The sequence below is a fragment of the Ramlibacter sp. MAHUQ-53 genome (assembly GCF_052600055.1).
Genome location: NZ_JBQWTS010000006.1, coordinates 1 through 108,674, shown reverse-complemented (window position 1 = coordinate 108,674; position 108,674 = coordinate 1). Strand labels below are relative to the sequence as shown.

Here is a 108,674-nt window from a genome sequence, read left to right as displayed (position 1 = left end):
TTGGCGGCCTGAGCGTCCTCCACCAGCCGGATGATCTTGGCCAGCACCGTCTCCTGGCCCACCGCGTCGGCGCGCATCACGAAGCGGCCCTCGGCGTTGATGCTGCCGCCGGTCACGCGCGCGCCGGCGGCCTTGGCCACGGGCAGGGGCTCGCCGGTGAGCATGGACTCGTCCACATGGGTCTCCCCCTCCTCGATCGCGCCGTCGGCCGGCACGCGCTCGCCGGGGCGCACCACCAGTCGGTCGCCGGCCAGCACCTCGGCCAGCGGCAGGTCGGCCTCGCTGCCGTCACGCTGGACCACGTGCGCCACCTCGGGCCGCAGCGCCTGCAGCGCGCGGATCGCGGCGGTGGTCTGGCGCTTGGCGCGCGCCTCCAGCCACTTGCCCAGGAGCACCAGGGCCACCACCACCGCCGAGGCCTCGAAGTACAGGTGCTGCGAGCCGGCGGCCAGCCACATCCACATCGACAGGCCCCAGCCCGCCGAGGTGCCCAGGGCGACCAGCAGGTCCATGTTGCCGCTGCCCGCGCGCAGCGCGTGCCAGCCGGCCACGTAGAAGCGCGCGCCGAGCCAGAACTGCACCGGCGTGGCCAGCGCGAACTGCAGCCAGGCCGGCAGCATCCAGTGGCGGCCCGCCAGGTCGGCGAACATGGGCAGCACCAGCGGCAGCGACAGCGCCAGCGCCAGGCCCACCGGCGCGAAGCCGGCCCAGGGCGAGGCCTCGTCGGCCAGCGCCGCCTCGGGCGAGCGCGGCTCGTAGCCGGCATTGCGCACGGCGCGCCGGATCTGCGCCTCCATGTCGGGGCCGGGCGCGTAGGTCACGCGCGCCGACTCGGTGGCCAGGTTGACGCTGGCCTCCTGAACGCCGGGCAGCTTGCGCAGGGCGCGCTCGACGCGGCCGACGCAGGAGGCGCAGGTCATGCCGCCCACGCCGAGGTCGAGCGTGGCGGGGGAATCGGGCAGGGAGGTGGTGGCGGTCATGGTGGTCAGCTTGAACCTTGCCATCATGGAAAGGTCAAGGGTTGACCTTTGTCAAGCACGGGGCTTGACCTTCCCACTGTGGGAAGGATCATCCTCCACACCATTCAGGCATCTTCCAGGAGCAACATGATGAACCAGACTTTCCAGGTCCAGGGCATGACCTGCGGCCACTGCGAGCGCGCGGTGACGCAGGCGGTCAAGGCGGTGGACCCGGCCGCCGAGGTGAAGATCGACCGCCCCGCCGGCAAGGTCGACGTGCAGACCGAGAAGCCCCGCGAGGCGATCGCCCAGGCCATCGCCGAAGAGGGCTACGCCGTCCAATGAACATCGGCGAGGCGGCCCGCCTCTCGGGCGTGTCCGCGAAGATGGTGCGGCACTACGAGGCGCTCGGCCTGCTGCCCGCGGTGGCACGCAGCGACAGCGGCTACCGGCTGTACGGCGAGGCCGAGGTCCACACGCTGCGCTTCATCAAGCGCGCCCGCGAGCTCGGCTTCTCGATGGACGAGATCGCCGAGCTGGTGGGCCTGTGGCGCAACCGCCGACGGGCCAGCGCCAGCGTGCGCCGCATCGCGCAGAAGCACGCCGACGACCTCGCCGCCCGCATCGAGGCGCTGCAGTCCATGCAGCGCACGCTGCAGACCCTGATCACCTGCTGCCAGGGCGACGACCGCCCCGACTGCCCCATCCTCGACGACCTGTCGGGGCTCCCCGCCCCCTGTTCCCACCACGAGAAGGAGTGAACCATGAACCGCAACGTCGGCGGCATCGACCGCATCCTGCGCATCGTCATCGGCCTGGGGCTCGTCGCCGCAGCGGCCACCGGGGCCATCGGCGCCTGGGGCTGGCTGGGCCTGCTGCCCCTGGCCACCGGCCTCGTCGGCTGGTGCCCGCCCTACGGCCTCCTGGGCATCAACACCTGCAAGACCCGCCCCGAGTAGGGAGAGTGCCGGCGCGGCCGGCGGGCACGGGACGAATGGTGGTGAAATCCACCTCACCATGAACACCGTCACCCAACCCCGCCACGTCGAGCGCCTCGTGGCCGGCCAGGCCACCCAGGATGGCGCGGGCGTCAAGCTCACGCGCGTGCTCACGCAGGACCTGCAGCTGCGGCTCGACCCGTTCCTGATGCTGGACAACTTCGCCAGCGACGACCCCGACGACTACGGCGCGGGCTTCCCCGACCATCCCCACCGCGGCTTCGAGACCGTGACCTACATGATCGCGGGCCGCATGCGCCACCGGGACAGCGCGGGCCACGAGGGCCTGCTGCAGAACGGCGGCGTGCAGTGGATGACGGCCGGCCGCGGCCTCGTGCACAGCGAGATGCCCGAGCAGGAGCACGGCGTGATGGAGGGCTTCCAGCTGTGGCTGAACCTCCCCGGCAAGGACAAGCTGTGCGACCCCTGGTACCGCGACATCCAGGCGCCCGAGGTGCCCGGCTTCGCCACCGCCGAGGGCGTGCAGGTGCGCGTGATCGCCGGCGAGAGCCACGGCACCACCGGCGCGGTGCAGCGCGCCCACACGGAGCCGCTGTACCTGGACCTGCAGTTCCCCGCCACCCCCGGCCTGTCCTTCGCGCAGCCGCTGCCGGCGGGCCACAACGCCTTCGCCTACGTCTACCGCGGCGCCCTGGAGGTCGGGGGCACCGCGGTGCCGCTGCACCGCATGGCCATCCTCGCCAACGAGGGCGACGGCGTGGTGCTGCGCGCCACCGAGCCGGGCACCCGCGCGCTGCTGATCGCGGGCCGCCCGCTGCGCGAGCCGATCGCGCAGTACGGCCCCTTCGTGATGAACACGCGCGACGAGTTGATCCAGGCCGTCGAGGATTTCCGCAACGGCCGCCTGGGCTGAGGCGGGAGCCGGCGCGCCCCGGGCGGGCTCGGCGGGACGGGCCGGCGCAGCGGATTTACACAGCCGCAACACGCGGCCCATCGTGGCTTCACGGACGGCGCGCACAGTCGCTCCATCACAGTCCCGAAGGAGCTTCCGATGAAACACCTGCGTACCCCCCTGGCCCTCGCCGCCCTGCTCGCCGCCCTCGCGGCGCACGCCCAGGCGCCCGCCGGCAACCCGCCCCCGATGCCCCTGCACGGCGCCTCCGGCATGCCCGGCCCCGGCGGCATGCACGGCGCGATGCGGGACCCGGCCCGCCTGCAGCAGCGGCACGAGCAGCGCCTGGCCACCCTCAAGCAGTCGCTGCAGCTGGCCCCGGCCCAGGAAGGCGCCTGGAATGAGTTCGCCAGCGCCATGCGCCCGCCGCAGAACCCGCCCGCGCGCCCCGACCGCGACGCCCTGGCCCAGCTGACCACGCCCGAGCGCATCGAGCGCATGAAGACCGTGCGCCAGCAGCGCCAGGCCGAGATGGACCGCCGCGCCCAGGCCACGCTGGCCTTCTACGGCGCGCTGAACGCCGACCAGAAGAAGCGCTTCGACGAGCAGACCGCGCGGGCCTTCATGGGCCATCGCGGCGAGGGCCACGGCCCCGGCCACCACCACGGCGGCCACCACCACCCCCGCGGCTGACCCCGCGGCCCGGCGAGGCCCGCCGGCTCAGAACGCTGCCGTCCAGCGCAGCACGAGCCGGTCCTCGCCCGGGTTGGGCTTGCGCAGGCCCGCGTTCGACACGTGGGCATAGCGCAGGCTCAGCGTCTGCCCCGGCGCGAGCTGCCAGCCGATGGCGACGACATCCTCGAAATTCCAGCGCGAACGCGTGAACGGCGAGCGCGCCCCGCTGCGGCGGTCATGCACCGCCAGCCCGATCCCCGCCTCCACGAACCAGCCCGCGGCCGGCGACGGCGTCCAGCGCAGCACCGGCAGCAGCGTGAGCTGCGTGGACTGTCCCTGCACCTGCGACGACGCGGCCGACCACCAGCGGCTCAGCGCCACCTCGGTGGCGCCGCGCAGGCCGCGCGGCGTGCGCACCGCCGTCCACTCCCGGCGCAGGCCCACGCCCGCCACCCGCGCCTGCCGGCCGGTGCGCCCGGCCTCGAGATACCAGGCCAGGGGCGCGGCATCGGCGGCGGCCAGGGGGGGTGGGGGAGCCGGGGCATCCATGCGGCCACGCTAGCGCGCGCCGCGCCACCGCGTGGCAGACCGCGCCGTCGATTCGCGGGCGCGGCGTCCTACAGCCAGCGCCGGGCACGCTCCCTACAACCGGCACGTGCACCGCGACGATCCGTTTCCCCTGGTGCTGACCGTGATGACGGTCAACATCCACAAGGGCTTCAGCTTCTTCAACCGCAAGTTCATCCTGCCCGAGCTGCGCGACGCGGTGCGCAAGGTCGGCGCCGACATCGTCTTCCTGCAGGAGGTGCAGGGCACCCACGAGGAACATGCGCGCCGCTTCAGCGGCTGGCCCGAGGCGCCGCACTACGAGTTCATGGCCGACGACCTCTGGCCGCAGTACGCCTACGGCCGCAACGTCTCCCACCCCCAGGGCCACCACGGCAACGCGGTGATGTCCAAGTTCCCCATCGTCCACGACCGCAACCACGACGTCTCGGTCGCCGGGCCCGAGAAGCGCGGCCTGCTGCATTGCGTGCTGCGGGTGCCCGGTCAGGGCATCGACGTGCACGTGATCTGCGTCCACCTGGGCCTGATGGAGGCCCACCGCCAGGCGCAGCTGCAGCGCCTGTGCGCCATGGTGCGCGGCGAGGTGCCGGACAACGCGCCCCTGGTGGTGGCCGGCGACTTCAACGACTGGCGCCGCCGCGCCGACGCCGTGCTCTGGAAGGGCGCGGGGCTGCGCGAGGTCTTCGTCACCGCCTACGGCATGCCGGCCCGCACCTTCCCCGCGCGCCTGCCGCTGCTGTGCCTGGACCGCATCTACGTGCGCAACGCCTCGGTGCACCTGCCGGTGGTGCTGCCCCGCAAGCCCTGGTCGCACCTGTCGGACCATGCGCCGCTGGCGGCGGAGATCCACCTGTGAGCGGCAACGGGCGCCGATGGCTGCCGGGCAACGACTTCCGGCTGCTGGAGAACGGCGAGGCCTTCTTCCCGCGCGTGCTCGAGGCGATCGCCCAGGCGCGGCGCGAGGTGGTGATCGAGACCTTCATCCTGTTCGAGGACGCGGTCGGCCGGCGCCTGCACGCGGCCCTGGTGGACGCGGCGCGGCGCGGCGTGCAGGTGGACCTGACCATCGACGGCTGGGGCTCGCCGGACCTGTCGGACCAGTTCGTGCGCACCCTGGCCGCGGCCGGCGCGCGCCTGCATGTCTTCGACCCCGGCCCGCGGCCCTTCGGCTGGCGGCCCAAGGCGCTGCGCCGCCTGCACCGCAAGATCGTGGTGGTCGATGGCCGGCTCGCCTTCGTCGGTGGCATCAACTTCGCGGTGGACCAGCTCACCGCCTACGGCCCCGAGGCCAAGCAGGACTGGGCGGTGGAAGTGCGCGGCCCCCTCGTCGCGGTGATCCACCGCTTCACCCACGCGGCCCTGGCCGAGGGCCAGCGCCACCAGCGCCTGCGCGGGTGGTGGCGGCGGCGCCGGCAGCTGCGCCAGCCGCCGCAGGCGCTGCCCGAGGCCGGCACGGCGCAGGCGCTGTTCGTCACCCGCGACAACGTCCGCCACCCCGACGACATCGAGCGCCTCTACCGCATCGCCATCCGCGCGGCGCGCCGGCGGGTGGTGATCGCCAATGCCTACTTCTTCCCCGGCTACCGGCTGGTGCGCGAGCTGCGCAACGCGGCGCGGCGCGGCGTGGACGTGCGCCTCATCCTGCAGGGGCAGCCCGACATGCCCTTCGCCCGGACCGCGGCGAGCACGCTGTACGGCCACCTGCTGCAGGCCGGCGTGCGCATCTTCGAATACCGCGAGCGGCCGCTGCACGGCAAGGTGGCCCTGGCCGACGAGGAGTGGGCCACGGTGGGCTCGAGCAACCTCGACCCCCTGAGCCTGGCCCTGAACCTCGAGGCCAACGTGATGATCCGCGACCGCGCCTTCAACGCCGACCTGCACGCGCAGCTCGACCGCCTGATGCGCGAGCAGTGCGCCGAGGTCGACCCCGCCGGCCTGGGCCCGGTGCGCGGGCTGGCCCTGGTGCGCAGCTACCTGGCGTTCCACGTGATGCGCAAGTTCGCGCGCTGGGCGCGCTGGCTGCCGCGCCACGCGCCACAGCTCAAGGCCGCGGTCGACGGCCGCCTCACCCCGCCGCTGCCGGCGCGCGGGCCGCGATGAACGCGCCGGCCCGCGCGCTCGGGCGCTGGCTGCGGCGCGAGGGGCTGCGCACGCTGACCTGGCTGTTCTTCGCGGTGGTCGCCGTGTTCACCGTGCGCTACGCCCTCACCATCGACTGGCGCGAAGTCGGCCGCGGCATCGCCGCCACGCCGCGGCGCGTGCTCGCCCAGGCTGCCGGGGTGGCCGCCGCCAGCCACGCCCTCTACAGCTGCTTCGACCTGGTCGGCCGCCACCACACCGGCCACGGCCTGCCGGTGCGGCGGGTGATGGCGGTGAACTTCATCAGCTACGCCTTCAACCTGAACCTCGGCTCGCTGGTCGGCGCGGTGGCGCTGCGCGTGCGCCTGTACACCCGCCTGGGCCTGGCGCCGGGCGTGATCGGCCAGGTGCTGGCCCTGAGCGTGCTGACCAACTGGCTGGGGTACTTCGCGCTCGGCGGCGCCGTCTTCCTCCTCGCGCCGCCGCCGCTGCCGCCGGACTGGGCGCTGGGCGCCGCCGGCCTGCGCGCCCTGGGCGCCGGCCTGCTCCTGGTCGCCGCGGCCTACCTGGCGCTGTGCCTGCGCGCGCAGCGGCGCGATTTCCGCCGCTTCCACCTGCGCGGCCACCTGCTGGTGCTGCCCGCGCCGCGCATGGCCTGGCTGCAGCTCGGCCTGTCGTGCGCCAACTGGTCGCTGATGGCGCTGCTCCTCACGGTGCTGCTGCAGGGCCGCCTGCCCTATGCCACGGTGCTGGCGGTGCTGCTGCTGGCCGCCATCGCCGGGGCGGCCTCCCATGTGCCGGCGGGCCTGGGGGTGCTGGAGGCGGTGTTCGTCGCGCTGCTGTCGCACCGCGTCCCGGTGCCCCAGCTGCTGGCCGCGCTGCTGGCCTACCGCGCGCTGTACTACCTGGTGCCGTGGGCCCTGGCCGCGGGCCTGTACCCCGTGCTGGAACGGCGCGCCGCGGCTGCTGAAAACACAGGCAGCCGCAGCCCGAGCGGTTAAGATTGGCAGGCTTATCCGCAAGGCCCCGGCCACCTTCCAGCACCCCAATGACCGTCGCCCTCGCAGGACGCGCCCCTGCCACATTCGAGATCAAGAGCGCCAACCTGCCGCTCGTGTCCCTGCTGCTCAAGTCGGCCGACCTCGCCGCCCTCGCCCAGGAATTGCAGGCCCGCTTCGGCGACATCCCCGACTTCTTCGACCGCGATCCCCTGGTGATCGACCTCGCGCCCCTGCAGCCGCAGGGCGAGGCCGCGGTCGATTTCCCCGCGCTGGTGCGCCTGCTGCGCGAGTACCGCGTCATGCCCGTCGCCGCACGCGGCGGCTCCGAGGCCCAGATGCAGGCCGCCCTGGCCGCCGGCCTGGCGCCCGCGCACGACGCGATCACCCTGCCGCCCGCCGCCACCAGCGCGCAGCCGGCGGCCGCCCCCGCACCGATGGCAGCGCCGGCGCCCGTCGCCGTGCCCACCACCGCCCTGGTGGTGGACCGGCCGCTGCGCTCGGGCCAGCAGGTCTACGCGCGCGGCCGCGACCTGGTCGTCATGGCCATGGTCAACCCGGGCGCCGAGGTCATCGCGGACGGCAACATCCATGTCTACGCGCCGCTGCGCGGCAAGGCCATCGCCGGTGCGCGGGGCAATGCCGACGCGCGCATCCTCACGCTGTGCCTGGAGCCCGAGCTGGTCTCCATCGCCGGCGTCTACCGCACCAGCGATGTCCCGCTGCCCCAGGAAGTCCTGGGCCAGCCCACGCAGGTGCGCCTGGTCGGCGGCACCGACGGCAAGCTGGTGATGGACCGCCTCACCTGACCCCCCATTCAACCCCTTCAGGAATCAACCCCATGGCAAGAATCATCGTCGTGACCTCCGGCAAGGGTGGTGTCGGCAAGACCACCACCAGCGCCAGCTTCGCCTCGGGCCTGGCCCTGCGCGGCTTCAAGACCTGCGTCATCGACTTCGACGTGGGCCTGCGCAACCTCGACCTGATCATGGGCTGCGAGCGCCGCGTGGTGTACGACTTCATCAACGTCATCCAGGGCGAGGCCACCCTCAACCAGGCGCTGATCAAGGACAAGAACTGCGAGAACCTGTTCGTGCTGGCCGCCTCGCAGACCCGCGACAAGGAGGCCCTGAGCAAGGAAGGCGTCGAGAAGGTCCTCAAGGACATCGCCGAGATGGGCTTCGAGTACATCGTCTGCGACTCGCCGGCCGGCATCGAGACCGGCGCGCTGATGGCCATGCACTTCGCCGACGAGGCGCTGGTGGTGACCAACCCCGAGGTCTCCTCGGTGCGCGACTCCGACCGCATCCTGGGCATGCTGTCGTCCAAGACGCAGCGCGCCATCGAGGGCAAGGAGCCGATCAAGGAGCACCTGCTGATCACGCGCTACAACCCCAACCGCGTCGACCAGGGCCAGATGCTCTCGCTCGAGGACATCCAGGACATCCTTCGCATCAAGCTGATCGGCGTGATCCCCGAAAGCGAGTCGGTGCTGCAGGCCTCCAACCAGGGCACGCCCGCGGTCCACATGAAGGGCTCCGACGTGGCCGAGGCCTACCAGGACGTCATCGCCCGCTTCCTGGGCGAGGAGCGCCCGCTGCGCTTCACCGAGGCGCAGAAGCAGGGCTTCCTGGCACGCCTGTTCGGAGGCCGCTGACCATGGCGTCGCTCCTGTCCTTCCTGCTCGGCGAGAAGAAGAAGACCGCCACCGTCGCCAAGGAACGCCTGCAGATCATCCTGGCGCACGAGCGCAGCGGCCGCAATGCCGCCGAGCCCGACTACCTGCCGGACCTGCAGCGTGACCTGGTCGCCGTGATCTCGAAGTACATCAAGATCAACCCGAACGACATCAAGGTCCAGCTCGATCGCCACGACAACCTCGAGGTGCTCGAGGTCAAGATCGAGCTGCCCGAGCCGAAGTAAGCCCCCCGGGCCTCAGCGCTGGCCGCTGCCGGGCCCCCCTTGCCGCGTGCGCGACTGGTTGTCGCTGCCCAGGTGCGTGTCGCGGTCGTGGCGGCTGCGCGGCGTGCGTGGCGCCTCGTTCTTCTGCGTGGCCGCGGCCTGACCGGCCTGGTTGTGGTCGTTGGCCACCTTGCCGGTGCCCGGCGCCTGGCGGCCCGTGGTGCGCTTGCCCATGGCGTGCTCCCAAACCCGCATTCTCCGGCCCGCTGCCACGCGCCGCGCGTGAGCGCATGCAACGGGGGTGACGCCCCGCACCCCATCGGCGCCGGCGCGCCCGCGGGCCGCCGGCCCCTGTTTCGCCGCGCGGCGAGACGTTACACCTCCGCCGCCAACCCGCGCGACCGCGCGCCCTAGAGTGGTGTGCCAGGGAGTCCCCCGTCCAGGAAAGCGAGAGCAGGTCGATGACAGCCGCCGCGCAGGCGGTCCCCCGCGACGCGCCACGCCGGGCGCACCCGGTCCACCGCTACGGCATGGCAGTGGTCTGGAGCCTGGTGTTCCTCGGGGTGCGGCTGGGCCTGGACCCGGTGCTGGGGCAGCAGGCCCCGCTGATCGTGCTGCTCGCCGCCCCGATCCTGACCGCCTGGTGGCATGGCCTCGGGCCGGGCCTGCTGGCCACCCTCGTCACCGGCATCGCGGGGGACATGCTGTTCATCAACCGCGCCCTCGACGTCGTGCCGCCCTCCGCGGGCGAGAGCCTGCGGCTGGCCGTCTTCGTGGTCTATGGCGCCGGCTTCAGCTGGCTGATCGAGAAGCGCTTCCACGCGCTGCGCGAGGCGCGCCACGAACATGAGCACCTCGTCGAGGCGCAGCAGCAGCTCGTGAAACGCGAGGAGCGCATGCGCCAGACCCTGGAGGCCTCGCCGGCCGGCATGCTGGTCGTGAACCGGCAAGGCACCATCGAGCTGGCCAACTCCGAGGCCGCGCGCCGGTTCGGCTGGGCCCAGGGCCAGCTCGTGGGCCAGAACGTCGACCAGCTCGTGCCCGAGCCGGTGCGCGACGGCCATGCCGCCAACCGGGAGCAGTTCCACGCCCGCCCCAGCGCCCGGGCCATGGGCCACGGGCGCGACCTGTGGGCGCGCCGCCGCGACGGCACCGTCTTCCCGGTGGAAATCGGCCTCAGCCCCCTGGAGGGCGCCGCCAACGGCCTGGTGCTGGCCTCGGTCATCGACATCTCGGCGCGCCGCCAGGGCGAGCAGGCGCTGCGCGAAAGCGAGCAGCGGGCCCGCGCGTCCACGCAGCGGCTGGAGGCCGACCATGCGGTGCTCGACGCCATCCTGCGCGCCGTGCCCGCCGGCATCATGCTGGCCGACGCCCACGGCCGCATCCTGCGCAGCAACCCCGCCAACGAGCGCCTGTGGGGCCGCATGCCGGGCGACGCCGGCCCGGGCAACGCCCTCTCCTGGAAAGGCTGGTGGGCCGACGGCTCGGTGCAGCATGGCCGGGTCCTGAAGGCCGGCGAGTGGCCGCTGGCGCGCGCGCTGCGCGGCGACAACGTGAGCGACGACCTGGTCGAGATCGAGCCCTTCGACCGCCCCGGCGAGCGCCGCACCGTCCTCACCACCGCCGGGCCGGTGCGCGACGCCCTCGGCCAGGTCACCGGCGCGGTGGTGGCGCAGCTGGATGTGACCGCGCTGGTGACGGCCCAGGCCGCCGAGCGCGAGAGCGCGGAGATGTTCCGCGCCCTCGCGGACAACATCGCCCAGCTCGCCTGGATGGCCGACGAGGCCGGCGCCATCGTCTGGTACAACCGCCGCTGGTTCGAGTACACCGGCACGACCCTCGAACAGATGCAGGGCTGGGGCTGGCAGGCCGTACACCACCCGGACTACGTCGACCGGGTCGTCATCAAGTTTCGCCGCCATGTCGCCACCGGCGAGCCCTGGGAAGACACCTTCCCCATGCGCAGCAAGGACGGCGCCTTCCGCTGGTTCCTCTCGCGCGCCTTCCCGATCCGGGACCCCGCCGGCCGCATCCGCAGCTGGTTCGGCACCCACACCGACATCACCGCGCAGCGCCAGGCCGAGGAGGCCCTGCGCGAGGCCGACCGGCGCAAGGACGAATTCATCGCGGTGCTCGCGCACGAGCTGCGCAACCCGCTGGCGCCGGTGCGCAGCGCCGTCGAGATCCTCAAGCGGGTGGGCAGCGCGGAGCCGCGGGTGGAGCGCACGCGCGTGGTCATCGAGCGGCAGGTCGCGCACATGGCGCGCCTGATCGACGACCTGCTCGATGTCTCGCGCATCGCGCGCGGCAAGCTGGCCCTGCGCAGGCAGCGCTGCGACCTGCGCGAGATCGCGCACGAGACCACCGAGGACTACCGCACCAGCATCGAGTCGCTGGGCCAGCGGCTGGCGTTCCACGGCACGCCCGACGCGCTGTGGGTCGACGGCGACCCGGTGCGGCTGGCGCAGATGCTCGGCAACCTGCTGGCCAACGCCAGCCGCTTCAACAAGCCGAGCGGCCGCATCGAGGTGAAGGTGGGCAGCGACCCGGCCGCCGGCATGGCGGTGGTGCGCGTGGTGGACACCGGCGTCGGCATGGACACCGGGCTCATGGCGCGCCTGTTCGACCCCTTCGAGCAGGCCCCGCAGGACCTCGCCCGCAGCCGCGGCGGCCTGGGCCTGGGCCTGGCCCTCACCAAGGGCCTGACCGAGCTGCACGGCGGCACCGCGGAGGCGGCCAGCGAGGGCCCCGGCAAGGGCTCGGCCTTCACGCTGCGCATCCCGCTGGCCGCCTCCGCGGGCAGTGCGCCGCAGGCCCGCCCGGCCGGGGACGAGGCCAGCGGCCTGCGCATCCTCGTGGTCGAGGACAACCCCGACGCCGCGGCCACCCTGGGCGAGCTGCTGCAGCTGGCGGGCCACCAGGTGGAGCTCAGCGCCGACGGCGTCGCGGGCCTGCGCCAGGCCCGGTCCTTCCAGCCGCACGCGGTGATCTCGGACCTGGGCCTGCCAGGCGACCTCGACGGCTACCAGCTCGCACGCTGCCTGCGCGCCGACCCGCAGCTGCACGACGTGCAGCTGATCGCCGTCTCCGGCTATGCCGACCTCGACGCGCGCCGGCGCAGCGCCGAGGCCGGCTTCGACGCCCACCTGCCCAAGCCCGCCGACATCCGCAGCCTCGAGCGCCTGCTGCGCGGCGTCCGGCGCGAACTGCCGGGCCTGGCTGCATGACCCCGCCGGGCGCTCCTTGCGTTTGGACACACATTCGGATTGAAACAACCGCTTGCATTGCGTATCACCCTGATCCGCCCTGCGCACGGCGCGGGACGCATGAAGTTCCCGAACCCGTGTGGCCCTGCGGGGCCGGAGGTATTGCCATGGCCTACACACTCGAAGGCCGCCTGCTCGAGGTCTGCACCTGCAAGGCGGTCTGTCCCTGCTGGGTCGGCGAGGACCCGGATGGCGGCACCTGTGACGGCGCGCTCGCCTGGCGTTTCGACAAGGGCACGATCGATGGCATCGACGTCTCGGGCCTGGTCTTCGGCATGCTCGCCAAGATCCCCGGCAACGTGCTCAAAGGCAACTGGCGGGCGCAGGCCTTCATCGACGAGCGCGCGACCCCCGAGCAGCAGGACGCCATCGTCGGGGTGTTCACCGGCCAGAAAGGCGGCCCGGTGGCCGACCTCGCGGGCCTGGTGGGCGAGGTCGTCGGACTCGCGCGCGTGCCCATCACCTTCGACGTCGAGCAGGGCCGCGGCCACTTGCGCCTGGGCAGCGACGTCGTGGCCGACCTCGAGCCCTTCACCAGCGGCGCGGGCCATCCCACCACCATGGCGGACGCGGTGTTCTCCACCATCCCGGGCGCGCCCGCCTTCCTGGGCCGGGCGCCCAAGTACCAGGCCCGCTCCGACACCCTGGGTATCTCGGTCGACCTGAGCGGCCACAACGCGGTCCAGGGCGTGTTCCGCTTCGTCGGCTGACCGCGGCCCCGCCGCCCGGGCCGTGTCGATCGCCCCCGCACTGCGCCTGGCCCCGCCGACGCGGCAGGGGCTTTTCCTGGCGGCGTTCGCCGGGCTGTGCGCCCTGAGCTGGCTGGCGCTGGCCGGCTGGCACGCCTCGCCCTACGCGCACTACCTGCACACGCTGCCGGTGGGCAGCGGCGAGGTCTGCGCCGTGCCACAGCCGGTGCTCCAGGCCGGCCTGTACCTCGGCGGCTGGGTCCTGATGTCGGCCGCCATGATGCTGCCCAGCGCCTGGCCGCTGGTGGCGGTGTTCCTGCGGCTGACGCGCGCGCGCCCGGACCAGGGCGCCCTGGCCGGCCTGCTGGTGGCGGGCTACCTCGGCGTGTGGGCCGCCTTCGGCGCGCTGGCCTACGGCGCCGACGCCCTGGTGCATGCCCTCACCGACGGCAGCGGCTGGTGGTGGGCGAATGGGTGGGTCGTGGCGGCAGGCAGCCTGGCGGGCGCCGGCGCCTTCCAGTTCTCCGCGCTCAAGCACCGGTGCCTGGACGGCTGCCGCTCGCCCCTGGCCTTCGCCGTCGCGCGCTGGCGGGCGGTCACCCCGCGCGCCTCGGCGCTGCGCCTGGGCCTGGCCCACGGGGCCTACTGCGTCGGCTGCTGCTGGGCCCTGATGGCGATGATGGTGGCGGTGGGCCTGCAGCACCTCGGGTGGATGCTGGTCCTGGGCCTGCTGATGGCGCTCGAGAAGAACATGCCCTGGGGCCGCAGGCTCTCCGCCCCGACCGGCCTCGCGCTGCTTGCGGCCGCAGCGCTGCTGGCGGCGGGCCAGCTCCTGCCGGCCTGAGGCGCACCGCCCGGGCTACAGTCGGGGCCTCGCTGAACGACCGCCCCATGCACCAACGCGCCCTCGTCCTCTTCTCCGGCGGCCAGGACTCCGCCACCTGCCTGGCCTGGGCCCTGGACCGCTACGCCCATGTCGAGACCGTGGGCTTCGACTACGGCCAGCGCCATCGCGTCGAGCTCGACGTGCGCCGCGACTTCCTCGCGAAGCTGCGCGCCCGCCTCCCGCACTGGGACGGCAGGCTCGGCGAGGACCACCTGCTCGACCTGCGCCTGCTCGGACAGGTCAGCGACACGGCCCTCACGGCCGACAAGGCCATCGAGTTCGAACGCACCGGCCTGCCCAATACCTTCGTGCCGGGGCGCAACCTGATCTTCTTCACCTTCGCCGCCGCCATCGCCTACCGGCGCGGCCTGCCGGTGCTGGTGGGCGGCATGTGCGAAACCGACTACTCGGGCTACCCCGACTGCCGTGACGACACCCTCAAGTCGCTGCAGGTCACCCTGGGCCTGGGCCTGGACCAGCGCGTGGTGATCGAGACCCCGCTGATGTGGATCGACAAGGCCCGCACCTGGCAGCTCGCGCACGACCTGGGCGGCGCGGCCCTGGTGGACCTGGTCCGCGACGACACCCACACCTGCTACCTGGGTGATCGCAGCCAGCGCCACCCCTGGGGCGCCGGATGCGGCACCTGCCCCGCGTGCGAGCTGCGCGCGCAGGGCTGGGCCCGCTACCAGGACGCTTGCGCACCGGCACGCTCTGCCTAAGAATGGTCCGGAAGGGCGCGCTGCCACGCGTGCCCCTTCCGACATGGCCACAGACCCGCCTCCGCCCGAATCGGTGTTCGAAGCCGGCCATGCGCCGGCCTCGGTGCTGGTGGCCTCGCTGCACAGGCTGTCCCGGACGCTGTCGGTCGCCGTCATCGCCATCGGCCTGTCGGGCCTCCTCGGCTGGTGGCTCGACCTGCCCGCCCTGCGCCGCGTCTTCCCGGGTTACCAGAGCATCGTCTTCAACACCGCCGTGCTGTGCGTGGCCGCGGGCCTCGCCGTGCAGGCGCTGCACCGGGCCGGGGACGCGGGTGCGCAGCGCCTGGCCCGCCTGCTCGGTGCGCTGACGGGCCTGGTGGCCGCCGTCACGCTGCTGCAGGACCTGCTCGGTCACGACTTCGGCATCGACCAGCTGCTGCTGCCCCTCGGGCCCTACCCGGGCGAGACCACCGCGCGGATGGCCCCGACCACCTCGCTCGGGCTGGCGCTGTGCGGCGCCGCCATCGCCTGGCCCGAGCGCCCCGGGCCCCAGCGCACGCGCCAGCTGCTGCCCCTGGCCGTCACCATCCTGGCGCTGACGGCGCTCACGGGCTACATCTACGGCGCCGGCCCCCTCTACCGGCTCGGCGGCTTCAGCCGCGTGTCCCTGCTCTCGGCCTCGGCCCTGCTGCTGCTGTCGCTGGCCATCGTGTTCGCGCGCGCCGGCGAGGGCTGGACGCGGCACCTGTGCTCGCTCGGCCCCGACGGCACGCTATGGCGCCGCCTGCTGCCCCTGGTGCTCGTGGTCCCGCTGGCGCTGGCCCTGATCAACCGGCTCGGCGAAACCCAGGGCTGGTACGACCGCGCGGTCGGCGACGCCATCTTCAGCGCGCTGCTCGTCGTCGCCCTCCTGGCCGGCATCGCCCTCACCGCGCGCGACATCGCGGTGGCGGACGAGCGCGTCCACGAGACCCTGGAAGCGGCCCCGGCGGGCATGATCGTCGTGAACCGGCACGGCATCATCGAGCTGGTGAACTCGCAGGCCGAGCGCCTCTTCGGCCTCAGCCGCAGCGAGCTCGTGGGCACCAGCATCGACGCGCTCGTGCCGGACGAGACCCGCCCCACCCACGCCGCCAACCGCGCCCGCTTCCATGCGGCCCCCAGCGCGCGGCTCATCGGCGCCGGCCGGGACCTGTGGGCCCGCCGCGGCGACGGCACCGTCTTCCCCGTCGAGATCGGCCTGAACCCGCTGAAGGGATCGAACAGCGGCCGCGTGGTCGCCTCCATCATCGACATCACCGCCCGCAAGCAGGCCGAGGACGAACTGGCCCTTCGTGAGCAGCGCCTGCGCGAGACGCTGGAGGCGGCCCCCGCGGGCATGCTGGTCGTCAACCGGCAGGGGATCATCGAAGGCGTGAACACCCGGGCCGAGCGTCTCTTCGGCCTGCACCGCGACCGGCTGGTGGGCCTGGGCATCGACGCCCTGGTGCCCGACGAGGTGCGTGCCGGCCATGCCGCCAACCGGGAAAGCTTCCACGCCGCCCCCAGCGCGCGCGCCATGGGCCATGGGCGCGATCTGTGGGCCCGGCGCGGCGACGGCACCGTCTTCCCGGTGGAGATCGGCCTCAACCCGCTCAAGGGCGCCTCCGCCGGGCTGGTGCTGGCCTCCGTCATCGACATCTCCGCGCGCAAGCTGGCCGAGAACGAGCTGGCGCTGCGCGAGCAGCGTTTCAGTGCCGCCTTCGAGCAGGCGGCCGTCGGCATGGCGCAGGTCGGGCTCGACGGGCGCTGGCTGCGCGTGAACCGCAAGCTGTGCGACATCCTCGGCTACACCCGGTCGCAGCTGCTGGGGCTGACCTTCCAGGACATCACCCACCCCGACGACCTCGACGCCGACCTCGCCCTGGTGCGCCGCGTCCTCGACGGCGAAATCTCCACCTACACGATGGAAAAGCGCTACCGCCACCAGGACGGCCACACCCTCTGGGTGGAGCTCACCGTCTCCCTGGCGCGAAAGGCCGACGATCAGCCGGACTACTTCATCTCGGTGGTGGTGGACATCGATGCCCGCAAGCGGGCCGAGGAACGCGTGATCCAGAGCGAGGCCCAGATCCGGCGCATGAATGCCGAACTCGAACAGACCATCGCCACGCGCACGGCCGAACTCCGGTCGGCCAAGGAGGAGGCCGAGCGCGCCAACCGTGCCAAGGACTCGCTGCTCGCCAACGTGAGCCACGAGATCCGCACGCCGCTGAACGCCATCCTGGGAGCGGCGCAGGTGCTGGAGCGCGGCGCCCAGGGCGACCAGATGCAGGTGCTGGTGCGCGGCATCCGCAGCGCGGGCCGCAGCCTGGTCACCGTCATCAACGACCTGCTGGACCTCGCCAAGATCGAGGCCGGTCGGTTCGAGATCGTGCCGGCCCCCTTCGCGCTGCAGGACGTCCTGAGCACGCTGGCGGACGTGCTGCAATCCACCGCCGCCGAGAAGGGCCTGTGGCTTCGCATCCATGCGATCCCCCCGCAGGTCGAGGCCGTGGTCGGCGACTCGCAGCGCATCGGCCAGGTCCTTTACAACCTGACCGGCAACGCGATCAAGTTCACCGATCGCGGCGGGGTCGACGTGCGGGTCGAGGTGGTCCGTCGCGAAGGCGACCAGCTGACCCTGCGCTTTTCGGTGCAGGACACCGGGCCGGGCGTCGAGCCCGGGCTGCAGCCGAGGCTGTTCTCGCCCTTCGTGCAGGGCGACGGCCACGCGCGGCGGCAGCTGGGGGGCACCGGCCTGGGGCTGGCGATCTGCCGGCAGCTGGTGACGCTCATGGGCGGAGAGATCGGCGTCGACAGCGAGCCGGGCCGCGGCAGCACGTTCTGGTTCACGGTCACCTTGACCACCATTTCCGCCAGCGCCATCTCGGCGCGGCGTGAAAGCGCCACGCGGCCCGACGAGCGCCGGCTCGACGGGTTGCACGTGCTGATCGTCGACGATGCGCCCGTCAACCGGGAGATCGCGCGCCTGCTGCTGGAGGGAGAAGGCGCCACGGTGGACCTGGCCGAGAACGGCCAGCTCGCACTGGAGCGCCTGCGCGCAGGCCCGCAGGATTTCGACCTGGTGCTCATGGACGTGCAGATGCCGGTCATGGACGGCCTGGAGGCCGCGCGCCACATCCGCAACGACCCCCAGCTGCAGCGCATTCCGGTGCTGGCCCTGACCGCCGCCGCCCTGGAAAGCCAGCGGCAGCTCGCCCTGGAGGCCGGCATGGACGACTACATCGTCAAGCCCTTCGAGATGGACATGATGGTGGCAACGCTGCTTCGCATGACCCGGCGTGGCCCTGGGTAGGCTTTTCGTGCAATGGCCGTTTCGCGCGCAACTGTCACAATGCACAGCATCTTCACTGCGACCAGCACGCAATGTCTTCTGCCGAAGCCCTCAGGATGCTGGGCCAGTACCCCGAGACCCTGTTCGACAAGTACGGAGGCGCCCCCACGGTGGGCGCGCTGACACGTGACTTCTACCGCCGGATCATGAGCAACCCGATGCTCAAGGGCTATTTCGCCGGCGTGGACACCGAGCGGATGATCCGCCACCAGATCGTTTTCATCGCCTGGGTCATGGGCAAGCCGGACAAGCCTTACAGCCACGACCAGCTGAGGAACGCCCACATCACGCGGAAAATCACCAGCGCGGCCTATGAGGAAGTCATTCGCATCCTGCAGCAGGCCCTGGTGGCCGCCAACGTGGAGCTCGACGACCAGCGCGAGATCATCGAGCGGATCGACGGGCACCGGCACCTGATCGTCACCGGCTGACCGCCACCCGCTGGACGCTGCGAGGCGCGGTCCTCACTCCGCCTTGATGTTGGCGGCCTTGATGATCTCCGCCCAGCGCGCGTGCTCGGTGCGGATGTACTGCGCGAATTCCGCCGGCGACCGGCTCGGGTGCACCGAGATCGCGGTGGCGGCGAACTTGTCCTGCACCTCCTTGCGCGCCAGCCCCTTGGCCAAGGCGGCATGCAGCTTCTGGACGATCTCCGGCGGCAGGCCCGCCGGCCCGCCCATGCCGAACCAGGGCGCCACCACCATGCCCGGGAAGCCCGACTCCTTCGCCGTCGGCACCTGGGGCAGCAGCGGCGAGCGGTTCTCGGACAGCACCGCCACCGGCTTGATGCGGTCGGCCTTGATCTGGGGCAGGGCCACCACCAGCGAGCTCTGGGAGTCCAGCTGCGTCGATCCGCCGATCAGGTCCTGGATCTGTTGCGCCGCTCCCTTGTAGGGCACGTGGTTCAGCTTCACGCCGGCCTGGTGCTGGAACAGTTCGGCCGCCAGGTGCGGGATGGTGCCCACGCCGGGCGTGCCGTAGGCCACCTGGCCGGGCTTGCCGCGGGCATGGGCCGCGAGTTCGCCGAGGGTGTTGAACGCGGCCTCCTTGTTGGCAACGAGGATGGGCGTCGTGGACACCATGTTGGTGATCGGCGCGAAGTCCTTGAAGGTGTCGAAGCCCGGGCTGCCCAGGTGCGGCGCGATGGCCACCGTGATCGCGACCAGGCCGATGGTGTAGCCGTCGGGCGGGGACTTGGCCAGCACGTTCAGCCCCAGCACGCCGTTGCCGCCGGGACGGTTGTCGACGACCACCGCCTGCTTCAGCTCCTGCCGCAGGATCTCGGCGGCTTCGCGCCCGATCAGGTCCGTCGGCCCGCCCGCCGGGAAGGGGACGATCAGCTTGATGGGCCGGCTGGGCCATTCATCCGCGTGCACCGCGGCAGAAAAGGCCAGCACCGACGCGAGCAGGATCCGGGGCCATCGGGTCATGAAGGGAATTCCTTGACAGGTTGTGGATGGGGAAACGGCTGGACCATTCTGTGGGTCTTCATGCCTCCCGTCTACCGTCGAGCAGTCGCCTCGGCGTCCCGGCCCCAACGAAAACGGCCTCCGAAGAGGCCGTCCTGCCGTGGCGAACCGGGTCAGACGTCGATATTCGCCGCCCTCAGCGCGTTCGTTTCGATGAAGTCGCGCCGCGGCTCCACTTCGTCTCCCATCAGCATGGTGAACACCTTGTCGGCCTCGATGGCGTCCTCGATCTGCACGCGCAGCAGGCGGCGCACCGTCGGGTCCATCGTGGTCTCCCACAGCTGCTCGGGGTTCATCTCGCCCAGGCCCTTGTAACGCTGGCGGCTGGTGGCGCGCTCGGCCTCGCCGATCAGCCAGTGCATGGCCTGGCGGAAGTCGGAGACCTTCTCCTGCTTCTGCCGCTCGCCCTCGCCGCGGCGCACCACCGCCCCTTCCTTGAGCAGGCCGCGGAAGGTGTCGGCGGCCTCGGCCAGCGCACGGTAATCGGCACCGTGCACGAAGTCCTGCGTGATCACGCTGCTCTTGACGTTGCCGTGGTGGCGGCGCGAGATGCGCAGGATCGGCTTGTCGCTGCGCGCGTCGAACTCGCCGGCCACCTCGGCCGGCGCGGCGTTGGTGAGGCGGTCGATCTCCTGCAGCTTGGCCTGCAGCGCGGTAGCCGACGCCTCGGCTTCGGCCACCGTGTCCAGGTTCAGGGCCACGCCGTCGGCGATGGCGCGCAGCGCCTCGGCATCCATGAAGCCGGAGAGGCGGTTGATCACCGATTCGGCCACCTGGTGCTTGCGCGCCAGTTCGGCCAGCGTCTCGCCGGACAGCACCGTGGCCTCGTCACCGCCCGTGCTCACGCTCGCGCCCGCCAGGGCAATGCGCAGCAGGAAGCCGTCGAGCTCGGTGCCGTCCTTCAGGTACAGCTCCTCCTTGCCGGCCTTGACCTTGTACAGGGGCGGCTGCGCGATGTAGATGTGGCCGCGCTCGACCAGCTCGGGCATCTGGCGGTAGAAGAACGTGAGCAGCAGCGTGCGGATGTGCGCGCCGTCCACGTCCGCGTCGGTCATGATGATGATGCGGTGGTAGCGCAGCTTGGCCACGTTGAAGTCGTCGGCGCCGTTGCTGCCGCCGTTCTCGCTGGCCTTGCCGATGCCGGTGCCCAGGGCCGTGATCAGCGTGAGGATCTCAGCGCTCGTGAGCAGCTTCTCGTAGCGCGCCTTCTCCACGTTCAGGATCTTGCCGCGCAGCGGCAGGATCGCCTGGAACTTCCGGTCGCGGCCCTGCTTGGCCGAGCCGCCGGCGGAGTCGCCCTCCACGATGTAGATCTCGCACATCGCGGGGTCCTTCTCCTGGCAGTCCGCCAGCTTGCCCGGCAGGCCCATGCCATCGAGCACGCCCTTGCGGCGCGTCATCTCGCGGGCCTTGCGGGCCGCCTCGCGGGCCTTGGCAGCCTCGATGATCTTGCCGACGATGATCTTGGCGTCGTTGGGACGCTCCTGCAGGTAATCGTTCAGCGTGCGGGCCACCACGTCTTCCACCGGCCCGCGCACTTCGCTGGACACCAGCTTGTCCTTGGTCTGGCTGGAGAACTTGGGCTCGGGCACCTTGACCGACAGCACGCAGGTCAGGCCCTCGCGCATGTCGTCGCCCGAGACCTCGACCTTGGCCTTCTTGGCCAGGTCGTTCTCCTCGATGTACTTGTTGATCACACGGGTCATCGCCGCGCGCAGGCCGGTCAGGTGGGTGCCGCCGTCACGCTGGGGGATGTTGTTCGTGAAGCAGAGGACTTGCTCGTTGTAGCCGCTGTTCCACTGCATCGCGACTTCGACGCCGATGTTCGTATTCTGGTCACTTTGCCTATCACCCAGCGCATGGAACACGTTGGGGTGCAGGACGGTCTTGCCCTTGTTGATGAAGTCCACGAAGCCCTTGACGCCGCCGGCGCCGGAGAAGTCGTCGTGCTTGCCCGAGCGCTCGTCCACCAGCTTGATGTTGACGCCGTTGTTCAGGAACGAGAGCTCGCGCAGGCGCTTGGACAGGATCTCGTAGTGGAAATCGTTGTTTTCCTTGAAGATCTCGGTGTCCGGCAGGAAGTGCACCTCGGTGCCGCGCTTGTCGGTGTCGCCGATGATCTTCATCGGCGAGATCTCCACGCCATCGACCTTCTCGATGATGCGGTGCTGGACCACGCCCTTGCTGAACTCCAGCGTGTGGACCTTCCCCTCGCGGCGCACGGTCAGGCGCAGCATCTTGGACAGCGCGTTCACGCAGGACACGCCCACGCCGTGCAGGCCGCCCGAGACCTTGTACGAGTTCTGGTTGAACTTGCCGCCCGCGTGCAGCTCGGTCAGGGCGATCTCGGCGGCCGAGCGCTTGGGCTCGTGCTTGTCGTCCATCTTGATGCCGGTGGGAATGCCGCGGCCGTTGTCCACCACGCTGATGGAGTTGTCGGTGTGGATGGTCACCACGATGTCATCGCAATGGCCGGCCAGCGCCTCGTCGATGGAGTTGTCCACCACCTCGAACACGAGGTGGTGCAGGCCGGTGCCGTCGGACGTGTCGCCGATGTACATGCCCGGGCGCTTGCGCACCGCCTCGAGGCCTTCCAGGATCTGGATGGCGTTCTCGCCGTAACCCTCGCTCGCGCCCGCCTGGTTCGGGTCGATCTTGGGTTGGTAGTTGGAGCTTTCCTCCCCGGTCGGCATGTTGTCTTCGGACATAAGCTGCGGTCTTGCGATCTCGTGAATGGCGCAACCCGCCGGTCACGGCGGGTCGCTGGATGGGAGCGGTGGCGGCTCGGCGCGCGACGCCGGGTCAGATGCGCATCGGCATCACGACGTACTTGAAGGCGTTGTTCTCGGGGTTGGTGACCAGCGCGGAGCTGTTGGAGTCCTGCAGGTCGATCTTGACCATGTCCTGGCTCATGTTGGCGAGCGCGTCGATCAGGTAGGTCACGTTGAAGCCGATCTCGATGGTGTCGCCACCGTAATCGATGTCGAGCTCGTCGACGGCCTCCTCCTGCTCGGCGTTGTTCGACGCCACGCGCAGGGTGCCCGGCTCGATGTTCAGGCGCACGCCCTTGAACTTCTCGCTGGTCAGGATGGCGGTGCGCTGCAGGCTGGCCAGCAGCGGCGCGCGGCCCAGGGTCACCGAGTTGCGGTGGTTCTTGGGGATCACGCGGTTGTAGTCGGGGAACTTGCCTTCGACCAGCTTGGTGACGAACTCCATGCCGCCGAAGCTGAACTTGGCCTGGTTGCTGGCGAACTGCATCTCGATCGCGCCTTCGGCGTCGGACAGCAGGCGCTGCAGCTCCAGCACGGTCTTGCGCGGCAGGATCACTTCCTGGCGCGGTACTTCCACGTCCAGCGTGGCGCTGGCATAGGCCAGGCGGTGGCCGTCGGTGGCCACCAGCGACAGCTGCTTGCCCTCGGCGACGAACAGGATGCCATTGAGGTAGTAGCGGATGTCATGCACCGCCATGGCGAAGGAGACCTGATTGAGCAGGTCCTTGAGCGTCTTCTGCGGCACGCTGAACACGGGGCCGAAGCTGGGCGCCTCCTGCACCAGCGGGAAATCCTCGGCGGGCAGGGTCTGCAGCGTGAAACGGCTCTTGCCGCCCTTGAGCATCAGCTTGTTCTGGCTGGACTCCAGGCTGACGGTCTGGTCCGAAGGCATGGTGCGCAGGATGTCGATCAGCTTGCGCGCACCCACCGTGGTGGTGAAGTTGCCGGGGTCGCCATCCAGTTCGGCGGTCGTGCGGATCTGGATCTCCAGGTCGCTGGTGGTCAGTTGCAGCGAGCTGCCGGTCTTGCGGATCAACACGTTGGCCAGCACGGGAAGGGTGTGCCTGCGCTCGACGATGCCGGCCACCGATTGCAGGACGGACAGCACTTTGTCTTGCGTAGCCTTCAGGACGATCATTTCCACCTCTTCTCTTATGAATTCTTTAATTAAGGATAGTAGTAGCTAGTAAAGGGCGCGGTCCCGTGTGGACAACCGCCATTTTCCCCTGATTCCTCAGGCACTTAGGCGATTTTGAACGCTGTGGGCGCCCCTGCTTCACTGCTGTCCTGCCAGGATGAACAAATCCGCCGGATCGCCGGCTCCTGTGGACAACTGCCCGGTTGTTCAAGAAATATCCCCAGCCTTGTGCCTTGACGCCGCGGAGGAGCTGTGCCAGCCGCGCGGCCGGGATTTCCGGACCGCGAACCGGGGAAGTTGCATGCCTGTCTTCCTACTGAATTCTTTATTTAAGGATAGTAGTAGCTAGTAGAGGAAGCGCTGCTTCTGTGGACAACCTGATTTTCCTCTTCAATATCAACGACTTGCGATTCGACCGAGACTGTGGGCGCCCGCGCTTTCGGGCTGTCACGGAAATCTGGACAACTTGCCGCCAGGGCCCCGGCCTGTGGATAAGGCTGGAGTTGTTCCAGAACTATCCCCAGCCTTGTTCCTTTTTCACCCCTTCAGGGTCTGCTCGAGCACGTGCAGCTGCTGGTTGAGCTCCGTCAGCTGCTGGCGTTCCGCGGCGATCTTGCGGACCGCGTGCAGCACCGTGGTGTGGTCGCGGCCGCCGAACAGCTCGCCGATCTCGGGCAGGCTCTTCTGGGTCAGCTCCTTGGCCAGGTACATCGCGATCTGGCGCGGGCGGGCGATCGAGGCCGGGCGCTTCTTGCTGTACATGTCGGCGACCTTGATCTTGTAGTAGTCGGCCACCGTCTTCTGGATGTTCTCCACGCTGATCTGCCGGTTCTGGATCGACAGCAGGTCCCGCAGCGCCTCGCGCGCGAGCTGGATGGAGATTTCCTTCTGGTTGAAGCGCGAGTACGCCAGGATCTTGCGCAGGGCGCCTTCGAGCTCGCGCACGTTGGAGCGCACGTTCTTGGCGACGAAGAAGGCCACCTCCTCCGGCATCTCGGCGCTCTCGGCCCGGGCCTTGTTGATCAGGATGGCCACGCGCATTTCCAGCTCGGGCGGCTCGATCGCGACCGTCAGGCCGGAGTCGAAGCGCGAGACCAGGCGTTCGTGGATGTCCGCCAGGCCCTTGGGGTAGGTGTCGCTGGTCATGACGATGTGGGACTTCTTGGCCAGCAGCGCTTCGAAGGCGTTGAAGAACTCCTCCTGGGTGCGGTCCTTGTTGGCGAAGAACTGGACGTCGTCGATCAGGAGCAGGTCCAGGGAGTGGTACTTCTCCTTGAACTGGTCGAAGGTCTTGCGCTGGTAGGCCTTGACCACATCCGACACGAACTGCTCGGCGTGGATGTAGAGAACCTTGGCGTTGGGCCGGTCGGCCAGCAGCTTGTTGCCCACGGCGTGGACCAGGTGGGTCTTGCCCAGGCCCACCCCGCCGTAGATGAACAGCGGGTTGTACAACTGGCCCGGCGTGCTGGCCACGTGCATGGCGGCGGCGCGCGCCATGCGGTTGGCCGTGCCCTCGACCAGGTTGTCGAAGGTCAGGGCGGTGTTCAGGCGGTTCTTGAAGCCGCCGGCATTGGCGTCCTCGGCCATCTCGACCGGTTCGGCCGGGGCTCCGGCCTCGGCCTGGGCCGGGGCGACGAACGTGCGGACGGGGGCTTCACGCTGAGCGAGCGCCAACTCCAGCTGGACCGGCTGGCCGTACACCTTCTCCAGCACGGCGGAGATGCGGCCGGCGTACTGGGCGCGGATCCAGTCGAGCTTGAAGCGGTTGGCCACGTAGATCGTGACCCGGGAGAAATCATCCGAGACCTGGGCCGCGAGGGGCTTGATCCAGGTGTTGAACTGCTGCTCGGGCATCTCCTGAGCCAGCTGTTCCATGCAGGCCTGCCAGAGCGTATCGCCAGCCCCCATCGAGGCGTCCCCGGTCAGGCTGTGGTGTTGCCCCTCGCTCATGTGTGGCCGTTGCCTTTGTGGATATTGTTCATGGGCGCAAACGCTCGATTCTAAATTATTCAGAACTTGTCCACAACCTTGCCCACGGGTCCTCTCCTCGGAAACCCCTAGGCGAACGTCGGGGTGTCTTGCCCTAGCACAAGAAATGCGCGATACTCGCGGGTTTTCCCGAGAACGATCATGAAACGCACCTACCAACCCTCCAAAGTGCGCCGCGCGCGTACCCACGGCTTTCTGGTCCGCATGAAGACCCGCGGTGGCCGTGCCGTCATCAACGCTCGCCGCGCCAAGGGCCGCAAGCGCCTGGCCGTCTGAGCCGGCTGCGCGCGTCCCTGCACCGCAGCGCTGCGTTCCCCGGATCGCACCTGACGTGCAGCGGCTGAAGACGCGAGTCCAGTTCCAGGCCGTCATGGACGGCCAGACCGTGTCGCGTACGCCCCACTTCGCGTTGCATCGCGCGTCGCTGGACGTCACAGGGCCTGGGTCCGAGGGACCGCAGGCCCTGTTTGTCGTCCAGGAACCCTGGATTGGCGCCGTCGTCCCCAAGCGGTGGGCGCGCCGCGCCGTCACGCGCAACGCCATCAAGCGTCAGATCTACACCGTGGCCCAGGACCTCGCTCCCCGGTTGCGCGTCGCCGCGCACGTGGTGCGCCTGCGCACGGCTTTCGACCGGCAGCAGTTCACCAGCGCCACGTCCGCAGCCCTCAAGCGGGCGGTGCGTGAGGAGCTGCAGCAGCTGTTCGCGGGAGCACGGCCATGATCCGCGCCGTCCTCACCGGCCTGGTCAGGGGCTACCGGCTGCTCCTGTCCCCCTGGCTCGGGTCGGCCTGTCGTTTCACCCCGACCTGCTCCGCCTACGCCCTCGAGGCGCTGGACCGCCATGGCGCCGGCTGGGGCAGTTACCTCACGCTCGCCCGCCTGGCCCGTTGCCACCCGTGGTGCGACGGGGGCCATGACCCCGTGCCGGCGCAGCCGCCGCGCCTGTTCACGCGCCTGGTTTCCACCCTTCCTTCCAAGAAGTCTTCATGAACGACATTCGTCGCACCATCCTGTGGGTGGTCTTTGGTTTCTCGCTGGTGATGCTGTGGGACCAGTGGCAGCTGTTCAACGGCCGGCCCGCCTTCTTCTTCCAGTCGCCCACGGCCCAGACCGCCGCCAAGGGCGCGGCCTCCGCGGCGAGTGCCGCCGTGCCCCAGGCCGCCAAGGGCGCTGCCGCCGTTCCGTCGGCCGGCGCCGAACCCTCGGCCGCGCCGCGTGAGCGCTTCACCGTGACGACCGACGTCCTGCGCCTGACCTTCGACACCGAGGGCGGCAGCCTGGTCGGCTCCGAGTTCCTCAAGCACGCGGCCGATGCCGTGGACGGCAAGAAGACCACCGCCAACTTCGTGCTGCTGGAAGACAATGCCAACCGCGTCTACGTGGCCCAGACCGGCCTGATCGGCGGCGATTTCCCCAACCACAAGACGGTGATGACCGCCACCGGCGAGCGCCAGCTCAAGGACGGCGCGAACGAACTGACCGTGCGCTTCGAGTCGCCCGAGAAGAACGGCGTCAAGCTGGTCAAGACCTACACGCTCAAGCGCGGCGCCTACGACATCCCGGTCAAGGTCGACATCGTCAACGCCGGCGGCGCGCCGGTCTCGCCTCAGCTGTACCTGCAGCTGGTGCGTGACGGCAGCAAGCTGGCCACCGACTCCTCCTTCTATTCCACCTTCACCGGCCCCGCGGTCTACACCGAGGAGCAGAAGTTCCAGAAGGTCGAGTTCGCCGACATCGACAAGGGCAAGGTCGAACACCAGAAGCAGTCCACCGCCGGCTACGTGGCCATGGTGCAGCACTACTTCGCCAGCGCCTGGATCCTGCCCCAGGGCGTGCAGCGCGAGCTGTTCGTCCGCAAGGTGGACAACGTCTACGCCGCCGGCATGATCACCCCCGCCGAGGCCGTCGCTCCCGGCGCCACGAAGAGCGTGCAGGCCACCTTCTTCGCCGGACCCCAGGAAGAGAAGATGCTCGAGCAGGTCGCGCCCGGCCTGGACCTGGTCAAGGACTACGGCTGGCTCACCATCCTGGCCAAGCCCCTGTACTGGCTGATGGACAAGCTGCATGGCTTCATCGGCAACTGGGGCTGGACCATCATGGCCCTGGTGCTGGTGATCAAGATCGCCTTCTACTGGCTGCAGGCGAAGGGCTACCAGAGCATGGCCAAGATGAAGGCGGTGAACCCGCGCATCATGGCCATGCGCGAGCGCCTCAAGGACAACCCCCAGCAGATGCAGCAGGAGATGATGAAGCTGTACCGCGAGGAGAAGGTCAACCCCATCGGCGGCTGCCTGCCGATCCTGGTGCAGGTGCCGGTGTTCATCGCGCTGTACTGGGTGCTGCTGTCCTCCGTCGAGATGCGCCACGCCCCGTGGATCGGCTGGATCCATGACCTGTCGGCCAAGGACCCGTACTTCATCCTGCCCATCGTCATGACCCTGTCCACGATGCTGCAGACCGCCCTGAACCCGGTGCCGCCCGACCCGATGCAGGCCAAGATGATGTGGTTCATGCCGCTGATCTTCTCGGTGATGTTCTTCTTCTTCCCGGCCGGCCTGGTGCTGTACTGGATCACCAACAACGTGCTGTCGATCGCCCAGCAGTGGCTGATCAACTCGCGCATGGGGGTGCCGCCGGAATTCAACCTGCCGAAGTTCAAGTAAGCAAGACCAGGGGCCGCGCAGCGGCCCTTGTCACGTGTGCCCATGCTCAACACGCGCCAGCAACCCATTGCCGCCATCGCCACCGCACCCGGCCGCGGGGCGGTGGGCATCGTGCGGGTGTCGGGCCGGGATGTCGCGCCCGTCGTCGCCGCCGTCTGCGGCCGCTCCCTCAAGCCGCGCGAGGCCACCTACCTGCCGTTCCGCGCGGCCGACGGCTCGCCCATCGACCATGGCCTGGCGATCCATTTCCCCGGGCCCAACTCCTACACCGGCGAGGACGTGCTGGAGCTCCAGGCCCACGGCGGCCCGGTGGTGCTGCAGCTGCTGCTGGCGCGCTGCCTGGAGGCGGGTGCGTCCATCGGCGTGCGGGTGGCCGAGCCCGGCGAGTTCACCCAGCGCGCCTTCCTCAACGACAAGATCGACCTGGCCCAGGCCGAGGCCATCGCCGACCTGATCGACGCCAGCACCGAGGCGGCCGCGCGCAGCGCCAGCCGCTCGCTGGCCGGCGACTTCTCCCGCGAGATCCATGCCCTGCGCGATGCGCTGGTGCACCTGCGCATGCTGGTGGAGGCCACGCTCGACTTCCCCGAGGAGGAGATCGACTTCCTCCAGCAGTCCGATGCCCAGGGCCAGCTCGATCGCCTGCGGACGCAGCTCGAGGTCGTCATGCAGCGCACCCGCCAGGGCGCGCTGCTGCGCGAGGGCATCAAGGTCGTGATCGCCGGCCAGCCCAATGCCGGCAAGAGCTCCCTGCTCAACGCCCTGGCCGGCGCGGAGCTGGCCATCGTCACGCCCATCGCCGGCACGACGCGCGACATCGTCAGCCAGGCGATCCAAATCGAGGGCGTGCCGCTGCACGTGATCGACACCGCTGGCCTGCGTGACAGCGAGGACCCGGTGGAAAGGATCGGCATCGAGCGCGCCTGGACCCAGATCGCCCAGGCCGATGCCGTGCTGTTCCTGCACGACGTCAGCCGTCGCGGCGAGGCCGGCTACCAGGCCGCCGACGCCGAGATCCAGCGCACGCTGGCGGCCACGCGCCCGGCCAGCGTGCCGGTGATCGAGGTCTGGAACAAGGTGGACCTGTCGCACGAGGCCCTGCCCGAGGGCGGCATCGCGCTGTCCGCGCGCACCGGCGAGGGGCTGGAGGCCTTGCGCCGGCGCCTGCTCGAAATCGCCGGCTGGCAGGCCGCTGCCGAAGGCGTGTGGCTGGCGCGCGAGCGCCATGTGCAGGCGCTGCGGCGGGTGCAGTCGCACCTGGCGGAGGGCGACGCCTTCCTGGCCCCCGAGGCCCTGGCGCTGGACCTGCTCGCCGAGGAGCTGCGCCTCGCCCAGAACGCCCTCAACGAGATCACCGGCGAATTCACCGCCGACGACCTGCTGGGCGTGATCTTCTCCAGCTTCTGCATCGGCAAGTAGCCACGCCCGCCAGGCGCGCGCGCCTCAGCCTCCGAGCAGCTTTTCCTCGGCGCGCGCCAGTGGCTCCACCTGGCCGCCCAGCACCAGGGTGTCGCCATCCTGCAGCAGCAGGTCGTCGGCGACAGCCGCACTGCGACCGTTCGCGCGTCGCACGCTGACCACCCGCACGCCCATGGCATGCAGCGCCAGGTCACCCAGCGGCTGGCCCGCCATCCGCGCACCCAGGGGCAGGGTCACGGTCGATAGGCGCTCGGCCTCTCCCTCGTCGCTGGGGTCGTCCGCGCCGTGGAAGTAGCCGCGCAGCAGGTCGTAGCGCGCGTCGCGCTGGTCCTGCACGATGCGGATCACGCGGCGCATCGGCACGCCCACCAGGGCCAGCGCGTGGCTGGCGAGCATCAGCGAGCCTTCGAGCGCCTCGGGCACCACCTCGGTGGCGCCGGCAGCCCGCAGCTTCTGCAGGTCGCGGTCGTCCTGCGTGCGCACGATCACCGGCACCTGTGGCGCGTGCGAGCGGGAGACGTCCAGCACCTTGAGCGCGCCGGGCACATCCAGGTAGGTGACCACGACCGCGCTGGCGCGGGCCAGGCCCGCCGCCATCAGCGCCTGCAGCCGCGCCGCATCGCCGAACACCACCGAGTCGCCGGCGGCGGCGGCCTGACGCACCCGGTCCGGGTCCAGGTCCAGGGCGATGTAGGGGATGCCCTCGCGATCGAGCATGCGGCCCAGGTTCTGGCCGCAGCGGCCGTAGCCGCAGATGATCACGTGCTTGGCGGTGTTGATCGACTTGCGCGCGATGCTCGTCATCTGCAGCGACTGCTGCAGCCACTCGCTGGACACCAGCTTCATCACGATGGCGTTGGTCCACATCATGATGAAGGGCGTGGCCAGCATCGAGATCACCATGCTCGCCAGGATCGGGTTGAACAGGTCCGGCGCGATCAGCCGGTGGGCCTGGGACAGCGTCAGCAGCACGATGCCGAACTCGCCGGCCTGCGCCAGGTACAGGCCGGTGCGCAGCGAGACGCCGGCCGAGGCGCCCAGCCCGCGCGCCAGCGCGGTCACCAGCACCAGCTTGAACAGCACGGGCAGCGTGAGCAGCACGATCACCAGGCCCCAGCGCTCGAACACCCAGCGCCAGTCCAGCATCATGCCGATGCTGATGAAGAACAGCCCCAGCAGCACGTCGTGGAAGGGCCGGATGTCGGTCTCCACCTGGTGCTTGTACTCGGTCTCCGCGATCAGCATGCCGGCGATGAACGCGCCCAGCGCCAGCGACAGGCCGGCCTGCTCGGTCAGCCAGGCCAGGCCCAGGGTGATCAGCAGCAGGTTGAGGATGAAGAGCTCCTCGCTCTTGCGCCGGGCAACCAGGGTCAGCCACCAGCGCATGAGCTTCTGGCCGCCCGCCAGCAGGAGGATGACCAGCGCCGTGGCCTTGAGCATGGCCACCCCCAGGGCGGTGAGCAGTGCCTCGGGCGGGCTGCCCAGGGCGGGGATCAGCACCAGCAGGGGCACCACCGCCAGGTCCTGGAACAGCAGCACGCCCATGACCCGCTTGCCGTGCTCGGACTCCAGTTCGAGCCGCTCGGCCATGAGCTTGACGACGATCGCGGTGCTGCTCATGGCCAGCGCGCCGGACAGGGCCACCGCCGCCTGCCAGCCCACGCGCCAGCCGGGTGGCACGACCGCGGCCAGCGCCAGCATGCCCGCGGTGGCCAGGGCGATGGTCAGCGTGACCTGGAACAGCCCCAGCCCGAACACGTGCGAGCGCATGGCACGCAGCTTGGGCAGGTTGAACTCCAGGCCGATCACGAACATCAGGAACACCACGCCGAACTCGCCCAGGTGGTGCACGCCGGCCGTGTCCTGCGCCAGGCCCAGCGCGTTGGGGCCGATGACCACGCCCACCACCAGGTAGCCCAGCATCGGCGGCAGCTTCATCGAGCGGAACGCCACCACGCCCATGACCGCGGCCAGCAGGTACAGGAGCGTGAGTTCGAGCGTGGACATGCCCCCGATCCTAAGCGGACGGACCCTGCCTGCGGCAGGGCAGGCCCCGGTGACCGGACCGCCTACGTAAAATCCGCGCATGACCGCACCCACCGCCCCGACCGAGGGGTTCGACGCCGCGCGTGCGCTGCGCCTGGCCCAGGAAACCTTCGACATCGAGGCCGCCGCCATCCAGGGCCTGAAGGCCCGCACCGGCGAGTCCTTCGCCCGCGCGGTGGGGGCGATGCTCGCCGTGCGCGGACGCGTCGTCGTCACCGGCATGGGCAAGAGCGGCCACATCGGCCGCAAGATCGCCGCCACCCTCGCGTCCACCGGCACGCCGGCGATGTTCGTGCACCCGGCCGAGGCCAGCCACGGCGACCTGGGCATGATCAAGGCCATCGACCTCGTGCTGGCCATCTCCAACGGCGGCGAAAGCGACGAGATCACCGCCATCCTGCCGGTCCTCAAGCGCCAGGGCGTGCCCCTGGTGGCCATGACCGGCAACCCGACCTCCACCCTCGCCCGCCATGCGGACATCCTCCTGGACAGCGGCGTCGAGAAGGAAGCCTGCCCCCTGAACCTCGCGCCCACCGCCAGCACCACCGCCCAGCTCGCGCTGGGGGACGCGCTCGCCGTGGCCCTGCTGGACGCGCGCGGCTTCCGCCCCGAGGACTTCGCCCGCTCCCACCCGGGCGGTGCGCTGGGGCGCAAGCTGCTCACGCATGTCTCGGACGTCATGCGCTCGGGCGACGCCGTGCCCCGCGTGGCGCCCGAGGCCTCGTTCTCCGACCTGATGCGGGAGATGAGCCGCAAGGGCCTGGGCGCCTCGGCCATCGCCGACGGCGAGGGCCGCGTGCTCGGCATCTTCACCGACGGCGACCTGCGCCGCCTGGTCGAGAAGGGCCAGGACCTGCGCGGCCTGCTGGCGCGCGACGTCATGCACCCCGACCCCCGCACGGTGCGGGTCGACGTGCTGGCCGTCGAGGCCGCCGAGCTGATGGAGCTGCACCGCATCACCAGCGTGCTGGTGGTCGATGCCGACGGCCGCCTGTGCGGCGCCGTCAACAGCAACGACCTGATGCGGGCCAAGGTGATCTGACATGAGCGCCGCGCCGAACCCGGGGGCCGGTCCCCTGACGCCCGCCGTGAACTTCCCGCCCGAGCTGCTCCTGGCCGCCCAGGGCATCCGCGTGGCCTTCTTCGACATCGACGGCGTCTTCACCGACGGCGGCCTGTTCTTCAGCGACGAGGGCGAAACCCTCAAGCGCTTCAACATCCTCGACGGCCTGGGGGTCAAGCTCCTGCAGCAGGGCGGCATCACCCCGGTGGTGATCACCGGGCGGGATTCCGCGCCGCTGCGCAGGCGGCTGGCGGCGCTGGGCGTCACCCGCGTGTTCTACGGCACCGAGGACAAGGCGCCCGCCGCCGAGCGCTCGCTCGCCGAGCTGGGGCTGGACTGGTCGCAGGCCGCCGCCATCGGCGACGACTGGCCCGACCTGCCGGTGCTGCGCCGGTGCGCCTTCCCGGTCGCGCCCGCCAACGCCCACACGCAGGTGCGCGCCGCCGCCCGCCATGTCACCGCCGCGGCGGGTGGCCACGGCGCGGTGCGCGAGTTCTGCGACCTGCTCCTGGTGGCCGGCGGCCGCTACGCGCAGCTGCTGGAGAAGTACCGGTGACCTCCCCCCGCCTGCCGGCCCGGGCCTGGGGCTGGCTGCGCAACGCCTGGGACCGCCTCACGGTCTACCTGCCGGTGACCCTCATGGGCGTCCTCGCCCTGGGCACCTACCTGCTCGCGCGCCACACGCCGGTCTTCGGTCCCGCGCCGCCGCAGGCACAGGCGCGCCACGACCCCGACTATTTCCTGCGGCGCTTCTCGGTCAAGAGCTTCGACGCCAGCGGTCGCCTCAAGACCGAGGTGCAGGGCGCCGAGGGCCGGCACTATCCCGACACCGACACGCTGGAGGTCGACCAGCCGCGCATCCGCGCCTTCAACGCGCGCGGCGAGCTGACCGTGGCCACCGCCCGCCGCGCCCTGGCCAATGCCGACGGCTCCGAGGTCCAGCTGTTCGGCGACGCCGTCGTCACCCGCATGCCGGGCGTCGACGCCGGGGGCCGCGCCAAGCCGCAGCTGCAGGTGCGCAGCGAGTTCCTGCACTTCTTCATGAACACCGAGCAGATGCGCACGCACAAGCCGGTGGAGGTGGTGCGCGGCAACGACCGATTCACGGCCGACAGCCTCGACTTCAACAACCTCGATCTGCAGCTGCAGATGCAGGGCCGCGTGCGCGGGCAGCTCGCGCCCTCGCGGCCGAAATGAGGCCGGCAGCGCCGATGACGCGGATGCCGGGCCTGGCCTTCATCACCGGCGCGTCCAGCGGCATCGGGCAGGCGCTCGCCGCGCAGTACGCGCGTGACGGCTGGCGCCTGGCGCTGGTGGCGCGCCGCGTCGAGGCCCTGCAGGCGTGGGCACGCGCGCAGGGCCTGGGGCCCGACCGCTGCCTGTGCCTGGGGGCGGACGTCACCGACATCGAGTCCATCGTCGCCGCGGGCCAGGCCTGCCTGGACACGATGGGCGTGCCCGACGTGGTCATCGCCAACGCGGGCATCAGCACCGGCGTGGACACCGCCTTCCGCGAGGACCTGGCCGTCATCGCCCGCACCTACGCCGTCAACAACATCGGCCTCGCCGCCACCTTCCACCCCTTCATCCGCCCGATGGTGGCGCGGGGCAGCGGCCGGCTCGTGGGCATCGCCAGTGTCGCCGGCATCCGTGGCCTCCCGGGGCATGGGGCTTACTGCGCGAGCAAGGCCGCCGTCATCAGCTACTGCGAGTCGCTGCGCGGGGAACTGCGCGGCTCCGGGGTGAAGGTCGTCACCCTCGCGCCGGGCTATGTGGACACGCCGCTGACGCAGCACAACCCCTACCCCATGCCCTTCCTGATGCAGCCGGCCGACTTCGCCGCGCGCGCGGTGCGCGTCATCGCGGCGGGCGCGCGCTTTCGCGTCATTCCCTGGCAGATGGGGGTGGTGGCCAGGCTGCTGCGCGTGCTGCCCGATGCCTGGTTCGACCGCCTCCTCCACGGCCGCCCGCGCAAGCACCGGGGCCCGGTGCCCTGAAGACCCAGCGCGCATTCATCGCGAAGTTCGCGCCGAACGCCGCACCCACGCCCAGCGCCTTGGCCAGCGTGGCATGCACCGGCAGCAGCGCCGCGGCGAGCGCGGTCACGCCGGTGTTGATCGACAGCCCGAGCAGCGCGAAGGCCAGGAACAGCCCGGCCCGGCGGGCGTCGCGCCAGTCGCTGCGGAACACCCAGCGCGAGGACAGCAGGTAGTTCACCACCGCGGCCAGGCCGAAGCTCGCCGCTGCCGCGGCCGCCACCGGGGCGAGCCGCGGCGCCAGCAGGTGGAAGCCGCCGATGTCCACCGCCGCCGCCGTGCCCGCGGTGGCGGCATACCCGAGCAGGCGCCGGCTCATGCCCCGGCCGGCAGCGCGCGCCAGGGCGCCTCGCCGTAGTGGTGGAAGGTGGGCACTGCCTCGTGCCGCTTGCGCGATCGCAGCAGGGCGCGGGCGCCGGCGCGCCGGGCCACGGCCACGTCGCGGTCCAGCCGGTCGCCCACCACCAGCGTGCGCGAGGCTGGCACGCCGCTTCGCAGCAGGATCGCGTGCAGGCCCCGCGGGTCGGGCTTGAGCCGGCCGATGCCCGGGTCTGAGGCGCTCACCACCAGGTCGGCCTGCAGCCCCAGGGCGCCGAGCTTGTCGTGGGCGGGGTAGTCGGACAGCACCGCCACCTGCTTGCCCGCCCGGCGCAGCGCCTCGAACACCCGCTCCACCTGCGGCGCGCGGCAGGCTTGCAGCAGCGGCAGCGGCCGGCGCTCCATCCATTCGTGCACCAGCCGGCGGACCTCGCAGGCCTGGGCGCCCACGCGCTGCGCGGTGCGCTCGTACTGCAGCCGCAGGAAGTCCGCGCCTTCCTCCTGGCCCAGCGCCTCGCGCACCTGGCGGAACACCCGCAGCACCCGCGGCGTGTGCAGGCTGCGGGTGCGCCAGGCCTCCAGCATCAGCCGCCGCGCCATCGCGCCGCGCAGCGTGCCGGCCTCGTACAGCGTACCGTCGACGTCGAACACCACGAGGTCGATCGCGCCCCAGTCGAGTCCGTGCTCCATCAGCGCGCCTCCCAGCGCAGGTAGTGCGGCTCGGCCAGACCCTGCAGCCTCGGCAGGTTGATGAAGCTCAGGGCCACCAGCGCCAGCAGCGTCAGCGCGCTGATGCCCATGAGGCGCTTCTCGCGAAACAGCTTCTCCGGCTTCTGGGCCACCGAGCCGCTGCGCATGGACAGCGCCAGGTAGTGCGCGAACAGCGCCACCACGAAGGGACAGGCCACCAGGTACTCGATGCGGTACTTCACCAGGAAGAACCCGAGCAGCAGCGTCGACAGCAGCGCGTACACGAAGCACGAGACGGTCAGGCGCTCCTCGGTGTAGTGGCGGAACGAGCGCCGGTAGCGATGCAGTACCCCGACCCCCGGGCCGGCGGCGATCTCGCGGTACTCGGAGAGGCGCTTCGCGCCCATGAGGAAGGCTCCTCCCATCCAGTAGGCGAGCAGCAGCGAGGCCGGCGCCACGGTGGTCTGCTCGATCATCGACCAGCCGAGCATCAGCCGGATCGGGTTGTTGAACGACTCGGACAGCACGTCGAGGTAGGCCTTGTCCTTGGTCCGCAGGGGGCGGACGTTGTAGGCCACCCCCGACAGCCAGAACAGCGCGCTGGTCACCAGGAACACCGGCCCCACGCGCGCCGCCAGCAGCAGGCCGAGCGCGCTGCAGGCCGCGTAGCAGGCCCACACCGGCGCGGGCGACAGCGCCCGCGTCACCGCGGGGCGGCGCGACTTGTCCGGGTGGTGGGCATCGGACTCGCGGTCCAGCCATTCGTTGAGGATGTAGTTCGCCGAGGCCACCAGCACCGCGCTGGCGAAACCGGCCAGCACGGCCATCCAGGCGCCGTCCAGCGCGGGCTGGCGCAAGACCCACGCCAGCACCAGGCCGGGGAGGATGAACACGTGCTTGGTCATGTGGTCCGGCCGCGCCATCCGCAGGTAGTCGGTCCACTGCGCGCGGGGCAGCGCTGTCGTTGCGCGGGGCGCGGCGTGCGTGGGCGCACCCCCGCCTGGCCCGGCGGTTCCCTCGCTGCCGACCGATGGGGATCGAGCCTGCCTGGGTTGGCCCGGTGCCGCGCTCATGGCCGCACCCCTTGCGTGCCGACGGCGGCGCCCGCACCCACCCGCCTGCGGTGCCGCGACGCCGCCACCGCCAGCGCGCCCAGCGCCAGCCAGGGCAGCAGCCAGGCCACGCGGGCCTGGAAGCGGTCCAGCGGCGAGGCCAGCGTGGCGCAGACGATCGCGTTGATCCCCACGCCGCCGATCACCAGCACGGCCAGCTGGCCGAATCGCTGCGGCAACGGCGCGGCCGCCGCCCGCCGGCGCCAGCTCCACCCCACGCCCAGCGCCAGGGCGGCCAGGGTGCTGGCGTACGCGGTGATGCTCGCGGCCTCGTTCCAGCGCGTGGTCAAGGCCGCGCGCGATCCGCGCATCGCCGCCAGGGTGTCCTCGGGCACGCGGCCGGCATACATCGCCAGTTCGCGCTCGCCATAGCCGGCGATGTCCACGCGCATCATCCCGAGCTGCCGCACGGCGTCCACGGCCAGGCCCCGGAGCACGCCGCCCGGGTCGTGGCGCAGCACGTCCAGTACGAAGCGTCCCTGCTCCTGGGCCATGCGCCGCTTGGTCGGCGCGTCAGCCAGCGCGAACGCGCCGCGCTGCGGGTCGGTGGAGAACAGGAAGTCGGTCCACGGCGTCGGGAAGTGGTCGACCCAGGCGCAGGCCGCGTAGCCGCTGCCCGGGCAGGTGCGGCGCAGGAAGTCGGTGCCCGGGCCCTGGTCCACCAGCCGGGCCATCGGGTGCGGCAACCGCAGCGGCGGCGCACCGACCGCCCGCGTGACGGCCTGTGAGAACGCCCACTCCGCCGCCAGCGCGCCGGCGAGGCAGGCTGCCACCAGGCCGAGCGCGGGCGCCGACAGGCCCTGCCAGCCCGCGCGCCAGCGCCGCAGACCCAGGGCCAGGAGCAGCAGCCCCAGGGCCAGCGCGACGTGACTGGCATGGGCACACAGGGCGAACAGCAGCAGCAGCCCCAGGCCCGTACGCTGCAGCGGCGTGAGCTGCTGCCAGTGCACCGCCAGCGCCGCGATCGCCAGGATGGCGAGCCCGGCGAACAGGTCCGGCATCAGCAGGCCGGTGAACAGCCCCAGGGGCGTCACCACGGCCAGGGCCGCCCCGGTGAGCGCCACCGTCGCCGGACGCAGCCCCCACAGGCGGGACATCACCAGCGCCACCAGGGCCGCCGCGCACAGCGCCTGCACGGCCACCGCCCACCACAGGCTGCCGGCCCGGTGGGCCGCGTACAGCAGCGCACCGTAGTAGACCGAGCGGCCGGCGAGCACCACCTGGTCGTCGATGGAGGTCAGGCCGGCGCGCGGTGGCGCCGCCGGTGCGTCTGCGGCCGCCGGCGCGACCCAGGGGGGCCAGCGCCCCGGGCCGGCCAGGCGCTGCACGCCGGCCTCGGCACCTCGCAGGTAGGTGGGAGTGTCGGGATAGAACAGCGGCTGGCCGTTCCACCAGGCCGGCAGGGCCAGCGCCAGGGCAGCGGCCAGCACGGCGAGCAGCCGGGAGATCAGGGGCGGCGAGGACATGTCGGCCTGTTGCAATCGAATGTTTCGATCGCAGGCAATCTATCGGGCTGGTCCGCGCGCCTTGTCGGAATGGCTCGACAGCCCCCGTAGGAGCCGCCGAAAAAACAAACGGGGCCGAAGCCCCGTTGGATCATGTGCCTGTGGAAGGCTCAGTAGCCGCCGCGGCCACCGCCGCCGCGCGGGCCGGAGCCGTAGGGGCTGCGGAAGCCGCCGTCGTTGCCGCCACGGCCGTAGCCACCGCGATCACCACGGTCACCGCGATCACCACCCCGGTCGCCGCGGTCGCCACGGCCACCGCCGTAACCACCACCACCACCGCCGCCGCCGTAACCGCCGCCGCCACCACCGTAGCCGCCGCCGCCGCCGCCATAACCACCACCGCCGCCGCCGCCGCCGTAGCCGCCGGTGCGGGGACGCGCTTCCATCGGGCGGGCTTCGTTGACGACCACGCTGCGGCCGCCCAGGGGCTGGCCGTTCATGCCGGAAATGGCGGCCTGCGCCTCGGCATCACTGCCCATCTCGACGAAGCCGAAACCCTTGGAGCGGCCAGTGTCGCGCTCCATCATGACGCGGGCGCTGGTGACGGCGCCGAACTGGCTGAAGGCTTGCTCCAGATCGCTGTCGCGCACGGAATAGGGCAGGTTGCCCACGTACAGTTTGTTGCCCATGAAAACGGGACTCCTATAGAAACATTGACCTGAGCGATGGAGTCCCGAAAGCGCCTGATACCGACTAGCAACGCGAAAGTGACCTGTTCACCGCAATCCACGCGTGACACTGCTCAATCACGCCCGGCCATTATGGAACACACCCTGGCGGGCAATGCAAGCCCCGTGCGGCACGAAATGGCAACAAAAAAGGGCCGGTGTGGCCCTTTTGTTGAAAGTCGCCGGAGCAACTGTCCAGCTGGTGACTATCGTCAACCTGATCAGTAACCGCGGCCGCCGCCGTAGCCACCACGATCGCCACCGCCGCCGTAGCCGCCGCGGTCACCGCCACGGCCGCCGCCGTAGCCGCCACCACCACCACCACCGAAGCCGCCGGAACGGGGCGGGCGGGGTTCCATCGGGCGGGCTTCGTTCACGACGAGGCCACGGCCGCCGACCTGCTGGCCGTGCAGGGCCTGGATCGCGGCCTGGGCCTGCTCGTCATTGCCCATCTCGACGAAGCCGAAGCCCTTCGAGCGGCCGGTGTCGCGCTCCATCATGACCTTGGCGCTGGTGATTTCGCCGTAGGGGCTGAAGGCCTGCTCGAGGTCGTGGTCACGGAAGGCGTAGGGCAGGTTGCCCACGTAGAGTTTGTTGCCCATCAAAGGCTCCTTAAAAAGCAATGCATACACGCGATGGAGCCGGGAGCGCTATCACAAACTCGTCAAGACTGCATTCAAGACGCGATACAGACCAATCACCGCAGGAAGCCGCTGCCGGGGCAGCGGCTTCCCGCATTATGGTCGATCGGGCGAGTGGAACTCCAACGGGGTCGGAATGACTCATGCGGCTGCCTTTTTGCAGCCCCCGAGAAATCCCAAGGAGCCTTTCATGCGCAGTGACGCCAAGCTCACGCCGTCCAGCAACGGCCAGACCGTTGGCAGGCCGGAATCGAAGCGGGACAGCACACCCGCCGGCCGCGGCGTCGCGGGCCCGACCCTGCATCCGTCGAACGTCGCGCCCGTGGACGGCGCCCTCTCCCATTTCATGCAGGGCACGGTCAGCCGTCCTGGCATACCGGGCGCTTCGCGTTCCACCGGTGGCCACGCCTCGAGTGCCTCCAGCCGAGGCGGCGTTGCCCGATGGCACACCGTCCAGCGCCAGTCCGCTACCGGTTCGAGCCAGGCCACGGACTCCGGTCGAAGCAGGACCCAGCGGGTACCCCGTTCTGCGGATGCCCGTCCCCGCAGCGAAGGTCCGGGCCTGCCGCCGGCGGATGCTCGTCGCCCGTTACACGGCACCGGGGTCAACCTGTCCGCGCAGTTCAATGCGGCGGCCGCCCAGCCCGAGGTGACGGCCCCCCCCACTGATCCGGATGTGCGCCTGTTCACCGAGCAGGAGCTCACCGAGCGCCGGCAGGTCCCGGGGCCCGAGCCCGCCGCCCGGGCCCTGGCCCGGGTTCTCCTGGAGGAGTTTCCGGTGCCCCCGCCTCCTCGCCCCGCCGGTGAGGGTGCCGCCCGGCGGCCGCAAGGCGTGCCGACCGAGACTCCGCTCGAGCTCGTGGTCCACGCGCCCGTGCCCGTGGCTCAGAGGCAGGACGCGCCACCCGGGCGACGTCCCGCCCCGCAGGACACGGGCCTGGGCCTGCCGCCTGCCGAGCGGGTGGACGCTGTCGATCTGCCGCCCCCGCCGCCGCTGCTGCCGGCCGACCCGGCGGACGAGGTGGACCTCCTGGTCGAGGATGAGGGTGACGTGGCGGTGGACATCGAGGCGCCCGTCCCCGGCGTCGTCTCACCGGCGGCCCGCTGGCAGGCGCTGTGCGCCACCTGGCAAGGCCGTCCCGGCCAGTTGCTGCGCGATGAGTTGAGTGGCAAGGAGCGGATTCCCGGTGACCATGCCCTGATCGACAGCCTCGAGGCGCTGTTCACGCTGGCTGCAGCGGCCGCCCGCGCATCGCCGGAAAACCCGTCCCCCTTGCCCGCCCAGCAGCTCGACCTCCTGTACCGCCAGTACAAGCGTGCGACCACGGCCGACGAGCGCAAGCTCAACCCGGCCCGCATCGTGCGCACCCTGAGCGTGTGGATCGAGCGGCGCCAGGACCTCAAGCTCCTGACGGGCGCGATATCCGAGGCCCTGCGGCGTGACCTCTTCCGCCTCGGGACCTTGGTGGAGGCCATCTACTGGCCCGGCTTCGGTGCAGCGTCTGCTGCCGGTGTCCGCCTGAAGCGGCGGGCCGCGAACGCGATGGGCAGCCTGCTCGGGCTCTCCACCATCGTGGCGGCCGGCGGCGCCGCCGGCGAAGCGGCCGTGCGAGCCGGCGGCATGGGGCGCCGCTTCACGCGCGAGATCACCGTCAAGGAAAAGGCAGGCGCCTTGCAGGTGGTGCCGTACACCGACCACTTGAGGGGAGTCGTCGTTCACGGGCTCGAGTTCCTGCCGTTTGCCGCCACCCTCTACTACGCGTCGTTGGAAATCAATGACGCCGATCCCGTGCAGCAGGAGCTGGCGCGTGGCAGCTTCCGTGTCTGGGCCAACGGTACGCTCGCCAGCCTCGGGGTGAGCCTGTTCTCCTTCGGCGTCCCCTGGATGCTGGACAAGGTCGACATGCCCTGGGTCGATGGCGCCGACCCGGAGCTCCTGATGGGGACTGCGCGTTACCTCGACGGGCCGAGGGGAACGGCGGTCGTCCGGTACATCGGCCGGGATGTGGCGGGTGGCATCGCCGGCATCGTGCGCCCCCAGGGCGACGACGAGCTCGTGTCGACGGGCACCCAGCTGCGGCAGGTGCTGCCCCGGTCCAGCGTGTGGGCGCGCGGTGTCGTCCGTTTCGTGTGCGTGATGGGGCTGTTCCTGGCCCGCTCCTACCTTGCGCCCCGCGTCGACAGGGATCCGGACGAGGCCTGGAAGGGCCAGCTCGTTGCCGACTCGATGCTCCTCACGTGGGGCTTCTGGGTCCTGCTGTCCGCCTATGCAGCGCGCCAGACCCGGGGCATCACCGGCGAGCGGGCCGATGCCAGGCGCATCGCGGACGAGCGCAACGCCACGCTCAGGCGCTACGCGCCCCCCGCGCCGGCCGAGCAGGTCGCTCCGCCCGTGCCGGGCCGGCCGGCCCTGCGGCAGGTGCCCCAGGCCGACCCGGGAGACCTGGAATGACCGCGCCCGATGTCGCCGACCTGCTGGCGGGGATGGACCCTGCCCACCTCGCGCAGGCCGAGGCCATTGCCGACGAGATGGCCTCGATCACCGGGGAGGTGGCGCGCACCTCCCGCGAGCGCTTCGACGCCATGTTCCCCGCGGTGGTGGCCCGGCTGGCCGGCGAAGGGGCCGTACACGAGGCCCTGGCCAGCGGTGGCTTCGCGTTGGAAGGGCGCACCGTCGTCGTGCGGCTGCATCAAGAGAACGACCACATCGAGTATTTCTGCGACGTCGGCCTGCCCGAGCCCCATGCCTTGCAGGAGACCTACCGCACCCTGCTCGAGATGAACCTGTGCCGCGCCTACCCTGGCATCACCTTCGGCGTGCACCCCGCCTCGGGTCGGGTGGTGGCCACGCTGGCGGTGCATGACGTCCTGGTGGCCGGCGAGGAGGCCTGCATCGCCACCGTGCAAATGCTGGTGCAGGTGGTGGGCCTGCTGCTCGAGGCCCGCACCCTCGCCCTCGTGCCGGAGTGAGCGACGCGCGGTGCCGTTCCGCGGGGCCGCAGGCCCGACGCTATACTGCCCGCCAACAGCGCCGATTTGCCTCCGCTTGCGGGCGCTTCAACAAGTACCGCTAAAGACGACGATGACTTCCCTGCTCGCACGAGCGCAATCCATGCATTTCGAGGCGCCGCTGACGCTGCAAAGCGGCGCCAGCCTCCGCGCCTACGACCTCGCCTACGAGACCTACGGCACGCTCAACGCCGACCGCAGCAACGCCGTCCTGATCTGCCACGCGCTCAACGCCTCGCACCACGTCGCCGGCGTGTATGAAGGCCAGGACAAGTCCGAGGGCTGGTGGGACAACATGATCGGCCCCGGCAAGCCGGTCGACACCGACCGCTTCTTCGTCATCGGCATCAACAACCTCGGCTCGTGTTTCGGCTCCACCGGCCCCATGCACGTGAACCCGGACACCGGCCGCATCTACGGCGCCGACTTCCCGGTGGTGACCGTGGAGGACTGGGTCAACGCGCAGGCCCGCCTGCTCGATGCGCTCGGCATCCAGCAGCTGGCCGTCGTCATGGGCGGCAGCCTGGGCGGCATGCAGGCGCTGTCCTGGACGCTGCAGTACCCGGATCGCGTGCGCCATGCCGCCGTGATCGCCAGCGCGCCCAACCTGAACGCCGAGAACATCGCCTTCAACGAGGTGGCCCGCCGCGCCATCGTGACGGACCCCGATTTCCACGGCGGCCACTTCTACGCCCACGGCGTGGTGCCCAAGCGGGGCCTGCGCATCGCCCGCATGATCGGCCACATCACGTACCTCTCGGACGACGTGATGAACGAGAAGTTCGGCCGCGAGCTGCGCAGCGCCGTCGGCGCCGCCGGGCGCGAGGCCTACCACTACACCACGCAGGACGTCGAGTTCCAGATCGAGAGCTACCTGCGTTACCAGGGCGACAAGTTCAGCGAGTACTTCGACGCCAACACCTATTTGCTGATCACCCGCGCCCTCGACTACTTCGACCCGGCGCGCCGCCACGGCGGCTCGCTGGCCAAGGCGCTGGCGCAGGCCGCGGCCCGGTTCCTGCTCGTGAGCTTCACCACCGACTGGCGCTTCTCGCCCGCCCGCAGCCGCGAGATCGTCAAGGCGCTCCTGGACAACCGCCGCGACGTGAGCTACGCCGAGATCGACGCCCCCCACGGCCATGACGCCTTCCTGCTCGACGACCCACGCTACCTCGCCGTGGTGCGGGCCTGGTTCGAGCGCATTGCCAGCGAGGTGGCCCGATGACCGACCGCACCCTGATGCAGGCGATCGCGCGCATGGTCCCCGAGGGCTCGCGCGTGCTGGACCTGGGCTGCGGCGACGGCGCCCTGCTCGAGCTGCTGATGCGCGAGCGCCGCTGCACCGGCTACGGCGTGGAGCTGTCCGACGCCAACGTGCTGGCCTGCGCCAAGCGCGGCGTCAACGTGATCCAGCTCAATCTGGATGAGGGCCTGGCCATGTTCGACGACGACAGCTTTGACGTCGTCCTGCAGATCGACACCCTCCAGCACCTGCGCAACACCGAGACCATGCTGGTCGAGACCGCCCGCGTGGGCCGCCAGGGCATCGTCGCCTTCCCCAACTTCGCGCACTGGCCCAACCGCCTGGCCGTGCTGCGCGGGCGCATGCCGGTGACCAAGCGCCTGCCGTACCAGTGGTACGACACGCCCAACATCCGCGTCGGAACCTTCAAGGATTTCGAGGTGCTGGCGACCAAGAACCGCCTGGCCATCCTCGACGCCTTCGGCCTGCAGGAGGGCGAGGAGGTGCGCTTCCTGCCCAATGCCCGGGCGGCCACCGCCGTCTTTCGCTTCGAGCGTGGCTGACACCGCGCCGGCACGGGACAGCGTCCCCTTCGGCGAGGCGCTGCGCTTCTGGCTGAAGCTGGGGTGCATCAGCTTCGGCGGCCCGGCGGGGCAGATCGCCATCATGCACCGCGAGCTGGTGGAGCGCCGGCGCTGGATCTCCGACCGCCGCTTCCTCCACGCCCTCAACTACTGCATGCTGCTGCCCGGCCCCGAGGCGCAGCAGCTGGCCACCTACCTGGGCTGGCTGATGCACCGCACCTGGGGCGGCGTGGTGGCCGGCGCGCTGTTCGTCCTGCCGTCCCTGGCGCTCCTCATCGCCCTGAGCTGGGTTTACGTCGCTTTCGGGCACCTGCCCGCGGTGGCCGGGGTCTTCGCCGGCATCAAGCCCGCCGTCGCGGCCATCGTGCTGCAGGCGGTCTGGCGCATCGGCAGCCGCACGCTGCGCAGCCCGCGCGTCGCGCCCCTGCCCTGGGCCATCGCCCTGGGCAGCTTCGTCGCCATCGCGGCGCTCGACGTGCCGTTCCCCGCGGTGGTCGGCGCCGCCGCCCTCACGGGCTGGCTGGGCGCCCGGCGCTGGCCCGCGCAGTTCGCCAGCGCCGGCCACGGGCCCGCCGCCAAGGACTGGGGCCCGGCCGTGATCGACGACGACACCCCCACCCCGCCCCATGCCCGCTTCTCGCGCGCGCGCCTGCTGCGTGTGGTGCTGGCGGGTGCCGCCCTGTGGAGCCTGCCCATGGCCGCCCTCGTGGCCTTCCAGGGCTGGCACGGCACGCTGGCGCAGATGGGATGGTTCTTCACCAAGGCGGCCCTGCTCACCTTCGGCGGCGCCTACGCGGTCCTGCCCTACGTCTACCAGGGCGCCGTGGAGCATTTCCAGTGGCTCACCGGCGCGCAGATGATCGATGGCCTGGCCCTGGGCGAGACCACGCCCGGCCCGCTGATCATGGTGGTGGCCTTCGTCGGCTTCGTCGGCGGCTGGGCCCGGCAGGTCCTGGGGCCCGACGCCCTGTTCCTCGGCGCCGCACTGGCCGCCTGCGTGGTCACCTGGTTCACCTTCCTGCCCTCCTTCCTCTTCATCCTGGCAGGCGGCCCGCTGGTGGAGTCCACCCACGGCCAGCTCCATGTGACCGCGCCGCTCGCTGCCATCACCTGCGCGGTGGTGGGGGTGATCGCCAGCCTCGGCCTGTTCTTCATCGGCCATGTGGCGTGGACGCCGGCGGGACCCGCGCCCGCGGCCCTGGCGCTCATGGGGCTGGCCCTGTTCGCGCTGCTGCGCCTGCGCTGGGGCGTGATCCCGGTGATCGGGGCCTGCGGCGCCGCGGGCCTGGCCCTGCGCCTGGCCGGACTGGCCTGAGCCACCCGCTATGCTCCGGGGCCATGCCCCGTTTCGCCGCCAACCTCTCCATGCTCTATCCGGAGCTGGACTTCCTGGACCGCTTCGAGGCCGCCGCGCGCGACGGCTTCGAGGGCGTCGAGTTCCTCTTTCCCTATGCCCACGACCCCGCCGAGGTCGTGGCGCGCCTGCGCGCCCACGGCCTGCAGCAGGTGCTGTTCAACCTGCCGCCGGGCGACTGGGACGGCGGCGAGCGCGGCATGGCCTGCATTCCCGGCCGCGAGGCCGAATTCCGCGAGGGCCTGGGCCGCGCGCTGCGGTACGCCCAGGTGCTCGATTGCCCCCGGCTGCACGTGATGGCGGGCCTGCTGCCCCCCGGCCACACCCGCGAGTCCGTGCGCGGCACCTACGTGGCCAACCTGCGCGCCGCGGCCGCCGAGGCGGCCCGGGCCGGGGTTCGGCTGATGATCGAGCCGATCAACACCCGCGACATGCCCGGCTTCTTCCTCAATCGCCAGGACCACGCGCATGAACTGCTCGAGGAGATCGGCGCGGACAACGTCCAGGTGCAGATGGACCTGTACCACTGCCAGATCGTCGAGGGTGACCTGGCGGCCAAGATCCGCCGCTACCTGCCCACGGGCCGGGTCGGCCACTTCCAGGTTGCCGGCGTGCCGCAGCGCCACGAGCCGGACCTGGGCGAGCTGAACTACCCCTACCTGTTCGAGGTGATCGACGAGACTGCCGCCGCCTGCGGCTGGCAGGGGTGGGTGGGTTGCGAGTACCGGCCGCAGCGCGGCGCCGTGCCGGGTGGCACCTCCGCCGGGTTGGGGTGGATGAAAAAGATTTCCTAAGTAGTAGGTCGGATGATTTTTCTGTCATCTTTCCTATACTCGTTCCCCGACCGCCACGCCGTCGAGGAGCCCCATGCAGCCCCACCTCCATCCCGCCGCCGAGGCCGGCCCCACCCCTGAAGACCTGCCTGGCGGACCCGCCTGCGCGTCCGCGGGCTCCTCCGAGGACCGCTTCAATCTCCTGCTGCCCCGGGTCGTGGCCCAGGTCGTCGGCGAGGGCGAGCCGGCACGCGAGGCACTGCGCACCGGGGGCTTCCTGGTGGGCGAGTCCACCGTGGTCATGCGCCTGAATCCCGAGACCGACTCGCTCGAGTTCTTCTGCGACATCGGCCTGCCCCTGCCGTGGGCCCGCGAGTCCACGCTGCGCGCGGCGATGGAGATGAACCTGTGCCGCACCCATCCCGGCGTGACCTTCGGGCTGCACCCGGAGTCGGGCCGCCTGGTCGCCACCACCGCCATGCACATGCTGCTGGTGGCCGACGACGAGGTCTGCCTGAACGCCCTGGCCCTGCTCACCGGCGTGGCCCGGCAGCGTCGTGAGGACGGAACCTTCCGCGTCACCGTCGACTGAGCGACGGCGGGTGACCGGGGGCTTCAGCGCCGCACGATGCTGATGTTCCCGTCGGCCTCGAGGACGGCCAGGCGCATGTCCGCCAGCGTGCAGCCCGCGGCCCGCAGCGCACGCTCCACGTCGCTCTCCGGCACGCGCTCGCGCCGCAGCACCTCCCGGTAGATCTCGCCGTCGCGCCCCACCAGGACCGGGCGGCCCTGCACCACCGCGTCGACACGGCGGCTGCGCGAGGCGGCCACCGCCAGCGCCATGTCCAGCCCCACCAGCGTGGCCGCGGCGATGAGGCCGCCGAGCAGCGAGTCGTCCCCGCCCGACAGCGAGTTGCTCACCGCCTCGGACAGCAGCATCACCACCAGCAGGTCGAAGGGCGTGAACTGTCCCACCGTGCGCTTGCCGGTGAGCCGCACCAGCAGCAGCAGCGAGGCGTACACCACGGCCGCGCGCAGCGCGAATTCCCACCAGGACAGTTGCAGGTCCAGCATGGCGCGGCCATTGCACGGCCCCGGACCGGCCGGCGCGTGCGGGCGGTTGTCGGCAGGACCTGCCGGGTGCGTCCTACGGGAAGGCGCGCCCCGCTCACCTTGGCGTGCCCATCCTTGAGCGCGTACAGTGGCGGGCATGAATGCCCCCCTGCATCGTGAAATGCCCGCGGCCACGCTGGACGCCGCCCGGGCCCTGGACCAGGTGAGCCGGCAGTGGGATGCGGACATCGTCCGCCAGCTCACCGACTACATCGCCATCCCCGCCAAGTCGCCGGGCTTCGATCCCGAGTGGGCCGCCCACGGCCACATCGAGGCGGTGGTGCGCAACGCCGCGGCCTGGGTCGAGGCCCAGAAGGTGCAGGGGCTGACGCTGGAGATCGTGCGCCTGGAGGGCCGCACCCCGGTGCTGTTCTTCGAGATCGCGTCGACCCGGCCCGCCGCCGAGGGCGCCCAGACCGTGGTCATGTACGGCCACCTGGACAAGCAGCCCGAGTTCACCGGCTGGCGCAACGACCTCGGCCCGTGGACGCCGAAGTACGAGGACGGCAAGCTCTATGGCCGCGGCGGCGCCGACGACGGCTACGCGGTCTACGCCAGCATCGCGGCGGTGCAGGCGCTGCAGGCGCAGAACGTGCCGCACCCGCGCATCATCGGCCTGATCGAGACCTGCGAGGAGTCCGGCTCCTACGACCTGCTGCCCTACGTGGATGCCCTGCGCCCGCGCCTGGGGGACGTGGGCCTGGTGATCTGCCTGGACTCGGGCGCCGGCAACTACGACCAGCTGTGGCTCACCACCTCGCTGCGCGGGCTGGCCGGCGGCACGCTGAAGGTGGAGGTGCTGACCGAGGGCGTGCACTCCGGCGACGCCTCGGGCGTCGTGCCCTCGAGCTTCCGCATCATGCGCCAGGTGCTCGATCGGCTGGAGGACAGCCGCACCGGCCGGCTGCTGCCCGAGGCCTTCCACTGCGAGGTCCCGCCCGAGCGACTGGCGCAGGCCCGCGCCACCGCCGCCATCCTCGGCGACGAGTTGTACAAGCGCTTCCCCTGGGCCCATGCCGACTGCGGCGGCTCGGGCGGCTTCACGCTGCCGACCACCACCGACCCGGTGCAGGCCCTCCTGAATCGCACCTGGATCCCCACGCTGTCGGTCACCGGCGCCGAGGGCTTGCCCTCGCTGCAGGACGCGGGCAACGTACTGCGGCCCTACACCGCCTTCAAGCTGTCGCTGCGCCTGCCGCCCCTGGTGGACGCGGCGCGCGCCGCGCAGGACCTCAAGGCCCTGCTGGAGGACAACGCGCCGTACCAGGCCCGCGTCACCTTCGCGCCGGGCGGCGCGGCGACCGGCTGGAACGCGCCGCCGATGACGCCGTGGTTCGAGCAGGCCCTGCAGCACGCCTCGCAGGCGCACTTCGGCGCGGCCTGCGGCTACATCGGCCAGGGCGGCACGATCCCGCTGATGAACATGCTCAGCGCCGGTTTCCCCACCGCGCAGATGATGGTCTGCGGCGTGCTCGGCCCGCGCAGCAACGCGCACGGCCCCAACGAGTTCCTGCACGTTCCCTATGCCAAGCGCCTGACCGCCGCCGTCGCGGAAGTCATCGCGCGCATGCCCTGACCGGGACCGCGCGCCACGATGCAGCAGCACGCCGACTCGGTCCTCTCCACCTTCACCGCGGGGGATGGCGACAACCTCGCCCTGCAGCACTGGCCCGTGCCCGAGGGCACGCGCCGGCGCGGCATCGTGGTGATCGTGCATGGCCTGGGCGAGCACGCCGGGCGCTACGAGCGCCTGGCCCAGCGCCTGACCTGGTGGGGCTTCGCCGTCGTCGGCTATGACCAGTGCGGCCATGGCGAGTCCAGCGGCGCGCGCGGCTGCGTGCCCACCACGCTGCGGCTGATCGAGGACCTGGCCGACGTGGTGGACAGCACCCAGCGCCGGCTGCGTCCGGGCGAGAAGCTGTTCGTGCTGGGGCACAGCCTGGGCGGGCTGGTGGCCTGCTGCTACGTGATCCTGCGCCAGCCGCCGATCGACGGGCTGGTGCTGTCCTCGCCGGCCCTGCGCGTGAGGCCGCGCCCGTGGCGCCGGCTGCTGCTCAAGGTGCTGCCGCGGTTCGCCCCCAACCTCACGGTGCGCAACGGCGTGCGGCCCGAGGGCCTGTCACACGACCCCGATGTGGTCGAGGCCTACGAGTCCGACCCGCTGGTGCATGACCGGGTTTCGGTGCGGCTCGCGCGCTTCCTGGTCGAGGCCGGGCCGCGGGTGCTGGCGCGCGCGCGGCACTGGCGGATGCCCACGCTGCTGCTGTGGGGCGCGGCCGATGCGGTCGTCGACCCGCGCGGCAGCCAGGCCTTCGCCAAGGCGGCGCCGCAGGACCTGGTGTCGGCCCACGCGTTCGCCGACCTGTACCACGAGGTGTTCAACGAGCTCGACGCCGAGCCCGTGTACGCGACGCTGCGCGCCTGGCTCGATCAGCGCGCCTGAGCCGCCGTGGCCTGCCCGCGCTGGCGTGCCGCCAGCCAGGCCAGGGCCGCGCCGCACACCGCCACCGGCAGCAGCGAGCCCCAGTTCAGGAGCGACCAGCCCTGCGTCGTCACCAGCACGCCCGAGGACAGCGAGGTGACCGCCATCGTCGCGAAGACGAAGAAGTTCAGCGCGCCCTGGGCCCGGTCCTTCTCCTCGGGCGCGTAGGCCGACAGCGACAGCGTGGTGCTGCCGGTGAACAGGAAGTTCCAGCCCACGCCCAGCACGAACAGCGAGACCAGGAAGTGGCCCAGTTCCACGCCCATGAGGGCGATGGCGATGCACAGCGCGTTCAGCGCCACCCCCGCGCCCATGATCCGCAGCGCGCCGAAGCGCTTGATCAGGGCGCCGGTGAAGAAGCCCGGCGCGAACATGCCGATCACGTGCCACTCGAGCACCAGGGCGGCGTCGGAGAAGGGCAGGCCGCACACGTCCATGGCCAGCGGCGTCGCCGCCATCAGCAGGTTCATCACGCCGTAGCTCAGGGCGCCGGCCACGGCGGCGACGATGAACACCGGCTGCGCCATGATCTGGCGCAGCGGCCGGCCGCTCGCCGACCTGACCTGCTCGGCCACCGGCGGGAAACGCACGAAGGCCATCAGCGCCAGCCCGAGGACGGCCACCACCGACAGCGCGAGGTAGGCGCCGGTGAAGGGCACCTCGGTGAGGTCGCGGGTGCGCGAGGCCAGGTTGGGGCCGACCACGGCGCCGATCAGGCCGCCGGCCATCACCCACGAGACCGCCTTCTCGCGGTGCGCCTTGTCGGCGAGTTCGGCGGCGGCGAAGCGGTACAGGTTGGCGTTGGCGCTGTAGTAGCCGGCCACCACGGTCGCCGCGCACAGCAGCCAGAAGTTGCGCGAGACCGCCGCATAGGCGCACAGCAGCGCCGACAGCCCCGCCACCACCAGCCCCAGCTGGAACGCGCGCTGGCGGCCCAGCGCGCGCTGGCTGCGCGCCACCAGTGCGGTGGACAGCGCGCCGCCGACCACATAGCCCATGACGGGCAGGGTCGCCATCCAGGCCACGGGCGCGAGCGACAGGCCGACCAGGCCGTTGATCGCGATGAAGGTGACGTTGTTGGTGAGGAACAGGCCCTGGCAGATCGCCAGCAGCAGGAGGCGGGGGTTCATGCCCCCATCATGCCAAACCGATGGTCAATGCGACCAGGGCCGCGAGGGGCGCGGTCTCCGCGCGCAGCACGCGCGGGCCCAGGGTCACCGGCACGAAGCCGTGCGCCTTCGCGGCCTGGACCTCGGCGGCGGACAGCCCGCCCTCGGGGCCGGACAGCAGCAGCACGTCGCCACCGCCGGCCGCGGCCTGGGCCAGCGGGCGGGTGTCGGCGTCGAGCGAGAGCACGAGGCGCGGGCCGTCGTGGCGCAGCGCGGCGCACCAGCGCGTGAAGTCCTGCGGCGGCGCGATCGCCGGGACGCGGTTGCGGCCGCACTGCTCGCACGCCGCCACCGCGATGGCCTGCCAGTGGGCCTGCTTCTTGGCTGCGCGCTCGCCGGCCAGGCGCAGCACGCTGCGTTCGGTCATGAGCGGGTCGATGCCGGTGGCGCCGAGCTCGGCGGCCTTCTCCACCAGCCAGTCCATGCGCTCGTTGGCGGGCATGCCCAGCGCCAGGCGCACGCTGCGCGGCGCCTCGCGCTCGAGGGCGAGGTGGGCGTCCACGCGCACCTCCACGTCGCTGCGGCCCATGCGGGTGACGGTGGCATCCCACTCGCCGCCCTCGCCGTTGAACAGGGTCACGGTGTCGCCGGGTTGCAGCCGCAGCACCTGGGCATGGCGGGCGGCGCCGGGTGGCAGTGCGAGCTCCAGGCCGGCGGCCAGGGGCGCGGGGCAGTGCAGCCGGGGCATGGTCGTCAGACGCGGCCGAAGGCGTAGCCCGAAACGGCCTGCGTGCCCTCGACCTGGTCGACCAGCTTCAGCAGCGGCGCGAGCTCGCGGTAACGCGAGGCCGTGGCGCGGATGTAGGCGATGAAGCGCGGCGCGTCGGCCAGGTACTTGGGCTTGCCGTCCCGCAGCGTCAGCCGCGCGAAGATGCCGGCCACCTTGAGGTGGCGCTGCAGGCCCATCCACTCGACGGCGCGCCAGAACTCGCCGAAGTCCGGGTCCACCGGCAGGCCGGCCTGGAGGGCCTTCTGCCAATAGCGGATGGTGATGTCGAGGACGAACTCCTCGTCCCAGCTGAGGAAGGCATCGCGCATCAGGCTGGCGATGTCGTAGGTGATGGGGCCATGCACCGCGTCCTGGAAGTCGAGCACGCCCAGGCGGGGCTCGGCGGGATCGCGCGGCATCATCAGGTTGCGCGGCATGAAGTCGCGGTGCACGTAGACGGCGGGCGCGGCCAGGTTGCGCGAGACGATCAGGCGGAACTGCTCGTCCAGCACGCGGCGCTGCGCCTCGTCCAGCGTGACGCAGCGGTGCTGCGTGAGATACCAGTCGGGGAACAGCTGCAGCTCGCGCTGCAGCAGGGCCTCGTCATAGGGCGGCAGCACGCCGGGGCGCGAGGCGAGCTGCCAGGCCACCAGGGCATCGACCGCGCGCAGGTACAGCTTCTGGTTGGCGGCCGCATTGTCGCGGTCCACCACCTCGATCATGGTCTGCGTGCCCAGGTCGTCCAGCAGCATGAAGCCCTGCGGTTCGTCCCACGCGAGGATGGATGGCACATGCAGCCCGGCGTCGGCCATCAGGCCGGCCACGTGCACGAAGGGGCGGCAGTTCTCCTTGTCGGGCGGCGCATCCATGACGATGCGGCTGCTGCCGTCGGCGGCGTCGAGCCGCAGGTAGCGGCGGAAGCTCGCGTCGGCCGAGGCCGGGCGCAGCGTGGCGGGCAGCAGCCCGTGCGGGCCGGCCACGGTGTCGAGCCAGCGCTCGAAGGCGGCGTGGCGTTGCGGATCCGACCAGGTGACGGGGGGGAAAGCGGGGTTCTGCGCGGGATCGCTCATGGATAATCGATTCTACAAACCGAACCCGCGCGCCGGCCCTCCTGCCGGGCGCTTCCCAAGCCCTGATGCAACCGTTTTCCCACCCGGTCCGGCGCGCGCGCTTTGCCCTCACGCCCGTGGCGCTCGTCGCCGCCGGCCTGCTGCATGGCGCGCCTGCGGGCGCGCAGGCGCCCGATGCCGCAGCGCTGCGCCCGAGCCCGCAGCTGCGCGAGCAGCTGCCGCCCGAGCAGCGCCGCCAGCTGCCGACTTTCGTCGAGGGAGACCGCATCACCGGCCGCACCGAGCTTGACACCGTGATCGAGGGCAACGCCGTGCTGCGCCGGGGCGACATGGTGCTGCGCGCCGACCGCATCGAGTACCACCAGCCCGAGGACCTCGCCAAGGCGCAGGGCCGGGTGCGCGTGAACCGCGCGGGCGATGTCTACGAGGGCACGCAGGCTGAGATCAAGGTCGACGCCTTCCAGGGCTTCTTCACCGACCCGAGCTACCGCTTCCTGCGCAATGGCGCCTACGGCCGGGCCTCGCGCATCGACTTCCTCGACGACCAGCACGCCATCATCCGGCAGGCCTCCTACACCACCTGCCGGCGCGAGCCCGGCGACAGCGGCGCGCCGGCCTGGATGCTCACCGCCGACCAGATCGCGATCGACGACGAGGAGGAGACCGGCCTGGCCCACGGCGCGCGCCTGCGCTTCTTCGGCGTGCCGATCCTGCCGTTCCCGGCGATGAGCTTCCCGCTGTCGGACAAGCGCAAGTCCGGCTTCCTGCCGCCGACGCTGGCGATGGACAACGTCAGCGGCACCATGGTCTCGGCGCCCTACTACTGGAACATCGCGCCGAACCGCGACCTCACCGTTGCGCCCACCGTGCTGACCCAGCGCGGGCTGAACCTCGGCGGCGAGTTCCGCTACCTCGAGCCCGACCACCGCGGCACCTTGCGCGCCAGCATGCTGCCCGGCGACCCGCTGCGGGACCAGGACCGCTGGTCCTACAGCCTGCGGCACAACGACCGCCTCACGCGCACGCCGCTGCCCGGGGGCATGGGCCTGAACCTCGAGCTCAATCGTGTCAGCGACGACAACTACTGGCGCGACTTCACCCGCGGCACCAGCTTCTTCACCGGCACCACCTCGCTGACCCAGCGCCTGCTGGCCAATGACGGCTCGTTCACCTGGGGCCAGGGCGCCTGGTCGCTGCAGGCGCGCGCGCTGAAGTGGCAGACGCTGCAGGACGTGTCGGCGCCCATCGTGCCGCCCTACGACCGGCTGCCGCAGCTGGTCGGGCGCTGGCGCGAGCGCAACCTGCCTGGCGGCCTGACGGGCTACGTCGAGGCCGACTTCACCGAGTTCCGCTCGGTGCGCGAGCTGACCCTCCAGCCCAACGCCCAGCGCAGCTTCGTGATGGCGCAGCTCGCCCGGCCCTGGCAGGCGCCGGGCTGGTTCGTGGTTCCGCGCCTGCAGCTGCATGCGCGCCAGTACCGCTTCGACGCGCCCCTGGGCAGCACCGCCACCGCGCCGGGCGCGGGCGCCGAGAGCGCGCAGGTCACGGTGCCCACGTACAGCCTGTCCAGCGGCCTGGTGTTCGAGCGCGACACCCGCCTGTTCGGCCGGGCCCTCGTGCAGACGCTGGAGCCGCGCGCGTTCTATGTCTACACCCCGTTCCGCTCGCAGAACCACCTGCCGAACTACGACTCGGCGGCGACCGACTTCAACTTCGCCACCATCTTCAGCGAGAACACCTTCGGCGGGCACGACCGCATCGCCGACAACAACCTCCTGACGCTGGGCGCGATCAGCCGGCTGCAGGACCCGGGCACCGGCGCCGAGCTCGCGCGCTTCGGCCTGGCCCAGCGCCTGCGCTTCGAGGACCAGCGGGTCGTCCTGCCCGGCGGCACGCCGGCGACCGACCGCCTCTCGGACCTGCTCATCGGCGGCTCGCTCAACTGGGTGCCGGCCTGGACCACCGACATGACGGCCCAGTACAACCCCAAGACCAGCCGGTCCGAACGGGTGACCCTGGGCGCGCGCTACAACCCCACGCCCTACCGCCTCGTCAACGCCGCCTACCGCCTGCAGCGCGGGCAGAGCGAGCAGCTGGACATCGGTTGGCAGTGGCCGATCAACGACCTGTGGGGCGACCGCGGCCTGGACCTCGGCCCCGGCCGCGGCCAGGGCGGCGGGCGCTGGTATGGGGTGGGCCGCCTCAACATGAGCCTGAAGGAGCGCAAGCTGGTCGATGCCATCGCCGGCATCGAGTACGACGGCTGCTGCTGGATCGGCCGCGTGGTGCTCGAGCGCCTGCAGACCGGCCGCCCGACGGCCAACACCCGGATCCTCTTCCAGCTGGAGTTCGTCGGCTTCAGCCGGCTGGGCACCAATGCGACTGGCGTGCTCAAGGACAATATCCCCCGGTACCAGTTCCTGCGCGACCAGGTGGCTGCTCCCAGCCGCTTCACCAACTACGACTAAGCCATGACTGAACGCGCCTCCCCCCGCCTGCGCGCCCTCGCGCTTGCCGCCCTTGCGGCCACAGGCGGCCTGGCCTCCTCGGCCCACGCCCAGCTGCGCCTGGGCACCTCCCCAGCGCCCGCCGCGGCGGCGCGCCCGGCCGCACCGACGCCCGAGGCGCCGCGCGCCGGCGCGAAGCCGGCGGACAGCGCGGTGCGTCAGGCCGATTTCATCGTCGCGGTCGTCAACTCCGAGCCCATCACCAACAGCGAGGTCCGCGCCCGCCTGGCACGCACCCAGCAGCAACTGGCCCAGCAGGGTGTCGCCCTGCCCCCGCCCGACCAGCTGGCGCGGCAGGTGCTCGACCGCCTGATTTCCGAACGCGCGCAGCTGCAGCTGGCGCGCGAGAGCGGCATCAAGGTGGACGATGCCCAGGTCGACCAGGCCGAGCAGAACGTCGCCCGCCAGAACCGCATCGACGTGCCCGAGCTGCGCCGCCGCATCGTGGCCGAAGGGCTCTCGCTGTCCGCCTTCCGCCAGGACCTGCGCGAGCAGCTGGTGCTGTCGCGGCTGCGTGACCGCGAGGTCGAGGCCCGCGTGCGCGTCACCGAGGCCGAGATCGACCAGTTCCTGCGCGACCAGCAAGGCAGCGGCGACCTGTCCACCCTCGAGCTCAACCTGGCCCAGGTCCTGGTGGCCGTTCCCGAGAACGCCACGCCGGTGCAGGTCGAAGCGCTGCGCGCCAAGGCCGCACGGGTGCAGGCCCGGGCCCGGGCGGGCGAGGACTTCGCCCAGCTGGCCCGCGAGGCCTCGGACGCGCCGGATGCCGCCCGCAGCGGCGGCGCCTTCGGCCTGCGGCCTGCGGACCGCTACCCGTCGTTGTTCCTCGAGGCCGCGGCGGCCCTGCCGGCCGGCGGGGTGAGCGACCTGGTGCGCTCGGGTGCCGGCTTCCACGTGCTCAAGGTGCTCGAGAAGCGCCAGGACGGGGCCTTCAGCGTGGTCCAGAGCCGCGCCCGCCACATCCTGCTGCGCCCGGGCGCCTCGCTCAGCGAGGCGGGCGCGCGGGCGCGCCTGGCTGATTACAAGCGCCGGATCGAGTCCGGCCAGGGCGACTTTGCCGCGCTTGCCCGCGAGCACTCCCAGGACGGCAGCGCCGCCCAGGGCGGCGACCTGGGCTGGGCGGCCCCCGGCATGTTCGTGCCCGAGTTCGAGGAGGTCATGAACGGCCTGAACCCCGGCCAGATCGCCGAGCCGTTCGTCTCGCGCTTCGGCGTGCACCTGCTGCAGCTGGTCGAGCGCCGCCGGCAGGCGCTGGGCGCCCGCGAGCAGCGGGAGTACGCACGCGCCCAGCTGCGCGAGAAGAAGCTCGACGATACCTACGAGCGCTGGGCGCAGGACGTGCGCGGCCGCGCCTGGGTCGAGATGCGCGAACCGCCGCAATAAGGGCTCCTGCCGTGAAGCACATCGCGCGCAAGCGCTTCGGCCAGCACTTCCTGTCCGACTCCGCCATCATCGACGCCATCGTGCGCGCCATCGACCCGCGCCCGGGCGAGCCGATGGTGGAGATCGGCCCCGGCCTGGCCGCCCTCACCCAGCCCCTGGTCGAGCGCCTGGGGCGGCTGACCGTCATCGAGCTCGATCGCGACCTCGCCGTGCGCCTGCGCGCCCACCCCCAGCTCGACGTGGTCGAGAGCGACGTGCTGAAGGTCGACTTCGGCGCGCTGCAGCAGCGCCTGGGCGCGAAGCTGCGCGTCGTCGGCAACCTGCCGTACAACATCTCCTCGCCCATCCTGTTCCACCTCCTGCCGTTCGCCGACCGGGTGCAGGACCAGCACTTCATGCTCCAGAAGGAAGTGATCGACCGGATGGTGGCGCGGCCCTCCACCGCAGCCTACGGGCGCCTGTCGGTCATGCTGCAGTGGCGTTACGAGATGGAGGACATCCTCTTCGTGCCGCCCGAGGCCTTCGATCCGCCGCCCAAGGTGGACAGCGCGGTGGTGCGCATGGTGCCCCGGGCGCAGCCCGCCGCGGTCGACCCGGACCTGCTGTCCGAGCTGGTGCAGGTGGCGTTCAGCCAGCGCCGCAAGCTGCTGCGGCACACGCTGGGCAAGTGGCTGGAGCAGCGCGGGTATGCCGGCGACTTCGACCTGCAGCGCCGGGCGGAGGAGGTCCCGCCCGATGAGTTTGTCGCGCTGGCGATGGCCCAATGAAAAAGCCCCGCACAGCGGGGCTTTTTCGTGTGAGCCGGAAGGGGCTCAGGCGGCGGTCAGCCAGTAGCCGGCGTTGAACGGGCTGCTCATACGCAGGGCCAGCGGGGACACGTCGACCAGCTTGTCGGTCGGCATCTTCTCGCCGGCTTCGGCCGCGTTCTCACCGGCTTCGGCCGCGCCGGTGGCTTCGGGTGCCTTCTCGCCGCTGGCGGCGCGTGCCACGGAGAAGGAGTAGAAGCAGCGGAACGGGATCTTGCGGTCGCCCCAGTAGTCGGAGCAGTCACGGAAGATGTCCAGCAGCTGCTCGCGTGCTTCCTTGTCGAACTTGGCGTTGGCCGGGATCGATTCCAGCACCACCACGAAGCCCGGCTGCGGGCCCGACTTGTGGACCGGGTCGGTCATGCAGTCGTACAGCGCGTCGAAGTTCTTGCCGAAGTGGGCCGGCAGCATGAATTGCGCGGCGATCATGTCCAGCACGTCCTGCTTGCTCTGGGCATTGGCCAGGTTGGCGTACAGGAAGTGGTGGCCCAGGGCGCTGGCGGCATCCTGCAGGTCCTGTACGCGGTGGGCGCGGATGGATTGCACGATGTTGCTGCGCACGCCCTTCAGGGGCGTGTCGCTGACGTTGGGGCGAAGGGACTTGTCCATCTCCGCGGTTCTTTCCATGTTCAAAAACAGATCCCGTTTCATCCGGGGTCACTCCACGATCTTGCGAAAACTGGCGTAGTGGTCGGCGGTGTAATAACAAGCGTCCGGAATCCGGGGCGGGCCGCCGCAAACGATGCGCCGGGCCCCCCGGTCGCGCGACCCGGGCGTCACCACGGTGTACTCCCGCCAGTAGCCCCTCGCCGCCGGCGGGAGCTGCTTTTCACGGTTGAAGAACACCGTGCCGTCCTTTTCGAAAGGAAAGGGACCGCCCTGGCGGATCCGTTCGTAGGTTTCACGGCCCTGCCTGGGAAGCTCGGCCAACGAAACGATGGCGGCGCTGCCGGCGGCGGGATCGGCCTGGGTCTTCGCGGGCGCTGGGCCTGTGAAGGCCACCGACATCAAGAAGCTAGTGAGCGCAAACTTGAGGAAGGCGGCGGGCGACATGGAACGGTTCTGCGGGGGGTGGCCTCGTGGACGCCACGGCCCGGGTTTACCCGGACGCTGCAAAGCCGCGAGTGTGAATGATCCCGTCAGAAAAGGCAAGCGGCTGCCCATATTTTGGGCAGCCGGGAAGGCCATTCCGGGGCCGGTTGACAGTGGCCCAAGTTAGTGCCAACTGTCGTTTTGTAGTACGTAAATGCTCAGCGAGAGACGTTGGCGTCGGCCACGGTCAGGGCCGTCATGTTGACGATCCGGCGCACGGTCGCGCTGGGAGTCAGGATGTGGACCGGCTTGGCCGCGCCCAGCAGCACCGGGCCGATGGCGATGTTGCCGCCCGCCGCCGTTTTCAGCAGGTTGTACGAGATGTTGGCCGCGTCGATGTTGGGCAGCACCAGCAGGTTGGCATCGCCGGTCAGGGTGCTGTTGGGCATCAGCTGGGCACGGGCGGCGCCGTCCAGGGCGACGTCGCCATGCATCTCGCCATCCACCTCCAGCCAGGGCGCCCGGCTGCGCAGCAGGTCCAGCACCTGGCGCATCTTGACGGCGCTGGGTTGGTTGCTCGAGCCGAAGCTGGAGTGCGACAGCAGCGCGGCCTTGGGCTTGATGCCGAAGCGCATCATTTCCTCGGCGGCCTGGACCGTGATCTCGGCGAGCTGCTCGGCCGTGGGGTCGTAGTTGACGTGCGTGTCGACCAGGAAGACCTGGCGTCCGGGCAGGATCAGGCCGTTCATGGCGGCGTAGGTGTTCACGCCCGGGCGGCGGCCGATGACCTGGTCGATGTACTGCAGGTGCAGCGAGGTCAGGCCCCAGGTGCCGCAGATCATGCCGTCGACCTGGTCCTTGTGCAGCAGCATCGCGCCGATCAGCGTGAGGCGGCGGCGCATCTCGATCTTGGCCATCTGCACCGTCACGCCCTTGCGCTCGGTCATGGCGTGGTAGGTCTGCCAGAACTCGCGGTAGCGGTCGTCCTGCTCCACGTTGACCACGTCGTAGTCGACGCCGGCGCGCAGGCGCAGGCCGAACTTCTCGATGCGCTGGGCCATCACCGCCGGGCGGCCGATCAGGGTCGGGCGGGCGATGCCCTCGTCGACCACGATCTGGGCGGCGCGCAGGATGCGTTCTTCCTCGCCCTCGCAGAAGGCGACGCGCTTCTTCTTGGCCAGCTTGGCGGCGGCCATGATGGGCTTCATCGCGGTGCCGGACGCATAGACGAAGCTCTGCAGCCGGTCGCGGTAGGCGTCCATGTCCTGGATCGGGCGCTGGGCCACACCGCTGGCGGCAGCGGCCTCGGCCACGGCCGGGGCGATCTTGATCATCAGGCGGGGGTCGAACGGCTTGGGAATCAGGTATTCCGGGCCGAAGGCCAGCTGTTCGCCCACGTAGGCCGCTGCCACCACCTCGCTCTGCTCGGCCTGGGCCAGCTCGGCGATGGCGTGGACGGCCGCGATCTCCATCTCATCGGTGATCGTGGTGGCGCCGCAGTCCAGGGCGCCGCGGAAGATGTAGGGGAAGCACAGGACGTTGTTGACCTGGTTCGGAAAGTCGGTGCGGCCGGTGGCCAGGATGGCGTCGGGGCGCACGGCCTTGGCGTCGGCCGGCTGGATCTCGGGGTTGGGGTTGGCCAGCGCCAGGATCAGCGGGTTGGCCGCCATGGTCTTGACCATCTCGGGCTTGAGCACGCCGCCGGCGGACAGGCCCAGGAAGATATCGGCGCCCTCGATGGCCTGGGCCAGGGTGCGGTGGGGCGTGTCCTGGGCGAACTGGACCTTGTCCTCGTCCATCAGCTCGGTGCGGCCCTTGTAGACCACGCCGGCGAGGTCGGTGGCGAAAATGTTCTCGCGCGGCAGGCCCAGCTTCACCAGCAGCTGCAGGCAGGCCAGGGCGGCGGCGCCGGCGCCGGAGGTGACGAGCTTGACCTGCTTGAGGTCTTTGCCCACGACCTTCAGGCCGTTGATGATGGCCGCGCCCACCACGATGGCGGTGCCGTGCTGGTCGTCGTGGAAGACCGGGATCTTCATGCGCTCGCGCAGCTTGCGCTCGACGTAGAAGCAGTCGGGGGCCTTGATGTCCTCCAGGTTCACGCCGCCGAAGGTGGGCTCCAGCGAGGCAATGATGTCGACCAGCTTGTCGAGGTCGTGCTTCTCGTTGATCTCGATGTCGAAGACGTCGATGCCGGCGAACTTCTTGAACAGGACGCCCTTGCCCTCCATCACCGGCTTGGCGGCGAGCGGGCCGATATCGCCCAGGCCCAGCACCGCGGTGCCGTTGGTGATCACGGCCACCAGGTTGCCGCGCGAGGTGTAGCGGAAGGCGTTGGCCGGGTCCTTGACGATCTCTTCGCAGGGGGCCGCCACGCCGGGCGAGTAGGCCAGCGCGAGGTCACGCTGGTTGATCAACTGCTTGGTCGCCTGGATGGCGACTTTGCCGGGGGTCGGGAACTCGTGGTACTCGAGGGCGGCCTGGCGCAGGAGCGCGCGCTTGTCTTCCGGTTTCACCGGCGGGGTGGCGGACATGAATGAGATCTCCTCGCGCACGGCATCCCTTGGAATCGTGGTGTCCGTGCTTGTTTTGAGGGTGGCGATTGTAGACCCGCCCCCTCATCCATGTGGGCGCCGGTCCAAGCCGCGCCAGGGCCGATCGAATTGTTTATATCAATCGATGATTCGCTTTCGATTCCATCAATCGATCGGCGCCCGAAGGCCACCCGGTTACCGAGGGGCCTCGTTCAAGCTTCGAGGAGATTGCGCATGGTTCCCCCTGGATCGAAACCGCCCCACCTCTGGCGGGTGCCGCCGGTGATGGGGCTCGCCGGCGAGCCCGACAGCCTGGGCCTGCCGCCTTCGTCCCCCACTTCGCCGGGACGCCCGGGCGCCCGGGCCGTGGTCCGTCCCGGCGACTCCCGGGAGCTTCGGGCCGCACGCGATCGGCTCGCCCGGGTGGAACAGGCCCTGGTCGTCGAGCGCGAGCGGTTCCCGGGACCGGCCGTGACGGGGGAGCCGTTCTTCAGTGGCGCGCGCGAGCTGGCCGCTGAACGGGTCGCGCACGCCAGCCACCTTTTGAAGAACTGCCAGGGGATCGAGGCCGCGGTCCGCCGACCGCTGCTCGACGGGTTGCCCGGCGACCTGGTCACCATCGTGTCGGATGACCTGGATATCCACGAAGGCCGGTCGTTTGTGATCGGGGCCTGCGCGCCCCGGCTCGGGGGCAAGGAATGACCCCGCTGGCGGACTCCCCCGTACGCTGGCACCCGGCGCCCTCGAGCGGCGCCCCGCCGCGCGAGGCCATGCAGGTGGAGCCGGCCGCCGTCCGAAACCCGCGCCCCGACCTCGCCGGACTCCGGCAGTCGCTGGAGGCTTCGCGGCAGGAGGCCGGCGCCATGCGGGAGCGCCGGGCGCGGGCCGGTGAGGCCGCCGTGCGTCTCACCCACAACGGATTCACGGCCGAAGGCTGCTTCGGGGTCGCCGCGATCGGCATCGGCTACCTGGTGACCGCTTCCATCTGCGCCATGCCCCTGGGCTGGCGGATCGTCTCCTACCTGGGCGGCGCGTGCTGCTCCGCAGGCGGACTCGGCCTGGGCTGTTGCTGCCTGGCGTGCCGCAGGTCGGACCAGCGCGACGTGGCGGACAACCCGACCGCCCAGGCGCTGGACGCCGCCGAGGCGGAGGTCCGCACCCGGGAGACTGCGCTGGGCGTGGCCGAGGCGGTGGAGATCCTGGAGGGGCTGGGCCGCGTGGCCGGCCCGGACTGCGTCAATCTGACGCTGGAATATGCCCGGCCGCTGCCTCCGGGCGACGGCGCGCCTGCCCCGCCCCGCTAGCCGCGCATCAGCGCCTCGATCTCGTCCGCCTTCACTGGCACGCCGCGAGTGATCAGCTCGCAGCCGCCCTCGGTGACGATGGCGTCGTCCTCGATGCGGATGCCGATGTGGTGGAAGTGCTCCGGCACGCCCGGCCCGGGGCGCACGTAGATGCCGGGCTCGATGGTGAGCACCATGCCGGGCCGCAGGATGCGGCTCGGGCGGTTCCTGATCACCTCGTTGGACAGCGGGTCGCGCCGCTCGGTGACCTCGCCCGCCTCGCCCGGCTCCACGTAGCTGCCGCAATCGTGCACGTCCATCCCCAGCCAGTGGCCGGTGCGGTGCATGTAGAAGGCGAAGTAGGCGCGCTTCTCGATCACGTCGTCCACCGTGCCGACCGCGTTGCGGTCGAGCAGGCCGACATCGAGCATGCCCTGGGCCAGCACCTTCACCGTGGCCTCGTGCGGGTCGGTGAAGCGGGCGCCCGGCTTCGTCGCCGCGATGGCGGCGTCCTGCGAGGCCAGCACCAGGTCGTACAGCGCGCGCTGCGGCCCGGTGAAGCGGCCGTCCGCCGGGAAGGTGCGGGTGATGTCGCTGGCGTAGCCATCGAGCTCGCAGCCGGCGTCGATCAGCACCAGCTCGCCGGCGCGCACCGGCGCGGCGTCGGCGCGGTAATGCAGCACGCAGGCATTGGCGCCGGCGGCGACGATGGAGCCATAGGCCGGGTACTGCGAGCCGCCCATGCGGAACTCGTGCAGCAGCTCGGCGTCGAGGTGGTACTCGCGCACGTCCCGTCCCTCGCGCAGCATCTGCGCGCAGGTGCGCATGGCCCGCACGTGGGCCCGGGCGCTGATGGCGCTGGCGCGGCGCATGATGTCCTGCTCGTGGGCGTCCTTGACCAGGCGCATCTCGTCCAGCAGGCCGCACAGGTCGTGCTGCTGCTCGGGGCACTGCGCGCCGAAGCGCACGCGGGCGCGCACCTTCTGCAGCCAGCCCGCCACGCGCGACTCCAGGCCCTCGTGGATCGCGAACGGGAACCACACCGCGTCGCGGTTTTCCAGCAGGCGCGGCAGCTGCGTGTCGAGCTCGTTCACGGAGAGCGCCGCGCTGACGCCCAGGGCCGCCGGGGCCGCCTCGGGGCCGAGGCGGTAGCCGTCCCAGATCTCGCGCTCCAGGTCCTTGGGCGCGCAGAACAGGGTGCTGGCGCCGTCGCCGGTGATCACCAGGAAGGCGTTGGGCTCGGTGAAGCCGGTGAGGTAGTAGAAGTAGCTGTCGTGCCGGTAGATGTAGTCGCTGTCGCGGTTGCGGGAGCGCTCCGGCGCGGTGGGGACCAGGGCGATGCCCTGCGGGCCCAGGTGCTGGGCGACGCGGGCGCGGCGTTCGGCGTAGACGTGGTTCATGGTGCGTTGAGCTGGGCCAGCCGCTCCGGGGTGCCGACGTCGGTCCAGGGGCCGTCGTGGCGCTGCGCGGTGATGCGGCCATTGTCCATGGCGGCGCGAAGCAGCGGGGCGAGCGGGGCCTTCAGGCCCTGCGGGTTGCCGGCGGGCAGGCCGTCGAACAGGGCCCGGCGGTACAGGCCCACGGTGGAATAGGTGTAGCGCGGCGCGCCTTCGGCTGGGGCGTTCAGGGCATGGCCGTCGGCCGCGAGGCCGAAGTCGCCGCGCGGGTTGTGTGGCGGGTTGGGCACGAGCCACAGGTGGGCCAGGGCGCTGCCCGCGGCGAAGCGCTCCAGGGCCTCGTGCGGGAATTCGAAGCCGGGCATGAACACGTCACCGGCCACCACCCAGAAGCAGTCCGCCAGCGCGGGCAGGGCGCGCGCGATGCCGCCGGCCGTCTCGAGCGCGCCGCCGAAGTCGACGCCCTCGTGCGAGTAGGTGATGTGCGGGCCCTCTGCCAGCCCGGGCCCGAAGCGCTGCTCGATCTGCGCGCCGAGCCAGGCGGTGTTGACCACCGCATGCCCGCAGCCGCCGCGCGCCAGCGCCTCCAGGTGCCACTGCATCAGGGGCTTGCCGCGCACCGCCAGCAGGGGCTTGGGGCAGGTGTCCGTCAGCGGCCGCATGCGCTCGCCGCGCCCGGCGGCCAGCACGATCGCGGTGGCGGGGTGTTGTGCTTGCATTCGGGGGACTGTAGTCGAAGCCCACCCCCGGTCCGGGGCCGGCGGACCCGCTGGGTAAAATCCGGGGTTTACCCGATCCTCCCACCCGCCTTTCCGCCTTTTCCCGGAGTCCTTCCCGATGGCCACTACCCCCCTGATGGCGGGCGCGATCCGCGCCCTGTCCATGGATGCCGTTCAACAAGCCAATTCGGGACACCCGGGTGCCCCCATGGGCATGGCCGACATCGCCGTGGCGCTGTGGGGCCGTCACCTGAAGCACAACCCCGCCAACCCGGCGTGGTTCGACCGCGACCGCTTCGTGCTCTCGAACGGCCACGGCTCGATGCTGATCTACTCGCTGCTGCACCTCACCGGCTACGACCTGCCGATCGAGGAGCTGAAGAACTTCCGCCAGCTGCACAGCAAGACCGCCGGCCACCCCGAAGTGGGCATCACCCCGGGTGTCGAGACCACCACCGGCCCGCTGGGCCAGGGCATCACCAACGCCGTGGGCATGGCCCTGGCCGAGAAGCTGCTGGCCGCCGAGTTCAACCGCGACGGCCACGCCATCGTCGACCACTACACCTACGCCTTCCTGGGCGACGGCTGCCTCATGGAAGGCATCAGCCACGAGGCCTGCGCCCTGGCCGGCGCCTGGAAGCTGAACAAGCTGGTCGCGATCTACGACGACAACGGCATCTCCATCGACGGCCAGGTCGCTCCGTGGTTCATCGACGACACCCCGGCGCGCTTCAAGGCCTACGGCTGGAACGTGGTCGGCCCGGTGGACGGCCATGACGCCGACGCCGTCGACGCCGCCATCGCCCAGGCCCGCAAGTCCTCCGACAAGCCCACCCTCGTGGTCGCCAAGACCCACATCGGCAAGGGCAGCCCGAACCGCGCCAACACGGCCAAGGCCCACGGCGAGCCCCTGGGCGCCGAGGAGATCAAGCTCACGCGCGAATCCATCGGCTGGAGCCACGAGCCCTTCGTCATCCCGCAGGAAGCCTACGACGCCTGGGATGCCAAGGCCGCCGGCGCCAAGGCCCAGGCCGCCTGGGACGAGCGCTTCGCCGCCTATGCCGCCGCCTTCCCCGAGCTGGCCGCCGAGTTCACCCGCCGCATGAAGGGCGAGCTGCCGAAGAACTTCGCGCAGGTCGCCGTGGACACCGTGATCGGCGCCCACACCAAGGCCGAGACCGTGGCCTCCCGCAAGGCCTCGCAGCTGGCGCTGGAGTCCTTCACCGCCGCCCTGCCCGAGCTGCTGGGGGGGTCCGCCGACCTGACCGGCTCCAACCTGACCAACACCAAGAGCACGCCCGCCCTGCGCGTGGATGCCCAGGGCGCCATCGTGCGCAACGAGGCCGGCCAGGTGGGCCGCCACATCAACTACGGCGTGCGCGAGTTCGGCATGGCCGCCATCATGAACGGCGTGGCCCTGCACGGCGGCTACATCCCCTACGGCGGCACCTTCCTCACGTTCAGCGACTACAGCCGCAACGCCATCCGCATGGCGGCCCTGATGAAGCAGCGCGTGGTGCACGTGTTCACGCACGACTCCATCGGCCTGGGCGAGGACGGCCCCACGCACCAGTCCATCGAGCACGCCGCCAGCCTGCGCCTCATCCCGAACCTGGATGTCTGGCGCCCGGCCGACACCGCCGAGACCGCCGTCGCCTGGGCCGTGGCCCTGGAGAACAAGACCCGCCCGACGGCCCTGCTGCTGTCCCGCCAGAACCTGGCCTACGCGCCCAAGTCCGACCTGGGCGAGATCAGCCGCGGCGCCTACGTGTTGGCCGAGCCGGCCAAGGGCAAGGCCAAGGCCGTGATCATCGCCACCGGCTCCGAAGTGCAGCTGGCCCTGAAGGCCCAGGAGCAACTCGCCGCCAGCGGCATCGCCGTGCGCGTGGTCTCCATGCCCAGCACCACGGCCTTCGACCGCCAGGAGCGCGCGTACAAGGAGTCCGTGCTGCCCGCCGGCCTCCCGCGCATCGCCGTCGAGATGGGCGTGACCGACTTCTGGTGGAAGTACGGCTGCGCCGCGGTGGTCGGCATCGACACCTACGGTGAGTCCGCGCCCGCCCCCGTCCTGTTCAAGCACTTCGGCTTCACGCCCGAGAACGTCGCGGACACCGTCCGCGCCGTGCTCGCCAAGTGAGCTTCCCCCGGTTCCTCAACTTCATCGGAGACTAATCCCATGGCTCTCAAGATCGGTATCAATGGTTTCGGCCGCATCGGCCGCATGGTGTTCCGCGCCGCGGTGCAGAACTTCAAGGACATCGAGGTGGTCGCGATCAACGACCTGCTCGAGCCCGACTACCTCGCCTACATGCTGAAGTACGACAGCGTGCACGGCCGCTTCGAGGGCGATGTCTCCGTCGAGGGCAACACCCTGGTCGTCAACGGCAAGAAGATCCGCCTGACCGCCGTCAAGGACCCCGCCGAGCTGAAGTGGGGCGAGGTCGGCGCCGACGTGGTGATCGAAGCCACCGGCATCTTCCTGACCAAGGAAGGCGCACAGAAGCACATCGACGCGGGCGCCAAGAAGGTGATCATGTCGGCCCCGTCCAAGGACGACACCCCGATGTTCGTCTTCGGCGTGAACGACAAGACCTACAAGGGCGAGGCCATCATCTCCAACGCCTCGTGCACCACCAACTGCCTGGCCCCCCTGGCCAAGGTGCTGAACGACAAGTGGGGCATCAAGCGCGGCCTCATGACCACCGTGCACGCCGCCACCGCCACCCAGAAGACCGTCGACGGCCCGTCCAACAAGGACTGGCGCGGCGGCCGCGGCATCCTCGAGAACATCATCCCCTCCAGCACCGGCGCCGCCAAGGCCGTGGGCGTGGTGATCCCCGAGTTGAACAAGAAGCTGACCGGCATGTCCTTCCGCGTGCCGACCTCCGACGTGTCGGTGGTCGACCTGACCGTCGAATTGAACAGCGCCGCCACCTACGCCGAGATCTGCGCCGAGTTCAAGGCCCAGTCCGAAGGCGCGCTCAAGGGCGTGCTGGGCTACACCGAGGACAAGGTGGTCGCCACCGACTTCCGCGGCGACCCGCGCACCTCCATCTTCGACGCCGAGGCCGGCATCGCCCTGGACAGCACTTTCGTCAAGCTCGTGAGCTGGTACGACAACGAGTGGGGCTACTCCAACAAGTGCCTGGAGATGGTCCGCGTGGTGGCCGGCCGCTGATCGAGCCGCTGCCCTCGCAGGAAGACGCGCCCCCCGGGGCGCGTTTTTTTTGCTCCTCTGCCGTGAACAGGGATGGGGGCGTCGTGACCCAACGCCGTCGCCAACAAGCACCGACCCATCCCACCATGTTCACAGTCAAGAACGGCAGCAGCAACGGCCTCTCCCACAGCGGGACCTCCGCCTACGAAACCGGGGGAGGCGGCCTCGATGGCCAGTTTCCCGGCGAGGCCGAGTGGCGCGAAGGCAAGTCCGGCGGCATGACACCCAGGAAGACGCCGCCTGTGCCCTCGCAGGGCCCGTCACCCGTCACGCAGCGGGCCGTGGAGCACCTGCCGCCCCCGTCTTCCACTCCCTCGGCCTACGGCCACGGCCAGGACCCGGTGCAGGTCGTGGTTCACCCGCCCACCGCGCCTGCGTGGCAACCCCCCCAGTCCTACGATGACGCGATGGCCATCGCCGTCCCGGTGGGCCTGGCCAATGCCGGCCGGCGCCTCGTGGCGGGCGTGTCCGGCGTGGTCGCCGGCACCTATGCGGCCGCTGCCCTGGAGCAGGCCCTGCCACCGGCCGGCGGCAGCCTGGGCGCGCAGGCGCTGGGCATTCTCGGCACGGGCGTGGCCATGGCGACGGGCACCGCGCTGGCCGCGCATGGACTGGCGCAGGTCATGGATTGCAAGGCATCAGGCCTGGCGAAGAAGGGGCTGGCCCTTGCCCTGAGCGGCGGCATCGTGCCGATGGTGGCGGCGCGCACGGCGTCCTCCTCCTCGCTGGCGCAGGGCCAGGAGCGCGCCGCCGCGGTGGCGGCGCAGTTCGTGAGCGGGTTGGTCGCTGCCCTCGGCAGCGAAGTCGTGATGCAGGTGACCGATGGCGCCACGCCGCGTGCCCGCATTGTCGAGAACCAGACCGGCGCGGCGCCCGGCCCCGGCAACGCGGTGTTCCGCGAGTGGCCGCTGGCCTCCTCGGTGGTCTATGCCGGCGCCGGCCTGGCCGCGGAAGTTGCCCTCGCCCCCGGGTTGCAGGCGACGTTTGGCAAGGACCTGCCTGCGGGCGCGGCGGCTGCCCTGGGCAGCCAGCTCGCGCAGGCGCTGGCGCAGACGGTCCTGGAGCTGTATGACGCGCTGGTGGCCGCCGGCCTCGCGAACTACGGCAGCCTCAAGCTCGAGGCCGTGAAGGGCCAGGCCGGGGCCATCTGCCGCAACCTGTGCCGCGTGGGCGAGACCGTCGGGCGCATCGTGAGCCTGGCGGGTGTGCGCACCCTCCTCACGAGCCCGGCCCAGTTCCTGCAGATGGCGGAAACGCTGTACGCCGGACAACCCGGCACGCGAGAGGCCCTGCGCATCGTGCGCGGCGTGGTCGAGGGCTTGGCGCGGCTCAATGGCCACCTGGTGCAGGAAGCGCACCCGGTGCGCCGGGCCCAGCCCGGCTGGGCCGCGGAGTTCCGGCCGAACTACGAGGCCTTCATCGGCAGCGGCGGCTCGGGCCTGGACATCCGCGAGGCGGACGACGACCCGCCCGGCACAGTGCAGCCGGCCACCTTGCGGCGCCGCCACCAGGCGGCCGGCCCGGGCGCGTCGGTGGCCGCCAGTGAGTGAGCCCGTGCAGGCCTGGCGGTCAGTGGTGGTGGCCGTGCGCGCCGTGGGCGTGGCGGTGCGCCACTTCCTCGGCGCTGGCGGCGCGCACCTCGGTCACGGTGATCGCCAGTTTCAGTGTGCGCCCGGCCAGCGGGTGGTTGCCATCGAGCAGCACCTGCGGGCCCTTGATCTTGGTCACGGTGAAGGGGTGCGGGGCGCCGTCGGGGCCGGGCAGCTCCAGCTCGCCGCCCACCTTCACGCCGGGCGGGAAGTCGCTCTTGGGGATGGTGCGCAGCAGGGACTCGTCACGCTCGCCGAAGGCGTCGGCCGGGGCCAGGGTGAGGGCGAGCTGGTCGCCCACCGCCCGGCCTTCCAGCGCCTCCTCGATCTTCGGGAAGGTGTTGTCATAGCCGCCATGCAGGTACGACAGCGGGTGCTTGCCGTCCTGGATCAACAGGCCCTTGTCGTCGGTGATGCGGCAGCGCATCGTCACCACGGTGTCTTTTTCGATCTTCATCCCGGCGATTGTGCCCGCCGGGCGGCTACAGTCTCGGGCTCATGAGCGATCCCAAGCCCCAGAAACCGAAGAACAAGAAGCCGGCGCGCAGCGCGCGCCCGGTGCATCCGCTGCTGCACACGCTGTGGGAGCTGCACCCGCGCCTGTTCGGCGCGCGCTTCCGCCCGCTGAAGCTCGGCATCTTCGAGGACCTGATGGCGCGTCACCCCGGCGCGTTCGAGAAGGACGACCTCAAGCAGGCGCTCGGCCAGCATGTGCGCTCCAGCCGCTACCTGGAGGCCGTCGCCAGCGGCGACATGCGCTGCGACCTGGACGGCCAGCCGGTGGAGCCCGTGGCCCCCGAGCATGTGCAACATGCCATCGTCGAAGTCTTCCGCCGCCGCCAGGGCAAGGATGCCGAGAAGGCCCGCGCCTGGGCCCGCGCCCGTTTCGTGCAGGCGATCGACGCCTCCGGCCTGGACCGCGACGCCTACCTCGAGCGCGTGCGCACGCAGGATGCGACCGCGCTGTCCCTGATCGACGAGGCCTGCGCCGAGCTCGCCGGCCAGGCCGCGCGCCGCGAGGCGCTGGTGCGGGCCTTCCGCGCCAGCGGCAAGGCGGTCGAGGAGTTCGCCGAGATGTACGGGCTGGACGCCGCGCTGGTGCGCGATGCCCTGGCTCGCGAACAGACGGCCTGAGCGCCTACACCCGGCGCGCGGGCCGGGCCGCTAGAACCGGGCCTCGATCCTTCCACGAAAGGCGAGGCCATGACCCGGCTGATCGAACGCGCCGTTCCGCGTGCCACCGACCTCGTGCGCCGTGACCACCGCCAGGTGCTCGAGCGTTTCCAGCGGTACCACGCCACCGCCTCGCCACGCATCAAGCAGGGCCTGGCGCGCACGGTGTGCCTGGCGCTGGAGGTGCACACCCGGCTGGAGGAGGAGCTGCTGTATCCCGCCGTGCGCGAGGCTTCCGCGTCGGACTTCCTGCGCCGCGCGGTCGACGAGCATGCGGGCATGCGCCGGCAGATCGCCCAGCTGCGCCAGCTCGAGCCCACCGACCCCACCTTCGACGGCGCCTTCCTGGGCCTGATGCGCGACGTGCTGCACCACGTGGCCGACGAGGAAACCCTGTTCCTTCCCGAGGCCGAGCGCGTGCTGCGCGGACGCCTGGGCGAGCTGGGCGCTCAGATGATGCGCCGCCGCCTGGCCCTCATGGCGCCACGCGTGCCGGCCATGGCCTGGGGCCGCGTGCAGGCCGCGCCGGCGAGATCGCTGCTGGTGGCGGCGGGCATCGTGCTGGGGAGCGCCTGGCTGGGGGGGCAGCTCTCGCGGCGGGGGCAGGCGCCGGCGTGACGGGCCCCCGCAGCGGCGGCCCTGGTGCGCGCCCGGGCGCCTTGTGGCTTCGTGAATAGCAGCATTGCATCTGCCGACGGGCACGCCGCAGGGGCCGTGCCTATCATGCCCGCCATGCCACGCATCCCCTTGCCCTCGCCCGACACCATGGACGCTGCCCAGCGCGCCGTGTACGACCGCATCGTCTCCGGCCCCCGCGGCAAGATCCAGGGCCCGCTGCGGGCCGCGCTGCACAACCCCGAGCTGGCGGACCGCTGGCAGGCGCTCGGCGCCCTGCTTCGTTACGGTACCTCCCTGCCGCCGCGGCTGTCGGAGCTGGCGATCCTGGTGACGGGCCGCGCCTGCGACTCCCCGTTCGAGTGGTACGCCCACCGCCTCGAGGGCGAGAAGGCCGGCCTGGAGTCGCCGATCATCGAGGCGCTGCTGGCGCAGCAGGAGCCGCCCGGCCTGTCCGCGGACGACGCCCTGGTCTGGTGCTTCAGCGTCGAGCTCAATCGCCACCGCTCGGTGTCCGACGCCACCTATGCCGCCGCCGTGGCGCGCTTCGGGGCGCGCACCGTCGTCGAGCTCACCGCCCTCATCGGCTACTACACCATGGTCGCGATGACGCTCAATTGCCACGAGATCCCCTTGCCCGAAGGCGTCGCGCCGGCCTTTCCCCTGCCCCAGCACGCGGGGCTCGCGTGAACGCCCCCGCCACCACCCCGGGCGGCTGGGACTGCCACGCCCACCTGTTCGGCCCCTACGAGCGCTTCCCGCTGGCCGCCGAGCGAAGCTACACCCCGCCCGAGGCCCTGGAGCCGCAGTACATGGCGCTCCTGCGGCGCCTGGACCTGGAGCACGGCGTGCTGGTGCACCCCAGCGCCTACGGCGACGACCACTCGCTGCTGCTGCATGCCCTGGCGTCGCAGCCGGCGCTGCGGGGCGTGGTCGTGGTGCGCCCGGGCAGCCCCCTGCCGCTGGCAGGCCTGCGTGACCGGGGCGTGCGCGGCGCCCGCTTCAGCCACCGCAGCGGCGCCGGCGCCAACTTCGCCGGCAGCGCCTCCTGGGACGACCTGCAGGCGCTGGCCCCCGCGCTGGCCGACAACGGCCTGCACGCCGAGCTGTGGACCGACTGTCGCGCCCTGCCCGCCATCGCCGACGGCCTGCGGTCCCTGCCCGTGCCCGTGGTGATCGACCACATGGGCGGCTTCGACGCCCGCGCGGGCATCGACGACCCGGGCTTCCGCACCCTGCTGTCCCTGCTCGAATCGGGCAAGGCCTGGGTCAAGCTGTGCGCCTACCGCAACCTGCTGAACGAGGCCGACTGGGAGGTCGGCCGCGCGTTCCAGCAGAAGCTGGTGGAGGCCGCGCCCGACCGCCTGGTCTGGGGCAGCGACTGGCCGCACCTGCGCGTGACGCCGGCACCGGACCCGGTGCAGCTGCTGGACATGTTCATGGCCTGGGCCGGCAGCGACGCGGTCGTGCGCCAGGTGCTCGAGGACAACCCGGCGCGCCTGTACCTCTGACCCGCCGGGGCCGCCGGCGTCAGCGGCCCTGGTAGCGCGGCGTGCGCTTCTCGAGGAAGGCGCGCATGCCCTCCTTCTGGTCCTCGGTCGCGAACAGCCGCTCGAAGTAGCGGCGCTCCAGCGCCAGGGCGCTGTCCATCGGCTGGTCGGCGCCCAGGCGCACCGCCTCGCGGATCGCCTGCACCGCCAGCGGCGGCATGCCGGCGATCTGCGTGGCCACGTCCACGGCCTGGGCCAGGGCCTCGCCCGGGGGCACCAGCCGGCTCACCAGGTTGGCGGCGTAGGCCTCGCGCGCGGGGACCCTCTCGCCGGTGAGGCTCCACAGCAGGGCCTTGTAGCGACCCGCGTTGCGCAGCAGGCGCTGGGTGCCGCCCGCGCCCGGCATGATGCCGACCCGGATCTCGGGCTGGCCGAACTTCGCGTCCTCGGCGGCGATGACGATGTCGCAGGCCAGCGCCAGCTCGCAGCCGCCGCCCAGCGCATAGCCCTCCACCGCGGCGATCACCGGCTTGGCAAGCTGCCGCACCACGTGGAAGACGCGGTCGGTGTCCAGGCGCACGTGGTCGACGGGCGTCATGTCCGCCATCTCGGCGATGTCGGTGCCCGCGACGAAGTAGCCGCCGCTGCCCGTGAGGACCACCGCGGCGACCTGCGGGTCCTGCTCCATCGCGCGCAGGGCGTCCACCAGTTCCTGCTTGACCTGCAGGTTCAGGGCGTTGCGGCGCTCGGGGCGTTCGATGCGCACGATGCCCACGGCACCCTGGCGCTCGCTGCGCACCACGCGCGGGGAGGCGGTGGATTCACTCATGAGGGCTTCCTTGCGTCGGGGGCTGCCCCGGCTTGGCGTTGCGGCCAGACCGAGGCGCGGCGGCGCTTCTCGCCCCCGGGGCGGGTTCAGCCATCGACCGGCTCCGTCGCCCGGAACGAGGGGCGCTCGCACAGGCGGGCATGCCAGGCCGCGAGGCGCGGCGCCAGGCTGCGCCAGCCGAGCGTGTCGAAGCGGTAGTCGAGGTAGCCCAGGGCGCAGCCCAGGGTGAGGGTGCCGATGGACAGCGGCGCCGCCTCGAGCGCCGGCACTTCGGATTCGAGCAGCGCGAGGCTGCTGCGCGTCTTCAACTCGAAAGCCTCCAGCAGCGCGGGCAGGGCCGCGGTGCGCTCGCGTTCGTTGCGCCACAGGATCAGGGCGTCGAGCAGGCCGTCGCCGAAGGCGTGCCAGCGCAGGGCCTGCCAGCGCGCCTCGCCCTCGGTGGGGAACAGGTCGCCGCCGCCGCGCGTGTTGAGGTATTCGCAGATCACCACCGAGTCGAACAGCACCGAGCCGTCCTCGCGCACCAGGGTCGGGATCTTGGACAGCGGGTTCACCGCCATGATCGCCGGGTTGGGCTTGAGCATCGCGGCGACGGAGCGCACCAGTTCCAGCTGCGGAACCAGGCCCAGCTCGTGGGCGACGACCATCACCTTGCGCACATAGGGCGACTTGGGGGACCAGTGCAGGGTCAGCGGGGCGGCCATCAGATCACTCCTTGCGCGCGCAGCCGCGCGACATCGTCCGGCGCGTAGCCGATCTGCGCCAGGATGTCGGCGCTGTGCTGTCCCAGCAGCGGGGGAGCGTCACGCAGGGGCAGCGGCGCGCCGTCGAAGCGCATGGGGCTGGCCACCTGCGGCACGTCGACGCCGCAGGGGTGCGGCGAATGCTGCAGCATGCCGCGGGCCTGGACCTGCGGGTCCTCGAACACCTCGGGCACGGTATTGATCGGGCCGCAGGGCACGCCGGCGGCGTCGAGGTCGGCGATCAGGCCGGCGCGCTGGCGGGCGGCGAAGCGCTCGCGCAGCATGGCCGAGAGTTCGCCGATGTTGCGAACGCGCTGGGCATTCGTGGCGAAGCGCGGGTCCACGGCCCAGGCGGGCTCGCCCATCACCTCGCACAGCTTGGCGAACTGGCCGTCGTTGCCGACCACGAGGATCAGGTCGCCGTCGGCGCAGGCGTAGACGTCCTGGGGCTGGATGTTGGGGTGGGCGTTGCCATTGCGCGCCGGCACCTTGCCCGAGACCAGGTAGTTCATCGCCTGGTTGGCGAGCGTGGCCACCTGCACGTCGAGCATGGCGATGTCGATGCTGCCGCCCTCGCCGGTCTGGTCGCGGCGCGATAGCGCCGCCAGCACCGAGACCGCGGTGTACATGCCCGTCATCAGGTCGACGATGGGCACGCCCACCTTCTGCGGGCCGCCGCCGGGGCGGCCGTCCTTCTCGCCGGTGACGCTCATGAGGCCGCCCATGGCCTGGATCAGGAAGTCGTAGGCGGGCTGGTCGCGGCGCGGGCCGGTCTGGCCGAAGCCGGTGACAGAGCAGTAGATCAGGCGCGGATTCACCTTGCGCAGCGAGGCCTCGTCCAGGCCGTAGCGCGCCAGCGTGCCGGCCTTGTAGTTCTCCAGCACGATGTCGGCCCAGGCCGCCAGCTCGCGCACGATCTTCTGGCCCTCGGGCTTTTCCAGGCTCACGGTGATGGAGCGCTTGCCCCGGTTCACGGCGAGGTAGTAGCCGGCTTCCTTCGTGTCCTGCCCGGTGGCGTCCTTCAGGAAGGGCGGGCCCCAGCTGCGGGTGTCGTCGCCGGCGCCGGGGCGCTCGACCTTGATCACCTCGGCGCCGAGGTCGGCCAGGATCTGGCCGGCCCAGGGGGCGGCCAGGATGCGACTGAGGTCCAGCACCTTGACGTGCGACAGCGGACCGTTGCGTTCGTTCATGAGAGGTCTCCGCGCCTGGGGCTCAGCGGCCGGTGAACACCGGCGCGCGCTTCTCGGCGAAGGCGCGCTGGGCCTCCTTCGCGTCGTCGGTCCTGGCGATCTGCGCGGTCATGTCCTGCTCGTAGCGGTAGCCGTCACGCAGGCTCATGTCCTCGATCACGTTGAGCGTGTGCTTGCCCATGCGGGTCGACACCGGGCTCTTGGCGGCGATGGTGCGGGCGATGGCCAGGGCGGTGGGCATCAGCTCCTCGTGCGGCACGCAGGCCTCGACGATGCCCAGGCGATACAGCTCGGCGCCGTCCACCCGCATCCCGGTCAGCGCCATGCGGCGCAGGCGGGAGTGGCCGAACAGGCGCATGGCGTGGCTGCAGCCCCCGAGCAGGCCCACGTCCACCTCGGGCAGGCCCAGCGTGGCCTTCTCGGAGGCGACCAGGATGTCGCTGGAGGCGGCCATCGCCAGGCCCGAGCCGAGCGCGGCGCCGTTGAGGGCGCACACCACCGGCTTGGCGCATTCGCGGATCGCGTGGAAGCACTCGCGCGTGCGGCGCGAGTGGGCCGGCAGGTCGCCCGGGCCCTTGATCACGGAGGCGCGGCCCTTGAGGTCGGCGCCGGCGCAGAACACTTTGCCCGCGCCGGTGAGGACCACGGCGCGCACCTCGTCCATCTCGGAGATGCGGTCCAGGGCCAGGGTGAGTTCGTCGTTCAGCGTGCGGGTCAGGGCGTTGACCGGCGGGGCGTTGAGCGTGAGGGTGGCGACGAAGCCGTCGAGTTCGTAGCCGAGTTGGGTGAGGTCGTTCATGTCGGGGGGCAGTCAGTCGGGTCAGTCGAGCTTGGCGCCGGAGAAACGGATCACTTTTTTCCATTTCTCCGATTCGCTGCGGATGGTGGCGGCCATCTCCGCGGGCGTGCCGCCCTGCGGGATCACGCCCATGCCGGCGAACTGCTCGCGCAGCTCGGGCGACTGCAGGACGGCGTTGATCTCGCGGTTCAAGCGGTCGATCACGGCCTGCGGCGTACGCGCGGGCACCGAGATGTAGTTCACCGGCGCGGCGTCGAAGCCCTTGAGGGTTTCGGCAATGGTGGGTACCGACGGCAGCAGCGCCGAGCGCTCGGGCGTGGCCACGCCCAGGGGGCGCAGCGCGCCGGAGTCGATCAGGGGCTTGTAGGCGGGGATGCTGTCGATCGCCATCTGCACCTGGCCGGAGACCAGGTCGGCCAGCGCGGCGCTGGTGCCGCGGTAGGGGATGTGGACGATGAACACGCCCGCCGACTGCTTGAACAGCTCGCCCGCGAGGTGGCTGCTCGCGCCGTTGCCGGCGCTGGCGTAGTTCACGCGGCCCGGGCGCTCCTTCGCGTACTGCACGAGCTCCTGCACGGTCTTCACCGGCAGGTCGCGCGGCACCACGAGCACGTTGGGCACCACCGCCACGCGCGAGACGGGCACCAGGTCCTTCTCGGGGTCGTAGGGCAGCTTCGCCTGCAGGTGCGGGTTCGTCATCTGCGGGCCGGGCGTGGTGTACAGGATGGTGTAGCCGTCCGGCGCCGACTTGGCGACCAGGTCGGCGCCGAGCGTGGCGCCGCCGCCGGGCTTGTTGTCGATCACCACCGGCTGGCCCAGGCGCTTGCCCAGGGGGGTGGCGATGGCCCGCGCGACGAGGTCCGCCCCGCCGCCCGCGGCGAAGGGCACGACCATGCGGATCGAGCGGGTGGGATAGTCCTGGGCCGCTGCAGCGGCGACGACGAGGCCTGCGATCAGGCCGGCGAAGAGTGGCTTGTACATCGGGGGTCCGGGGTCAGGTGCGGAAGGTGACGCCGCAGCCGGGGCCGGGCGGCAGGTGGATCTGGCCGGCCTCGACCGGCAGCGGGGTGAACGGGTCGTCCTGCAGGTGCAGGTGCTCCGACAGCTCGCAGGCATGGGGCAGGCGCCGGATCACGCTGGCGGCCTGCAGGCTCATGGACTGCAGCAGCGCGGGGCCGAAGGCGGCGCCCACGCGGCACCCCACCTCGCCGGCCTCGCAGAGGCGCACGGCCTGCAGGAAGCGGCGCAGGCCGCCGAGGTTGGTGACCTTGAGGTTGATCACGTCGACCGCGCGCTCGGACACCAGGCGGAACACGTCGCGGACGGTCTGCGCGCTCTCGTCGGCCTCGATGGCCACCGGCAGCGTGCGTGTCAGCAGGGCCAGGCCGGCCACGTCGGCTGCCGGCACCGGCTGCTCGATCAGCGAGATGCCGTGGCGCTCCATGCGGCCGAAGGCGGCGATCAGCTGCTTGGCGTTGTACGACTGGTTCGGGTCCAGCGTGAGGGCCACGCCGTCGCCGGCGGCCGCCCGCACCGCGGCGACGCGGCGGATGTCGGTCTCGGTGTCGCCGGACAGCTTGAGCTTCAGCTGGCGGTAGCCCTCGGCCACGAGGCCGGCGGCCTTCTCCGCCATCTCCTCGGGCGACTTGATCGGCAGGATGCGCGAGAGCGGCACCGCGTCCCGCAGCTTGCCTCCGAGCAGCACGTGCACCGGCACCCCCAGCCGGCGCGCCAGCAGGTCGTGCAGGGCCATGTCGATGGCGGCCTTGGCGGTGGGCTGGTAGGCCAGCGCGGCGTCGATGTCCTCGAGGATGCCGGCGAGGTCGTCCACCGGGCGGCCGACCAGGCGCGGCGCCAGGAAGGCCAGCGCCGCCTCGGCGCCGGCGCCATGCGTGGAGATCGCCGGGATGGCGTGGCAGTAGCCCAGGCCCTCGTGGCCGTCGTCGTCACGCAGGCGCAGCACCCAGCCCTCCAGCCGCGGCACCTGGGCGCGCGCGAACTTCCATTGCGGGTCGGCCAGGCCCTGGGTGCAGGGCTCGATCAGGAAGGAGGCGATCTTCACCGCGCGCTCACTCCAGGGTGATCTTGGCCTTGGCGATGATGTTCTTCCACTTGTCCGACTCGGCCTGCATCACCTGCTGGTACTCGGCGCCGGTGGAGGTGGAAGGCAGGGCCCCTTGCTGCGCGAACAGCTGGCGCATGTCCGGCGCGTTCACCGCGGCGACGGCGGCCTCGCGCAGCCTGGCGGCGATCGGCGCCGGCAGCGCCTTGGGCGCGATCAGGCCGTAGGTGGTCTCCATCACCACCCCGGGCAGGCCGGCCTCGGCGGTGGTCGGCACGCCGGGCAGCTGCGGCGCGCGGGCGGTGCCGGCCACGGCCAGCACCTTCAGCGCGCCGCTGGCCACGTGCGGCAGCACGGGCAGCAGGTCGACCATGGCCGCATTCACCTCCCCGGCCAGCAGGGCGGTGATGGCCGGCGCCGCGCCCTTGTAGGGGATGTGGAGCACGCTGACCTTCGCCTGGTCCTTGAAGATCTCCATGCCGATGTGGGGCGTGGTGCCCGGGCCCGCCGAGCTGTAGGTCAGCTTGCCGGGCTCGGACCGGGCCATCTTCACCAGGGCGTCCACCGAGTCGATGCCGCCTTTGGTGTTGACGACCAGCACGCTGGGGATCTTGGCCACCAGGGTCAGGAACTGGATGTCGTCCAGGCTGTAGGCCGTGCGGGTCAGGTTCGGCATGCCGGCCAGCGGGCCGGGCGCCACCAGGGCGAAGGTGTAGCCGTCGGGCGCCGACTTCACCGTGGCGTCCACGCCGAGCGCGCCGCCGGCGCCGGCCCGGTTGTCCACCACCACCGACTGGCCCAGGCTGGCCGACATCTTCGTGGCCAGCTGGCGGGCGATCGCGTCGGTCGGGCCGCCGGGGGCGTAGGGCACGACCAGCTTGATCGGGCGGGTGGGCCAGGCCTGGGGTTGCGCGAGCGCGGACGGCGCGACGGCCAGCAGGGCGCCAGCAACAGGCAGCGCGAGGGTGGCGGCGAGCAGGCCGCGGCGGGGCATGGGCATGGGGATGTCTCCTTGGAATTCGGATAGTCGCCGGCCAGTCTAGGGCGCGGGACCGGGGCGCGTCCCTGCGGAATGTGCAAGGCTGCTTTGCAGGATCGTGCCCTGACGGGGGCTTCCCCCCTGGCTAGAGTCGGTGCCCATGCACGTTCCCGCCCCGTCCCCCGCCGACCCGGCGGCTGCCCGCCGGCGCGTGGCCGTCACGCTCGCCTCCGCCTCCATCGACGTGATCGTCGAGGGTACCGGCCCGGCCGTCGTGCTGCTGCCGTCCTCCCTGCGGGACTCGCAGGACTTCGACGACCTGGCCGCCCGGATCGCCCGCGAGGGCCTGCAGGTGCTGCGGCCGCAACCCCGCGGCATGGGCCGCAGCAGCCCGCCGCCGGCGGGCATGACGCTGGAGACCCTGGCGGACGACGTGGCGGGCGTGATCGCGCAGCTGGCGGCCGGGCCCGCCGTGGTGGTCGGCCATGCCTACGGCCACTGGGTCGCCCGGATGACGGACCTGCGCCACCCGCAACGCGTGCGCGGCGTGGTGGTGCTCGGCGCCGCCGCGCGCCAGTTCCCGCCGGGGATGGCGGACGCCCTGGCGATCGCCAGCGACCCGCAGCGCACCGACGAAGCGCGCCTCGAGGCCCTGCGCGTGTGCATGTTCGCCCCGGGCAACGACCCCTCTGCCTGGCTGGCGGGCTGGCACCCGCAGTGGCGGGCCGCCTACCGAGAAGCGTCGCAGCACCCGCCGCGCGAGGCCTGGTACGGGCAGGCCCATGCGCCCCTCCTCGACCTCCAGGGCGCGCAGGACGCCTGGCGTCCCCCGGCCACGCGCGGGGAGTTGCGCGACGCGCTGGGCGAGAAGGTGACGGTCAAGGTCATCGAGCGGGCGGGGCATGCGCTGGTGCCGGAGCAGCCCGAAGCGGTGGCCCGCGCCATCGTCGACTGGGTGCGGGGGCTGGACCGGGTTCGATAATCCGCCCATGCACAAGGCCCGCGCCACCGAATTCGAACTGGACATCACGTCCGACCTGCAGAAGTGGCGCTCGTTCATCGCCATCGGCGAACTGGGCAGCCTCACGCGCGCCGCGCTGTTCCTGGACAGCAACCAGTCGTTCCTCAGTCGCCAGGTCAACGCGCTCGAGCGTGAATGCGGCGCGCGCCTGTTCAACCGCACCGGCCGCGGCGTGGAGCTGTCCGAGGCCGGGCAGCGCCTGTTCCCCCGGGTGAAGGCGCTGCTGGAGCAGGCCCAGGCCCTGGAGCGCGACATCCGCGCCGACCTGCGCGAGCCGGTGGGCTCCGTGACCCTGGGCAGCCTGCCCTCCATCGGCACCATCCTCACCGGCCGCCTGTTCGCCGAGGTGCGAGCCCAGCTGCCGGGCGTGAACCTGCGCGTGCTGGAGGGCTCCAGCGGCCAGGTCGAGGAGTGGCTGAACGAGGCCCGCGTGGACATCGCCATCCTGTATCGCTACTCGGCCACCCTCCCCGAAGGCGAGGAGACGCTGGCCACGGTGGACAGTTACCTGATCGGCCACCGCGGCGACCGCATCACCGCGGACGGCCAGGTGACCTTCGCCAGGCTCGACGGCCTGCCCTTCATCCTGCCCGGCGCGCCCAATGGCCTGCGCACAGCGCTCGATGCCGGCGCGCGCCAGGCGCGCATCACCCTCGCGCCGGTGATCGAGGCTGACTCCCTGCCGCTGCAGAAGCAGCTCACGGCACAGGAACACCTCTACACCGTGCTGCCGCTGCACGCCGTGTGGCAGGAGGTGCAGGCCGGCACGCTGCAGGCCGCGCGCATCGTGGAGCCGCCGTTCCAGCGGACCGTGGCTCTGGCCTTCGCCAAGGCCAAGGGCCCGTCGCGCGCGGTCACCGCGGTGACCGACCTGCTCGTGCGCATCGTCGGCGAAATGGCCGCGCAGGGCATGTGGCGCTCGTAGCGATTCGCTGACAGGCCCCAGGGAACCAGCGGGCCGCGGTTTTCACAACCACCGCTGTTCGGGGCGTTCCTCGCCCCGGGAGATTCCCCCATGCAACTTTCGCAGGTCATTGCGCACCTGGGCGCCGTGCTGCGCCAGCCCCAGCTCGCGGCGGACGAAGGCGGCGCCTGCGCCTTTCGCGCCGGCGGCGTCGACATCCGGCTCGAGCCGCGCCCGCAGCCCGAGGCGGCCTTCGTGATGCGCGCCTTCCTCGGCGACATCGACGTACCCGATTTCGCCCCCCTGCTCGAGCGCCTCCTGCGCGCCGACTTCTTCGCCGGCGGCGTCGGCGGCCCGGCCCTGGGCCTCGATGCGCAGTCGGGACTGTTCCTGACCCAGCACTTCGAGGAGGGCCGCCAGTCCCTGGTCTCGATCGAGGCCTGGCTGGCCCGCTTCATCGCGCATGCGCGGGTGTGCCAGGGCCTGCTGGTGCAGGCCCGCGCCGCCAGTGCCGCGCCCGCCGGGGTGCCGGCATGACGCCCCAGGCCGTCGCGGACCTGCTGCAGTCCGTCTTCGGCTGCGCCTGCGGGGCGCTCGGCGACGGCGCGCCCTTCGCCCTGCGCTCCCCGGAGGGCGAAGTGATCGAGCTGCGCTATGTCGCGGACCTGCCCGCGCTGTGCGCGGCGATTGCGCTCGGCCGGCTGGATGAGGCCCACCGCGAGGAGGCCCTGGTGCGGCTGCTCCGCACCAACCTCCACCTGGCCCATGCCGGCGGGCCCCATGGCGCGCTGGCCCCTCAGGGCGCGCAGGTCCACCTGTGCTGGACCCTGCCGCTCGATGGCGGCGATACGGCGCGGCTGGCCGAGCGCCTGCGCCGCCTCGTGGCCGCTGCCTCGCCCATGCGCGCGGCGCTGGTCGCGGACCACGTGCTGTGCGAGCCGTGACCCATCTTCTGACTTCAGGAGAACCCCATGCCCCAAACCATCACGGCGCCGGACGGCGTCGCCTCCTCCCCGCCGCCTGCACCCAGGCGACAGGCCTGGGATGCCGACCCGCAGAAGCCGGTCGACATGCCCGCCCACACGCCGCCCGCCGACCTGGCCGGTCATGAGCCGTCGCAACCCGTCGTGGCGACACCGCCACGCCAGCCGGTCGAGCGCGTACCCGCACCCGCACGGGAGTCGATGGACGAGGTCTGCCGGACCCGCCCGTCCTGCCCGCTCCAGGTGACCTGCGAGCCGATCGGCACCGAGTGTGAGGCCTGCGCCGATTGCTGCGCCGATTGCTGCGCCGATTGCTGCGCCTGTGTCGGCGTTTCCCTGCTGGCCATCTCGGTGGGGGAGTGGGTCTGCGGGTGCTCCGTGGCGACGGCCGAAGGGATGGCCATCGCCGGCGGATCGACCGTGGGCGCGTCGTTCCTGGCGCACGCGTTGAAGGACTGTGCCTACGTTCCCTGCTGCAGCTGGGCGTGAGCCGTCGTTTCGCCCCGGACGGAACCCGCGGCAGCCTGGCTGCACTCAGGCGGTCGTTGTCCGGCGGCCCGCCGGTCCCGGAGCAAGCCCCATGCAATTGATCGACATCGTCCGCGGCCTGGCCCAGGCCCTGCACCTGCCCGAGCTGCGGCCCGCTGCCGACGGCTCCTGCGCCTTCCGCGTGCATGGCATCCCGGTGCTGCTGCTGCCGCGGCCCGAGGGCGAGCAGGCCTTCGTCGCGCGGGCCCGCCTGGGCAGTCTCCACGGAGCCGACGCCGCTTCGCTGCTGCCGCAATTGATGGTGGCGAACTTCTTCGCCGACGGTGTCGGCGGCGCCGCGCTCTCGCTCGATGCGCGCGGTGATGTCTACCTGACCCAGCACTTCCCCGAAGCCTGCGCCGGCTTTGCGCACGTGCTGGCCAGCCTCGAGCGCTTCGCGGCGCAGGCGCGCCGCTGCCGCGACCTGCTGCCCGCCCCGGCCAGCCACCCCCTCCTTGAAGGACATGCCTGATGACCCTGCTTCACGCTTCCCTCGCCCATGCGTTCGCCGATTACGTGCGCCTGCCCGTCGACCAGGTCGAGGATGGCCGTGCCCGGAGTGTCACGCTCGAGGGCGGCCTCGCCCTCGAGTTCATCTGGGTGGCCGAGGTCCCAGCGCTGTGCCTGGCGATGGCGGTGGGCCAGATCCTGCGCGCCTCCCAGGACGAATGCCTTGCCGGCGCGTTGGCTTCCAACCTCTACCTCGCCGACGTCGGCGCGCCGCACTACGCGCTGAGTCCGCAGCAGGACACGCTGTACCTGTGCCAGACGCTTTCCGGTGACCCGTTCGACGCGTCGCAGGTGGGCCCCGCCGTCGACCGCCTCGCTGAACTGGCGCGACAGGCCCGAGCAGGTCTGCTCGAGCGCCAGTCGATCGCCTGATCGCCCTGCACCGTTTCCCCTTCCACTTCCAAAGGTCCACACATGTTCCCCTCCCCGTTATCGAATTCGAGTACCAGCAACCAGAGCCTGGCGGCTTCGGATTTCGAAGTGCGCCCTGCACCCGAGAAGCCGCAAGCGGAATCTCCCGCCCTGGCGCAAGCCGGCGGCCAGAAGCCCGCGGCCATGTCGATGGTCCAGGACGCGGCGCCGGCGCGTGCCGAGGACCGGGTGCCGCCGGATCCCGTGCCGGCCACCGCCAGCCAGGCGGAGGGCGACACCCGCTGCGGCGAATACCTGGAGTGGTGCGGGCTGGCGACGCCGAACTGCGTGGGTGCGGCCGGCACGATTGCCTTCTTCGCGTCATCGCCCCTGCTGGGTTGCCAGATCTGCGGCTACGGGCTCCTGGCTGGAGGGGGCCTGAGCACCCTGGTCGGGGGTCACGACACCGTGCGGGGCCCGCAGGCGCAATGCATGCCGGACGTGCGTGGGCGCATCCAGACCACGGCCGGTATGAGCGAGGCCGGCCTGGGCCTGGTCGCCCTCGGCATCGTGGGCGAGCTGGGCGCGGCGAGTTCCTCCATCCTCCCGATCGCAGCCGGAGGGACCCTCATTTGCGCCGGGTTGACCGTCGGCCAGATGTGCTGCGAGGCGTGACGCGCCTGGCAGCTTCTGCGGCCGTTCCAGATTTCAGAAGGGTATTTCCATGCTGACGCTATCCGCTTCGTCCCCCGCCGTGACCGGTTCCACCCTTTCACGGTCCGACTTCGAGACGGCCCCCGCCCACCTGCCGCCGGCCGAGGGCTCCGCGCTGGACCTGCTGCGTGACAAGGCGCCCGTGACCCTGTCGATGGCCGCTGACGTCGGCCCGGCGCGCACCGGTGACGCGGTCCAGCCCGATCCCGCGGCGCCGCGCGACGGGGGCGGCGTGCCGGGCCGGTATCGCGAGTTCCTGAACAAGATCTGCATCGGGATGGCCCCGGCTTCCATGGGTGTTGGGCTCCTGGCCTCCTTCGCGTCGCCCCCGCTCGGTTGCCAGATCTGCGGCTACGGGTTGCTCGCAGGGAGTGGCCTGGGCCTGGTGCTCGACTTCGACGAGGAATGCCGGGCGCCAGGCGTCCAGCGCATGCTGGCCGGCGAGCCTTCCGGGGTCACCACGGCGGGCCTCCTGACCGAGGCCAGCCTCGGCCTGACCGGGCTCGGGCTGGCGACGGCGGCGGCTGGGGGGCCGGTGACTTGGCCGCTGTACGTCGGGGGGTGGGGGGCGGGCGCGTTCGGGTGTGCCACTTTTGTCGCCAAGTGCTGCGGAGACTGACCTCCGCGGCGAACGCCTTACTCGCGCCGCACTCGGCCCGTGGCCGGCGCAGCGAGGCCGGGGTGTTCGGTGATGTAGTGCACCAGGGCGTCCAGATCGAGCTCTCCGCCGACCACCTCGCGCCCGCGGGCTTTCGCGCCGCCGCCGTCGCCACCCTCGGCGAGGTAACTGTTCATCGCCACACGAAGGACCTGGTGTGGCGCCACCGGTGAGCCGTCGAGGGTCATCCGCGTGACGCGGTCCCCCGGCCGCCGCTGCGGGTCCCACCCATAACCGAAGCCCGCCGACGGATACAGCACGCGCGGCGAGGGGCCGGCGAGTTGCCGCTCCAGCAGCGACTTGAGCTGCGCCCCCGTGAAGGTCTGCACCACCAGGGTATTGCCAAAGGGCTGGGCGCGGAACAACTGCCCGTAGGTCACGGGTCCGCCGCCCGGCGGCACCACCAGGTCCGCGCGGACGCCGCCCGGGTTCGTGAGCGCCAGTTGCGCCCCGCCCCGCTCGGGCGCGCGCGTGGCCGCGAGATGGGCGTCGGCGATGAGGTTGCCCAGGGGGCTGTCGCCGTCCGGGCCCGGCGTGCGCGTGACGGGGCCGGCGAGCCGTCCCACGGGCCGCTCGGCCAGCGGCGCGGCGGCCGCGGCGTAGCGGGCCACCAGGCGGTCGACTTCCGCATGGCGCTCGAAACGCGGTACCCGCGCCGTGGGCTCCACCCGCCGCCCGTTCGCGGCGATGAATCCCTCTGCGCCCTGAACGACGAGGTTGCGGGCGTTGCGCGCGACCACGCGGCGAGCGTGCGGGTCGATGGTGAGGTCGATGTCGGTGAGCAGCGTGCCGTACTGGCCGGCGCTCGTGAGCAGGAAGGGGCGTGACGGGTCGACCTGCGCGTGGTCACAGAGGTAGGCGCGGTGGGTGTGGCCCGAGACCACCACGTCGATGCCCGGGTCCAGGCGCCGCAGGATCGGCACGATCTCGCCGGACAGGCCGTCGCAGCGCGCCTCGTAGAGCGTGGCGCCCGGCACCTCGCCCCCCTGGTGCAGCAGCACCACGATCGCGGACACGCCTTGCGCCCTGAGCCGCGGCACCAGTGCGTTGGCGGTCGCGGCCTCGTCGGCGAAGCGCAGGCCGGCGACGCCCGAGGGCGCGACCATGGCGGGCGTGTTGCGCAGGGTCATGCCGATGAAGCCCACCTTCACCACCTGCCCGTCGACGCGGAATTCCTTGATGCCGGTGGCGGGCAGCAGCGTGGTGCCGTCACGCCGGTGCACGTTGGCCGCCAGGAAGCCGAAGCGCGCGCCGGGGAAGGGCCTGTCCAGCTGGCACGGCTCCCAGCGCGTGAAGCGCTCGCAGCCGCCGTGCTGCAGGCGCAGCAGCTCCTGCCAGCCCTTGTCGAACTCGTGGTTGCCGACGGCGTTGAAGTCCACCCGCATCGCGTTGGCCGCGAGGATGGTGGGCTCGTCGAGGAACAGGGCCGACACCAGCGGGCTGGCGCCCACCATGTCGCCGGCCGAGACCACCGCGTGGTGCGGGTTCTGCGCGCGCAGGTGGTCGATGGCGCTGGCCAGATAGGCCGCGCCGCCGGCGGGCACCGGCACCGTGCCCCCCGGGCCTCGCACGTTCACCGCCAGGCCGGGCGGCTCCAGGTGGCCGTGGAAGTCGTTGAACGCGATGATCTTCACGCGCACCGCGGCGCCCGCCGGCGCCGGGGGCGACGCCCGCACCGCCGCCGACGGTGCGGCGCGCGAAGCGCCTTCCTCGGGGCCCGCGCAGCCCGAGAACAGCGCCGCCGCCAGGGCCGCAGCCGCGAGCAGCAGGCGGGGCGTGCGTGCCGGCATGACGCTGCGGGTGGCCGCTGTCAGGCCTGCAGGTGCTTGCCCACCAGGCCCGCGATCTCGAACATCGTCACCTGCGGCTTGCCGAAGACGGCGGCCAGCTTGGCGTCGGCGTTGACCTTGCGCTTGTCCTGGGCGTCCTGCAGGCCGTGGGCCTTGATGTAGTCCCACAGCTTCTTGACCACCTCGGTGCGGGCCACCGGCTCGGCGCCCACCACCGCCGCCAGCTCGGCGCTCGGCGTGAGGCCGGCGGCCGCCTTGCGCGGGGCCTTGGCCTTGGGCGCGGCGGTCTTCGTCGCTGCGGCCTTCTTCGCGGCCGGCGCCTTCTTGGCCGCCGCCGCCTTTTTCGCCGGCGCGGCGCGGCCCGCAGCGGTCTTGCGCGGCGGGTACTTGCTTTCGCGCTGCTCGAACTCGAAGTTCACCTTGCCGGCCTCGGCGTCCCAGACCAGGAAGGCCTTGAAGGCGCGCCGCGTGCGCGAGGAGACGAACTTGTCCAGCAGGTCGGTCTTGCCGCCGGCCAGGAGCTTCTCCATCTGTGCGCGCTCGATCGGCTGCTGCAGGATGATCTGGCCGCTCTTGAAGTCGCACGAGGGCGAGGCCTGAGCGGGCGTGGGCACGCTCTTCTCGCAGACGTAGTTCTTGCCGAACTCGAACACGCGCGCGCCGCACTTCGGGCAAGGGCCCAGGGGCTGCTGCGCGGAGAAGTCGACCAGCTCGCCGGTCTCGGCCGGGTCGGCCTCGTCGCCGAAGTCGAACTCGAGCTTCCAGTTCCTGTCGTCGTCGCTGTACTTCAGCGCGATCTCGGCGACGAAGGGCCAGCCCGCCTTGGAGCGGAAGCCTTCGAGCGGCCCGATCTTCTTGTCACGCAGGAACTGCTCGACTTCGTCCGGCTCGAAGGCGCGGCCGGCGGGCATCTTGGTGAAGGAGAAGCCGCAGGCATCGTCACCCGCGCCGCTCTTGCCGGCGCAGGTGTAGCGGCGGTAGTTCTCCTTGACGATTCCGCCGCAGTTGGGGCACGGCGTCTTCAGCGTGGCGTAGTCGCCCGGCACGGTGTCGCGGTCGTACTCCTTGGCCTTCTTCACGATGCGCTGCGTCATCTCGGCGATCTGCTGCATGAACGCATCGCGCGAGAGCTGGCCCTTTTCCATCTGCGCCAGCTTGTATTCCCACTCGCCGGTGAGTTCGGGGCGCGAGAGTTCCTCCACGCCCAGGCCGCGCAGCAGCGTCATCAGCTGGAAGGCCTTGGCGGTGGGAATCAGCTCGCGGCCCTCGCGCAGGATGTACTTCTCGTTGATCAGGCCTTCGATGATGGCCGCGCGCGTGGCCGGCGTGCCCAGGCCCTTCTCCTGCATGGCCTCGCGCAGCTCGTCGTCGTCGATGGTCTTGCCTGCGCCTTCCATGGCGCCCAGCAGCGTGGCTTCGGAGTAGCGCGCCGGCGGGCGGGTCTTCAGGCCCTTGGCCTCGGCCTCGGCGGTCAGCACCTGCTCGCCCGGCTTCACCGCGGCCAGCATCTTGCTGTTCTCGTCGCCCTCCTGGTCGGCCTCCTTGCCCCAGATGGCCTGCCAGCCCGGCTTGACCAGCACCTTGCCCACGCTCCTGAAGCTGTGGCCCGCGGCCACGCTGATGCGGGTGGTGACGAGGAATTCCGCGCTGGGGAAGAAGACCGAGAGGAAGCGCTTGACCACCAGGTCGTACAGCTTCTGTTCGGCCTCCGACAGGCCGCTGGGCGCCTGCAGTGTCGGGATGATGGCGAAGTGGTCCGAGACCTTCTTGTTGTCGAAGATGCGCTTGTTCGGCTTGACGTAGCCCTTGTCTGCGGCCTCCTTCGCGAAGGGCGCGAGGTGGCGCATGCCGCTGGTGGCGAGCATCCCCATCGTGTCCCTCACGGTGTTCACGTAGTCCTCGGGCAGGTGGCGCGAGTCGGTACGCGGGTAGGTCAGGGCCTTGTGGCGCTCGTACAGGCTCTGGGCCAGGGCCAGCGTGGTCTTGGCCGAGAAGCCGAAGCGGCCGTTGGCCTCGCGCTGCAGCGAGGTCAGGTCGAACAGGCCGGGCGAGGCCTCGGTCTTGGGCGTGGACTCCTCGGTGACGCTGGCCTTCTGCCCGCGCACCGCGTCGGCGATGGCCTGCGCGTCGCGCGCGGACCAGAGGCGGTCGGCCTTGAGCTCGGCGTCCTCCTCGTTCTTCTTCCACTTGGGGTCGAACCACTTGCCGGCGTAGGGGCCGGCGGCGGCCTCGAAGGTGGCGTGGATTTCCCAGTAGTCGCGGCTGACGAACTTGCGGATCTGCTCCTCGCGCTCGACCACCACCGCCAGGGTGGGGGTCTGCACCCGGCCCACGGTGGTGAGGAAGAAGCCGCCGTCGCGCGAGTTGAAGGCGGTCATGGCGCGCGTGCCGTTGATGCCCACCAGCCAGTCGGCCTCGGAGCGCGAGCGCGCGGCGTCGGCCAGGCCGGCCATCTGCTTGTCGGTGCGCAGGTGCTCGAAGCCGTCGCGGATCGCCTGCGGCGTCATCGACTGCAGCCACAGGCGCTGCACCGGCTTGCCCAGGGGCTTGCTGCCGCCGGCGTACTGCTCGATCAGGCGGAAGATCAGTTCACCTTCGCGGCCCGCGTCACAGGCGTTGATCAGGGCGGTGACGTCCTTGCGCTTGGCGAGCTTGACCACCGCGCTGAGGCGGCCCTTGGTCTTGTCGACCGGCTTGAGGTCGAAGAAGGGCGGGATCACCGGCAGGTGGGCGAAGCTCCACTTGCCGCGCTTGACGTCGAACTGCTCGGGCGCCTGGATCTCGACCAGGTGGCCCACCGCGCTGGTGACCACATAGCGCTCGCTCTCGAAATATTCGTCGTGCTTGTCGAATTTGCCTGCGACCGGCGTGAGGGCGCGGACGATGTCCTGCGCCACGGACGGCTTCTCGGCGATGACCAGTATCTTGCTCATGTCTGTATTCGGCTGCAGCGGCAGGCATCGGGGCCTGCGGGCTGCGGGTTGTTCCTACAATCGGCCCTCACGCGCGTGCGCGCACGCGCATGTGTGCATGTAATCAACTTAACAGAGTTTCCAGCGATGGCAGCCAAAGAGCGGGCACCCCAGGCCAAGGCCTCCACCACGCCGGCGCGATTCTCGGGCCGGAAAATCCAGGCCCGCAAGTCCGGCGTCCACGGCCGCGGCGTGTTCGCCGTGCAGGACATTGCCGAGGGCGAGACCCTCATCGAGTACGTGGGCGAGATCATCACCTGGAAGGAGGCGCTGCGCCGCCATCCCCACGACCCGAAGGACCCGAACCACACCTTCTATTTCCACATCGACGACGGCCGCGTCATCGATGCCAAGCACGGCGGCAACTCCTCGCGCTGGATCAACCACTCCTGCGACCCGAACTGCGAGGCCGACGAGGTCGACGGCCGCGTCTTCATCAAGGCCCTGCGCAACATCCGCGCCGGCGAGGAGCTCAATTACGACTACGGCCTCGTCATCGATGAGCCCTACACGAAGAAGCTCAAGGCCGACTACCCCTGCTGGTGCGGTTCGAAGAACTGCCGCGGCACCCTGCTGGCCCCCAAGGGCCGCCGCTGAATGCACGGCGCGGCTGAAGCGGTCTGGGAGGCGGTGGCGCCGCTGCTGCCCGGGTTCTCCGTCGAGGTCCTGCCCGAGGTCGACTCGACCAACACCGAGCTGATGCGCCGCGCCCGCGCCGGCCGGGTCGAGCCGGTGCTGCTGGCGGCGCTGCAGCAGACGGCCGGCCGCGGCCGCCTGGGCCGGCCGTGGGCCAGCGCGGTGGGCGACTCCCTCACCTTCTCGCTGGGCCTGCCGCTGTCGCCGGCGGACTGGTCCGGCCTGTCGCTGGCCGTGGGCGTGGCGGTGGCCGAGGCGCTGCACCCGCGGGTGCAGCTGAAGTGGCCCAACGACCTGTGGGTCGACGGGCGCAAGCTCGGCGGCATCCTGGTCGAGACCGCGAGCTTCGCCGGCGGCGCCGGGGCGCCGCGCTACGCCGTGATCGGTATCGGCATCAACATCGCGCCGCGCGAGGCCGACGGCCTGTCCACGCCCCCCGCCGCCTTGCGCGAGTTGTGGCCCGAGGCCGAGGCCGGCGCAGCGCTGGCACGCATCGCCGGTCCCCTGGTGGCGGCGCTGCAGGCGTTCGAGCGCTTCGGCTTCGCGGCCTTCCAGGCCCGCTTCGACGCGCGCGACCTGCTGCGTGACCGGCCCGTGACCCTGAGCGACGGCACCGCCGGCACGGCCCATGGCGTGAGCGAGTCGGGGGCGCTGCTGGTGCATACTGGCTCGGGCATGCAGGCCGTCACCAGCGCCGAGGTGAGCGTGCGGCCCGCGGCCTGAATCCCAGCCCATGTTGCGCCTGACCGTCGTGATCCTGCTGCTCGCCAACCTCGGCGTCCTGGCCTGGACGCAGGGGCTGCTGCGCCCCTGGGGCCTGGGCCCCGTGCAGCAGGCCGAGCCGCACCGCCTGGCGCAGCAGCTGCGGCCCGAGGCCATGGTGATCGTGCGCGGCGAGGAGGCCCAGCGGCTGGTGGCCGAGGCCGCGAACGCCCGCCCCCCCGAGTGCCTGGCCACGCCGCCCCTGCCCGAGGCCGTGGCGTCCGCAGTGCGCCGCCCGTTGGCAGCCTGGCCCGCCGGCAGCTGGAGCCTGGAGCCGGCCAGCGACCCGGGCCGATGGATCCTCTACATGGGCAAGTTCGCCGGCCCCGAGATGCTCGCCAAGAAGAAGGCCGAACTGCGCGCGCGCGGCGTCTCCTTCGAGCCCCTGGCCAATGCCGCCCTGGAGCCCGGGCTCTCGCTGGGCGGCTTCACCTCGCAGGCCGCGGCCACCGAGCAGCTCGCCGCGCTCATGGCCAAGGGCGTGCGCACCGCGCGCGTGATCCAGGAGCGGCCGGAGGCGCGCGGCGTGACGCTGAAGCTGCCGGCCGTGGACGAGGCCCAGCGGGGCCGGCTCGAGGACCTGCGCGCGGTGCTCGGGGGCCAGCCGTTGCAGCCCTGTCGCTGAAAGGCGGCGCGGTCAGGCCACCAGGTCGCCCGCGCCCGAGGGGATCCAGTCCTTCAGCTGGAAGCGCAGGCTGATGCGCGTGCCCGGCAGCGGCGCGCCCGGGTGGACCGCCTCCACCTGCACCTGCGCGTGGTGCTGGCGCGCGATCTCACGCACGATCGACAGGCCCAGGCCCGAGCCGTCGACGTTGGTGCCCAGGACCCGGTAGAAGGGCTGGAAGACCAGTTCGCGCTCGGCTTCGGGGATGCCCGGGCCGGTGTCCTCCACCTGCAGCACCAGCACCTGGCCGAACGGGTCGGCCAACACGCGGGCGGTGACCACCCCGGGGTGCTCGGCGCTGGAAGGCGTGTAGTTCAGGGCGTTGTCCACCATGTTGCGGATCGCCTCGGACAGCAGGGTGCGGTTGCCCTCGAGCGTGGTGCCGGCCGTCTCGGGCGTGGCGCCTTCGTAGCCGAGGTCGATGTGCTTGTCCATCGCCTTGGGCAGGAAGTCGCTGACCACCTCCATCGCCAGCTCGGCGAGGTTGCAGGACTGCACGCCCAGCGGGCGTCCCGTGCCCTCGGCGCGGGCCAGCGACAGCAGCTGGTTGACGGTGTGCGTGGCGCGGATGCTGGAGCGCCCGATCTGCTTGAGGGACTGGCGCAGCGCCTCGGCATTCGTCTCCTCGCGCTGGGCGAGGTCGGCCTGCATGCGCAGGCCCGCCAGCGGCGTCTTGAGCTGGTGCGCGGCGTCGGCGAGGAAGCGCTTCTGCGTGGCGATGGAATCCTTCAGCCGCGTGAGCAGGTCGTTGACCGACTGCACCAGGGGCGCCACCTCGAGCGGCACGGCCTTGTCGTCGAGCGGGGAGAGGTCGTCGGGCTTGCGCGCGCGGATCCGCTCCTCGAGCTGCGACAGCGGCTTGATGCCGCGCACCAGCGCCAGCCACACCAGCAGCACCGCCAGCGGCAGGATCGCGAACTGCGGCAGCATCACGCCCTTGATGATCTCGGTGGCCAGCACGGAGCGCTTCTCGCGCGTCTCGGCCACCTGCACCTGCACCAGCACCTCGCCCCCGGGCGCGGCCAGGCGCACCCAGGTGTAGGCCACGCGCACCTCGAGGCCGCGCATCTCGTCGTCACGCAGCCGCACCTCGCCCGGGGCGGGCTTCTCGTCGTCCGGCGGCGGGGGCAGGTCGCGGTCGCCACTGAGCAGGTCGCCGCGGCCCGCGGCCACCTGGTAGTAGACCTGGTCGGCATCGTCGGCCCGCAGGATCTCGCGCGCCGGCTGCGGCAGGTTGAAGCTGGGGCGGTGGCTGGCGTTGAGGGTGACCAGCTGGGCCAGCGCCTGGACGTTGTACTCGAGGGCCCGGTCGAAGGGCTTGCCGGCGATGCTCTGGGCCACCAGCCAGGTCAGCGCGAGGCTCACCGGCCACAGCAGCAGCAGCGGGGTCAGCATCCAGTCGAGGATTTCTCCGAACAGCGAGCGCTGCTCGCGCTGGAAGATGCGCATGGACGCCGGCGGTGCCTCGTCAGCCCGGGATCTTCTCGAGGCAGTAGCCCAGGCCGCGCACGGTGGCGATGCGGATCGGGCCCTTCTCGATCTTCTTGCGCAGCCGGTGGATGTAGACCTCGATCGCGTTGTTCGAGACCTCCTCGCCCCACTCGCACAGGCGCTCGACGAGCTGGTCCTTGCTCACGAGGCGGCCGGCCCGCTGCAGCAGCACCTCCAGCAGGCCCAGTTCGCGGGCGGAGAGTTCGACCATCTTGCCGTCGATGGTGGCCACCCGGCCGGCCTGGTCGTAGACCAGCGGGCCGTGCTTGATGGTGCTGCTGGTGCCGCCCATGCCGCGGCGCGTGAGGGCGCGCACCCGCGCCTCCAGCTCCTGCAGCGAGAAGGGCTTGGCCATGTAGTCGTCGGCGCCGTAGTCCAGGCCCTTGACGCGCTCCTCCACGCTGTCGGCGGCGGTGAGGATCAGGACGGGGAGGCTGGAGCCGCGACCGCGCAGCTTCTTCAGGACTTCCAGGCCGTGCATGCGGGGCAGGCCCAGGTCGAGGATCAGGAGGTCGAACTCGTTGTTCGTCATCAGGGCGGCGTCGGCCTCGGTGCCGCTGGCCACGTGGTCGACCGCGGCGCCCGAGGCGCGCAGGCTGCGAAGCAGCCCGTCGGCCAGGACCTGGTCGTCTTCGGCGATGAGGATGCGCATGCCCGTCTCCTTCTCCGTTCGGTGTGCGCCGCTTGGGGCCTGCCTGTCTGGCGCAGGCGTGCGGCTGTTGGCGGATTCTAGGCGCTGTGACTCAGGCTGCCGGCCCGGCGTAGGCTTCGAGGCCCATCGCCACCACGGTGGCGATCTCCTCGCCCACCTCGGCGCGGAATTCGGCCTCGGCCTGGGCCACCGCGTCGCGGAAGGCGCGCAGCCAGGCCAGGCCGGTGGGCGTGAAGCGCACGCGCCGGGCCCGGGCGTCGGCGGGGTCGGGCTCGCGCACCACCAGGCCCCAGGCCTCGCACTGCGTGACCAGGTCGCCCATCGCCTGCTTGGTCATGCCGGCGCGCCGGGCCAGGTCGGTCAGGCGCGAGCCCTCCAGCGCGAGGTGGCGGGTGATGTGGACATGGGCCGCCGTGACCTGCGCGCGGGCGGCCAGGTTGGACAGGGCCAGGGGCACGTCCACGTCGTGCGCCATGAGGTGCAGGACGCGCTCGTCGAACCGGCGCATCGCATGCCCCAGCAGCCGGCCCAGGTGCGACAGGCGCCAGCCGTCGTCGAGGAACGGGTCAGTCATCGCCAGATGGTAAGGCAAACTGACCAAAAAACGGGTTTACTGGTTTGAACAGGCGGGTACAGTACTGGCCATGCATCCAGCCTGTGGTTAAAGACACTGGATGCCCGGTTCCACAAGTCATTGATCCACAAGGAGATTTCCATGGACGCACAAGTCAAGGGCAGCAAGGTTGCCGGCGCCGCGGGCGCGGACAGCGAGAAGGCCAAGGCCCTGCAGGCCGCGCTGGCCCAGATCGAGAAGCAGTTCGGCAAGGGCACGATCATGCGCCTGGGCGAGGGCGAGCAGATCGAGGACATCCAGGTCGTCTCCACCGGCTCCCTGGGCCTGGATATCGCGCTGGGCGTGGGCGGCCTGCCCCGTGGCCGCGTGATCGAGATCTACGGCCCGGAATCGTCCGGCAAGACCACCCTGACCCTGCAGGTCATCGCCAACATGCAGAAGCAGGGCGGCACCTGCGCCTTCGTCGACGCCGAGCACGCGCTGGACGTGCAGTACGCCAGCAAGCTGGGCGTGAACCTGCCCGACCTGCTGATCTCCCAGCCCGACACCGGCGAGCAGGCGCTCGAGATCGTCGACAGCCTGGTGCGCTCCGGCGCGGTGGACCTGATCGTCATCGACTCGGTCGCGGCCCTGGTGCCCAAGGCCGAAATCGAGGGCGAGATGGGTGACTCGCTGCCCGGCCTGCAGGCCCGCCTCATGAGCCAGGCCCTGCGCAAATTGACCGCCACCATCAAGAAGACCAACTGCACGGTCATCTTCATCAACCAGATCCGCATGAAGATCGGCGTGATGTTCGGCTCGCCCGAGACCACCACCGGCGGCAACGCGCTGAAGTTCTACGCCTCGGTGCGCCTGGACATCCGCCGCACCGGCACCATCAAGAAGGGCGAGGAGGCCATCGGCAACGAGACCAAGGTCAAGGTGGTGAAGAACAAGGTCTCGCCCCCCTTCAAGACCGCGGAGTTCGACATCCTGTTCGGCGAGGGCATCAGCCGCGAGGGCGAGATCATCGACATGGGCGTGAACGCGCGCATCCTCGAGAAGTCCGGCGCCTGGTACGCCTACAACGGCGAGAAGATCGGCCAGGGCCGTGACAACGCCCGCGAGTTCCTGCGCGAGAACCCCGAGCTGGCCCGCGAGGTCGAGAACAAGGTGCGCGAGTCGCTGGGCATCCCGCTGCTGCCGGCCGGCATCGGCCAGGACGAGGCCGAATAAGGCATGCCCGCAGGCCAGCTCTCGCTGAAGGGGCGGGCCCTGCGCCTGCTCTCGATGCGGGAGCACTCGCGCCTGGAGCTCGAACGCAAGCTCGCCGGCCACGAGCAGGAGCCCGGCGAGCTGGCCCGCGCGCTCGACGAGCTCCAGGCCAAGGGGTTCATCAGCGAGGAGCGCGTGGTGGAGTCGGTGCTGCACCGCCGTGCCGCCCGCCTGGGCGCGGGGCGCATCCGCCAGGAGCTGCAGGCCAAGGGGCTGGAGGGCGAGCTCGTCGCCCAGGCGATGGAGCAGCTCAAGGCCACCGAGCTCGAGCGCGCGCGCGAGGTCTGGCGCCGCAAGTTCGACCAGCCGCCGCAGGACGCGGTGCAGCGCGCGAAGCAATCGCGCTTCCTCGCCGCGCGCGGGTTCGGTGGCGAGGTGATCCGCAAGGTGCTCGCCGGCGGCGCCGGCGAGGAGGACTGAGCGAGGGACTCGCCCGGGCTCAGAGGCCCAGCATCAGCTGGAGGTTCTGCACCGCCGCGCCGCTGGCGCCCTTGCCCAGGTTGTCCAGGCGGGCCACCGCCACGGCATGGCGGTACTCGTCGTTGCCGAACACGCGCAGTTCGAGCTTGTTCGTGTCGTTCAGGGCCAGCGCGTCGAGCTTGCCGCTCTCGGTGGCGGGCTCCACCGTCACCCACTCGCTGCCGGCGTAGTGCCGCGCTAGCGCGTCGTGCAGGTCCTGCGCCGAGGGCTTGCCGGGCAGCAGGTCCAGATGCAGCGGCAGCTGCACCAGCATGCCCTGGCGGAAGTTGCCCACCGAGGGCGTGAAGATCGGGCGGCGGGTGAGGCCGGTGTACTTCAGGATCTCGGGCAGGTGCTTGTGCTTCAGGCCCAGCGCGTACAGCTCGAAGTCGGGGGCGCGGCCGGCCTCGTAGTCCTCGATCATGGTGCGGCCGCCGCCCGAGTAGCCGGAGACCGAGGGCAGGGCCAGCGGGAAGTCCTTCGGCACCAGGCCCGCATCGACCAGGGGGCGCAGCAGCGCGATCGCGCCGGTGGCGTAGCACCCGGGGTTGCTCACGCGCCGGGCGTTGACCACGGCCTCTCGCTGGCCGGCGCACAGCTCGGGGAAGCCATACACCCAGCCCTCGGCGGTGCGGTGCGCGGTGGAGGCGTCGATGATGCGCGGGCCCTGGCCCTGCGCCCGCTCGATCTCGTCGACCATCGCCGCCGACTCGCGCGCGGCGTCGTCGTGCAGGCACAGGATCACGAGGTCCACGCCCGCCATCAGCTCGCGCTTGGCCTGCGGGTCCTTGCGGCGGGCCGGGTCGATGCTCACGACCTCGATCGCGGGCATGTGGGCAAGGCGTTCGCGGATCTGCAGGCCGGTGGTGCCGGCTTCGCCGTCGATGAAGACTTTAGGCATCGTTTTTCAGTGAAATGGGGCGCCCCGCCCATGTAAGAGAGGCGGAAGTTTCAGGGTTATCACCATGATACAGTCGCAGGTTGCTATTCGGCACCCGAAACCCGGCCTGCCTCACCCTGCCGGGGACCCCCCTCACTCTCAAGAGATATCCTCATGAAGATCCACGAGTACCAAGGCAAGGAGATCTTGCGCAGCTTTGGCGTGCCCGTCCCCCGCGGCATTCCTGCATTCACTGTCCAGGAAGCGGTCGAAGCCGCCCAGAAGCTTGGCGGCCCGGTGTGGGTCGTGAAGGCGCAGATCCACGCGGGTGGCCGCGGCAAGGGTGGCGGCGTGAAGGTGGCCAAGTCCATCGAGCAGGTCAAGGACCTGGCCGGCCAGATCCTGGGCATGCAGCTCAAGACCCACCAGACCGGCCCCGAGGGCCAGAAGGTGCGTCGCCTGTACATCGAGGACGGCGCCGACATCCAGAAGGAATACTACCTGTCCGTGGTCACTGACCGCGCCACGCAGAAGGTCGCCTTCATCGCCTCCAGCGAAGGCGGCATGGACATCGAGGAAGTGGCCCACGCCACCCCCGAGAAGATCATCACCATCTTCGTCGACCCGCTGACCGGCCTGACGCAAGCCCAGGGCGAGGAACTCGCCAAGGGCGTCGGCATGCCCGCCGACTCCGTCGCCCAGTTCATCGACGTGTGCCAGAAGCTGTACAAGTGCTACATGGACACCGACGCGTCGCTGGTGGAAATCAACCCCCTGAACCGCGACAGCAAGGGCAACATCATCGCCCTGGACGCCAAGTTCAACTTCGACTCCAACGCCCTGTTCCGCCACCCCGAGGTCGTCGCCCTGCGTGACCTGGACGAAGAGGATCCGGCCGAAATCGAAGCCTCCAAGTTCGACCTGGCCTACATCAGCCTGGACGGCAACATCGGCTGCCTGGTGAACGGCGCCGGCCTGGCCATGGCCACCATGGACACCATCAAGCTGTTCGGCGCCGAGCCGGCCAACTTCCTGGACGTGGGCGGCGGTGCCACCCCCGAGAAGGTCACCGAAGCCTTCAAGATCATGCTGAAGAACCCCAAGGTCGAAGCGATCCTGGTGAACATCTTCGGCGGCATCATGCGCTGCGACACCATCGCCACCGGCGTGATCACCGCCTGCAAGGCCGTGAACCTGAACGTGCCCCTGGTCGTTCGCATGAAGGGCACCAACGAGGAACTGGGCAAGAAGATGCTCGCCGAGTCCGGCCTGCCGATCATCAGCGCGGACAGCATGGCGGAAGCGGCCCAGAAGGTCGTGGCGGCTCTGAAGAAGGCTTGAAGGAATCACCATGTCGATCTACATCAACAAAGACACCAAGGTCATCACCCAGGGCATCACGGGCAAGACCGGCCAGTTCCACACCGAGAAGTGCCAGGAATACGCCAACGGCAAGAACTGCTTCGTCGCGGGCGTGAACCCGAAGAAGGCCGGTGAGTCGATCTTCAACATCCCGATCTACGCCTCCGTCAAGGAAGCCGCCACGCAGACCGGCGCCACCGTGTCCGTGATCTACGTGCCGCCCGCGGGCGCCGCGGCCGCGATCTGGGAAGCCGTCGAGGCCGACCTGGACCTGGCCATCTGCATCACCGAAGGCATCCCCGTCAAGGACATGCTGGAAGTGCGCAACAAGATGAAGGCCAAGGAAGCCGCCGGCGGCAAGAAGACCCTGCTGCTGGGCCCCAACTGCCCCGGCCTGATCACGCCCGACGAGATCAAGATCGGCATCATGCCCGGCCACATCCACAAGAAGGGCCGCATCGGCGTCGTGTCGCGTTCCGGCACGCTGACCTATGAAGCCGTGGCGCAGCTGTCCGAGCTGGGCATCGGCCAGTCCTCCGCGGTCGGCATCGGCGGCGACCCGATCAACGGCCTCAAGCACATCGACGTGATGAAGGCCTTCAACGACGACCCGGACACCGACGCCGTGATCATGATCGGCGAGATCGGCGGCCCCGACGAGGCCGAAGCCGCCCGCTGGTGCAAGGCCAACATGAAGAAGCCCATCGTCGGCTTCATCGCTGGCGTCACCGCCCCTCCCGGCAAGCGCATGGGCCACGCCGGCGCGCTGATCTCCGGCGGCGCCGACACGGCCGACGCCAAGCTGGCCGTCATGGAGGAGTGCGGCTTCAAGATCACCCGCAACCCCTCGGAAATGGGCCGGCTGCTGAAGTCGCTGCTGTAATCCGCAGGCAAAAGCGGCCACGCGCCGCGGAAATTGTGGGCAACCACAATGCAGGGCCGATTGACCTGAGGGACAATCGGCCCTTTCCTTTTCTTACGGTCCCGAAAGTTTTTTGCGGGGACCCCCCTCAACATGGAAGCACTCACCACAGCCACCTTCTGGATCGCCGTCGGCCAGATCATCCTGATCGACATCCTGCTCGGTGGAGACAACGCGGTCGTCATCGCCCTGGCCTGTCGCGGCCTGCCCCCGACCCAGCGCCGCCTGGGCATCATCTACGGCACCGCCGGTGCCATCGTCCTGCGCGTCGTCCTGATCGCGTTCGCCCTGGCGCTGCTCGCGGTGCCCTACCTCAAGCTGGTCGGCGCGGTCCTGCTGGTGTGGATCGGCATCAAGCTGATCGTCCCGCAGGACGAGGACGAGCACGGCAACATCAGCTCCTCCGACAAGCTGTGGGGCGCGGTGAAGACCGTGATCGTGGCCGACCTGGTCATGAGCGTGGACAACGTGCTGGCCATCGCCGGCGCCGCCGAGAGCGCGGGCCAGCACCAGCTGGGCCTGGTGATCTTCGGCCTGCTCGTGTCGATCCCCATCATCGTGGCCGGCAGCCAGATCGTCCTCAAGCTGATGGACCGCTTCCCGATGATCATCACCCTGGGCGGCATGCTCCTGGGCTGGATCGCCGGCCAGATGGCCTTCACCGACCCCGCGCTCAAGCCCTACCTGCCGGCCGACAAGGCCTGGGAGTACGCGGCGGCGGCGGCAGGTGCCCTGCTGGTCCTGGCCGTCGGCAAGGCGCTGCTGCGCATGCGCCCTGCGGCGCACAGCGAAGAAGCCGCCTGACACGCAAGGCCGTGGGCTGACGGCTTGTCCCCGCCGTCAGCCTCTGTTAACTTTCGCTCACAGTCGCCGCCGGGGATTTAATCCTCCGATGCGGGTGCGAGGCAGGTTCGCCTCGCACGAGACCAGAATACACAGAGGTCGGCGGAAGTGGGCACTTCATCACAAACCAGGCATCGCGCCCCTTGGCGCCGGGGGGATGCCTCGGGCCGGGCGGCGCGGGACGCCGCCGGTCGTTGCATGCGAGACACAGCGCGGCCCTTGGAGCGCTGACGCATGCACTACGCGTTTGCCTGCCTGACCGACCGTGGCCTGACCCGCGCGAACAACGAGGACGCCGTCTTCGTCGATGCGGCGCACGGGCTCGCCGTCCTGGCGGACGGCATGGGCGGCTACAACGCCGGCGAGGTCGCCAGCGGCATGGCGACCTCCCTCCTGGCCGAACACCTCGGGCGCTGGCTCGAGGACGCCGGCCCGTCCCCGGACGGCCGCGACCTGCGGCGCGCCCTGCAGGCCTGCGTGGCTGAAGCCAACCGGGCCATCTTCGATGCGGCCCAGGCCAACGCCCACTACGCGGGCATGGGCACGACCCTGGTCGTCGCGGTGTTCCAGGAGGCGCGCGTCGTCGTCGGACACATCGGCGACTCGCGTTTGTACCGGCTGCGCGGTGGCCACCTCGTGCGCATCACCCGTGACCATTCCCTGCTCCAGGAGCAGCTCGACGCCGGACTGATCACGCCGCAGCAGGCGGCCGTCTCCGTCCACCGCAACCTCGTCACCCGGGCCATGGGGGTGGACGAGGCGGTGCTGCTGGAGGTGGCCGAGCACCGGGTGGAGCCGGGCGACTGTTACCTGCTGTGTTCGGACGGCTTGTCCGACATGGTGGACGATGCGAGCATCGCCACGCTGATGGCGGCGGATGTGTCGCCCGACGCCCGGGCGCGCCTGCTGGTCGACGCGGCCAATGCGCGCGGCGGCCGCGACAACATTTCCGTGCTGCTCGCCCAGGCCAGCGGCACGCCGGCGAAGCGGGGCCTGATGTCCCGCCTGCTGGGTGCGTGATTACCAGGAATCGAGAGGAGAGGGGCCATGCCGAAGATGATCATTTCGATCGACGGTGTCGTCATCAAGGAGGTGCAGCTGACCAAGGACCGCACCACCCTCGGCCGTCGGCCGTACAACGACATCGTGATCGACAACCTGGCGGTCAGCGGCGAGCACGCCGTGCTGCAGATGGGGCCGGGTGGGGTGATGCTGGAAGACCTGAACAGCACCAATGGCACCTATGTGAACGGGAAGTCGGTCAAGCGCCAGTTCCTGCATCACAACGACGCGGTGGAAATCGGCAAGTACAAGATCCGGTACCTGGACGAGGCGCCGGCCGCCTCCTTCGAAAAGACGATGGAGGTGCAGCCGCCGGCCGCCGCTGCCGCGGGCATCGCCCCGCCGATCCCGCCGACGGTGCCGGTGACGCTGGGAGAGCCTGGCGGCGAGCAGCGCGCGGTGATCAAGGTCATGTCGGGCGCCGCCGCGGGGCGCGAGGTGGCGCTGGTGAAGGTGGTCACCACCATCGGCAAGCCGGGCGTGGCGGTGGCCGCCATCACCCGGCGCACCGAGGGTTACGTCGTCGCCCACATCGACGGCGAGGACCCGCCGCGATTGAACGGCAATGCGGTGGGCGCGGACCCGGTGGGCCTGCACAACGGCGACCTGCTCGAACTCGCGGGGACGCAGATGCAATTCATCCAGGCGTGAGCGTGATCGGATGACGTTTTGTGTCACTGCGCGACACGGCCGGTCGACAAAAATGTCGATCTGAATTTGCCAATTGATCGGGATCAGGGACGCAGCGTGGATTTCTTGGCGGGATGGTAGGTTTTGGTAGTCTTCTGAAGTTGGCACATCAATTGCAGTGTCAACTTGCTTCTTCAGATTTATTCCGGAGGTTTCATGAAGCGTCAACTGCAAGCGGGTTTCACCCTTATCGAATTGATGATCGTCGTCGCGATCATCGGCATCCTGGCGGCTGTGGCGCTGCCGGCTTATACGGACTATACGAAGCGGGCGAAAGTGTCCGAAGTGATCTTGGCTGCATCTTCTTGCAGGACAACTATTTCTGAGGTGTATCAGACTGCTCCAGCCGATGCCACCACCATCGATTTCGGCTGCAATGAAACTACGCAGAAGAGCAAATACGTAAAGGCGATCGCCGTGGACGCGAACGGCGTAATCACTGTTACTGCGACGGGATTCGGTGACACGGGAACCGACGCGATTGATGACAAAAAGATCTCTTTGGTGCCTTACCATACCGAGGCGGCGAAGAAGGTTGTCGCCACCGCGGGTCACGTAGGCTCGCCGGTGTTCAAGTGGACTTGTGGTCCGACCACTGAAGGTGGGATTCCTGCAAAGTTCTTGCCCGGTTCCTGTCGCGGTCCGCTCTGATCTTTGAGAGATTAACGGGGTTAGGTCTTGTATCAACTCGACTAGTCCAGTCTGACTGACGGACCCCTGGCGCCCCCTTCCAACCCTCACGCCGGCTCCCGCCGGCGTTTTCATTTCTCGAGCCCGAACCTCTGGCCTAATCCGGGGACTCTAGGGTCAGGTCTTGCACTAACGCGACCAGTCCCCGCGGGGTGACCCGGTCCTCTCGATCACCCAACGCCGGCTGATGCCGGCGTTTTCATTTTCCATCCACAACCTCTGGCCTAATCGCGTCCATGCGCATCCCCATGGGGTGTGATTCGCCAATCGAGGCAGGACACGAGGAGATCCAACGGATGCAGGGCCGGCAAGGCACATCGAAACAGGGCGCACCCTGGCTGCTGGCGCTGGTGGTGCTCGCCATCACTGTCCCCTGGCTCAACCCCTACACCGCCGGCCCGTCCGCCGCCGTCGTCCCCTGGCTGCTGACCCTGTGCGCCACCGCGCTCCTGTGCCTGGCCGCGGGCGTGCGCAGGCTGCCGGCCTCGCTGGTCGCTGGCGGCGTCGCCTTCGCAGCCTGGGCGATCGCCCGCGGCACCGGTAGCCTGGAGACCTACGCCGTCGCCGGCGGCGTGGCCCTGGTCCTCATGGCGGCCGCCGCAGGCGCCTCGTTGGCGCAGCGCCCGCAGGGGGTGCGTACGCTCGCCGAGGCCTGGGTCATGGCCGCCTCGCTCAGCGCCGTGATCGCGCTGTGGCAGCACCAGGGCTTCGTGCAGGAAGCCATCGCCTGGGCCAGCGCCGCCTCGCCCGGCGAAGCCTACGGCAACCTGCGGCAACGCAACCAGTTCGCCAGCCTCACCGCCATCGGCCTGGCCGCCTGCGCCTGGCTGTTCACCCAGGGCACGCGCGCACGCCTGCTGCTGCCGCTGGTGCTGCTGCTGTCCGCCGCCAACGCCGCCAGCACCTCGCGCACCGGCCTGCTGCAGCTGCTGCTGATCGCCGGCTTCTCCATGGCCCTGCCCGGCCCGCGGCGCGGCGCCCGCGTGGCCCTGTCCCTGGCCGCCATCGCCGCCTACGCGCTGGCCGCCATGGGCCTGCCCTGGCTGCTGGAGGTGCGCGGGCTCGGCGGCGCCAACCTGCTCGATCGCGTGGCCGGCGTCGGCGCCTGCAGCAGCCGGCGCGTGCTGTGGTCCAACGTTCTGGACCTGATCGCGCAGCGGCCCTGGCTCGGCTGGGGCTGGGGCGAGCTCGATTACGCCCACTACGCCTTCCTGTACGACGGCCCGCGCTTCTGCGACATCCTGGACAACGCGCACAACCTGCCCCTGCACCTCGCCGTGGAACTGGGCCTGCCCGCCGCCGCGCTGTTCGTGGGCGCGGCAGCCGCCGCCGCCTGGCGCGCACGCCCCTGGCGCGAGACCGACGGCGCCCGGCGCCTGGCCTGGGCCGTGCTCGCCGCGCTCGCCCTCCACAGCCTCGTCGAATACCCGCTGTGGTACGGGCCGTTCCAGGTGGCCGTGGGGCTGTCCCTGGGCATCCTGTGCGCGCGCGGCGCGCCGGCACCCGCAGCCGCCGCGGGCGTGGCCCGCGTGGCGGTGCCCGCACTCGCCCTGGCCGTCGCGGCGTACGCGGGGTGGGACTACTGGCGCATCGACCAGATCTACCGGCCCGAGTCCGCGCGCGCGCCAGCCTATGCCAGGGACACGCTCGCCCGCATTTCAGGCTCATGGCTGTTCCATGACCAGGTGCGGTTCGCCGCCTTCACCATGGCGCCGCTGCGTCCCGACAACGCGGCCCAGGTCCACGCCGAAGCGCAGCAGGTGCTGCATTTCTCCCCCGAGCCGCGCGTGATCGAACGCGCGATCGACAGCGCCCTGGTCGCGGGCCGCGAGGACAAGGCCCGGCTCGAGATGCGGCGCTTTGCCGCGGCGTTCCCGGAGGAACACGCGCGCTGGCTGGCGCGCAGGCAGCCAGCGTCGTCCCCGCGCTGAGGCCGTCGGACGCGGCCCTCGCCGGCGAGATGGCCGCGTCGCGTGCGGCCCGCCGTGGCTTGGCCGCGAAGCGGTCGCATCCCTCGTCACATCGTCACGTGCCTGTCACTTCGCGTGCTTAACGTTGGCGTCGATTTCTTTCCAACGGAAATTTTTCGACCCAAAGGAATTTGTCGTGAACAAGCACAACGAGCGCGCACTGGACGCAGTGGATTTCAACGAGGAAAACTCCAACGACTCACCCAACCCGACTTTCGACGCCGTGCTGCAGGCGCGCCTGAGCCGCCGCGGCCTGCTGCGCGGTGGCGTGGGCACCGTCGGAACGGCCATGCTGGGAGGCTTCGCGGTGAGCGCGTGCGGCGGCGGCGACGTGGCGCCCGCCACCCAGGCTCCCCAGGACAAGCTGCTCGGTTTCAGCGCCGTCCCCAAGAGCCTGGCGGACGCGGTGAGCGTGCCTGCCGGCTACACCGCAACGCCCCTGTATGCGCTGGGCGATCCCCTCACCGCCTCGACGCCTGCCTACAGGAATGACGGCACCGACAGCGACTTCGAGAACCGTGCCGGCGACCACCACGACGGCATGGAGTGGTTCGGCCTTGGCGCCGACGGCAAGCCGTCCGCCACCGCCACGGACCGCGGCCTGCTCGCGATCAACCACGAGGCCACGACGGACGAAAGACTCAGCTCCTTCTTCCTGCACGCGGACGGCGGGACCACGACGCTTCCGCGTCCGGCCGCCGAGGTGGACAAGGAGGTCGCGGTCCACGGCGTCTCGGTCGTCGAGGTGCGCAGGGTCGGCGCCAAGTGGGAGTACGTGAAGGACTCGGCCTTCAACCGCCGCCTGACCGCGCTGTCCGAGGTGGAGATCTCGGGACCTGCCCGTGGCAACGCCCTGCTGGTGACGAAGTTCTCACCGACAGCGACGAAGACCCGCGGCACCCTGAACAACTGCGGCACCGGCAAGACGCCCTGGGGCACCTTCCTGACCGGTGAGGAAAACTGGTTCGGCTATTTCACCCGCAGCGCGACGGACAACGCGGCCCGCGGCACCGACAAGAGCGTCACCGCCCTGAACCGCTATGGCCGAACCCAGGGCGCGGCCTCCCGCCACGGCTGGGAGAGCGCCGGGACCGAAGACAAGTACGCCCGCTGGAACAACAGCAAGCTCGGCACGTCCGCGGACGGCAGCGACGACTATCGCAACGAGATGAACGGGATGGGCTACGTCGTCGAAATGGATGCCTACGACAAGACCCGGCCGGCCCGGAAGCGCTCTGCGCTGGGGCGTTTCGCGCATGAAAGTGCTGCCTTCGGCCGGCCTGTCGCGGGCCAGCCGCTGGCGGTGTACATGGGCGATGACGCGCGCAACGAATACATCTACAAGTTCGTTTCCGCCGCCAGCTGGAACGCCGCCGATGCCAACCCGGCGGACCGCATGGCCACGGGCGACAAGTACCTCGATGCCGGCAAGCTGTACGTGGCCAAGTTCAATGCGGACGGCACCGGCCAATGGGTCGAACTGTCGGTGGCCAATGCGTCGATCGCCGGCTACGCGACCTACCGCTTTGCCGACCAGGCCGATGTGTGCGTCAACGCCCGCCTCGCAGCCGACGCGGTCGGTGCGACGAAGATGGACCGCCCCGAGTGGTGTGGCGTCAATCCCGCGAACGGCGAGATTTATTTCACGCTCACCAACAACAGCAACCGGCGCGTCGATCCCACCGGCTCCTCGCAGCTGGCGCCCGATGCGGCCAACCCGCGCGCCTACACCGACATGAAGGGTGCGACGACCCAGGCCGGCAACCCCAATGGCCACCTGCTGCGGGTCAAGGAGGGTGCTGCCGGCGCGGCGGCCACCTCGTTCACCTGGGACATCTACCTGTTCGCCGCCGAGGCGGGCGCCGACAAGGCGATGGTCAACATCTCCAGCCTCACCGCCGACCAGGACATGTCCAGCCCGGACGGCCTGGTGTTCAGCCCGAACACCGGCATCTGCTGGATCCAGACCGACGATGGGGCCTACACGGATGTCACCAACTGCATGATGCTGGCCGCGATTCCCGGCCAGGTCGGCGATGGCGGCAAGAAGACCCTGACCTACACCACCGCCGCGGGCGGCACGCTCAACGTGGACACCCAGGTGGGCAAGCTGCCGACGGCTGATACGCTCAAGCGCTTCCTGGTCGGCCCGGTGGGTTGCGAAATCACCGGCCTGTGCGAGACCCCCGATGGGAAGGCGATCTTCGTCAACATCCAGCATCCGGGCGAGACGACCTCGCAGGCCAACCTCGCTGACCCGACGAAGTACACGAGCCAGTGGCCGTCGAATGCCGGCTACGGTGCCGGCAAGCGTCCCCGCTCGGCCACGATCGTGATCACCAAGAACGACGGCGGCCGGATCGGCACCTGACGCCGCCGCGAGGCAGCCGCTGCCCGGCCTCCGCAAGGGGGCCGGGCCATTTCATTCCGGCAGGTTGCCCGGTACCCCAGCCCCGGAGGCGCCGCCCTGGCCCGGGGCCACGAAGCTCCCGGACTTGCCCCCGTGCTTCTCCAGCAGCTGCACGCCCTCGATGACCATGCCCCGGTCCACCGCCTTGCACATGTCGTAGATGGTCAGGAGGGCGACCTGCACCGCGGTCAGTGCCTCCATTTCCACCCCGGTCACGCCCACGGTCTCCGCCGTGCAGCGGCACGAGACGGCGTGGTCCTGGGGCTGCAGCTCGAAGTCCACCGCCACGCGGGTCAGCGGAATCGGGTGGCACAGCGGGATCAGGTCGCTGGTCTTCTTGGCGGCCTGGATGCCGGCGATGCGCGCGATGCCCAGGACGTCGCCCTTCTTGGCGGTGCCCGAAGCCACCAGCTGGAAGGTGCCGGGCAGCATGCGGATGCGCCCCTGGGCCACCGCCACCCGGTGCGTGGCGGCCTTGGCGGACACGTCCACCATGTGGGCTTGGCCTTGCGCGTCAAAATGCGTCAGTGAACTCATGGCGGGCAGGTGACTCTGCGTGAAGGTATGAAGCATTCGATGATACGGGCGCCGCGCACGCGGGCCCTGGCGCTGCTGCTGGCCCTCGGGCTGGCGGTGCCGCCCGTGCCCGCGCAGCTGCCCGCCCTGGGCGACGGCGGCGACCTCTCGGTCAGCACCGAGCGGCGCATCGGCGACCGCGTCGCGCGCGAGTTGTTCCGCGACCCGGACTACCTCGACGACCCGATCCTGTCCGATTACCTCGACAGCCTGTGGCAGCCCCTGCTCGCGGCCGCCCGCCAGCGCGGCGACCTCGGGCCCGACCTGGACCAGCGCTACGCCTGGCGCCTGCTGCTCGGGCGTGACCGCAGCATCAACGCCTTCGCCGTGCCCGGCGGCTGGATGGGGGTGCACCTGGGCCTGATCGCCGCCACCACCACGCGCGACGAGCTCGCCTCGGTGCTGGCGCACGAGCTCACGCACGTCACCCAGCGCCACATCTCGCGCATGGTCACGCAGGACAAGCGCCAGGCGCCCTGGACGATCGCGGCGGTGCTGCTCGGCGCGCTGGCCGCCTCGCGCAGCCCCGACGCGGCCAGCGCCCTCATCACCGGCGGCCAGGCCCTGGCGATCCAAAACCAGCTCAGTTTCTCGCGCGAGATGGAGCGCGAGGCCGACCGCATCGGTTTCGCCGTCATGACCCAGGCCGGCTTCGCGCCGCAGGGGTTCGCCAGCATGTTCGAGAAGCTGCAGCAGGCCTCGCGCCTGAACGACAACGGCAGCTACCCCTACCTGCGCACCCACCCGCTGACGACCGAGCGGGTGGCCGACATGCGTTCACGCACGCAGCTGGGCGCCCGTGCCGCGCCGCTGCCGCCCGACCTGCAGCATGCGCTGATGGCGGGGCGCGCACGCGGCCTGTCGGCCGCCGGCGTGGACCGCCAGCGCGCGGTGCTGCAGGAGGCGCTGGCCCAGCGCGCCGACGGGCCCGCGGCGCGCCAGGCCGGCGCGCTGTATGCCGGCGTGGTGGCGGCTTCGCGCCTGCGCGAGCCCGCGCAGGCGCGTGCGCTGGCGGCGCG

The 108,674-nt window shown here is 70.9% G+C and carries 106 protein-coding genes and 2 pseudogenes (1 of these 108 running past the window's edge); 70 read left to right on the top strand and 38 right to left on the bottom strand.

Annotation, left to right across the window (positions count from 1 at the left end):
- Positions 1-1,007, bottom strand: partial view of a heavy metal translocating P-type ATPase gene (locus ACT80S_RS10935; protein WP_377415661.1) — the 5' portion only. The gene continues 1,237 nt to the left of window position 1, outside the view; only the first 1,007 of its 2,244 coding nucleotides appear in the window; it begins with the start codon at positions 1,005-1,007; the stop codon falls past the left edge of the window.
- A 102-nt stretch (positions 1,008-1,109) separates the two neighbouring features.
- On the opposite strand from ACT80S_RS10935, the gene ACT80S_RS10930 reads away from it, so the two are divergent.
- The 5 genes from ACT80S_RS10930 to ACT80S_RS10910 all read left to right on the top strand — a co-directional run bounded on the left by ACT80S_RS10930 (position 1,110) and on the right by ACT80S_RS10910 (position 3,503).
- On the top strand, positions 1,110-1,304 hold the full coding sequence (locus tag ACT80S_RS10930; protein WP_377415660.1) for a heavy-metal-associated domain-containing protein: 195 nt from the start codon (positions 1,110-1,112) through the stop codon (positions 1,302-1,304).
- On the top strand, positions 1,301-1,720 hold the full coding sequence (gene cueR, locus ACT80S_RS10925) for a Cu(I)-responsive transcriptional regulator (protein WP_377415659.1): 420 nt from the start codon (positions 1,301-1,303) through the stop codon (positions 1,718-1,720). The genes ACT80S_RS10930 and cueR overlap by 4 nt, the downstream gene beginning before the upstream one ends.
- Positions 1,721-1,723: 3 nt before the next feature.
- Positions 1,724-1,918: a YgaP family membrane protein gene (locus tag ACT80S_RS10920; protein WP_377415658.1), complete on the top strand. Its 195-nt coding sequence runs from the start codon at positions 1,724-1,726 to the stop codon at positions 1,916-1,918.
- 58 nt (positions 1,919-1,976) lie between these two features.
- Positions 1,977-2,831, top strand: a complete 855-nt coding sequence (locus ACT80S_RS10915) for a pirin family protein (RefSeq protein WP_377415657.1) — start codon at positions 1,977-1,979, stop codon at positions 2,829-2,831.
- Between the two features lie 138 nt (positions 2,832-2,969).
- On the top strand, positions 2,970-3,503 hold the full coding sequence (locus tag ACT80S_RS10910; RefSeq protein WP_377415656.1) for a Spy/CpxP family protein refolding chaperone: 534 nt from the start codon (positions 2,970-2,972) through the stop codon (positions 3,501-3,503).
- A 27-nt stretch (positions 3,504-3,530) separates the two neighbouring features.
- Here the strand turns inward: ACT80S_RS10910 and ACT80S_RS10905 are convergent, their stop codons facing one another.
- Positions 3,531-4,034, bottom strand: a complete 504-nt coding sequence (locus tag ACT80S_RS10905; RefSeq protein WP_377415655.1) for an acyloxyacyl hydrolase — start codon at positions 4,032-4,034, stop codon at positions 3,531-3,533.
- 145 nt (positions 4,035-4,179) lie between these two features.
- Between ACT80S_RS10905 and ACT80S_RS10900 the strand changes: the two genes are divergently transcribed.
- Genes ACT80S_RS10900 through minE form a run of 6 tightly spaced genes read left to right on the top strand, consistent with a single transcriptional unit; the run spans position 4,180 to position 9,052 of the window.
- Complete coding sequence (locus tag ACT80S_RS10900; RefSeq protein WP_377415866.1) at positions 4,180-4,908, top strand: endonuclease/exonuclease/phosphatase family protein; 729 nt, start codon at positions 4,180-4,182, stop codon at positions 4,906-4,908.
- Positions 4,905-6,152, top strand: coding sequence for a cardiolipin synthase ClsB (clsB, locus tag ACT80S_RS10895; protein WP_377415654.1), 1,248 nt, complete (start codon positions 4,905-4,907; stop codon positions 6,150-6,152). Before ACT80S_RS10900 ends, clsB begins: the two co-directional genes overlap by 4 nt.
- Positions 6,149-7,132 (top strand): lysylphosphatidylglycerol synthase domain-containing protein, encoded by a 984-nt coding sequence (locus tag ACT80S_RS10890; RefSeq protein ID WP_377415653.1) that lies wholly within the window; start codon positions 6,149-6,151, stop codon positions 7,130-7,132. The genes clsB and ACT80S_RS10890 overlap by 4 nt, the downstream gene beginning before the upstream one ends.
- Before the next feature lie 47 nt (positions 7,133-7,179).
- Entirely contained in the window at positions 7,180-7,938 is a 759-nt protein-coding gene (gene minC / locus ACT80S_RS10885; protein WP_377415652.1) for a septum site-determining protein MinC, read from the top strand.
- Positions 7,939-7,970: 32 nt separating this feature from the next.
- Complete coding sequence (gene minD / locus ACT80S_RS10880; protein ID WP_377415651.1) at positions 7,971-8,786, top strand: septum site-determining protein MinD; 816 nt, start codon at positions 7,971-7,973, stop codon at positions 8,784-8,786.
- A 2-nt stretch (positions 8,787-8,788) separates the two neighbouring features.
- The gene (gene minE, locus ACT80S_RS10875; protein WP_377415650.1) at positions 8,789-9,052 is read left to right on the top strand and encodes a cell division topological specificity factor MinE; all 264 of its coding nucleotides are present in this window, start codon (positions 8,789-8,791) and stop codon (positions 9,050-9,052) included.
- 12 nt (positions 9,053-9,064) lie between these two features.
- Here minE and ACT80S_RS10870 read toward each other — a convergent pair whose 3' ends face one another.
- Positions 9,065-9,265, bottom strand: coding sequence for a hypothetical protein (locus ACT80S_RS10870; protein WP_377415649.1), 201 nt, complete (start codon positions 9,263-9,265; stop codon positions 9,065-9,067).
- Between the two features lie 227 nt (positions 9,266-9,492).
- On the opposite strand from ACT80S_RS10870, the gene ACT80S_RS10865 reads away from it, so the two are divergent.
- The 6 genes from ACT80S_RS10865 to ACT80S_RS10840 all read left to right on the top strand — a co-directional run bounded on the left by ACT80S_RS10865 (position 9,493) and on the right by ACT80S_RS10840 (position 18,380).
- On the top strand, positions 9,493-12,258 hold the full coding sequence (locus ACT80S_RS10865) for a PAS domain S-box protein (protein ID WP_377415648.1): 2,766 nt from the start codon (positions 9,493-9,495) through the stop codon (positions 12,256-12,258).
- A gap of 146 nt (positions 12,259-12,404) precedes the next feature.
- A complete protein-coding gene (locus ACT80S_RS10860) occupies positions 12,405-13,007 on the top strand; it encodes a DUF1326 domain-containing protein (RefSeq protein WP_377415647.1) in 603 nt (200 codons plus the stop codon).
- Positions 13,008-13,029: 22 nt separating this feature from the next.
- Positions 13,030-13,830, top strand: a complete 801-nt coding sequence (locus tag ACT80S_RS10855) for a DUF2182 domain-containing protein (protein WP_377415646.1) — start codon at positions 13,030-13,032, stop codon at positions 13,828-13,830.
- 47 nt (positions 13,831-13,877) lie between these two features.
- A complete protein-coding gene (queC, locus tag ACT80S_RS10850) occupies positions 13,878-14,594 on the top strand; it encodes a 7-cyano-7-deazaguanine synthase QueC (RefSeq protein ID WP_377415645.1) in 717 nt (238 codons plus the stop codon).
- Between the two features lie 43 nt (positions 14,595-14,637).
- On the top strand, positions 14,638-17,910 hold the full coding sequence (locus ACT80S_RS10845; protein ID WP_377415644.1) for a PAS domain S-box protein: 3,273 nt from the start codon (positions 14,638-14,640) through the stop codon (positions 17,908-17,910).
- 71 nt (positions 17,911-17,981) lie between these two features.
- Positions 17,982-18,380 (top strand): group I truncated hemoglobin, encoded by a 399-nt coding sequence (locus tag ACT80S_RS10840; RefSeq protein WP_377415643.1) that lies wholly within the window; start codon positions 17,982-17,984, stop codon positions 18,378-18,380.
- A gap of 33 nt (positions 18,381-18,413) precedes the next feature.
- Here ACT80S_RS10840 and ACT80S_RS10835 read toward each other — a convergent pair whose 3' ends face one another.
- From ACT80S_RS10835 to dnaA, 4 genes are all read right to left on the bottom strand, one after another.
- Positions 18,414-19,379 (bottom strand): Bug family tripartite tricarboxylate transporter substrate binding protein, encoded by a 966-nt coding sequence (locus ACT80S_RS10835; RefSeq protein WP_377415642.1) that lies wholly within the window; start codon positions 19,377-19,379, stop codon positions 18,414-18,416.
- A 152-nt stretch (positions 19,380-19,531) separates the two neighbouring features.
- A complete protein-coding gene (gene gyrB / locus ACT80S_RS10830; RefSeq protein ID WP_377415641.1) occupies positions 19,532-22,126 on the bottom strand; it encodes a DNA topoisomerase (ATP-hydrolyzing) subunit B in 2,595 nt (864 codons plus the stop codon).
- Positions 22,127-22,220: 94 nt separating this feature from the next.
- On the bottom strand, positions 22,221-23,327 hold the full coding sequence (gene dnaN / locus ACT80S_RS10825; RefSeq protein ID WP_377415640.1) for a DNA polymerase III subunit beta: 1,107 nt from the start codon (positions 23,325-23,327) through the stop codon (positions 22,221-22,223).
- Positions 23,328-23,864: 537 nt separating this feature from the next.
- Entirely contained in the window at positions 23,865-25,277 is a 1,413-nt protein-coding gene (gene dnaA / locus ACT80S_RS10820; RefSeq protein ID WP_377415639.1) for a chromosomal replication initiator protein DnaA, read from the bottom strand.
- 180 nt (positions 25,278-25,457) lie between these two features.
- On the opposite strand from dnaA, the gene rpmH reads away from it, so the two are divergent.
- From rpmH to mnmE, 5 genes are read left to right on the top strand one after another with little or no spacing between them, the layout of a single operon-like run.
- Positions 25,458-25,592: a 50S ribosomal protein L34 gene (rpmH, locus tag ACT80S_RS10815; protein WP_027101598.1), complete on the top strand. Its 135-nt coding sequence runs from the start codon at positions 25,458-25,460 to the stop codon at positions 25,590-25,592.
- A gap of 55 nt (positions 25,593-25,647) precedes the next feature.
- On the top strand, positions 25,648-26,037 hold the full coding sequence (locus ACT80S_RS10810) for a ribonuclease P protein component (RefSeq protein ID WP_377415638.1): 390 nt from the start codon (positions 25,648-25,650) through the stop codon (positions 26,035-26,037).
- On the top strand, positions 26,034-26,306 hold the full coding sequence (yidD, locus tag ACT80S_RS10805; RefSeq protein ID WP_377415637.1) for a membrane protein insertion efficiency factor YidD: 273 nt from the start codon (positions 26,034-26,036) through the stop codon (positions 26,304-26,306). The genes ACT80S_RS10810 and yidD overlap by 4 nt, the downstream gene beginning before the upstream one ends.
- Positions 26,303-27,979, top strand: a complete 1,677-nt coding sequence (gene yidC, locus ACT80S_RS10800; protein ID WP_377415636.1) for a membrane protein insertase YidC — start codon at positions 26,303-26,305, stop codon at positions 27,977-27,979. Before yidD ends, yidC begins: the two co-directional genes overlap by 4 nt.
- Before the next feature lie 42 nt (positions 27,980-28,021).
- Entirely contained in the window at positions 28,022-29,398 is a 1,377-nt protein-coding gene (mnmE, locus tag ACT80S_RS10795) for a tRNA uridine-5-carboxymethylaminomethyl(34) synthesis GTPase MnmE (RefSeq protein ID WP_377415635.1), read from the top strand.
- 24 nt (positions 29,399-29,422) lie between these two features.
- Here the strand turns inward: mnmE and ACT80S_RS10790 are convergent, their stop codons facing one another.
- Entirely contained in the window at positions 29,423-31,405 is a 1,983-nt protein-coding gene (locus ACT80S_RS10790; protein WP_377415634.1) for a cation:proton antiporter domain-containing protein, read from the bottom strand.
- A gap of 79 nt (positions 31,406-31,484) precedes the next feature.
- On the opposite strand from ACT80S_RS10790, the gene ACT80S_RS10785 reads away from it, so the two are divergent.
- From ACT80S_RS10785 to ACT80S_RS10770, 4 genes are all read left to right on the top strand, one after another.
- The gene (locus ACT80S_RS10785; RefSeq protein WP_377415633.1) at positions 31,485-32,486 is read left to right on the top strand and encodes a KpsF/GutQ family sugar-phosphate isomerase; all 1,002 of its coding nucleotides are present in this window, start codon (positions 31,485-31,487) and stop codon (positions 32,484-32,486) included.
- A gap of 1 nt (position 32,487) precedes the next feature.
- Positions 32,488-33,063 carry a KdsC family phosphatase gene (locus ACT80S_RS10780; protein ID WP_377415632.1) on the top strand — a complete coding sequence of 192 codons (576 nt, stop codon included), beginning with the start codon at positions 32,488-32,490 and terminating at the stop codon, positions 33,061-33,063.
- Positions 33,064-33,146: 83 nt separating this feature from the next.
- Positions 33,147-33,704, top strand: a complete 558-nt coding sequence (gene lptC, locus ACT80S_RS10775; RefSeq protein WP_377415864.1) for an LPS export ABC transporter periplasmic protein LptC — start codon at positions 33,147-33,149, stop codon at positions 33,702-33,704.
- 23 nt (positions 33,705-33,727) lie between these two features.
- Positions 33,728-34,504 (top strand): SDR family oxidoreductase, encoded by a 777-nt coding sequence (locus tag ACT80S_RS10770; RefSeq protein WP_377415863.1) that lies wholly within the window; start codon positions 33,728-33,730, stop codon positions 34,502-34,504.
- On the opposite strand, the gene ACT80S_RS10765 is transcribed toward ACT80S_RS10770, so the two are convergent.
- The 6 genes from ACT80S_RS10765 to ACT80S_RS10740 form a co-directional block, all read right to left on the bottom strand.
- Positions 34,392-34,862: a GtrA family protein gene (locus ACT80S_RS10765; RefSeq protein WP_377415631.1), complete on the bottom strand. Its 471-nt coding sequence runs from the start codon at positions 34,860-34,862 to the stop codon at positions 34,392-34,394. The genes ACT80S_RS10770 and ACT80S_RS10765 overlap by 113 nt on opposite strands.
- Positions 34,859-35,551: an HAD family hydrolase gene (locus ACT80S_RS10760; protein WP_377415630.1), complete on the bottom strand. Its 693-nt coding sequence runs from the start codon at positions 35,549-35,551 to the stop codon at positions 34,859-34,861. Before ACT80S_RS10760 ends, ACT80S_RS10765 begins: the two co-directional genes overlap by 4 nt.
- Positions 35,551-36,456 (bottom strand): UbiA prenyltransferase family protein, encoded by a 906-nt coding sequence (locus tag ACT80S_RS10755; protein WP_377415629.1) that lies wholly within the window; start codon positions 36,454-36,456, stop codon positions 35,551-35,553. The genes ACT80S_RS10760 and ACT80S_RS10755 overlap by 1 nt, the downstream gene beginning before the upstream one ends.
- Before the next feature lie 164 nt (positions 36,457-36,620).
- Positions 36,621-38,129, bottom strand: a complete 1,509-nt coding sequence (locus ACT80S_RS10750) for a hypothetical protein (RefSeq protein ID WP_377415628.1) — start codon at positions 38,127-38,129, stop codon at positions 36,621-36,623.
- A 149-nt stretch (positions 38,130-38,278) separates the two neighbouring features.
- On the bottom strand, positions 38,279-38,797 hold the full coding sequence (locus ACT80S_RS10745; RefSeq protein WP_377415627.1) for an RNA recognition motif domain-containing protein: 519 nt from the start codon (positions 38,795-38,797) through the stop codon (positions 38,279-38,281).
- 260 nt (positions 38,798-39,057) lie between these two features.
- On the bottom strand, positions 39,058-39,438 hold the full coding sequence (locus tag ACT80S_RS10740) for an RNA recognition motif domain-containing protein (protein WP_377415626.1): 381 nt from the start codon (positions 39,436-39,438) through the stop codon (positions 39,058-39,060).
- 229 nt (positions 39,439-39,667) lie between these two features.
- Between ACT80S_RS10740 and ACT80S_RS10735 the strand changes: the two genes are divergently transcribed.
- The 7 genes from ACT80S_RS10735 (at position 39,668) to ACT80S_RS10705 (ending at position 47,032) form a co-directional block, all read left to right on the top strand.
- A complete protein-coding gene (locus ACT80S_RS10735; protein ID WP_377415625.1) occupies positions 39,668-41,929 on the top strand; it encodes a hypothetical protein in 2,262 nt (753 codons plus the stop codon).
- Positions 41,926-42,447 carry a hypothetical protein gene (locus ACT80S_RS10730; RefSeq protein WP_377415624.1) on the top strand — a complete coding sequence of 174 codons (522 nt, stop codon included), beginning with the start codon at positions 41,926-41,928 and terminating at the stop codon, positions 42,445-42,447. The genes ACT80S_RS10735 and ACT80S_RS10730 overlap by 4 nt, the downstream gene beginning before the upstream one ends.
- Positions 42,448-42,559: 112 nt before the next feature.
- On the top strand, positions 42,560-43,711 hold the full coding sequence (gene metX, locus ACT80S_RS10725; protein WP_377415623.1) for a homoserine O-succinyltransferase MetX: 1,152 nt from the start codon (positions 42,560-42,562) through the stop codon (positions 43,709-43,711).
- The gene (gene metW, locus ACT80S_RS10720) at positions 43,708-44,292 is read left to right on the top strand and encodes a methionine biosynthesis protein MetW (protein ID WP_377415622.1); all 585 of its coding nucleotides are present in this window, start codon (positions 43,708-43,710) and stop codon (positions 44,290-44,292) included. Before metX ends, metW begins: the two co-directional genes overlap by 4 nt.
- Entirely contained in the window at positions 44,249-45,628 is a 1,380-nt protein-coding gene (gene chrA, locus ACT80S_RS10715; protein ID WP_377415621.1) for a chromate efflux transporter, read from the top strand. The genes metW and chrA overlap by 44 nt, the downstream gene beginning before the upstream one ends.
- A gap of 23 nt (positions 45,629-45,651) precedes the next feature.
- Positions 45,652-46,461: a 2-oxo-tetronate isomerase gene (otnI, locus tag ACT80S_RS10710; RefSeq protein ID WP_377415620.1), complete on the top strand. Its 810-nt coding sequence runs from the start codon at positions 45,652-45,654 to the stop codon at positions 46,459-46,461.
- A 73-nt stretch (positions 46,462-46,534) separates the two neighbouring features.
- Positions 46,535-47,032, top strand: coding sequence for a type III secretion system chaperone (locus tag ACT80S_RS10705; RefSeq protein ID WP_377415619.1), 498 nt, complete (start codon positions 46,535-46,537; stop codon positions 47,030-47,032).
- Positions 47,033-47,055: 23 nt separating this feature from the next.
- On the opposite strand, the gene ACT80S_RS10700 is transcribed toward ACT80S_RS10705, so the two are convergent.
- Positions 47,056-47,514 (bottom strand): DUF421 domain-containing protein, encoded by a 459-nt coding sequence (locus ACT80S_RS10700; RefSeq protein ID WP_377415618.1) that lies wholly within the window; start codon positions 47,512-47,514, stop codon positions 47,056-47,058.
- A gap of 136 nt (positions 47,515-47,650) precedes the next feature.
- On the opposite strand from ACT80S_RS10700, the gene ACT80S_RS10695 reads away from it, so the two are divergent.
- Positions 47,651-49,129, top strand: coding sequence for a M20 family metallopeptidase (locus ACT80S_RS10695; protein ID WP_377415617.1), 1,479 nt, complete (start codon positions 47,651-47,653; stop codon positions 49,127-49,129).
- An 18-nt stretch (positions 49,130-49,147) separates the two neighbouring features.
- Entirely contained in the window at positions 49,148-49,996 is an 849-nt protein-coding gene (locus tag ACT80S_RS10690) for an alpha/beta hydrolase (RefSeq protein ID WP_377415616.1), read from the top strand.
- On the opposite strand, the gene ACT80S_RS10685 is transcribed toward ACT80S_RS10690, so the two are convergent.
- From ACT80S_RS10685 to ACT80S_RS10675, 3 genes are read right to left on the bottom strand one after another with little or no spacing between them, the layout of a single operon-like run.
- A complete protein-coding gene (locus ACT80S_RS10685; RefSeq protein WP_377415615.1) occupies positions 49,984-51,165 on the bottom strand; it encodes an MFS transporter in 1,182 nt (393 codons plus the stop codon). The two genes, ACT80S_RS10690 and ACT80S_RS10685, sit on opposite strands and share 13 nt — an antisense overlap.
- A 7-nt stretch (positions 51,166-51,172) precedes the next feature.
- A complete protein-coding gene (locus tag ACT80S_RS10680) occupies positions 51,173-51,892 on the bottom strand; it encodes a 16S rRNA (uracil(1498)-N(3))-methyltransferase (RefSeq protein ID WP_377415614.1) in 720 nt (239 codons plus the stop codon).
- A gap of 5 nt (positions 51,893-51,897) precedes the next feature.
- A complete protein-coding gene (locus ACT80S_RS10675) occupies positions 51,898-52,983 on the bottom strand; it encodes an aminoglycoside phosphotransferase family protein (RefSeq protein WP_377415613.1) in 1,086 nt (361 codons plus the stop codon).
- A 65-nt stretch (positions 52,984-53,048) separates the two neighbouring features.
- Here ACT80S_RS10675 and ACT80S_RS10670 point away from each other — a divergent pair, with 65 nt between their 5' ends.
- The 3 genes from ACT80S_RS10670 to rsmA are packed head-to-tail and all read left to right on the top strand — an operon-like array spanning position 53,049 to position 57,640.
- The gene (locus tag ACT80S_RS10670) at positions 53,049-55,451 is read left to right on the top strand and encodes an LPS-assembly protein LptD (RefSeq protein WP_377415612.1); all 2,403 of its coding nucleotides are present in this window, start codon (positions 53,049-53,051) and stop codon (positions 55,449-55,451) included.
- A gap of 3 nt (positions 55,452-55,454) precedes the next feature.
- Positions 55,455-56,873 carry a peptidylprolyl isomerase gene (locus tag ACT80S_RS10665; RefSeq protein WP_377415611.1) on the top strand — a complete coding sequence of 473 codons (1,419 nt, stop codon included), beginning with the start codon at positions 55,455-55,457 and terminating at the stop codon, positions 56,871-56,873.
- An 11-nt stretch (positions 56,874-56,884) separates the two neighbouring features.
- Positions 56,885-57,640: a 16S rRNA (adenine(1518)-N(6)/adenine(1519)-N(6))-dimethyltransferase RsmA gene (gene rsmA, locus ACT80S_RS10660; RefSeq protein ID WP_377415610.1), complete on the top strand. Its 756-nt coding sequence runs from the start codon at positions 56,885-56,887 to the stop codon at positions 57,638-57,640.
- 225 nt (positions 57,641-57,865) lie between these two features.
- On the opposite strand, the pseudogene ACT80S_RS10655 reads toward rsmA, so the two are convergent.
- The 3 genes and pseudogenes from ACT80S_RS10655 to ACT80S_RS10645 form a co-directional block, all read right to left on the bottom strand.
- Positions 57,866-58,288 (bottom strand): annotated as a pseudogene (locus ACT80S_RS10655) (barstar family protein); the annotation flags it as partial.
- A gap of 48 nt (positions 58,289-58,336) precedes the next feature.
- Positions 58,337-58,732 carry a ribonuclease domain-containing protein gene (locus ACT80S_RS10650; protein ID WP_377415609.1) on the bottom strand — a complete coding sequence of 132 codons (396 nt, stop codon included), beginning with the start codon at positions 58,730-58,732 and terminating at the stop codon, positions 58,337-58,339.
- 197 nt (positions 58,733-58,929) lie between these two features.
- On the bottom strand, positions 58,930-61,242 hold the full coding sequence (locus ACT80S_RS10645) for an NADP-dependent malic enzyme (RefSeq protein WP_377415608.1): 2,313 nt from the start codon (positions 61,240-61,242) through the stop codon (positions 58,930-58,932).
- A 234-nt stretch (positions 61,243-61,476) separates the two neighbouring features.
- On the opposite strand from ACT80S_RS10645, the gene ACT80S_RS10640 reads away from it, so the two are divergent.
- Complete coding sequence (locus ACT80S_RS10640) at positions 61,477-61,944, top strand: hypothetical protein (protein ID WP_377415607.1); 468 nt, start codon at positions 61,477-61,479, stop codon at positions 61,942-61,944.
- Positions 61,941-62,546, top strand: coding sequence for a hypothetical protein (locus tag ACT80S_RS10635; protein ID WP_377415606.1), 606 nt, complete (start codon positions 61,941-61,943; stop codon positions 62,544-62,546). Before ACT80S_RS10640 ends, ACT80S_RS10635 begins: the two co-directional genes overlap by 4 nt.
- Here ACT80S_RS10635 and ACT80S_RS10630 read toward each other — a convergent pair.
- Both ACT80S_RS10630 and murU read right to left on the bottom strand, forming a co-directional pair.
- Positions 62,543-63,925, bottom strand: a complete 1,383-nt coding sequence (locus ACT80S_RS10630) for an aminopeptidase P N-terminal domain-containing protein (RefSeq protein WP_377415605.1) — start codon at positions 63,923-63,925, stop codon at positions 62,543-62,545. The genes ACT80S_RS10635 and ACT80S_RS10630 overlap by 4 nt on opposite strands.
- Entirely contained in the window at positions 63,922-64,641 is a 720-nt protein-coding gene (gene murU / locus ACT80S_RS10625; protein WP_377415604.1) for an N-acetylmuramate alpha-1-phosphate uridylyltransferase MurU, read from the bottom strand. Before murU ends, ACT80S_RS10630 begins: the two co-directional genes overlap by 4 nt.
- A 118-nt stretch (positions 64,642-64,759) precedes the next feature.
- On the opposite strand from murU, the gene tkt reads away from it, so the two are divergent.
- The 3 genes from tkt (at position 64,760) to ACT80S_RS10610 (ending at position 69,408) form a co-directional block, all read left to right on the top strand.
- Positions 64,760-66,778, top strand: coding sequence for a transketolase (gene tkt, locus ACT80S_RS10620; RefSeq protein WP_377415603.1), 2,019 nt, complete (start codon positions 64,760-64,762; stop codon positions 66,776-66,778).
- Positions 66,779-66,817: 39 nt separating this feature from the next.
- Positions 66,818-67,819, top strand: a complete 1,002-nt coding sequence (gap, locus tag ACT80S_RS10615) for a type I glyceraldehyde-3-phosphate dehydrogenase (RefSeq protein ID WP_377415602.1) — start codon at positions 66,818-66,820, stop codon at positions 67,817-67,819.
- Between the two features lie 125 nt (positions 67,820-67,944).
- Positions 67,945-69,408, top strand: a complete 1,464-nt coding sequence (locus ACT80S_RS10610) for a hypothetical protein (RefSeq protein WP_377415601.1) — start codon at positions 67,945-67,947, stop codon at positions 69,406-69,408.
- Positions 69,409-69,427: 19 nt separating this feature from the next.
- On the opposite strand, the gene ACT80S_RS10605 is transcribed toward ACT80S_RS10610, so the two are convergent.
- The gene (locus ACT80S_RS10605; RefSeq protein WP_377415600.1) at positions 69,428-69,904 is read right to left on the bottom strand and encodes an FKBP-type peptidyl-prolyl cis-trans isomerase; all 477 of its coding nucleotides are present in this window, start codon (positions 69,902-69,904) and stop codon (positions 69,428-69,430) included.
- A 41-nt stretch (positions 69,905-69,945) separates the two neighbouring features.
- Here ACT80S_RS10605 and ACT80S_RS10600 point away from each other — a divergent pair, with 41 nt between their 5' ends.
- The 4 genes from ACT80S_RS10600 to ACT80S_RS10585 all read left to right on the top strand — a co-directional run bounded on the left by ACT80S_RS10600 (position 69,946) and on the right by ACT80S_RS10585 (position 72,746).
- Complete coding sequence (locus ACT80S_RS10600) at positions 69,946-70,581, top strand: ProQ/FinO family protein (RefSeq protein WP_377415599.1); 636 nt, start codon at positions 69,946-69,948, stop codon at positions 70,579-70,581.
- A 69-nt stretch (positions 70,582-70,650) separates the two neighbouring features.
- Positions 70,651-71,238: a hemerythrin domain-containing protein gene (locus tag ACT80S_RS10595; protein ID WP_377415598.1), complete on the top strand. Its 588-nt coding sequence runs from the start codon at positions 70,651-70,653 to the stop codon at positions 71,236-71,238.
- A 114-nt stretch (positions 71,239-71,352) separates the two neighbouring features.
- Entirely contained in the window at positions 71,353-71,925 is a 573-nt protein-coding gene (locus ACT80S_RS10590; protein ID WP_377415597.1) for a carboxymuconolactone decarboxylase family protein, read from the top strand.
- Positions 71,922-72,746, top strand: coding sequence for an amidohydrolase family protein (locus tag ACT80S_RS10585; protein WP_377415596.1), 825 nt, complete (start codon positions 71,922-71,924; stop codon positions 72,744-72,746). The genes ACT80S_RS10590 and ACT80S_RS10585 overlap by 4 nt, the downstream gene beginning before the upstream one ends.
- A 19-nt stretch (positions 72,747-72,765) precedes the next feature.
- Here ACT80S_RS10585 and ACT80S_RS10580 read toward each other — a convergent pair whose 3' ends face one another.
- The 7 genes from ACT80S_RS10580 to ACT80S_RS10550 form a co-directional block, all read right to left on the bottom strand.
- The gene (locus ACT80S_RS10580; protein ID WP_377415595.1) at positions 72,766-73,554 is read right to left on the bottom strand and encodes an enoyl-CoA hydratase-related protein; all 789 of its coding nucleotides are present in this window, start codon (positions 73,552-73,554) and stop codon (positions 72,766-72,768) included.
- An 86-nt stretch (positions 73,555-73,640) separates the two neighbouring features.
- Positions 73,641-74,258: a glutathione S-transferase family protein gene (locus ACT80S_RS10575; RefSeq protein WP_377415594.1), complete on the bottom strand. Its 618-nt coding sequence runs from the start codon at positions 74,256-74,258 to the stop codon at positions 73,641-73,643.
- On the bottom strand, positions 74,258-75,487 hold the full coding sequence (locus tag ACT80S_RS10570) for a CaiB/BaiF CoA transferase family protein (protein ID WP_377415593.1): 1,230 nt from the start codon (positions 75,485-75,487) through the stop codon (positions 74,258-74,260). Before ACT80S_RS10570 ends, ACT80S_RS10575 begins: the two co-directional genes overlap by 1 nt.
- Positions 75,488-75,509: 22 nt before the next feature.
- Complete coding sequence (locus ACT80S_RS10565; protein ID WP_377415592.1) at positions 75,510-76,286, bottom strand: enoyl-CoA hydratase/isomerase family protein; 777 nt, start codon at positions 76,284-76,286, stop codon at positions 75,510-75,512.
- A gap of 21 nt (positions 76,287-76,307) precedes the next feature.
- A complete protein-coding gene (locus ACT80S_RS10560; RefSeq protein ID WP_377415591.1) occupies positions 76,308-77,267 on the bottom strand; it encodes a Bug family tripartite tricarboxylate transporter substrate binding protein in 960 nt (319 codons plus the stop codon).
- 13 nt (positions 77,268-77,280) lie between these two features.
- A complete protein-coding gene (locus ACT80S_RS10555; protein WP_377415590.1) occupies positions 77,281-78,348 on the bottom strand; it encodes a mandelate racemase/muconate lactonizing enzyme family protein in 1,068 nt (355 codons plus the stop codon).
- A gap of 7 nt (positions 78,349-78,355) precedes the next feature.
- A complete protein-coding gene (locus ACT80S_RS10550) occupies positions 78,356-79,348 on the bottom strand; it encodes a Bug family tripartite tricarboxylate transporter substrate binding protein (RefSeq protein ID WP_377415589.1) in 993 nt (330 codons plus the stop codon).
- 139 nt (positions 79,349-79,487) lie between these two features.
- Here ACT80S_RS10550 and ACT80S_RS10545 point away from each other — a divergent pair, with 139 nt between their 5' ends.
- The 9 genes from ACT80S_RS10545 (at position 79,488) to ACT80S_RS10505 (ending at position 84,957) form a co-directional block, all read left to right on the top strand.
- Positions 79,488-80,309 carry an alpha/beta fold hydrolase gene (locus ACT80S_RS10545; protein ID WP_377415588.1) on the top strand — a complete coding sequence of 274 codons (822 nt, stop codon included), beginning with the start codon at positions 79,488-79,490 and terminating at the stop codon, positions 80,307-80,309.
- Between the two features lie 7 nt (positions 80,310-80,316).
- Positions 80,317-81,273, top strand: coding sequence for a LysR family transcriptional regulator (locus tag ACT80S_RS10540; protein ID WP_377415587.1), 957 nt, complete (start codon positions 80,317-80,319; stop codon positions 81,271-81,273).
- A 90-nt stretch (positions 81,274-81,363) separates the two neighbouring features.
- A complete protein-coding gene (locus ACT80S_RS10535) occupies positions 81,364-81,789 on the top strand; it encodes a type III secretion system chaperone (RefSeq protein ID WP_377415586.1) in 426 nt (141 codons plus the stop codon).
- Positions 81,786-82,196 (top strand): CesT family type III secretion system chaperone, encoded by a 411-nt coding sequence (locus tag ACT80S_RS10530; RefSeq protein ID WP_377415585.1) that lies wholly within the window; start codon positions 81,786-81,788, stop codon positions 82,194-82,196. The genes ACT80S_RS10535 and ACT80S_RS10530 overlap by 4 nt, the downstream gene beginning before the upstream one ends.
- A 27-nt stretch (positions 82,197-82,223) precedes the next feature.
- Positions 82,224-82,724, top strand: a complete 501-nt coding sequence (locus ACT80S_RS10525; RefSeq protein WP_377415584.1) for a hypothetical protein — start codon at positions 82,224-82,226, stop codon at positions 82,722-82,724.
- A gap of 91 nt (positions 82,725-82,815) precedes the next feature.
- Entirely contained in the window at positions 82,816-83,235 is a 420-nt protein-coding gene (locus ACT80S_RS10520) for a type III secretion system chaperone (RefSeq protein WP_377415583.1), read from the top strand.
- Positions 83,235-83,645, top strand: coding sequence for a hypothetical protein (locus ACT80S_RS10515; protein WP_377415582.1), 411 nt, complete (start codon positions 83,235-83,237; stop codon positions 83,643-83,645). The genes ACT80S_RS10520 and ACT80S_RS10515 overlap by 1 nt, the downstream gene beginning before the upstream one ends.
- A gap of 183 nt (positions 83,646-83,828) precedes the next feature.
- Complete coding sequence (locus tag ACT80S_RS10510; RefSeq protein ID WP_377415581.1) at positions 83,829-84,299, top strand: hypothetical protein; 471 nt, start codon at positions 83,829-83,831, stop codon at positions 84,297-84,299.
- 49 nt (positions 84,300-84,348) lie between these two features.
- Positions 84,349-84,957, top strand: coding sequence for a hypothetical protein (locus ACT80S_RS10505; RefSeq protein WP_377415580.1), 609 nt, complete (start codon positions 84,349-84,351; stop codon positions 84,955-84,957).
- Positions 84,958-84,974: 17 nt separating this feature from the next.
- Here ACT80S_RS10505 and ACT80S_RS10500 read toward each other — a convergent pair whose 3' ends face one another.
- Together ACT80S_RS10500 and ACT80S_RS10495 are read right to left on the bottom strand one after the other, a co-directional pair.
- Positions 84,975-86,786 (bottom strand): bifunctional metallophosphatase/5'-nucleotidase, encoded by a 1,812-nt coding sequence (locus ACT80S_RS10500; RefSeq protein WP_377415579.1) that lies wholly within the window; start codon positions 86,784-86,786, stop codon positions 84,975-84,977.
- A gap of 20 nt (positions 86,787-86,806) precedes the next feature.
- Positions 86,807-89,719: a DNA topoisomerase III gene (locus ACT80S_RS10495; RefSeq protein WP_377415578.1), complete on the bottom strand. Its 2,913-nt coding sequence runs from the start codon at positions 89,717-89,719 to the stop codon at positions 86,807-86,809.
- A 126-nt stretch (positions 89,720-89,845) separates the two neighbouring features.
- On the opposite strand from ACT80S_RS10495, the pseudogene ACT80S_RS10490 reads away from it, so the two are divergent.
- From ACT80S_RS10490 to ACT80S_RS10480, 3 genes and pseudogenes are all read left to right on the top strand, one after another.
- Positions 89,846-90,343 (top strand): annotated as a pseudogene (locus tag ACT80S_RS10490) (SET domain-containing protein); the annotation flags it as partial.
- Positions 90,344-90,355: 12 nt separating this feature from the next.
- Positions 90,356-91,117, top strand: coding sequence for a biotin--[acetyl-CoA-carboxylase] ligase (locus ACT80S_RS10485; protein WP_377415577.1), 762 nt, complete (start codon positions 90,356-90,358; stop codon positions 91,115-91,117).
- A 10-nt stretch (positions 91,118-91,127) separates the two neighbouring features.
- The gene (locus tag ACT80S_RS10480; RefSeq protein ID WP_377415576.1) at positions 91,128-91,781 is read left to right on the top strand and encodes an SPOR domain-containing protein; all 654 of its coding nucleotides are present in this window, start codon (positions 91,128-91,130) and stop codon (positions 91,779-91,781) included.
- Positions 91,782-91,793: 12 nt separating this feature from the next.
- On the opposite strand, the gene ACT80S_RS10475 is transcribed toward ACT80S_RS10480, so the two are convergent.
- The 3 genes from ACT80S_RS10475 to ACT80S_RS10465 form a co-directional block, all read right to left on the bottom strand.
- On the bottom strand, positions 91,794-93,269 hold the full coding sequence (locus ACT80S_RS10475; protein WP_377415575.1) for a sensor histidine kinase: 1,476 nt from the start codon (positions 93,267-93,269) through the stop codon (positions 91,794-91,796).
- A 19-nt stretch (positions 93,270-93,288) separates the two neighbouring features.
- On the bottom strand, positions 93,289-93,963 hold the full coding sequence (locus tag ACT80S_RS10470; protein WP_377415574.1) for a response regulator: 675 nt from the start codon (positions 93,961-93,963) through the stop codon (positions 93,289-93,291).
- Positions 93,964-94,054: 91 nt separating this feature from the next.
- Positions 94,055-94,537, bottom strand: a complete 483-nt coding sequence (locus tag ACT80S_RS10465; protein ID WP_377415573.1) for a MarR family winged helix-turn-helix transcriptional regulator — start codon at positions 94,535-94,537, stop codon at positions 94,055-94,057.
- Between the two features lie 141 nt (positions 94,538-94,678).
- Between ACT80S_RS10465 and recA the strand changes: the two genes are divergently transcribed.
- Positions 94,679-95,752, top strand: a complete 1,074-nt coding sequence (recA, locus tag ACT80S_RS10460) for a recombinase RecA (protein WP_377415572.1) — start codon at positions 94,679-94,681, stop codon at positions 95,750-95,752.
- A 3-nt stretch (positions 95,753-95,755) separates the two neighbouring features.
- Positions 95,756-96,211 (top strand): recombination regulator RecX, encoded by a 456-nt coding sequence (gene recX, locus ACT80S_RS10455; protein ID WP_377415571.1) that lies wholly within the window; start codon positions 95,756-95,758, stop codon positions 96,209-96,211.
- A gap of 19 nt (positions 96,212-96,230) precedes the next feature.
- Here the strand turns inward: recX and argC are convergent, their stop codons facing one another.
- The gene (gene argC / locus ACT80S_RS10450; RefSeq protein WP_377415570.1) at positions 96,231-97,151 is read right to left on the bottom strand and encodes an N-acetyl-gamma-glutamyl-phosphate reductase; all 921 of its coding nucleotides are present in this window, start codon (positions 97,149-97,151) and stop codon (positions 96,231-96,233) included.
- A gap of 153 nt (positions 97,152-97,304) precedes the next feature.
- Here argC and sucC point away from each other — a divergent pair, with 153 nt between their 5' ends.
- The 8 genes from sucC (at position 97,305) to ACT80S_RS10410 (ending at position 107,040) form a co-directional block, all read left to right on the top strand.
- On the top strand, positions 97,305-98,471 hold the full coding sequence (gene sucC, locus ACT80S_RS10445; protein ID WP_377415569.1) for an ADP-forming succinate--CoA ligase subunit beta: 1,167 nt from the start codon (positions 97,305-97,307) through the stop codon (positions 98,469-98,471).
- A gap of 10 nt (positions 98,472-98,481) precedes the next feature.
- On the top strand, positions 98,482-99,375 hold the full coding sequence (sucD, locus tag ACT80S_RS10440; RefSeq protein WP_377415568.1) for a succinate--CoA ligase subunit alpha: 894 nt from the start codon (positions 98,482-98,484) through the stop codon (positions 99,373-99,375).
- Positions 99,376-99,507: 132 nt separating this feature from the next.
- Positions 99,508-100,218, top strand: a complete 711-nt coding sequence (locus ACT80S_RS10435) for a TerC family protein (protein WP_377415567.1) — start codon at positions 99,508-99,510, stop codon at positions 100,216-100,218.
- A 273-nt stretch (positions 100,219-100,491) separates the two neighbouring features.
- A complete protein-coding gene (locus ACT80S_RS10430) occupies positions 100,492-101,277 on the top strand; it encodes a Stp1/IreP family PP2C-type Ser/Thr phosphatase (protein WP_377415566.1) in 786 nt (261 codons plus the stop codon).
- 27 nt (positions 101,278-101,304) lie between these two features.
- Positions 101,305-101,970 (top strand): FHA domain-containing protein, encoded by a 666-nt coding sequence (locus ACT80S_RS10425; protein WP_377415565.1) that lies wholly within the window; start codon positions 101,305-101,307, stop codon positions 101,968-101,970.
- A gap of 195 nt (positions 101,971-102,165) precedes the next feature.
- The gene (locus ACT80S_RS10420) at positions 102,166-102,660 is read left to right on the top strand and encodes a pilin (protein WP_377415564.1); all 495 of its coding nucleotides are present in this window, start codon (positions 102,166-102,168) and stop codon (positions 102,658-102,660) included.
- 335 nt (positions 102,661-102,995) lie between these two features.
- Positions 102,996-104,630: a PglL family O-oligosaccharyltransferase gene (locus ACT80S_RS10415; protein ID WP_377415563.1), complete on the top strand. Its 1,635-nt coding sequence runs from the start codon at positions 102,996-102,998 to the stop codon at positions 104,628-104,630.
- 175 nt (positions 104,631-104,805) lie between these two features.
- A complete protein-coding gene (locus tag ACT80S_RS10410; RefSeq protein WP_377415562.1) occupies positions 104,806-107,040 on the top strand; it encodes a PhoX family protein in 2,235 nt (744 codons plus the stop codon).
- Positions 107,041-107,091: 51 nt separating this feature from the next.
- Here ACT80S_RS10410 and moaC read toward each other — a convergent pair whose 3' ends face one another.
- Positions 107,092-107,616, bottom strand: a complete 525-nt coding sequence (gene moaC, locus ACT80S_RS10405) for a cyclic pyranopterin monophosphate synthase MoaC (RefSeq protein WP_377415561.1) — start codon at positions 107,614-107,616, stop codon at positions 107,092-107,094.
- Positions 107,617-107,643: 27 nt separating this feature from the next.
- Here moaC and ACT80S_RS10400 point away from each other — a divergent pair.
- A partial coding sequence (locus tag ACT80S_RS10400; protein WP_377415560.1) for a M48 family metalloprotease occupies positions 107,644-108,674 on the top strand: 1,031 nt, incomplete at its 3' end.

What these genes read in the sequence shown, in the direction of transcription:
- ACT80S_RS10930 (WP_377415660.1), top strand. Translation starts at nt 1,110, where the DNA reads ATGAACCAGACTTTCCAGGTCCAGGGCATGACCTGCGGCCACTGCGAG.
- cueR (WP_377415659.1), top strand. Translation starts at nt 1,301, where the DNA reads ATGAACATCGGCGAGGCGGCCCGCCTCTCGGGCGTGTCCGCGAAGATG.
- ACT80S_RS10920 (WP_377415658.1), top strand. Translation starts at nt 1,724, where the DNA reads ATGAACCGCAACGTCGGCGGCATCGACCGCATCCTGCGCATCGTCATC.
- ACT80S_RS10915 (WP_377415657.1), top strand. Translation starts at nt 1,977, where the DNA reads ATGAACACCGTCACCCAACCCCGCCACGTCGAGCGCCTCGTGGCCGGC.
- ACT80S_RS10910 (WP_377415656.1), top strand. Translation starts at nt 2,970, where the DNA reads ATGAAACACCTGCGTACCCCCCTGGCCCTCGCCGCCCTGCTCGCCGCC.
- ACT80S_RS10905 (WP_377415655.1), bottom strand. Translation starts at nt 4,034, where the DNA reads ATGGATGCCCCGGCTCCCCCACCCCCCCTGGCCGCCGCCGATGCCGCG.
- ACT80S_RS10900 (WP_377415866.1), top strand. Translation starts at nt 4,180, where the DNA reads ATGACGGTCAACATCCACAAGGGCTTCAGCTTCTTCAACCGCAAGTTC.
- ACT80S_RS10890 (WP_377415653.1), top strand. Translation starts at nt 6,149, where the DNA reads ATGAACGCGCCGGCCCGCGCGCTCGGGCGCTGGCTGCGGCGCGAGGGG.
- minC (WP_377415652.1), top strand. Translation starts at nt 7,180, where the DNA reads ATGACCGTCGCCCTCGCAGGACGCGCCCCTGCCACATTCGAGATCAAG.
- minD (WP_377415651.1), top strand. Translation starts at nt 7,971, where the DNA reads ATGGCAAGAATCATCGTCGTGACCTCCGGCAAGGGTGGTGTCGGCAAG.
- minE (WP_377415650.1), top strand. Translation starts at nt 8,789, where the DNA reads ATGGCGTCGCTCCTGTCCTTCCTGCTCGGCGAGAAGAAGAAGACCGCC.
- ACT80S_RS10870 (WP_377415649.1), bottom strand. Translation starts at nt 9,265, where the DNA reads ATGGGCAAGCGCACCACGGGCCGCCAGGCGCCGGGCACCGGCAAGGTG.
- ACT80S_RS10865 (WP_377415648.1), top strand. Translation starts at nt 9,493, where the DNA reads ATGACAGCCGCCGCGCAGGCGGTCCCCCGCGACGCGCCACGCCGGGCG.
- ACT80S_RS10860 (WP_377415647.1), top strand. Translation starts at nt 12,405, where the DNA reads ATGGCCTACACACTCGAAGGCCGCCTGCTCGAGGTCTGCACCTGCAAG.
- queC (WP_377415645.1), top strand. Translation starts at nt 13,878, where the DNA reads ATGCACCAACGCGCCCTCGTCCTCTTCTCCGGCGGCCAGGACTCCGCC.
- ACT80S_RS10845 (WP_377415644.1), top strand. Translation starts at nt 14,638, where the DNA reads ATGGCCACAGACCCGCCTCCGCCCGAATCGGTGTTCGAAGCCGGCCAT.
- ACT80S_RS10840 (WP_377415643.1), top strand. Translation starts at nt 17,982, where the DNA reads ATGTCTTCTGCCGAAGCCCTCAGGATGCTGGGCCAGTACCCCGAGACC.
- ACT80S_RS10835 (WP_377415642.1), bottom strand. Translation starts at nt 19,379, where the DNA reads ATGACCCGATGGCCCCGGATCCTGCTCGCGTCGGTGCTGGCCTTTTCT.
- gyrB (WP_377415641.1), bottom strand. Translation starts at nt 22,126, where the DNA reads ATGTCCGAAGACAACATGCCGACCGGGGAGGAAAGCTCCAACTACCAA.
- dnaN (WP_377415640.1), bottom strand. Translation starts at nt 23,327, where the DNA reads ATGATCGTCCTGAAGGCTACGCAAGACAAAGTGCTGTCCGTCCTGCAA.
- dnaA (WP_377415639.1), bottom strand. Translation starts at nt 25,277, where the DNA reads ATGAGCGAGGGGCAACACCACAGCCTGACCGGGGACGCCTCGATGGGG.
- rpmH (WP_027101598.1), top strand. Translation starts at nt 25,458, where the DNA reads ATGAAACGCACCTACCAACCCTCCAAAGTGCGCCGCGCGCGTACCCAC.
- yidD (WP_377415637.1), top strand. Translation starts at nt 26,034, where the DNA reads ATGATCCGCGCCGTCCTCACCGGCCTGGTCAGGGGCTACCGGCTGCTC.
- yidC (WP_377415636.1), top strand. Translation starts at nt 26,303, where the DNA reads ATGAACGACATTCGTCGCACCATCCTGTGGGTGGTCTTTGGTTTCTCG.
- mnmE (WP_377415635.1), top strand. Translation starts at nt 28,022, where the DNA reads ATGCTCAACACGCGCCAGCAACCCATTGCCGCCATCGCCACCGCACCC.
- ACT80S_RS10790 (WP_377415634.1), bottom strand. Translation starts at nt 31,405, where the DNA reads ATGTCCACGCTCGAACTCACGCTCCTGTACCTGCTGGCCGCGGTCATG.
- ACT80S_RS10785 (WP_377415633.1), top strand. Translation starts at nt 31,485, where the DNA reads ATGACCGCACCCACCGCCCCGACCGAGGGGTTCGACGCCGCGCGTGCG.
- ACT80S_RS10780 (WP_377415632.1), top strand. Translation starts at nt 32,488, where the DNA reads ATGAGCGCCGCGCCGAACCCGGGGGCCGGTCCCCTGACGCCCGCCGTG.
- lptC (WP_377415864.1), top strand. Translation starts at nt 33,147, where the DNA reads ATGGGCGTCCTCGCCCTGGGCACCTACCTGCTCGCGCGCCACACGCCG.
- ACT80S_RS10770 (WP_377415863.1), top strand. Translation starts at nt 33,728, where the DNA reads ATGCCGGGCCTGGCCTTCATCACCGGCGCGTCCAGCGGCATCGGGCAG.
- ACT80S_RS10765 (WP_377415631.1), bottom strand. Translation starts at nt 34,862, where the DNA reads ATGAGCCGGCGCCTGCTCGGGTATGCCGCCACCGCGGGCACGGCGGCG.
- ACT80S_RS10760 (WP_377415630.1), bottom strand. Translation starts at nt 35,551, where the DNA reads ATGGAGCACGGACTCGACTGGGGCGCGATCGACCTCGTGGTGTTCGAC.
- ACT80S_RS10755 (WP_377415629.1), bottom strand. Translation starts at nt 36,456, where the DNA reads ATGACCAAGCACGTGTTCATCCTCCCCGGCCTGGTGCTGGCGTGGGTC.
- ACT80S_RS10750 (WP_377415628.1), bottom strand. Translation starts at nt 38,129, where the DNA reads ATGTCCTCGCCGCCCCTGATCTCCCGGCTGCTCGCCGTGCTGGCCGCT.
- ACT80S_RS10745 (WP_377415627.1), bottom strand. Translation starts at nt 38,797, where the DNA reads ATGGGCAACAAACTGTACGTGGGCAACCTGCCCTATTCCGTGCGCGAC.
- ACT80S_RS10740 (WP_377415626.1), bottom strand. Translation starts at nt 39,438, where the DNA reads ATGGGCAACAAACTCTACGTGGGCAACCTGCCCTACGCCTTCCGTGAC.
- ACT80S_RS10735 (WP_377415625.1), top strand. Translation starts at nt 39,668, where the DNA reads ATGCGCAGTGACGCCAAGCTCACGCCGTCCAGCAACGGCCAGACCGTT.
- ACT80S_RS10730 (WP_377415624.1), top strand. Translation starts at nt 41,926, where the DNA reads ATGACCGCGCCCGATGTCGCCGACCTGCTGGCGGGGATGGACCCTGCC.
- metX (WP_377415623.1), top strand. Translation starts at nt 42,560, where the DNA reads ATGACTTCCCTGCTCGCACGAGCGCAATCCATGCATTTCGAGGCGCCG.
- metW (WP_377415622.1), top strand. Translation starts at nt 43,708, where the DNA reads ATGACCGACCGCACCCTGATGCAGGCGATCGCGCGCATGGTCCCCGAG.
- chrA (WP_377415621.1), top strand. Translation starts at nt 44,249, where the DNA reads ATGCCCGGGCGGCCACCGCCGTCTTTCGCTTCGAGCGTGGCTGACACC.
- otnI (WP_377415620.1), top strand. Translation starts at nt 45,652, where the DNA reads ATGCCCCGTTTCGCCGCCAACCTCTCCATGCTCTATCCGGAGCTGGAC.
- ACT80S_RS10705 (WP_377415619.1), top strand. Translation starts at nt 46,535, where the DNA reads ATGCAGCCCCACCTCCATCCCGCCGCCGAGGCCGGCCCCACCCCTGAA.
- ACT80S_RS10700 (WP_377415618.1), bottom strand. Translation starts at nt 47,514, where the DNA reads ATGCTGGACCTGCAACTGTCCTGGTGGGAATTCGCGCTGCGCGCGGCC.
- ACT80S_RS10695 (WP_377415617.1), top strand. Translation starts at nt 47,651, where the DNA reads ATGAATGCCCCCCTGCATCGTGAAATGCCCGCGGCCACGCTGGACGCC.
- ACT80S_RS10690 (WP_377415616.1), top strand. Translation starts at nt 49,148, where the DNA reads ATGCAGCAGCACGCCGACTCGGTCCTCTCCACCTTCACCGCGGGGGAT.
- ACT80S_RS10685 (WP_377415615.1), bottom strand. Translation starts at nt 51,165, where the DNA reads ATGAACCCCCGCCTCCTGCTGCTGGCGATCTGCCAGGGCCTGTTCCTC.
- ACT80S_RS10680 (WP_377415614.1), bottom strand. Translation starts at nt 51,892, where the DNA reads ATGCCCCGGCTGCACTGCCCCGCGCCCCTGGCCGCCGGCCTGGAGCTC.
- ACT80S_RS10675 (WP_377415613.1), bottom strand. Translation starts at nt 52,983, where the DNA reads ATGAGCGATCCCGCGCAGAACCCCGCTTTCCCCCCCGTCACCTGGTCG.
- ACT80S_RS10670 (WP_377415612.1), top strand. Translation starts at nt 53,049, where the DNA reads ATGCAACCGTTTTCCCACCCGGTCCGGCGCGCGCGCTTTGCCCTCACG.
- ACT80S_RS10665 (WP_377415611.1), top strand. Translation starts at nt 55,455, where the DNA reads ATGACTGAACGCGCCTCCCCCCGCCTGCGCGCCCTCGCGCTTGCCGCC.
- ACT80S_RS10650 (WP_377415609.1), bottom strand. Translation starts at nt 58,732, where the DNA reads ATGTCGCCCGCCGCCTTCCTCAAGTTTGCGCTCACTAGCTTCTTGATG.
- ACT80S_RS10645 (WP_377415608.1), bottom strand. Translation starts at nt 61,242, where the DNA reads ATGTCCGCCACCCCGCCGGTGAAACCGGAAGACAAGCGCGCGCTCCTG.
- ACT80S_RS10640 (WP_377415607.1), top strand. Translation starts at nt 61,477, where the DNA reads ATGGTTCCCCCTGGATCGAAACCGCCCCACCTCTGGCGGGTGCCGCCG.
- ACT80S_RS10635 (WP_377415606.1), top strand. Translation starts at nt 61,941, where the DNA reads ATGACCCCGCTGGCGGACTCCCCCGTACGCTGGCACCCGGCGCCCTCG.
- ACT80S_RS10630 (WP_377415605.1), bottom strand. Translation starts at nt 63,925, where the DNA reads ATGAACCACGTCTACGCCGAACGCCGCGCCCGCGTCGCCCAGCACCTG.
- murU (WP_377415604.1), bottom strand. Translation starts at nt 64,641, where the DNA reads ATGCAAGCACAACACCCCGCCACCGCGATCGTGCTGGCCGCCGGGCGC.
- tkt (WP_377415603.1), top strand. Translation starts at nt 64,760, where the DNA reads ATGGCCACTACCCCCCTGATGGCGGGCGCGATCCGCGCCCTGTCCATG.
- gap (WP_377415602.1), top strand. Translation starts at nt 66,818, where the DNA reads ATGGCTCTCAAGATCGGTATCAATGGTTTCGGCCGCATCGGCCGCATG.
- ACT80S_RS10610 (WP_377415601.1), top strand. Translation starts at nt 67,945, where the DNA reads ATGTTCACAGTCAAGAACGGCAGCAGCAACGGCCTCTCCCACAGCGGG.
- ACT80S_RS10605 (WP_377415600.1), bottom strand. Translation starts at nt 69,904, where the DNA reads ATGAAGATCGAAAAAGACACCGTGGTGACGATGCGCTGCCGCATCACC.
- ACT80S_RS10600 (WP_377415599.1), top strand. Translation starts at nt 69,946, where the DNA reads ATGAGCGATCCCAAGCCCCAGAAACCGAAGAACAAGAAGCCGGCGCGC.
- ACT80S_RS10595 (WP_377415598.1), top strand. Translation starts at nt 70,651, where the DNA reads ATGACCCGGCTGATCGAACGCGCCGTTCCGCGTGCCACCGACCTCGTG.
- ACT80S_RS10590 (WP_377415597.1), top strand. Translation starts at nt 71,353, where the DNA reads ATGCCACGCATCCCCTTGCCCTCGCCCGACACCATGGACGCTGCCCAG.
- ACT80S_RS10580 (WP_377415595.1), bottom strand. Translation starts at nt 73,554, where the DNA reads ATGAGTGAATCCACCGCCTCCCCGCGCGTGGTGCGCAGCGAGCGCCAG.
- ACT80S_RS10575 (WP_377415594.1), bottom strand. Translation starts at nt 74,258, where the DNA reads ATGGCCGCCCCGCTGACCCTGCACTGGTCCCCCAAGTCGCCCTATGTG.
- ACT80S_RS10570 (WP_377415593.1), bottom strand. Translation starts at nt 75,487, where the DNA reads ATGAACGAACGCAACGGTCCGCTGTCGCACGTCAAGGTGCTGGACCTC.
- ACT80S_RS10565 (WP_377415592.1), bottom strand. Translation starts at nt 76,286, where the DNA reads ATGAACGACCTCACCCAACTCGGCTACGAACTCGACGGCTTCGTCGCC.
- ACT80S_RS10560 (WP_377415591.1), bottom strand. Translation starts at nt 77,267, where the DNA reads ATGTACAAGCCACTCTTCGCCGGCCTGATCGCAGGCCTCGTCGTCGCC.
- ACT80S_RS10550 (WP_377415589.1), bottom strand. Translation starts at nt 79,348, where the DNA reads ATGCCCATGCCCCGCCGCGGCCTGCTCGCCGCCACCCTCGCGCTGCCT.
- ACT80S_RS10545 (WP_377415588.1), top strand. Translation starts at nt 79,488, where the DNA reads ATGCACGTTCCCGCCCCGTCCCCCGCCGACCCGGCGGCTGCCCGCCGG.
- ACT80S_RS10540 (WP_377415587.1), top strand. Translation starts at nt 80,317, where the DNA reads ATGCACAAGGCCCGCGCCACCGAATTCGAACTGGACATCACGTCCGAC.
- ACT80S_RS10535 (WP_377415586.1), top strand. Translation starts at nt 81,364, where the DNA reads ATGCAACTTTCGCAGGTCATTGCGCACCTGGGCGCCGTGCTGCGCCAG.
- ACT80S_RS10530 (WP_377415585.1), top strand. Translation starts at nt 81,786, where the DNA reads ATGACGCCCCAGGCCGTCGCGGACCTGCTGCAGTCCGTCTTCGGCTGC.
- ACT80S_RS10525 (WP_377415584.1), top strand. Translation starts at nt 82,224, where the DNA reads ATGCCCCAAACCATCACGGCGCCGGACGGCGTCGCCTCCTCCCCGCCG.
- ACT80S_RS10520 (WP_377415583.1), top strand. Translation starts at nt 82,816, where the DNA reads ATGCAATTGATCGACATCGTCCGCGGCCTGGCCCAGGCCCTGCACCTG.
- ACT80S_RS10515 (WP_377415582.1), top strand. Translation starts at nt 83,235, where the DNA reads ATGACCCTGCTTCACGCTTCCCTCGCCCATGCGTTCGCCGATTACGTG.
- ACT80S_RS10510 (WP_377415581.1), top strand. Translation starts at nt 83,829, where the DNA reads ATGTCGATGGTCCAGGACGCGGCGCCGGCGCGTGCCGAGGACCGGGTG.
- ACT80S_RS10505 (WP_377415580.1), top strand. Translation starts at nt 84,349, where the DNA reads ATGCTGACGCTATCCGCTTCGTCCCCCGCCGTGACCGGTTCCACCCTT.
- ACT80S_RS10500 (WP_377415579.1), bottom strand. Translation starts at nt 86,786, where the DNA reads ATGCCGGCACGCACGCCCCGCCTGCTGCTCGCGGCTGCGGCCCTGGCG.
- ACT80S_RS10495 (WP_377415578.1), bottom strand. Translation starts at nt 89,719, where the DNA reads ATGAGCAAGATACTGGTCATCGCCGAGAAGCCGTCCGTGGCGCAGGAC.
- ACT80S_RS10485 (WP_377415577.1), top strand. Translation starts at nt 90,356, where the DNA reads ATGCACGGCGCGGCTGAAGCGGTCTGGGAGGCGGTGGCGCCGCTGCTG.
- ACT80S_RS10480 (WP_377415576.1), top strand. Translation starts at nt 91,128, where the DNA reads ATGTTGCGCCTGACCGTCGTGATCCTGCTGCTCGCCAACCTCGGCGTC.
- ACT80S_RS10475 (WP_377415575.1), bottom strand. Translation starts at nt 93,269, where the DNA reads ATGCGCATCTTCCAGCGCGAGCAGCGCTCGCTGTTCGGAGAAATCCTC.
- ACT80S_RS10470 (WP_377415574.1), bottom strand. Translation starts at nt 93,963, where the DNA reads ATGCGCATCCTCATCGCCGAAGACGACCAGGTCCTGGCCGACGGGCTG.
- ACT80S_RS10465 (WP_377415573.1), bottom strand. Translation starts at nt 94,537, where the DNA reads ATGACTGACCCGTTCCTCGACGACGGCTGGCGCCTGTCGCACCTGGGC.
- recA (WP_377415572.1), top strand. Translation starts at nt 94,679, where the DNA reads ATGGACGCACAAGTCAAGGGCAGCAAGGTTGCCGGCGCCGCGGGCGCG.
- recX (WP_377415571.1), top strand. Translation starts at nt 95,756, where the DNA reads ATGCCCGCAGGCCAGCTCTCGCTGAAGGGGCGGGCCCTGCGCCTGCTC.
- argC (WP_377415570.1), bottom strand. Translation starts at nt 97,151, where the DNA reads ATGCCTAAAGTCTTCATCGACGGCGAAGCCGGCACCACCGGCCTGCAG.
- sucC (WP_377415569.1), top strand. Translation starts at nt 97,305, where the DNA reads ATGAAGATCCACGAGTACCAAGGCAAGGAGATCTTGCGCAGCTTTGGC.
- sucD (WP_377415568.1), top strand. Translation starts at nt 98,482, where the DNA reads ATGTCGATCTACATCAACAAAGACACCAAGGTCATCACCCAGGGCATC.
- ACT80S_RS10435 (WP_377415567.1), top strand. Translation starts at nt 99,508, where the DNA reads ATGGAAGCACTCACCACAGCCACCTTCTGGATCGCCGTCGGCCAGATC.
- ACT80S_RS10430 (WP_377415566.1), top strand. Translation starts at nt 100,492, where the DNA reads ATGCACTACGCGTTTGCCTGCCTGACCGACCGTGGCCTGACCCGCGCG.
- ACT80S_RS10425 (WP_377415565.1), top strand. Translation starts at nt 101,305, where the DNA reads ATGCCGAAGATGATCATTTCGATCGACGGTGTCGTCATCAAGGAGGTG.
- ACT80S_RS10420 (WP_377415564.1), top strand. Translation starts at nt 102,166, where the DNA reads ATGAAGCGTCAACTGCAAGCGGGTTTCACCCTTATCGAATTGATGATC.
- ACT80S_RS10415 (WP_377415563.1), top strand. Translation starts at nt 102,996, where the DNA reads ATGCAGGGCCGGCAAGGCACATCGAAACAGGGCGCACCCTGGCTGCTG.
- moaC (WP_377415561.1), bottom strand. Translation starts at nt 107,616, where the DNA reads ATGAGTTCACTGACGCATTTTGACGCGCAAGGCCAAGCCCACATGGTG.